The organism is Acinetobacter sp. YH01011 (assembly GCF_013420785.1).
Taxonomy (GTDB): domain Bacteria; phylum Pseudomonadota; class Gammaproteobacteria; order Pseudomonadales; family Moraxellaceae; genus Acinetobacter; species Acinetobacter towneri.
Map to the genome: position 1 here is coordinate 57,672 of NZ_VOYG01000002.1, position 115,343 is coordinate 173,014.

General features: G+C 43.0%; 93 protein-coding genes, 6 tRNA genes, 6 pseudogenes, 1 riboswitch and 1 other annotated feature (2 of these 107 cut by a window edge). Of the genes and pseudogenes, 38 read left to right on the forward strand and 67 right to left on the reverse strand.

Features of this window, described 5'->3' with window-relative positions:
- From FTT78_RS01645 to FTT78_RS01700, 12 genes are all read right to left on the reverse strand, one after another.
- Window positions 1–802, reverse strand: the 5' portion of a protein-coding gene (locus FTT78_RS01645) for a YgcG family protein (RefSeq protein WP_180043446.1). 305 nt of this gene lie to the left of the window's left edge; 802 of the gene's 1,107 nt are visible here — the first part of the coding sequence; the start codon lies at window positions 800–802; its stop codon lies beyond the left edge, outside the window.
- Window positions 803–821: 19 nt separating this feature from the next.
- Window positions 822–1,412, reverse strand: coding sequence for a LemA family protein (locus FTT78_RS01650; protein WP_096901276.1), 591 nt, complete (start codon window positions 1,410–1,412; stop codon window positions 822–824).
- Between the two features lie 291 nt (window positions 1,413–1,703).
- A complete protein-coding gene (locus tag FTT78_RS01655) occupies window positions 1,704–3,125 on the reverse strand; it encodes an FAD-dependent oxidoreductase (protein WP_180043448.1) in 1,422 nt (473 codons plus the stop codon).
- 91 nt (window positions 3,126–3,216) lie between these two features.
- The gene (gene gltB / locus FTT78_RS01660) at window positions 3,217–7,692 is read right to left on the reverse strand and encodes a glutamate synthase large subunit (RefSeq protein ID WP_180043450.1); all 4,476 of its coding nucleotides are present in this window, start codon (window positions 7,690–7,692) and stop codon (window positions 3,217–3,219) included.
- A 591-nt stretch (window positions 7,693–8,283) separates the two neighbouring features.
- Window positions 8,284–9,129 carry a hypothetical protein gene (locus tag FTT78_RS01665; protein WP_180043452.1) on the reverse strand — a complete coding sequence of 282 codons (846 nt, stop codon included), beginning with the start codon at window positions 9,127–9,129 and terminating at the stop codon, window positions 8,284–8,286.
- A gap of 10 nt (window positions 9,130–9,139) precedes the next feature.
- Window positions 9,140–10,219: a 3-dehydroquinate synthase gene (gene aroB / locus FTT78_RS01670; protein ID WP_180043454.1), complete on the reverse strand. Its 1,080-nt coding sequence runs from the start codon at window positions 10,217–10,219 to the stop codon at window positions 9,140–9,142.
- Between the two features lie 18 nt (window positions 10,220–10,237).
- On the reverse strand, window positions 10,238–10,780 hold the full coding sequence (aroK, locus tag FTT78_RS13420) for a shikimate kinase AroK (RefSeq protein WP_004974468.1): 543 nt from the start codon (window positions 10,778–10,780) through the stop codon (window positions 10,238–10,240).
- A gap of 37 nt (window positions 10,781–10,817) precedes the next feature.
- Window positions 10,818–12,953 (reverse strand): type IV pilus secretin PilQ, encoded by a 2,136-nt coding sequence (locus FTT78_RS01680; RefSeq protein WP_167538857.1) that lies wholly within the window; start codon window positions 12,951–12,953, stop codon window positions 10,818–10,820.
- A gap of 60 nt (window positions 12,954–13,013) precedes the next feature.
- On the reverse strand, window positions 13,014–13,538 hold the full coding sequence (locus FTT78_RS01685) for a pilus assembly protein PilP (RefSeq protein WP_179997195.1): 525 nt from the start codon (window positions 13,536–13,538) through the stop codon (window positions 13,014–13,016).
- The gene (locus FTT78_RS01690; RefSeq protein WP_004974463.1) at window positions 13,538–14,245 is read right to left on the reverse strand and encodes a type 4a pilus biogenesis protein PilO; all 708 of its coding nucleotides are present in this window, start codon (window positions 14,243–14,245) and stop codon (window positions 13,538–13,540) included. The genes FTT78_RS01685 and FTT78_RS01690 overlap by 1 nt, the downstream gene beginning before the upstream one ends.
- Window positions 14,242–14,877: a PilN domain-containing protein gene (locus tag FTT78_RS01695; protein WP_179995887.1), complete on the reverse strand. Its 636-nt coding sequence runs from the start codon at window positions 14,875–14,877 to the stop codon at window positions 14,242–14,244. Before FTT78_RS01695 ends, FTT78_RS01690 begins: the two co-directional genes overlap by 4 nt.
- Window positions 14,877–15,935 (reverse strand): pilus assembly protein PilM, encoded by a 1,059-nt coding sequence (locus FTT78_RS01700; RefSeq protein ID WP_004974460.1) that lies wholly within the window; start codon window positions 15,933–15,935, stop codon window positions 14,877–14,879. The genes FTT78_RS01695 and FTT78_RS01700 overlap by 1 nt, the downstream gene beginning before the upstream one ends.
- A 169-nt stretch (window positions 15,936–16,104) precedes the next feature.
- Here FTT78_RS01700 and ponA point away from each other — a divergent pair, with 169 nt between their 5' ends.
- Window positions 16,105–18,657 carry a penicillin-binding protein PBP1a gene (gene ponA / locus FTT78_RS01705; protein ID WP_180043456.1) on the forward strand — a complete coding sequence of 851 codons (2,553 nt, stop codon included), beginning with the start codon at window positions 16,105–16,107 and terminating at the stop codon, window positions 18,655–18,657.
- Window positions 18,658–18,727: 70 nt separating this feature from the next.
- Here ponA and FTT78_RS01710 read toward each other — a convergent pair whose 3' ends face one another.
- The 8 genes from FTT78_RS01710 to FTT78_RS01745 all read right to left on the reverse strand — a co-directional run bounded on the left by FTT78_RS01710 (window position 18,728) and on the right by FTT78_RS01745 (window position 27,944).
- Window positions 18,728–19,531, reverse strand: coding sequence for a putative RNA methyltransferase (locus FTT78_RS01710; protein WP_180043458.1), 804 nt, complete (start codon window positions 19,529–19,531; stop codon window positions 18,728–18,730).
- A 71-nt stretch (window positions 19,532–19,602) separates the two neighbouring features.
- Window positions 19,603–20,721 (reverse strand): phospho-N-acetylmuramoyl-pentapeptide-transferase, encoded by a 1,119-nt coding sequence (mraY, locus tag FTT78_RS01715; RefSeq protein WP_019836136.1) that lies wholly within the window; start codon window positions 20,719–20,721, stop codon window positions 19,603–19,605.
- Window positions 20,722–22,131: a UDP-N-acetylmuramoyl-tripeptide--D-alanyl-D-alanine ligase gene (murF, locus tag FTT78_RS01720; RefSeq protein WP_180043460.1), complete on the reverse strand. Its 1,410-nt coding sequence runs from the start codon at window positions 22,129–22,131 to the stop codon at window positions 20,722–20,724.
- A gap of 9 nt (window positions 22,132–22,140) precedes the next feature.
- Entirely contained in the window at window positions 22,141–23,634 is a 1,494-nt protein-coding gene (locus tag FTT78_RS01725) for a UDP-N-acetylmuramoyl-L-alanyl-D-glutamate--2,6-diaminopimelate ligase (protein WP_180043462.1), read from the reverse strand.
- A gap of 10 nt (window positions 23,635–23,644) precedes the next feature.
- Window positions 23,645–25,468, reverse strand: coding sequence for a penicillin-binding protein PBP3 (ftsI, locus tag FTT78_RS01730; RefSeq protein WP_131260649.1), 1,824 nt, complete (start codon window positions 25,466–25,468; stop codon window positions 23,645–23,647).
- 12 nt (window positions 25,469–25,480) lie between these two features.
- Window positions 25,481–25,810 carry a cell division protein FtsL gene (gene ftsL / locus FTT78_RS01735; protein ID WP_136144459.1) on the reverse strand — a complete coding sequence of 110 codons (330 nt, stop codon included), beginning with the start codon at window positions 25,808–25,810 and terminating at the stop codon, window positions 25,481–25,483.
- 11 nt (window positions 25,811–25,821) lie between these two features.
- The gene (gene rsmH, locus FTT78_RS01740; protein WP_004974437.1) at window positions 25,822–26,733 is read right to left on the reverse strand and encodes a 16S rRNA (cytosine(1402)-N(4))-methyltransferase RsmH; all 912 of its coding nucleotides are present in this window, start codon (window positions 26,731–26,733) and stop codon (window positions 25,822–25,824) included.
- Window positions 26,734–26,930: 197 nt separating this feature from the next.
- A complete protein-coding gene (locus FTT78_RS01745) occupies window positions 26,931–27,944 on the reverse strand; it encodes a sulfate ABC transporter substrate-binding protein (RefSeq protein WP_096901291.1) in 1,014 nt (337 codons plus the stop codon).
- 504 nt (window positions 27,945–28,448) lie between these two features.
- Here FTT78_RS01745 and FTT78_RS01750 point away from each other — a divergent pair.
- The 5 genes from FTT78_RS01750 to FTT78_RS01770 all read left to right on the forward strand — a co-directional run bounded on the left by FTT78_RS01750 (window position 28,449) and on the right by FTT78_RS01770 (window position 31,127).
- Window positions 28,449–28,736, forward strand: coding sequence for a hypothetical protein (locus FTT78_RS01750; RefSeq protein ID WP_178867217.1), 288 nt, complete (start codon window positions 28,449–28,451; stop codon window positions 28,734–28,736).
- 141 nt (window positions 28,737–28,877) lie between these two features.
- Complete coding sequence (gene gltX, locus FTT78_RS01755; protein ID WP_180043464.1) at window positions 28,878–30,386, forward strand: glutamate--tRNA ligase; 1,509 nt, start codon at window positions 28,878–28,880, stop codon at window positions 30,384–30,386.
- A gap of 57 nt (window positions 30,387–30,443) precedes the next feature.
- Window positions 30,444–30,519 (forward strand) — tRNA-Ala (locus FTT78_RS01760).
- A 36-nt stretch (window positions 30,520–30,555) separates the two neighbouring features.
- Window positions 30,556–30,631, forward strand: a tRNA-Glu gene (locus FTT78_RS01765).
- A 154-nt stretch (window positions 30,632–30,785) separates the two neighbouring features.
- A complete protein-coding gene (locus FTT78_RS01770) occupies window positions 30,786–31,127 on the forward strand; it encodes a hypothetical protein (RefSeq protein WP_180043467.1) in 342 nt (113 codons plus the stop codon).
- A 128-nt stretch (window positions 31,128–31,255) separates the two neighbouring features.
- On the opposite strand, the gene ettA is transcribed toward FTT78_RS01770, so the two are convergent.
- On the reverse strand, window positions 31,256–32,917 hold the full coding sequence (ettA, locus tag FTT78_RS01775) for an energy-dependent translational throttle protein EttA (RefSeq protein ID WP_004974427.1): 1,662 nt from the start codon (window positions 32,915–32,917) through the stop codon (window positions 31,256–31,258).
- A gap of 281 nt (window positions 32,918–33,198) precedes the next feature.
- Between ettA and FTT78_RS01780 the strand changes: the two genes are divergently transcribed.
- The 4 genes from FTT78_RS01780 (at window position 33,199) to FTT78_RS01795 (ending at window position 36,579) form a co-directional block, all read left to right on the forward strand.
- Window positions 33,199–34,476, forward strand: a complete 1,278-nt coding sequence (locus tag FTT78_RS01780) for an O-acetylhomoserine aminocarboxypropyltransferase/cysteine synthase family protein (protein ID WP_004974425.1) — start codon at window positions 33,199–33,201, stop codon at window positions 34,474–34,476.
- 307 nt (window positions 34,477–34,783) lie between these two features.
- Entirely contained in the window at window positions 34,784–35,671 is an 888-nt protein-coding gene (locus FTT78_RS01785) for an SDR family NAD(P)-dependent oxidoreductase (protein WP_004974423.1), read from the forward strand.
- 199 nt (window positions 35,672–35,870) lie between these two features.
- The gene (locus tag FTT78_RS01790; protein ID WP_154320242.1) at window positions 35,871–36,161 is read left to right on the forward strand and encodes a hypothetical protein; all 291 of its coding nucleotides are present in this window, start codon (window positions 35,871–35,873) and stop codon (window positions 36,159–36,161) included.
- Between the two features lie 106 nt (window positions 36,162–36,267).
- Window positions 36,268–36,579: a hypothetical protein gene (locus FTT78_RS01795; protein WP_019838218.1), complete on the forward strand. Its 312-nt coding sequence runs from the start codon at window positions 36,268–36,270 to the stop codon at window positions 36,577–36,579.
- 88 nt (window positions 36,580–36,667) lie between these two features.
- Here FTT78_RS01795 and FTT78_RS01800 read toward each other — a convergent pair whose 3' ends face one another.
- Window positions 36,668–39,019: a Tex family protein gene (locus FTT78_RS01800; protein WP_096901295.1), complete on the reverse strand. Its 2,352-nt coding sequence runs from the start codon at window positions 39,017–39,019 to the stop codon at window positions 36,668–36,670.
- Window positions 39,020–39,366: 347 nt separating this feature from the next.
- Between FTT78_RS01800 and ompR the strand changes: the two genes are divergently transcribed.
- The 3 genes from ompR (at window position 39,367) to FTT78_RS01815 (ending at window position 43,591) form a co-directional block, all read left to right on the forward strand.
- Window positions 39,367–40,131, forward strand: a complete 765-nt coding sequence (ompR, locus tag FTT78_RS01805) for a two-component system response regulator OmpR (protein ID WP_004974415.1) — start codon at window positions 39,367–39,369, stop codon at window positions 40,129–40,131.
- Window positions 40,132–40,299: 168 nt separating this feature from the next.
- Entirely contained in the window at window positions 40,300–41,760 is a 1,461-nt protein-coding gene (locus FTT78_RS01810; RefSeq protein WP_180043469.1) for an ATP-binding protein, read from the forward strand.
- A gap of 307 nt (window positions 41,761–42,067) precedes the next feature.
- Window positions 42,068–43,591 (forward strand): acetyl-CoA hydrolase/transferase family protein, encoded by a 1,524-nt coding sequence (locus FTT78_RS01815; RefSeq protein ID WP_180043470.1) that lies wholly within the window; start codon window positions 42,068–42,070, stop codon window positions 43,589–43,591.
- 105 nt (window positions 43,592–43,696) lie between these two features.
- Here FTT78_RS01815 and FTT78_RS01820 read toward each other — a convergent pair whose 3' ends face one another.
- From FTT78_RS01820 to FTT78_RS01840, 5 genes are all read right to left on the reverse strand, one after another.
- Window positions 43,697–44,092 (reverse strand): hypothetical protein, encoded by a 396-nt coding sequence (locus tag FTT78_RS01820; RefSeq protein WP_004974410.1) that lies wholly within the window; start codon window positions 44,090–44,092, stop codon window positions 43,697–43,699.
- A gap of 98 nt (window positions 44,093–44,190) precedes the next feature.
- Window positions 44,191–44,925, reverse strand: coding sequence for a class I SAM-dependent methyltransferase (locus FTT78_RS01825; RefSeq protein ID WP_131260652.1), 735 nt, complete (start codon window positions 44,923–44,925; stop codon window positions 44,191–44,193).
- Between the two features lie 166 nt (window positions 44,926–45,091).
- A tRNA-Phe gene (locus tag FTT78_RS01830) sits at window positions 45,092–45,167 on the reverse strand.
- Between the two features lie 134 nt (window positions 45,168–45,301).
- Window positions 45,302–45,377 (reverse strand) — tRNA-Phe (locus tag FTT78_RS01835).
- 525 nt (window positions 45,378–45,902) lie between these two features.
- Window positions 45,903–46,280, reverse strand: a complete 378-nt coding sequence (locus FTT78_RS01840; RefSeq protein ID WP_096902643.1) for a GNAT family N-acetyltransferase — start codon at window positions 46,278–46,280, stop codon at window positions 45,903–45,905.
- A gap of 96 nt (window positions 46,281–46,376) precedes the next feature.
- Between FTT78_RS01840 and hisB the strand changes: the two genes are divergently transcribed.
- From hisB to FTT78_RS01870, 6 genes are all read left to right on the forward strand, one after another.
- Window positions 46,377–46,970 carry an imidazoleglycerol-phosphate dehydratase HisB gene (gene hisB, locus FTT78_RS01845; protein ID WP_096902642.1) on the forward strand — a complete coding sequence of 198 codons (594 nt, stop codon included), beginning with the start codon at window positions 46,377–46,379 and terminating at the stop codon, window positions 46,968–46,970.
- Complete coding sequence (gene hisH, locus FTT78_RS01850) at window positions 46,970–47,587, forward strand: imidazole glycerol phosphate synthase subunit HisH (protein ID WP_004974401.1); 618 nt, start codon at window positions 46,970–46,972, stop codon at window positions 47,585–47,587. The genes hisB and hisH overlap by 1 nt, the downstream gene beginning before the upstream one ends.
- A 248-nt stretch (window positions 47,588–47,835) precedes the next feature.
- Window positions 47,836–48,306 carry a DUF805 domain-containing protein gene (locus FTT78_RS01855; RefSeq protein WP_004974398.1) on the forward strand — a complete coding sequence of 157 codons (471 nt, stop codon included), beginning with the start codon at window positions 47,836–47,838 and terminating at the stop codon, window positions 48,304–48,306.
- 169 nt (window positions 48,307–48,475) lie between these two features.
- The gene (locus FTT78_RS01860) at window positions 48,476–49,153 is read left to right on the forward strand and encodes a hypothetical protein (protein WP_004974396.1); all 678 of its coding nucleotides are present in this window, start codon (window positions 48,476–48,478) and stop codon (window positions 49,151–49,153) included.
- Window positions 49,154–49,220: 67 nt separating this feature from the next.
- Entirely contained in the window at window positions 49,221–49,952 is a 732-nt protein-coding gene (hisA, locus tag FTT78_RS01865; RefSeq protein ID WP_004974395.1) for a 1-(5-phosphoribosyl)-5-[(5-phosphoribosylamino)methylideneamino]imidazole-4-carboxamide isomerase, read from the forward strand.
- A 112-nt stretch (window positions 49,953–50,064) separates the two neighbouring features.
- On the forward strand, window positions 50,065–50,955 hold the full coding sequence (locus FTT78_RS01870) for a DMT family transporter (protein WP_228293085.1): 891 nt from the start codon (window positions 50,065–50,067) through the stop codon (window positions 50,953–50,955).
- Between the two features lie 55 nt (window positions 50,956–51,010).
- On the opposite strand, the gene FTT78_RS01875 is transcribed toward FTT78_RS01870, so the two are convergent.
- The 3 genes from FTT78_RS01875 to FTT78_RS01885 are packed head-to-tail and all read right to left on the reverse strand — an operon-like array spanning window position 51,011 to window position 53,048.
- The gene (locus FTT78_RS01875) at window positions 51,011–51,415 is read right to left on the reverse strand and encodes a hypothetical protein (RefSeq protein ID WP_004974391.1); all 405 of its coding nucleotides are present in this window, start codon (window positions 51,413–51,415) and stop codon (window positions 51,011–51,013) included.
- A 40-nt stretch (window positions 51,416–51,455) separates the two neighbouring features.
- Window positions 51,456–52,085 carry a DUF1294 domain-containing protein gene (locus FTT78_RS01880; RefSeq protein WP_096902640.1) on the reverse strand — a complete coding sequence of 210 codons (630 nt, stop codon included), beginning with the start codon at window positions 52,083–52,085 and terminating at the stop codon, window positions 51,456–51,458.
- A 12-nt stretch (window positions 52,086–52,097) separates the two neighbouring features.
- Complete coding sequence (locus FTT78_RS01885; RefSeq protein ID WP_180043473.1) at window positions 52,098–53,048, reverse strand: homoserine kinase; 951 nt, start codon at window positions 53,046–53,048, stop codon at window positions 52,098–52,100.
- Between the two features lie 113 nt (window positions 53,049–53,161).
- Here FTT78_RS01885 and hisF point away from each other — a divergent pair, with 113 nt between their 5' ends.
- Complete coding sequence (gene hisF / locus FTT78_RS01890; RefSeq protein WP_004974384.1) at window positions 53,162–53,920, forward strand: imidazole glycerol phosphate synthase subunit HisF; 759 nt, start codon at window positions 53,162–53,164, stop codon at window positions 53,918–53,920.
- Window positions 53,921–54,265: 345 nt separating this feature from the next.
- Here hisF and FTT78_RS01895 read toward each other — a convergent pair.
- From FTT78_RS01895 to FTT78_RS01910, 4 genes and pseudogenes are all read right to left on the reverse strand, one after another.
- Window positions 54,266–54,616, reverse strand: a pseudogene (locus FTT78_RS01895) (transposase); the annotation flags it as partial.
- A gap of 411 nt (window positions 54,617–55,027) precedes the next feature.
- Window positions 55,028–56,731: a carboxypeptidase regulatory-like domain-containing protein gene (locus tag FTT78_RS01900; RefSeq protein WP_131260656.1), complete on the reverse strand. Its 1,704-nt coding sequence runs from the start codon at window positions 56,729–56,731 to the stop codon at window positions 55,028–55,030.
- A 234-nt stretch (window positions 56,732–56,965) separates the two neighbouring features.
- A pseudogene (locus tag FTT78_RS01905) lies at window positions 56,966–57,194 on the reverse strand (IS5/IS1182 family transposase); the annotation flags it as partial.
- A 1-nt stretch (window position 57,195) separates the two neighbouring features.
- Window positions 57,196–57,545: pseudogene (locus FTT78_RS01910) on the reverse strand (transposase); the annotation flags it as partial.
- 54 nt (window positions 57,546–57,599) lie between these two features.
- Between FTT78_RS01910 and aqpZ the strand changes: the two are divergent.
- A complete protein-coding gene (gene aqpZ / locus FTT78_RS01915) occupies window positions 57,600–58,208 on the forward strand; it encodes an aquaporin Z (protein WP_373686452.1) in 609 nt (202 codons plus the stop codon).
- 152 nt (window positions 58,209–58,360) lie between these two features.
- Here aqpZ and FTT78_RS01920 read toward each other — a convergent pair whose 3' ends face one another.
- Window positions 58,361–58,606, reverse strand: a complete 246-nt coding sequence (locus FTT78_RS01920; protein WP_180043475.1) for a hypothetical protein — start codon at window positions 58,604–58,606, stop codon at window positions 58,361–58,363.
- A gap of 49 nt (window positions 58,607–58,655) precedes the next feature.
- Window positions 58,656–59,732: a DNA/RNA non-specific endonuclease gene (locus FTT78_RS01925; RefSeq protein ID WP_004974371.1), complete on the reverse strand. Its 1,077-nt coding sequence runs from the start codon at window positions 59,730–59,732 to the stop codon at window positions 58,656–58,658.
- 344 nt (window positions 59,733–60,076) lie between these two features.
- Between FTT78_RS01925 and FTT78_RS01930 the strand changes: the two genes are divergently transcribed.
- Window positions 60,077–60,682, forward strand: a complete 606-nt coding sequence (locus FTT78_RS01930) for a hypothetical protein (RefSeq protein WP_004974369.1) — start codon at window positions 60,077–60,079, stop codon at window positions 60,680–60,682.
- Between the two features lie 84 nt (window positions 60,683–60,766).
- Here the strand turns inward: FTT78_RS01930 and FTT78_RS01935 are convergent, their stop codons facing one another.
- Window positions 60,767–62,647, reverse strand: a complete 1,881-nt coding sequence (locus FTT78_RS01935) for a potassium transporter Kup (RefSeq protein WP_004974367.1) — start codon at window positions 62,645–62,647, stop codon at window positions 60,767–60,769.
- A gap of 119 nt (window positions 62,648–62,766) precedes the next feature.
- Between FTT78_RS01935 and FTT78_RS01940 the strand changes: the two genes are divergently transcribed.
- Window positions 62,767–62,857: transfer RNA gene (locus FTT78_RS01940), tRNA-Ser, on the forward strand.
- A gap of 859 nt (window positions 62,858–63,716) precedes the next feature.
- Here FTT78_RS01940 and FTT78_RS01945 read toward each other — a convergent pair.
- Window positions 63,717–64,367 carry a response regulator transcription factor gene (locus tag FTT78_RS01945; protein WP_004974358.1) on the reverse strand — a complete coding sequence of 217 codons (651 nt, stop codon included), beginning with the start codon at window positions 64,365–64,367 and terminating at the stop codon, window positions 63,717–63,719.
- A 243-nt stretch (window positions 64,368–64,610) separates the two neighbouring features.
- Between FTT78_RS01945 and FTT78_RS01950 the strand changes: the two are divergent.
- From FTT78_RS01950 to FTT78_RS02000, 11 genes and pseudogenes are all read left to right on the forward strand, one after another.
- Window positions 64,611–64,780 (forward strand): annotated as a pseudogene (locus FTT78_RS01950) (secretion protein HlyD); the annotation flags it as partial.
- Between the two features lie 346 nt (window positions 64,781–65,126).
- Window positions 65,127–66,248, forward strand: coding sequence for a bifunctional 3,4-dihydroxy-2-butanone-4-phosphate synthase/GTP cyclohydrolase II (ribBA, locus tag FTT78_RS01955; protein WP_180043477.1), 1,122 nt, complete (start codon window positions 65,127–65,129; stop codon window positions 66,246–66,248).
- Window positions 66,249–66,259: 11 nt separating this feature from the next.
- Window positions 66,260–66,730: a 6,7-dimethyl-8-ribityllumazine synthase gene (gene ribE / locus FTT78_RS01960; protein WP_004974350.1), complete on the forward strand. Its 471-nt coding sequence runs from the start codon at window positions 66,260–66,262 to the stop codon at window positions 66,728–66,730.
- Window positions 66,731–66,734: 4 nt separating this feature from the next.
- Entirely contained in the window at window positions 66,735–67,184 is a 450-nt protein-coding gene (gene nusB, locus FTT78_RS01965) for a transcription antitermination factor NusB (RefSeq protein WP_004974349.1), read from the forward strand.
- Window positions 67,185–67,209: 25 nt separating this feature from the next.
- A complete protein-coding gene (gene thiL / locus FTT78_RS01970; RefSeq protein ID WP_004974348.1) occupies window positions 67,210–68,139 on the forward strand; it encodes a thiamine-phosphate kinase in 930 nt (309 codons plus the stop codon).
- Window positions 68,105–68,626 carry a phosphatidylglycerophosphatase A gene (locus FTT78_RS01975; protein WP_131260658.1) on the forward strand — a complete coding sequence of 174 codons (522 nt, stop codon included), beginning with the start codon at window positions 68,105–68,107 and terminating at the stop codon, window positions 68,624–68,626. The genes thiL and FTT78_RS01975 overlap by 35 nt, the downstream gene beginning before the upstream one ends.
- Window positions 68,627–68,644: 18 nt before the next feature.
- Window positions 68,645–70,009, forward strand: coding sequence for a bifunctional UDP-N-acetylglucosamine diphosphorylase/glucosamine-1-phosphate N-acetyltransferase GlmU (gene glmU / locus FTT78_RS01980; RefSeq protein WP_096902632.1), 1,365 nt, complete (start codon window positions 68,645–68,647; stop codon window positions 70,007–70,009).
- 12 nt (window positions 70,010–70,021) lie between these two features.
- Window positions 70,022–71,863: a glutamine--fructose-6-phosphate transaminase (isomerizing) gene (glmS, locus tag FTT78_RS01985; protein ID WP_179989014.1), complete on the forward strand. Its 1,842-nt coding sequence runs from the start codon at window positions 70,022–70,024 to the stop codon at window positions 71,861–71,863.
- 311 nt (window positions 71,864–72,174) lie between these two features.
- Window positions 72,175–72,250: transfer RNA gene (locus tag FTT78_RS01990), tRNA-Gly, on the forward strand.
- A 286-nt stretch (window positions 72,251–72,536) separates the two neighbouring features.
- The gene (locus FTT78_RS01995) at window positions 72,537–72,839 is read left to right on the forward strand and encodes a helix-turn-helix transcriptional regulator (protein WP_070153706.1); all 303 of its coding nucleotides are present in this window, start codon (window positions 72,537–72,539) and stop codon (window positions 72,837–72,839) included.
- A gap of 4 nt (window positions 72,840–72,843) precedes the next feature.
- Complete coding sequence (locus FTT78_RS02000; protein WP_180043479.1) at window positions 72,844–74,103, forward strand: type II toxin-antitoxin system HipA family toxin; 1,260 nt, start codon at window positions 72,844–72,846, stop codon at window positions 74,101–74,103.
- 65 nt (window positions 74,104–74,168) lie between these two features.
- Here the strand turns inward: FTT78_RS02000 and FTT78_RS02005 are convergent, their stop codons facing one another.
- The 7 genes and pseudogenes from FTT78_RS02005 to acs form a co-directional block, all read right to left on the reverse strand.
- The gene (locus FTT78_RS02005; protein ID WP_180043481.1) at window positions 74,169–74,726 is read right to left on the reverse strand and encodes a hypothetical protein; all 558 of its coding nucleotides are present in this window, start codon (window positions 74,724–74,726) and stop codon (window positions 74,169–74,171) included.
- A gap of 130 nt (window positions 74,727–74,856) precedes the next feature.
- Window positions 74,857–76,090, reverse strand: a pseudogene (locus FTT78_RS02010) (IS3 family transposase).
- Window positions 75,699–75,815 (reverse strand) — a sequence feature (AL1L pseudoknot). Its footprint overlaps the pseudogene before it by 117 nt.
- Window positions 76,091–76,166: 76 nt before the next feature.
- Window positions 76,167–77,363, reverse strand: coding sequence for a Wadjet anti-phage system protein JetD domain-containing protein (locus FTT78_RS02015; protein ID WP_004974289.1), 1,197 nt, complete (start codon window positions 77,361–77,363; stop codon window positions 76,167–76,169).
- Window positions 77,356–80,733: an ATP-binding protein gene (locus FTT78_RS02020; RefSeq protein WP_180043483.1), complete on the reverse strand. Its 3,378-nt coding sequence runs from the start codon at window positions 80,731–80,733 to the stop codon at window positions 77,356–77,358. Before FTT78_RS02020 ends, FTT78_RS02015 begins: the two co-directional genes overlap by 8 nt.
- Window positions 80,721–81,553 (reverse strand): annotated as a pseudogene (locus tag FTT78_RS02025) (DUF4194 domain-containing protein). Before FTT78_RS02025 ends, FTT78_RS02020 begins: the two are co-directional and overlap by 13 nt.
- A 10-nt stretch (window positions 81,554–81,563) precedes the next feature.
- Entirely contained in the window at window positions 81,564–83,024 is a 1,461-nt protein-coding gene (locus tag FTT78_RS02030; RefSeq protein WP_180043485.1) for a DUF3375 domain-containing protein, read from the reverse strand.
- A 193-nt stretch (window positions 83,025–83,217) separates the two neighbouring features.
- Window positions 83,218–85,161, reverse strand: a complete 1,944-nt coding sequence (gene acs / locus FTT78_RS02035; RefSeq protein ID WP_131261198.1) for an acetate--CoA ligase — start codon at window positions 85,159–85,161, stop codon at window positions 83,218–83,220.
- Between the two features lie 468 nt (window positions 85,162–85,629).
- Between acs and FTT78_RS02040 the strand changes: the two genes are divergently transcribed.
- Window positions 85,630–86,616, forward strand: coding sequence for a mechanosensitive ion channel family protein (locus tag FTT78_RS02040; RefSeq protein ID WP_131261199.1), 987 nt, complete (start codon window positions 85,630–85,632; stop codon window positions 86,614–86,616).
- Here the strand turns inward: FTT78_RS02040 and FTT78_RS02045 are convergent.
- The 5 genes from FTT78_RS02045 to prfB all read right to left on the reverse strand — a co-directional run bounded on the left by FTT78_RS02045 (window position 86,590) and on the right by prfB (window position 91,324).
- Window positions 86,590–87,303 (reverse strand): 16S rRNA (uracil(1498)-N(3))-methyltransferase, encoded by a 714-nt coding sequence (locus tag FTT78_RS02045; RefSeq protein ID WP_180043487.1) that lies wholly within the window; start codon window positions 87,301–87,303, stop codon window positions 86,590–86,592. The two genes, FTT78_RS02040 and FTT78_RS02045, sit on opposite strands and share 27 nt — an antisense overlap.
- A 2-nt stretch (window positions 87,304–87,305) precedes the next feature.
- On the reverse strand, window positions 87,306–88,586 hold the full coding sequence (locus FTT78_RS02050; RefSeq protein WP_179990252.1) for a 3-deoxy-D-manno-octulosonic acid transferase: 1,281 nt from the start codon (window positions 88,584–88,586) through the stop codon (window positions 87,306–87,308).
- 84 nt (window positions 88,587–88,670) lie between these two features.
- The gene (locus FTT78_RS02055; RefSeq protein WP_096901672.1) at window positions 88,671–89,750 is read right to left on the reverse strand and encodes an alkene reductase; all 1,080 of its coding nucleotides are present in this window, start codon (window positions 89,748–89,750) and stop codon (window positions 88,671–88,673) included.
- A 20-nt stretch (window positions 89,751–89,770) separates the two neighbouring features.
- Window positions 89,771–90,070, reverse strand: a complete 300-nt coding sequence (locus FTT78_RS02060) for a helix-turn-helix transcriptional regulator (RefSeq protein ID WP_178867820.1) — start codon at window positions 90,068–90,070, stop codon at window positions 89,771–89,773.
- 158 nt (window positions 90,071–90,228) lie between these two features.
- Window positions 90,229–91,324 (reverse strand): peptide chain release factor 2 gene (prfB, locus tag FTT78_RS02065; RefSeq protein ID WP_096901669.1). Its coding sequence is split into 2 segments (ribosomal slippage): window positions 90,229–91,251 and window positions 91,253–91,324, totalling 1,095 coding nucleotides; the frame shifts between segments, so codons are not numbered across the junction.
- Window positions 91,325–91,896: 572 nt separating this feature from the next.
- On the opposite strand from prfB, the gene FTT78_RS02070 reads away from it, so the two are divergent.
- Together FTT78_RS02070 and FTT78_RS02075 are read left to right on the forward strand one after the other, a co-directional pair.
- On the forward strand, window positions 91,897–92,673 hold the full coding sequence (locus FTT78_RS02070; RefSeq protein WP_004974263.1) for a putative porin: 777 nt from the start codon (window positions 91,897–91,899) through the stop codon (window positions 92,671–92,673).
- A 174-nt stretch (window positions 92,674–92,847) separates the two neighbouring features.
- Window positions 92,848–93,597 carry a putative porin gene (locus FTT78_RS02075; protein WP_004974262.1) on the forward strand — a complete coding sequence of 250 codons (750 nt, stop codon included), beginning with the start codon at window positions 92,848–92,850 and terminating at the stop codon, window positions 93,595–93,597.
- A 58-nt stretch (window positions 93,598–93,655) separates the two neighbouring features.
- Here the strand turns inward: FTT78_RS02075 and recJ are convergent, their stop codons facing one another.
- The 10 genes from recJ to FTT78_RS02125 form a co-directional block, all read right to left on the reverse strand.
- Window positions 93,656–95,359 (reverse strand): single-stranded-DNA-specific exonuclease RecJ, encoded by a 1,704-nt coding sequence (recJ, locus tag FTT78_RS02080; protein ID WP_180043489.1) that lies wholly within the window; start codon window positions 95,357–95,359, stop codon window positions 93,656–93,658.
- Window positions 95,360–95,372: 13 nt separating this feature from the next.
- Window positions 95,373–96,029 (reverse strand): pyridoxamine 5'-phosphate oxidase, encoded by a 657-nt coding sequence (pdxH, locus tag FTT78_RS02085; RefSeq protein WP_096901662.1) that lies wholly within the window; start codon window positions 96,027–96,029, stop codon window positions 95,373–95,375.
- Between the two features lie 12 nt (window positions 96,030–96,041).
- Window positions 96,042–97,373 (reverse strand): phosphoglucosamine mutase, encoded by a 1,332-nt coding sequence (glmM, locus tag FTT78_RS02090; protein WP_179995426.1) that lies wholly within the window; start codon window positions 97,371–97,373, stop codon window positions 96,042–96,044.
- A gap of 142 nt (window positions 97,374–97,515) precedes the next feature.
- The gene (guaB, locus tag FTT78_RS02095) at window positions 97,516–98,982 is read right to left on the reverse strand and encodes an IMP dehydrogenase (RefSeq protein ID WP_168417708.1); all 1,467 of its coding nucleotides are present in this window, start codon (window positions 98,980–98,982) and stop codon (window positions 97,516–97,518) included.
- A gap of 328 nt (window positions 98,983–99,310) precedes the next feature.
- Window positions 99,311–99,676, reverse strand: a complete 366-nt coding sequence (locus FTT78_RS02100; protein ID WP_004974255.1) for a YkgJ family cysteine cluster protein — start codon at window positions 99,674–99,676, stop codon at window positions 99,311–99,313.
- Between the two features lie 106 nt (window positions 99,677–99,782).
- On the reverse strand, window positions 99,783–100,580 hold the full coding sequence (locus FTT78_RS02105) for an MBL fold metallo-hydrolase (protein WP_180043491.1): 798 nt from the start codon (window positions 100,578–100,580) through the stop codon (window positions 99,783–99,785).
- Window positions 100,581–100,765: 185 nt separating this feature from the next.
- Complete coding sequence (locus FTT78_RS02110; protein ID WP_004974251.1) at window positions 100,766–101,341, reverse strand: TMEM165/GDT1 family protein; 576 nt, start codon at window positions 101,339–101,341, stop codon at window positions 100,766–100,768.
- 72 nt (window positions 101,342–101,413) lie between these two features.
- A riboswitch (yybP-ykoY riboswitch) is annotated at window positions 101,414–101,573 on the reverse strand.
- 98 nt (window positions 101,574–101,671) lie between these two features.
- Window positions 101,672–103,654 (reverse strand): 2-oxo acid dehydrogenase subunit E2, encoded by a 1,983-nt coding sequence (locus tag FTT78_RS02115; RefSeq protein WP_180043492.1) that lies wholly within the window; start codon window positions 103,652–103,654, stop codon window positions 101,672–101,674.
- A 2-nt stretch (window positions 103,655–103,656) separates the two neighbouring features.
- Window positions 103,657–106,359, reverse strand: a complete 2,703-nt coding sequence (gene aceE, locus FTT78_RS02120) for a pyruvate dehydrogenase (acetyl-transferring), homodimeric type (protein WP_004974248.1) — start codon at window positions 106,357–106,359, stop codon at window positions 103,657–103,659.
- Between the two features lie 364 nt (window positions 106,360–106,723).
- A complete protein-coding gene (locus tag FTT78_RS02125; RefSeq protein ID WP_004974246.1) occupies window positions 106,724–107,407 on the reverse strand; it encodes a M23 family metallopeptidase in 684 nt (227 codons plus the stop codon).
- Window positions 107,408–107,513: 106 nt separating this feature from the next.
- On the opposite strand from FTT78_RS02125, the gene FTT78_RS02130 reads away from it, so the two are divergent.
- Window positions 107,514–107,954 carry a DciA family protein gene (locus FTT78_RS02130; protein WP_004974242.1) on the forward strand — a complete coding sequence of 147 codons (441 nt, stop codon included), beginning with the start codon at window positions 107,514–107,516 and terminating at the stop codon, window positions 107,952–107,954.
- Between the two features lie 97 nt (window positions 107,955–108,051).
- Here FTT78_RS02130 and lpxC read toward each other — a convergent pair whose 3' ends face one another.
- From lpxC to murG, 7 genes are all read right to left on the reverse strand, one after another.
- Window positions 108,052–108,954 (reverse strand): UDP-3-O-acyl-N-acetylglucosamine deacetylase, encoded by a 903-nt coding sequence (gene lpxC, locus FTT78_RS02135; RefSeq protein ID WP_004974240.1) that lies wholly within the window; start codon window positions 108,952–108,954, stop codon window positions 108,052–108,054.
- A gap of 123 nt (window positions 108,955–109,077) precedes the next feature.
- Window positions 109,078–110,259, reverse strand: a complete 1,182-nt coding sequence (gene ftsZ / locus FTT78_RS02140) for a cell division protein FtsZ (RefSeq protein WP_004974238.1) — start codon at window positions 110,257–110,259, stop codon at window positions 109,078–109,080.
- 159 nt (window positions 110,260–110,418) lie between these two features.
- Window positions 110,419–111,681 (reverse strand): cell division protein FtsA, encoded by a 1,263-nt coding sequence (ftsA, locus tag FTT78_RS02145; RefSeq protein ID WP_004974236.1) that lies wholly within the window; start codon window positions 111,679–111,681, stop codon window positions 110,419–110,421.
- 67 nt (window positions 111,682–111,748) lie between these two features.
- On the reverse strand, window positions 111,749–112,603 hold the full coding sequence (locus FTT78_RS02150) for a cell division protein FtsQ/DivIB (RefSeq protein ID WP_180043494.1): 855 nt from the start codon (window positions 112,601–112,603) through the stop codon (window positions 111,749–111,751).
- A 2-nt stretch (window positions 112,604–112,605) separates the two neighbouring features.
- Window positions 112,606–113,535 (reverse strand): D-alanine--D-alanine ligase, encoded by a 930-nt coding sequence (locus FTT78_RS02155; RefSeq protein ID WP_180008533.1) that lies wholly within the window; start codon window positions 113,533–113,535, stop codon window positions 112,606–112,608.
- Window positions 113,536–113,591: 56 nt separating this feature from the next.
- On the reverse strand, window positions 113,592–115,040 hold the full coding sequence (gene murC / locus FTT78_RS02160; protein ID WP_180043496.1) for a UDP-N-acetylmuramate--L-alanine ligase: 1,449 nt from the start codon (window positions 115,038–115,040) through the stop codon (window positions 113,592–113,594).
- A gap of 3 nt (window positions 115,041–115,043) precedes the next feature.
- A protein-coding gene (murG, locus tag FTT78_RS02165) for an undecaprenyldiphospho-muramoylpentapeptide beta-N-acetylglucosaminyltransferase (protein WP_004974229.1) crosses the window boundary here: on the reverse strand, window positions 115,044–115,343 show its final stretch. 804 nt of this gene lie beyond the right edge of the window; only the last 300 of its 1,104 coding nucleotides appear in the window; its start codon lies off the right edge, out of view — the gene reads right to left on this strand; its stop codon occupies window positions 115,044–115,046.

The window sequence follows — 115,343 nt, forward strand, 5'->3', positions numbered from 1 at the left end:
AGGCACTACTCAAAGTTTTTTCACGTGCGTGTTGTTCTTGTAAGGCTTGTTCCTGACGTTGTTTCAACTCTTGTGCAGCCTGTGCGGCAACTTCAGGGTCTAGGTTTAAAATCCGTTCAATTTCTGCTAAGCCTGCATCTATGCCTTGTGAATATTGCGCTTGTTTAAAATAGTGGGTAATGCGTTGGTTAATAATCCGACTGACCACAATATCGGGCAACACGCCTTCTAGACCATAACCCGTTAAAATCTGAATACGGCGGTCATTCACTGCTATTGCCATTAGCAAACCATTGTCTTGCTTGGCAGAACCAAGTTGCCATTGTTCTGCGACCCGCATAGCAAAATCAAAAATATCTTCCTGCCCTGTGGTCGGTACAATCACCACCCCAATTTGTGCTTTGGCTTGTTGATGTAAATTTAAAATCCGCTGGCTGATTTGCTGTTTTTCTGCAGCAGTGAGCAAATTGGCTTGATCGACCACGGGCTGATTCAATGTCGGCAAAGCACGGATAGATTCACCCTCTGCCATATCATTGGCAATTTGCGGTTGCTGAACGGGTGTTTCTACAGGTGCTTGCTGAGTGCTCGATGTAGACTGGCGTGAGTTTGCAAGATCTGGGATGGGGTTTGCATTTTGAGGATGCTGTTGCTGCACAATTTTACCCAGCACCACAGCTTCGGCGGTTTCATCGGTTGCTGTAGCAACTTCACTATATGCCAAGCAGCTGAAACACATAACTGCCATGAGCAGCAGCATCTGCACTAGATTTATGCGGGTCTTGCTGTGCGATTGCAGCATCCAGACATCCTCCTAGGCGTTATTCAAACGAAACTTTCGGTGCTGTTTGTGCGCTTTGCTCGGCACTGAAGTTTGGTTTGGTGTCCATACCAATCACTTTGGCGGTCATTACTTGCGGGAACTGGCGTGCATAGCTGTTAAAGTCTTGCACTGTGCTGATGTAACGGTTACGCGCCACGGCAATACGGTTTTCTGTGCCTTCTAGTTGTACTTGTAACTCACGGAATTGCTCATTGGCTTTTAAGTCTGGATAGTTTTCAGACACGGCAATTAAACGCGACAAGGCACTGGTCATTTGCGCCTGTGCTTCCTGATATTTCTGGAATAACGCAGGGTCTTCTAATACCGATTTATCCACTTTTAAGCCTGCGACATTGGCACGTGCCTGAGTGACTTCAGTCAAGACTTGTTCTTCATGTTTGGCATAGCCTTTAACCACATTCACCAAGTTTGGCACTAAATCGGCACGGCGTTGATATTGGTTTTGGACTTCTGACCAAGATGCTGTTACGGCTTCATCTTTCACTTGTAAGGTGTTATAGCCACAGCCGCTTAATGTCAAAGTACTGGTTAAAGCCACCGCAAGCATGGTTTTTTTTGTGAAATTCATACATTAACCTCTAAATTTTCTTTGTATTTGTTTGAAATGATTTCATTCTAACGTGAAATTCTGACCTGTTTGTGTATTTTGTTTAATCGAGCGAATCACCAAACTGTTTACATCCAACAATAACCTTGTACAGCAGATTGAATTGATATTGAAGTTTCAGTTCTTAAACCTTATATGAATCTGGGATGACAATATATTCCACAAGAAGATGAGCTGGATAAAATATCCAATAAAAAAGGACTGAATTCCTTAAAACTCAGCCCTTTCAAGATCTAAGCAAAACAAACTCGTTTAGACCTCTAAATAATCTAAAATACCTTCTGCCGCCTGACGACCTTCCCAAATTGCAGTCACGACCAAATCAGAACCACGCACCATATCGCCCCCTGCAAAAATTTTCGGGTTAGACGTTTGGAACTTAAATGTTTGCTGTTCTGCTGCCACTACACGACCTGAACCGTCTACCCCAACATTGGCAGAGGCAAACCAATCTGCAGGGCTGGCACGGAAACCAAAAGCAAGCAATACCGCATCGGCAGCTAAAACTTCTTCGGAACCCGGTACAGGCTCTGGGCTGCGACGACCACGACTGTCAGGCTCACCCAATTGCGTGGTGACCACTTTTACACCTGTGACTTTACCATTTTCACCCACAATTTCAATGGGTTGGCGGTTAAATAAGAAGTTCACCCCTTCTTCACGGGCGTTGGTCACTTCACGACGTGAACCTGGCATATTGGCTTCATCACGGCGATAAGCACAGGTCACTTCCTGCGCACCTTGACGAATTGATGTACGGTTACAGTCCATGGCAGTATCCCCACCACCCAGTACAATCACTTTTTTGCCTTCAACATTGATGTATTCTGCAAGGTCTTTTTCCCAGCCTTGGCAACGGTTGACATTGGCAATCAAGAAATCCAGCGCATCATAAACACCATCTAAATCTTCACCAGCAAATCCACCTTTCATATAGGTATAAGTGCCCATGCCCATGAATACAGCATCGTAATCTGCAAGCAATTGTTCAATCGTGATATCTGTACCAATTTCGGTATTTAAACGGAATTCAACCCCCATACCAGAAAAAATTTCTCGGCGGCGTTTCATTACGTCTTTTTCCATTTTAAATTCTGGAATACCAAAGGTGAGCAAGCCACCAATTTCAGGGCGTTTGTCAAAGACGATAGGCTTCACCCCGTTACGCACCAAAATATCGGCACAGCCTAAACCTGCAGGGCCTGCGCCAATAATCGCAACTTTTTTATCTGTCCATTTCACATGCGACATGTCTGGACGCCAACCCAAAGCAAAAGCTGTATCGTTAATGTACTTTTCGGCATTACCAATGGTCACTGCACCAAAACCATCATTTAAGGTACATGCGCCTTCACACAAACGATCTTGTGGACAAACCCGTCCACAAACTTCAGGCAAAGTATTGGTTTGATGACACAGTTCTGCTGCCTGAAAAATACGACCTTCCGAAATTAGTTTAAGCCAGTTTGGAATGTAGTTATGCACGGGGCATTTCCATTCACAGTACGGGTTACCACAGCCCAAACAACGATGGGTCTGATTGGCCGCCACTTCTGCAGTAAACGGTTTATAAATTTCCACAAACTCATTTTTGCGGACATCGAGATCTTTTTTCTCTGGATCTTGGCGTGCTACATCCAGAAATTGAAAGTCATTATGTAGGCGTTCTGCCATGTCTTTCTCCGTAGGTGGATGTGGATAACGCGACATTTACACTGGGTATAAGTCTAAAGTTATCCACATCTGCCGAATGCTGAGTCGTGGATTATTGTGGATCTGCTTGGGTTGTTTTCAACAAAGTCTGCAAGTTGGCAGCTTTTGGTTTTACCAACCAGAATTTACGGCTATAGAAATCAAACTCATGACGGATCTTATACGCCCACGCACTGCCTGTTTCGGCAATATGTTCATCTAAAATACGTCCTAAGAATGCTTTATGTTCTTCCATCGCTTCAGTCGAAATACGATTCAGCTCAATCAGTTCGTGGTTGTAACGGTCTACAAAGTCATTATCCAAATCCAGTACATAGGCAAACCCACCTGTCATGCCCGCACCAAAGTTGTGTCCCACTTTGCCCAATACCGTGACAATTCCGCCAGTCATATATTCACAGCAGTGGTCGCCTGCCCCTTCAATTACCGCAAACGCGCCCGAGTTACGCACCGCAAAACGCTCGCCCGCAGTGCCCGCAGCAAATAATTTACCACCAGTTGCACCATAGAGGCAGGTATTACCAATAATGGCTGTGTTTTGAGTTTGGAATGGCGAACCTTTTGGTGGGAAGATGGAAATACGTCCACCCGCCATGCCTTTACCCACATAGTCATTGGCATCTCCTTCAAGTTTGATATGCAAACCACCTGCATTCCAAACACCTAAAGACTGCCCTGCAGTACCTGTAAGATTCACTTTGACAGGATGATGTTCCATGCTCAAGTTACCATACCGACGCGCAATTTCACCTGAAATACGCGCACCAATTGAACGGTCACAGTTGCTCACATTAAAGTAATATTCGCCCCCTGTACCTGCTTCAATTGCAGGCAACATCTCTGCAATCATTTTTTCAGCCAAGATGCCTTTGTCAAATGGCTCATTGCCTTCAACTTGACAGTATTGCGCTTTGCCTTCTGCCGCAGGGTGGGATTCCAACAAGGCGCTTAAATCCAAGTGCGCATGTTTTTCGGTTTCACCCGGTAAAATTTCTAGCAAGTCGGTACGACCAATCAAGTCTTTCAAGCTCGCAACACCCAGTGCAGCTAACCATTCACGGGTTTCTTCCGCAATGAAAGTGAAGAAGTTGATCAGCATTTGTGGTTCACCAATATAGTGTTCCTCACGCAAATGATCTTGTTGAGTCGCTACTCCAGTTGCACAGTTATTTAAGTGGCAAATACGTAAGTATTTACAACCTAAGGCAATCATTGGGGTTGAACCAAAGCCGAAGCTTTCCGCACCTAAAATTGCCGCTTTCACTACATCTAAACCAGTTTTTAAGCCACCATCGGTTTGCACACGAACTTTGCCACGCAAGTCATTCACACGCAGTGCCTGATGCGCCTCGCTTAAACCCAACTCCCACGGCGAACCTGCATGGTGAATAGATGATAGTGGCGATGCTGCTGTACCCCCATCATAGCCCGAGATGGTAATGAAGTCGGCATAGGCTTTGGCTACACCTGCTGCAATGGTACCCACACCCGGTTCAGATACCAACTTGACCGATACCATAGCTTGCGGATTGACTTGTTTTAAATCAAAAATCAATTGTGACAAGTCTTCAATCGAATAAATATCGTGATGTGGTGGTGGTGAAATCAAAGTTACACCTGGCACAGAATAACGTAACCGTGCAATCAACCCATTCACTTTACCGCCTGGTAACTGACCACCCTCGCCTGGTTTTGCACCCTGTGCTACTTTAATCTGTAACACTTCTGCAGATGTTAAGTAAGCAGGAGTTACCCCAAAACGCCCTGAAGCAATCTGTTTAATTTTCGAGTTACGAATAGTGCCGTAACGCGCAGGGTCTTCACCACCCTCACCTGAGTTTGAACGTCCACCAATGGTGTTCATGGCTATCGCAATGGCTTCATGTGCTTCGGGCGACAAAGCCCCCAAAGACATCCCCGCAGAGTCAAAACGCGGCAAAATTTGCTCAACCGACTCCACTTGATCTAAGGCAATGGAATTGTCTGTTTTTAACTTGAATAGATCACGAATGGTTGCGATTGGGCGATTATTCACGATTTCTGCATATTCTTTAAAATCTGCATAATTGCCTGAACGCACCGCTTTATGTAAGGCATTGATCACATCTGGGTTAAAGGCATGGTATTCCTTGCCAAATACAAATTTCAGCAAACCGCCCTGATCAATTGGTTTACGTGATTTCCATGCAGTGTCTGCCAGTTTTTTCTGATCATTTTCAAGGTCGGAAAAGGTAGCCCCCTGAATACGGCTTGGCACACCAATAAAGCAAGTATTCACCACTTCAGCAGACAAACCCACCGCTTCAAACAACTGACCACCACGGTAAGACGCTACAGTTGAAATACCCATTTTAGACAGAACTTTGAGCAAGCCTTTTTCAATGCCTTTGCGGAAATTGCTTTGCGCATAGACTGGATCGCCCAATAACTCGCCTTTGGCAATCAAGTCATTGATCACATCATAAGCCAAATAAGGATACACCGCAGTTGCACCAAAACCGAGCAATACTGCAAATTGGTGCGGATCGCGGGCAAAACCTGTTTCCACAATAATGTTGGCATCGGTACGTAAACCGACTTGAATTAAGTGGTGATGCACCGCACCAGTCGCCATGACCGCATTCGCAGGCAAGTAACCTTCACGGATTTTTTTATCGGTGAGTACCAATAAAGTTTTACCCTCACGCACCGCTTGTGCAGCAGTTTCGCAAATCCGTTGAATTGCAGCTTGCAAACCTTCGCTTTCGGCATAGTTCAGGTCGATGTCGGCAATTTCATAGCCTTTACGGCCCAAAGTGCGAATTTGGTGCATTTTGGAGTTGGTCAACACAGGGCTTGAGATAATCAAGCGGTCTGCATGTTCTGGACCTTGCTCAAATACGTTTTGTTCACGCCCTAAACAGGTTTCCAAAGACATCACGATCGATTCACGCAATGGGTCAATCGGTGGATTGGTCACCTGCGCAAACTGCTGACGGAAATAATCCGACACATGGCGTACCTGACACGACAATACTGCCATTGGCGTATCATCACCCATGGAACCCACGGCTTCTTGACCGCTTTCTGCGATTGGACGCAATAATTGATCACGCTCTTCAAAGGTCACCATAAACATTTTTTGTGCAGCTTTTAAGGCATCACCTTTTAAACCCTGATCACACAAATATTCTTCAAGCTCTGGGCTACCTTGTAAACGGATTGAATTTTCACGTAACCATTCACGGTAAGGACGCATTCTTTTCAGATGGTTATTCACATCCTGCGTATCGAGCACTTTGCCAGTAAAGGTATCGACTACCAAAATTTGACCTGGGCCAACACGTCCTTTAGAGATCACATCTTCAGGCTCATAACCCCACACCCCAATTTCAGAGGCCAAGGTGATGTAGCCATTTTTAGTGATCACCCAACGTGCAGGACGTAAGCCATTACGGTCCAGCATACAGATTGCATGACGGCCATCCTGAATGACTAAACCTGCAGGGCCATCCCACGCTTCCATGTGTTTAGAGTTAAATTCATAGAAAGCACGTAAATCGGCATCAATGGTTTCGACGTTCTGCCATGCAGGCGGAACTAACATGCGCAAGGCGCGGAATAAATCCATTCCGCCACCCACCAGAATTTCCAGCATGTTGTCCAAGCTAGATGAGTCTGAACCTGTACGGTTTACAATTGGCGTAAGCTCAGTCAAACCCGGTAATAATGGATTTTCAAATTTAGGGGTACGTGCCATTGCCCAGTTACGGTTGGCGGTAATGGTGTTGATTTCACCATTGTGTGCCAAGTAACGGAAAGGCTGCGCCAACGGCCAACGTGGCAAAGTGTTGGTCGAGAAGCGCTGGTGGAACACCACAATATGTGATTCCAAACGTTCATCGGCAAGGTCGGTATAAAAGTCTGCAATCGCTGCAGGCATCATCAAACCTTTATAGCTGATCACGGTTGAGCATAGCGTGGTCACATAAAAATATGGATCGGCAGTCAATTGCTGCTCGGCACGGCGACGCGCCAAGAATAATTTGCGGTTAAATTCAACCTCAGTCACACCCAATGGGCAATTGACAATAATTTGCTCAAACGCAGGCAAAGACTGCATGGCGATTTCGCCCAATGCCTCATTATTGGTTGGCACCACACGCCAAGCCAATACTTTACAGCCTTCTGCTTCAATTTCTTTGGTCAGGATATTTTTAGCATGTGTCGCTAAGGCAGGGTCGAGGTTCAGAAAGACCGTACCCACTGCAAAAATTTCGCTCAGGGTAATGTCACTTAAGCGTTTTGCTTCTTCGCGGAAAAATTGCTTTGGCATCGCCAACAGCAAACCACATCCATCGCCCGTTTTACCGTCTGCGGCAATACCACCACGGTGGGTCATGCAACTTAAACTATGAATGGCAGTCTTGACGAGATCATGGCTTGCATCACCCTGCATATGGGCAATTAAACCGAAACCACAGTTATCTTTAAACTCATCTGGTTGGTATAAACCTTGAGTGGGAGCTACAGTATTAGGCGATGGCATGTGCATAGCGTACCCTTCTTTTACTTGCCCAATTGGGCCAATTAAACAATCTGTTTTTGCGATTTAACTCAATTTACAACTCTAAACATCAACCTTGGGTAAATGAAATGTCACACATTTATTTCAATCAATACCGATTAAAAAGCCTGAGTGACCGATTCATCATTTACGCAACTTTTACACTTTAATGTAGCAGGCAAATTTGACAGTTTCGCACAATCATTGAATTTTTTGCGCCAAAATAGGGACAACAACTCAATTCACGCACCAATAAAAGCAAAAACAATGCCAACTTTATTTTTTTATTCAACCATAACCAAATTTCAGCATTCACCGCATAAATGTAAAATAAAATCACATTTTTAAGTCAAATTCGCACTGTTTTTGTGCACTTCATTATTTTTATACACCATGCTGCGCCATTTTAGAACGCATTTATGTATGAGAAGAATAGTATTTTTAGATCAAATTGGTGCAACTGAGCCAGAATAGCTCAATGCGAATCATAGACAAAAAGAATAGAACAAATAAAGGCAAGCGATGGTTTGAATGACTAAAATGAAGCTAAAAGAATATTGGAAATGTTTATGATTAGTTAAAAGGATCGCGCACTTCAGGTTCAGGTGCATCTGGCTGAACAGGTGCAGTACCACTTTGTGATTTTTGTACATCCACGACATTACCCTCCTGATCACGGCGGGTAATCGTAGTACTGGTGGTACTATTTTGTGGGGCAACAGCCTGCGTAGTCGGTGCAGTCGTTGTGGTTGCAGGTGGACGCGCTAAAACACTTTCATCTATTTTAGGCACAGCTGCAGGACGTAAATTTACCGCATATAACTTGGTGCTCAGCCCCATTTCATCCGCCCCTAAATCATTGACATAAGGACGATAGTCAGCAAATTGCACCACAACAGGCTGAATCGTTTCAGGAAATTTAAATGGCAATGCGGTCAAGGTTTGTGCGGCTTCGCGTTTATTGCCAAAACTGCCATATAACATCACATATTGTTCAGCCTGCCCCTCACCGCTTAAACGAATATAAAACAGCTTGCTCCGATCTGTTTGCTTTTTAATAAAACTTTTAATGATGTTTTCATCATTGACCCGAAACAGTTCAATCGTGCTGTTATTTTTTTGTTCCTGAATAAATTTAGTACCGCGATATTCAGCCTCATGCAAACCAGAAGCTGTTAAACGCGTGGTGAGTTCCAAAGGGCGGACTTCTTCTTGCAAACCACCCAAATAGGTGGTTGCAGCAACCTTTTCGGGTTGAATTTGTAATTCAATTTCAGACTCTGGTTGTTTTTCAATTTCAACCAGTTCTTCACGGTCAGTCATCGCCCAAAAAATCAGTGCCGCCAATAAACACAGCACCGCGCCCAGCAACCAAATTGACTGTTGAATTTTTTGCCAGTGTGTACGCAGTGCTGTCATATGCTGCCTTTTATGCTTGATTGGCTAAAATCGCCTGTTTCATCAATTCTAAGTCAAACTCTTTGGTGATGATGGCTTGACCCAATTGCTTCATGAGCACCAAACGTAATTGACCATTCAGCACTTTTTTATCGTGTGCCATATAAGCCAAAAACTGGTCCAGCGGAATCTGTGGACATACTATCGGTAAATTGGCTCTAGCAATGATATTTTTTGTACGCAGCACATCTTCTGCAGAAATCCAGCCCATTCGCTGTGATAAATCGGCTGCCATCACCATCCCTGTAGCCACTGCTTCGCCATGCAACCATTCACCATAACCCAAATAAGATTCAATTGCGTGCCCAAAGGTGTGCCCAAGATTCAATAAAGCGCGTTCACCTTGCTCTTTTTCATCATTGGCAACAATACGTGCTTTATGTGCACATGAACGATATACCGCTTCTGCCAGTACAGCAGGATCACGCGCGACTAATGCTTCCATGTGCGTTTCAAGCCATTCTAGAAACTCGACATCACCCAAAAGCGCATATTTAATGACTTCGGCTAAGCCTGCAGACAACTCGCGCTCAGGTAAAGTATTCAGTTGCGACATATCGGCCAGCACCACTTGGGGTTGCTGAAACGCGCCAATCATGTTTTTACCCAATGGATGATTAATCCCTGTTTTGCCACCGACACTTGAATCGACCTGCGACAATAAAGTGGTCGGTACTTGAATGAAGTACACTCCACGCTGAAAACTTGCCGAAGCAAAACCTGCCATATCGCCAATCACGCCACCGCCCAAAGCCAGCACCGTACAATCACGGTTAAAACCAGCTTCCAGCAAGGCATCAAAAATAAGAGTGAGATGCTGAATATCTTTGTATTTTTCTCCATCAGGCAAAATACAGGTTGCCACTTTCTTACCAAGTGCTTCAACAGCCGTCACATAGTGACTTAAATACAAAGGTGCAACCGTGGTATTAGTCACTATCATGACTTGCTGACCTTTAATATAAAGTGCAAGTAATTCTTGGGGCTGAAGATCACTGCCAATAAAAATAGGGTAACGGCGATCGCCGAGTTCAACGTGTAAAGTCTGCATGAAAAAGTCGCTTTCTACCTAAGATATTTGCTCTGAAACAATCGTATTTAAGATTTTTTGCGCCAAATCTCGCGCAGCACCCTGATTGGTTTCAATAATATAATGCGCCACCTCACGATACAACGGATCACGCACTGCAAGCAAATCACGTAATCTTTGTTCGGGGTTTTCGACTTGAAGTAAAGGACGGTTTTTATCGCGATAAGTTCGCTGAAGTTGAATTTCGACAGGGGTATATAGATAAACAACAATACCACGTTGTTTTAAGAAGTCTCGATTCGGGGCTTGAGTCACCGCACCGCCACCTGTAGCAAGTACAAGTTTATGCCGTGTGGTTAACTCATCAATAACCGCTGTTTCACGACTACGAAACCCTTGTTCGCCTTCTTTTTCAAAGATCCAAGGGATCGTAGCGCCAGTTTTGCGTTCAATTTCATGATCACTATCTAGAAATTCACGCCCTAACAATTCCGCCAAATGGCGTCCTACAGTGGTCTTGCCTGCCCCCATCGGCCCTACCAAATAGATATTTGGTAGGGTGTCAAACTCTTTGCTTAGCAAGGAGTCACCTATAAATTTTGTTTAAATTGAAAATATATTAATGATTTCTTGAAACACTGTCATTAACAATTCGTGGTGTAACAAAAATCAGCAACTCACGTTTGTTGTCCGACTTGATATCTTTACGGAATAAACGTCCGATATAAGGAATATCGCCCAAGAATGGAACTTTGGTTTGTGAGTTAGCCGTTTGTTGCTCAAAAATACCACCCAAGACCACAGTTTCACCATTATCCACCAAAACGTTGGTATTCACGGCGTTCTTATTAATGGTGAGCTGACCTGTAGGCGTAGGTGCACCTGGTGAGTCACTGGTGATATTTAATTGCATTTGGACTTTACCGTCAGGCGTGATACTTGGGGTCACATCCAAACTTAAAGTCGCATCAATGAATTCTGTAGTAGATACGGCATTGACACCACCACCTTCAGAAGATTGATACGGAATTTGCGTACCCGATGCCACTTTGGCATTTTGCTTATCTGCAGTCAGGACTTTTGGTGTCGAAATCACTTCACCGTAACCATCTGCTTGTAATGCAGACAACTCCAAATCGAGCATAAAGTCAGACAAGCTGATTAAACCAAATGCAATACGGCTAGCACCAGGACTGGTCACACCCAAATCGACATTCAGGTTTTGTGGCCGTTCAATTTCGTACTTCCAACCACCTAAATCATCATTTTTTTCTGGTTCACGTAAGTTCCACAAAGTCGTATCGCTACCACCCACCAACAAGTGGTTATTGTTGGTAATCCCTTGTGACAAGATGCCCCACTTCACCCCCATTTCCTTGGTGAAATCTGTGGTTGCACGAACAATACGTGCTTCAATCATCACCTGCTTCACAGATACATCTAGCAAATCAATCATTTGACGAATCTGATCAATTTTTGCCGATGTATCGTTGATGATTAAGGTATTGGTACGTGGATCTACCGACACTGTACCGCGTGGACTCAACAAGCTACCAACGCTATCGCCTAATGGATCAGTACCTGTATTGGTATTTGAACCACCACGTGATGCATTCTTGCCTTGCGTAATTAGTTTTTCAATATCTGCCGCTTTGGCATAGTTCAATTGAATATATTCAGTTTGTAGTGGCGCCAGTTTCACACTTTGCGCAATCGCTTTGGCTTCTTCTTCTTCGGCTTTAATCAATTCAGAAACAGGTGCAATCCAAATCACGTTGCCATTACGACGCTTATCTAAGTTTTTGGTTTTCAGGATAATATCTAAAGCCTGATCCCAAGGTACATCTTTTAAACGTAAGGTAATGTTGCCTTGCACAGTGTCTGCTGCCACCATGTTAATGCCTGTGAAATCAGCCAATAACTGCAATACACGACGCACTTCGATGTCTTGGAAATCCAGTGAAATCTTTTTGCCTGTATAGCTTTGCGCTGCACGCGGTTTAAACGGGTTTTTATCGACAGGGCGTTTTAAGCTGATGGTTAGCTTGTCTTCTGCCTGATATGCCATATATTCATAGCTGCCCGCAGCCTGAATGGTAATCACGCCATTGCTGCCATCATTGTGTGCATCAATGGTCGACACAGGTGTTGCAAAATCATTTACATTTAAACGGCGTGCCAAATGTGTTGGTACTTTATTGCCTAAAGTACGCACCACAATTTTGCTGCCTTGCTGCTGCACATCTACAGGCGTATTGCTACCGAGTAGATCAATCACCACCTGACCTTCGCCTTCACCGCCACGCTGGAAACCAATATTGGATACACCTTGCGCACTACGTTGGGCAGTCACGGCAGCCACAGGGGTTGCCGTTGTTGAGTTGATTTTTAAAATAAAGGTGTTGCCTTCAACACGCGTGGTAAATGCGCCCGCATCGGCCAAGTTCACAGTTAAACGTGAACGCTGTGCATCTGAGCTTACCTCTACAGAGCTGGCTTCTTTGGTCGCGACTGCAACGCTGTTTTGCTTCAGCGTTTGTTGCGCTTTATCAAAATCTAAAATCAAGCGGGAAGGTTGTTCCAGCTGATATGCTGCAGGTTGAGGTGGCAAACCATTAAACATGACACGAATTTCGGTGCCCTGTCCCGGAATTTGCATGGGTACGATGTTGGTAATGCTGACTTGGGCATTGGCAACTTGCATCACTGCCATTGCGACTGCGCCCATTGAAAACTGACGGAACAAATTGTTCATTGTATTACCATCCCCAAAAATAAAATCTTTCACACTGTTATTCATTTTTATTCCTTTAATTTATGGCGCAGGCCCAATTAAAACTAAACTTCTTGGACGTTCTACATAACCTTCACGACCATCTGGAATAATTTCGATTAAATCAATTTGTGTAGGTGTAATATTCACCACACGACCATGATTTACCCCCATATAGCTACCACGCTGGATACGCTCAATTTCACCATCAGGTGTTTGAATCAATGCCAAAATTTGACCATTTTGACGCATACTGCCTTTCATAGTCAGTGACTCAAGTGCGTAATTTTCCAGTGGTTGTAACTGGCGAGCAAGGTTCGGATAAACGCGCTTCCCTGCCATAATTTTAAGCTCTGCCGCCAATGAACTTGGCATAAATGGGCTTTTGAGCTGGTGTGCTGCATAGTTAAAGGTTGGTGCAGGCTCAAACACAGGTGCAGGTTCAATGGGTAGTGGTGGCTGATTACGAATTTCAGCCATTTGTGCATTGACTGCATCAATCCGTGAATCACATCCCACCATCAACAAAGTTGCCATCAGAGCCAACGAAAGCTTTTCAATTTTCATTATTTCGCTCCTCCAGCATTACCCGCGGTTTGTGCATCTGCACTGCCGACATAACGATAAGTTTTTGCTTGTGCTTTATAGGTCACTTGCGGAATATCGGTTTTCTTGTCTTTATTTTCAGTCGCCACAATTTCAAAGTCGTGCATGGTCACAATACGTGGCAATGCTGCTGTACCGCTTACGAATGAACCAAAGGCATGATAATCGCCTGTCGCTTCAATTGAAATTGGCTGTTCAATAAAGAACTCTTGTTTAATTTCGTTCTCTAAACGAATGTTTTTAAACTTCAAACCTGAATTCACGCCTGTGACGTTAATATCTTCAACTAAACCTGGAATTTCAGTTTCTTTTGGCAATTGTTCAAGTTGTTGGTTAAAGTTCGCTTCCATTTCTTGTAATTGCGCTTGGTATTGCTGCAAATTACGCAATTTAGAATCTTTTTCACGGAACTCATTTAACAAGTTTTGTTCTTGTGTATGTGCTGCTGCAATGGCATCTAACTTTGGCTTGATTACGACAAAGTAACCTAAAGCTAGAATCAGGAAAATAATAAAAATCCAGCAGGTAATTTTGACCGAAAGTGGCCAAGCACCATAATTGTTAGGATCTAGGGTATTGAACTGTTGAAAAAACTTTTCAACTGTCATTTTCTTTTTCGGAGCAACAGCAGCATCCTGATTTACTTCATCAAATTCATCGAGACTCATTGTGCTGCCCCCGCTGCTGATGTTGAATTAGATTCTGTTGGTGTTACTGGAATTGCAATTTCTTCTAAATCTGAAGTTACTACAAAAGTACCGTAACTTTCCTCTACACGAGGAACCACAGAGCTTGGTGCTTTATCTTTATTTTCTTCTTTAGCTAAGAATGAATTCATAAATGCATTGCGATACCACGGCGATGCTTCCAAATTACGCAAGAATTCAGCCACCGTATTTGGACTTTCAGCCTTGCCCTCAAAAGTGAATTTATTGCCTGTACGGCTCACTTTGGTTAAGTACATATTGCTTGGTGTCACACGCACCAATTCATCCACCAAACGCACGGCAATTGGACGCTGACTTTGTAGACCCTGAATAAGCTTCATGCGCTCAACAATGGCATTACGCTGTTCTTGCAAGCCTTCTAAAGATTTTAATTGTACATCTAGGTTTTGGTTGGTACTGATCACCAATTGATTGGCTTGTTCTTGATCTTGTAACTTCGCGTTGTAGAAGAACCACGCCAAAGCCACCAATAACATCCCAACAGCAGCCGCTGCAATACAAAATACAATAAATTCTTTTTTACGTTTTTCTCTTAGCTCATCGCGCCAAGGGAGTAAGTTAATCTTTGCCATTAATCAAAACTCCTCATTGCTAAACCACATGCCACCATCAATGACGGTGCATCACTTTCAATTCTTTTAATGTCGATTTGTGGAGAGAAGCCCATTTGCAAGAATGGATTGGCAATGGTCACACGGTAGCCCAGTTTTTGCTGCAACAATTTCGCAAGACCTGGAATATTGGCATTCCCCCCTGCCAATAAAATGTGATCAATTTCGTTAAATTGTGAAGATGAGAAAAAGAACTGCAATGAACGTGCAGCTTGTTGCACCACCGCTTCTAAGAACGGTTCGAGCACTTCTACATCGTAGTCATCTGGCAAAGTACGGCTTTTTTTCGCACGCCCTGCTTCTTCATACGACAAACCATAACGGTTTTGAATTTCTTGTGTCAGCTGCTTACCGCCAAAGGTTTGCTCGCGGGTATAAATAATTTTGTTATTTTGCAGTACCGACAAGGTGGTCATGGTGTGACCAATGTCTAGAATACCAATTGTGTTCACACCCATTGGCAGGGTATCGGAGAACACTTTAAAGGCATTTTCGATGGCAAAACTTTCGACATCGGCAATTTTGGCTGTCAAGCCGCCCAACTCCAATGCTTCTACTCGTGCTTCTACGTTTTCTAAACGTGTTGCAACCAGTAACACATTGACTCGGTTTGGATTGGCTAAACGGTCTGGTTGGACTTCAAAGTCTAGGCTGACTTCATCTAATGGGAATGGAATATATTGCTCGGCGTCCATACGAATTTGAACTTCACGCTCATCGCTAGTCATATCTGCATCCATTTCAATGATTTTGGTAATCACCATTGAGGTTGGAATTGCTAATGCTGCAGATGTAGATTGCGTGTTTGCTAAGTTCAATGCACGTTCAAGCGCATCCCCGACTGCTTCTGGATTGAGAATGTTTTTTTCAACCACACTGCCTTCTGGAAGTGGGACCAGCGCATAGCTCTCGACCCAGTATCTACCATTCTTAACAGAGAGTTCTAATAACTTAACAGAAGTAGAACTAATATCTACACCTATTAACCCCTTACTTGGCTTACGATATAACCTACGCACAATAGTACCATTCCTATTATTTTTTTATCCCCAAAAAAATTTAACCTACTAATCCACGCTGGTCTATAATTTTTTACGGATACAATAATTCATCTAACAATCCGTAAATCTACTCGCTATACTGACCAGCAATTAGTTTGCTATTAGCGCTTATTAAAACGCACTTGTTATGAAAAAGCTATCTTGTTCGGGTCGTGTTCATCCATTTTTTTTGATCATAATTATAATTTTGGTCGCAATACCGATGGGTTTCTATGGCATGTATCTCTATATTGCCCCATCTTTGCCAGAAATGACCACCTTAAAAAAAGCGCCATTATTAAAACCATTGCAGGTTTATAGTGCCGATAATGAGCTAATTGCCGAGTATGGCGGCAAGCTTTCTGTGCCTGTCGATTATGAACATATTCCTGAAAAATTCATTTTTGCGTTCTTAGCAGCCGAAGATTCTGCTTTTTTTGAACACAGTGGGATTAGCTTCAAAGGCTTGGGGCGCGCGGTGAGCGAGGCGGTAACAGGCTCCAATGTGCAAACTGGCGGCTCGACCATTACTATGCAAGTGGCAAAAAACTATTATCTCAGCCCTGATCGCACTTTAAAGCGTAAACTCACCGAAATCTTTTTAGCGCGTAAAATTGAACAAAACCTGAGCAAAGAAGAAATTTTGACCTTATACGTCAATAAAATCTTTTTGGGTAAAAATGCCTATGGCATCGCGGCAGCTGCCAAAATTTATTACAACAAAAGCCTAGAAGAACTGTCGATTGCACAAATGGCGATGATTGCAGGCCTACCTAAAGCACCTTCGCGCTACAATCCCGTGGTAAATCCTGAGCGTGCTTTGGAGCGTCGCAACTGGATTTTGGGACGTATGCTGCAACTGGGCTATATCAACCAAAATGAATACCAAAAAGCCATTGCTGAACCGATTAATTTAGATATGCCAGACCGCAGCATCAGCAATAAACATCCGTATATTGGTGAAATGGTGCGTGCTGAACTGGTCAGTAAATTTGGTGAACAAGCGGTTGATTCGGGCTATAAAGTTTACACCACGGTAGACAGCAAACGTCAAATGTACGCAGAACAGGCGGTACAAGAAGGCTTAGAAGCCTATGACCGTCGCCACGGCTGGCGTGGTGCAGAGGCACACGACAAACCGCTGAATGAGTTTCGTGCTTATGCCAACACCTACCCTGCGCAAGTCAGCAAAGTGCTGAATAATTCTTTTGAAGCGTTAATGCAAGATGGTACAACAGTTACTGTACCATGGTCAGGTATGTCTTGGGCGCGCCCCTATCGCAATGCCAACAGTGTAGGCAATGCGCCAAGTCGTGCGGCACAGATTGTAAAAGTCAAAGATATTGTCCGTTTACGTCCAAATGAAAATAAAACCGCTTGGTCATTGGTACAAGTCCCAAAAGTACAAGGTCAATTGGTCGCAATTAACCCGAATAATGGCGCCATTGAAGCGTTGGTTGGTGGCTATAACTTCTATCAATCTAAGTTCAACCGTACTTTACAAGGTTGGCGTCAACCGGGTTCTACCATTAAACCTTTTGTGTATGCACTGGCTTTAGAGCGTGGTATGACGCCACACACCATGGTCAATGACAGTCCAATCACCATTGGCAAATGGACGCCACGTAACTCCGATGGTCGTCATTTAGGTATGATTCCATTGCGTCGTGCGCTGTATTTATCTCGTAACACGGTTTCGGTGCGTTTATTGCAAAATGTGGGAATTGAGCGTACCCGCCAACTGTTCATGGATTTTGGATTACAGGAAGATCAGATTCCACGTAACTACACTATTGCATTGGGTACGCCACAAGTTCTTCCTATTCAAATGGCCACGGGCTATGCCACTTTTGCCAATGGGGGTTACCGTATCCAACCGCACTTCATTAACCGTATTGAAGATGCTTATGGCAAAGTGATTTATCAAGCTAATCCTGAATATGCGTGTATTGCTTGTATTAATGCCAAAGAACAAACGCTTGAAAGTGCCGAAGCCACTACACCAGATGATGAAGTGATTGAAGTCACCAATAAAAAACTGGCACAAGCTGAACAATATCCGAACTTATTGGCAGAGCGTAGTCAGTACAAACAGGCACAGCGTATTTTAAAATCTAGCTCGGCGTATGATATGTCCAATATTTTACGTGACGTAATTCAACACGGTACTGGACGTGCTGCACTTAGAATTGGTCGTGGTGATATTGGTGGCAAAACGGGAACCACCAACGATGCCAAAGACGCTTGGTTCGCAGGTTTCAACGGCAAACTGGTGACTGTGGCTTGGGTGGGCTTTGACCAACCTACCACTTTAGGACGTCGTGAATATGGGGGTGTCGCAGCGCTACCAATTTGGACAAACTTTATGGGCAATGCACTGAAAGGCACACCTGAAGCATGGGTGAGTTTAGACAGCAAAGCCAAAGCGCCACAACGTGAACTCAATCAAATGAATGCAGAACAGCAACAGGATTATCGTGCTTCACCGCCATTGGCACGTCCACTGTATCGACCTACACCTGTTGCGCCAGCACGTGCGCCTGAGCGAGATTTTGACGATTTACCAGGCGAGGAAGTGTTAATTCCTGAAAACGCTGCACCGCCTGCCATGCAAGCGCCAAACAACAGCCCTGCCAAACCTAATGCGGCCCCCAAACCTGCTCCCGATGCATTAGAAAACTTAATTGACGAAGTCTTATAACTACACAGACAAGCAGTCAGAAAAAGCCCTCTTACGCAAAGATGAGGGCTTTTTTATGGGCTATTTAAACTTACTTTTTCTGAAACAGATAAATTTGATGCTGTGCTGTCACGTCAAACTGGGTTTGCTGTTCCAAAGCCTGGCGACGCTCTGCTTTGGCTTTGTAAGCATAAGGTGTCATAGCAATTAAATGATTTAAATCGTTTTGATTGAGCTGTAACGGCGTTTCCACCACGCTAGCATCGACTAAATCAAAGTCATCTTGCAATTGAGCGATAAATTTTTCAGGTTCATGCGGCTTCACTTCTTCAAACAAAGCTTGACGCATCGCCAATAAATGCTCAGACGCAGGCGTTACTACCAACAAATAGCCTTGTGGTTTTAAAACCCGCAAAATTTCCTGTTGTGGAATTGGGCTAAACAAGCTGGTACATAAATCAATACAATGTTCTAAAACAGGCAAAGTTGCCCCTGTCCCCACCACCCAAGTCACTGCGGGATTCAGTTTCGCCGCCACTTGTACGGCATTCTTGGCAATATCCACCCCGACACACTGCAACACTTCGCCTTGCATGGCTGCGGTGTAATAGCCTTCACCACAGCCAATATCCAACAAATTTTCGATGCGTAAGGTGCGAATTTTTTGCACCACTACCTGTTGCAAGGGCGCATAATGCCCTGCACTTAAAAATGCGCGACGTGCCTGCACCGAAGCAGGTGTATCCCCCGGATTTTTACTGTGCTTATGCTGCACCACATGCAAATTGACGTAGCCTTGTTTCGCAACATCATAGCTGTGATTGCTGGCACAACGCCACGTTCGATCATGCAGTTGCAATACCTGACGACACACAGGACACATCAGCAAATTCATCATTTTCTCCAGAGTGAACCACATAAAAAAGTCGGCGAGTGCCGACTTTTAAAATTTTCGGTTGGATAGGCTTAACGTAATTTTAAAGTCATTAAACCTAAAACCACCAGCATAATTGTGATAATCCAGAAACGAATCACCACTTGAGTTTCACGCCAGCCTTTCTTTTCATAGTGGTGATGCAACGGCGCCATTAAGAATACCCGTTTATTGCGCATACGTAGTGAGCCAATTTGCAGGAATACCGAAATCGCTTCAACCACAAACACTCCGCCCATAATCGCAAACACGATTTCCTGACGTACCATCACGGCAATCGTACCCAGCATTGCCCCCAAAGACAGTGCACCGACATCGCCCATAAAGACTTGTGCAGGATGCGCGTTATACCACAGGAAGGCTAAGCCTGCTCCAATCATCGCGGCACAGATTACCACCAACTCAGACGCATATTTCACATAAGGGATATGCAAATAATCAGCAAAACGAACATCCCCCGCCAAGTAGGCAAAGACGCCCAAACCTGCCGCAACCAACACGATTGGCATAATTGCCAAACCATCTAAACCATCAGTCAGGTTCACCGCATTTGAGGCACCGTTAATTACCAAATAGGTAAAGATAATGAAGCCAATACCGAGTGGAATCAAAGACAAAGGAATGCTGAAATCTTTAAAGAATGGAATCAACACATCCAACATATCTGCAGTTTGTGCAGGATTTGGCTGTTGGGTTGCAATCACATACAACGCAATACCTGCACCCAATGATGCCACCGAAGTCCAAAAGAACTTTTTACGCGCAGGCAAACCCGCATTGTCTTTGTAGCGAATTTTAATCCAGTCATCTGCCCAGCCTACAGCGCCAAAAATGACCATGACCGCCAGTACAATCCAGACATAAGGGTTAGATAAATCTGCCCATAATAGGGTCGAAATACCAATGGAAAGCAGGATTAATACCCCGCCCATGGTTGGCGTACCCATTTTTTTTGCATGCCCTTCAGGTGCATAAGAGCTGACTGCTTGACCGTATTTTAATGCTTGCAGTTTACGAATCATCACAGGGCCAAGCACCAAGCCAATGCCAAGCGCAGTCAATACACTCAGTAATGAACGTAATGTTAAATAACGAACCACCTGAAACGAGCTGTTATAGCCCGCCAGCTGTTCAAATAACCATAACAGCATTTAAATTTTCTCCATCAATGCAGCCATCAACGTTTCCATATGGGTATAACGAGAACCTTTAAATAGGAAACTCATGGACTGAGGTTGATGTGTTTTTACCAGATCAATTAAAAACGGCAAGGCTTGTTCTTGAGTGACAAAAGCCTGTAATTTTTTTCCATATTGGGTACTGCGCGCACCTTCTTGGGTCGCAGGTGCAAATTCACCGACTGCCACCACAAAGTTGATGCCACGAATAGACACCAAGTCACGCCCCAACATATAGTGCTGTTGTGCTGCACTATTGCCCAACTCGCCAATATCACCAATGACCATAACCCGCACGCCTGTTTGCTGTGCAAGGACTTCGCCTGCAGCACGCATAGAGGTTGGATTGGCATTATAGGTGTCATCAATAAATAAATGCGTGCCTTGCTGAATAAAGTTCAAACGACCTTTTGCCCCTTGTGCCTGCTCCAAGCCTGCGACAATATCATCTAAACTTACACCAATTGCCAGTGCAAAAGCGGCAGCAGCCATAGCATTTTGTACATTGTGTTCACCTGCAAATGGCAAATGAATCTGACGCACACCATGCGTGGTATTTAAACAAAAACTTGCCGATTGTGGCTGCAACTGAATGTCTGTCGCAAACACATCACCGCCTTCACCAAAACTTAGACGCTGTTCTGACTGAACCGCTTGCTGAATCTGTTCGGCAAAATCATCGGCAGCAGGGACAATCGCTGTACCTTGCGAGGCAATATGTGCATAAATTTCAGACTTGGCCCGACAAATACCATCACGCCCACCAAACTCACCCAAATGCGCAGTACCAATATTGATAATGCCTGCCACCTGCGGCTGCACCAAGTTTGAGGTGTAATCGATTTCACCTTGATGACTGGCGCCCAATTCCATCACTGCATATTGATGGCTAGCATTCAACTCCAATAACATCATCGGCACACCCAAGTCATTATTCAGGTTGCCACGGGTAATTAAAGTCGATGCCAAACGTGACAAAATACTACCGAGCATTTCTTTAGTGGTGGTTTTACCGCTACTGCCTGTTAACGCAATCACTTTTAATTGAGGATGTTGCTGACGACGAAATGCGCCCAAGTGTCCTAAAGCTAAACGGGTATCAGGCACGACCAATTGGCAAATATCTGCGTCTACAGGCTGGCTGACAATTGCCATAGAACAGCCCTGAGTCGCTACTTGTGCCACAAAATCATGCGCATCAAAACGCTCACCTTTTAAAGCCAAAAAGGCATCGCCTGCTTCGGCATGACGTGAATCGGTTAAAATACGTTTAATCTCGCCTTGCGGTGCTTGCCCATTGAACCAATAACCCTGTGTTGCCTGTTTGAGTTGTTCGGCAGTCCAAGGTTCTAAAATTGCGGTACTGGTGGTGGAAGTGTGCATACAAATTCCTTATTGGGCAGGATAAGCAGAAGGTGAACAATGCTGTGCATCTATCGCAGATTGCACTTCAACCACATCGTCAAACCAGTGTCTTACCCCATCTATTTCTTGATAGTTTTCATGACCTTTGCCTGCAATCAAGACAATATCGCCTGACTGTGCATGTTTGACTGCATATTTAATCGCTTCACGACGATCATGAATTTCATGGCTCTGTGCCACCGACAAATCGACACCTGTCTGCATATCGGCAAAAATTTGCAAAGGATCTTCTGTACGCGGGTTATCAGAAGTCAAAAGCACAACATTGGCATAGTCCAATGCCGCTTGGGTCATCAGTGGGCGTTTACCACGATCCCGATCTCCACCGCAGCCAAACACCGCCCAAAGCTGTGCGCTAACATGGCGTTTTAAGGTTTGCAACACTTGAATTAGGGCATCTGGCGTGTGTGCATAATCCACCACAAATAAACGCTCTGCATCACGCAACACTTGCATACGCCCCGGTGCGCCTTTAAGTTGTGCAGTCGTGTGTATTAAATCCTGTAATGCAAAACCTGCTTGCTCTGCTGCGATTAAACTCGCGACCAAGTTTTCAACATTAAAATGTCCGAGCAACGGACTTTGCACCACATATTCTGCCGTAGCAGTTTGTAGATGGAAACGTACACCATTCAGACTGTATTCAATCTGCTGTACTTGATAGTCTGCCGCTTGCTGCATGGAATAAGTCAAAATTTTCGGTTGCGCAGGGTTCTGTTGCGCCGCTTGCAACATGATCCCAGCATATTCATCATCTAAATTGACAATTGCAACTTTTAAACTGGCAAACTGAAACAGCATGGCTTTGGCTGCAGCATACGCCTCTAAAGTACCGTGATAATCCAAATGATCACGGCTCAGGTTGCTATATACCGCAATTTCAATATCGCAGCCATTTAAGCGCCCTTGCTCCAAACCATGTGAACTGGCTTCAATTGCGGCAAATTTTGCCCCCTGTTGTGCATAGCTGTATAAAGCATTTTGCAGTTGCAAGGCATCTAAAGTGGTATGTGTTGAAGCTTCCAAATTAGGCAAAATTCCGTTGCCTGTGGTGCCCATTACCGCACAGCGTTGGGCTTGTAACATTAACAACTCAGCAATTAAGCGGGAAATCGTGGTTTTACCATTGGTGCCCGTGACTGCAAGCATACGCGCTAAAGGTACAGGCTGTCGTGCTTGTAAATATTGTTTTTGCCACTGTCCCATGCGCTGACGCACATCTGGCACCACCAAATTATTGGCAACTGCCAGTTCAGTTTCCGAAATCACCGCCAAAGCACCTTGATCTAAAGCTGCTTGTGCAAATTGTGCGGTTTTTTCAGGCTGCGACAAACTGGTCAGGGCAATAAAAATTTGCCCTGCTGTCACATGGCGGCTGTCGAGTTGAAAGCCCTGAAAGTCTTGTATCATCCAATCTGCAACGCGGGAACTGCGATAAATATTTTGAAAGCTGATAGACATGCGTCACCTGTTATTGGATGTTGGGAGTTTCTAAAGGTTTATCTAAAGGTACGTTCATTAAACGTAAAGATTCTTGCATCACACGAGCAAATACAGGCGCTGCCACCAAACCACCATAATACTGTCCTGTTGGATTTTCCACCACGACAACCATGGCTAAACGCGGATCACTGACTGGCGCAACCCCAGCAAACAAGGCACGATATTCAGTCTGTGAATAGCCTTTGCGGTCTGCACGAAGTTTATGCGCTGTTCCCGTTTTACCTGCAACCCGATAGCCTGGAATATTGGCTTGACGTGCCGTACCACCGGGTAACGTTACGGCTTCCATCATCAGTAGAACTTGATCGGCAATTTTAGCATCAACAATTTGTTCGCCTTTAGGCTGTTCTTCTAATTTGTATAAACTCAGCGGCATTTTTACGCCTTTATTGGCAAGCATGGCATAGGCATCTGCCAATTGCAGCACAGTGGCGTTCAAACCATAACCATAAGACATGGTCGCCACTTCCGACACATTCCACTTGCTTGGCGGCAAAATTAAACCTGCACTTTCACCCGGAAATTTCACTGCAGAACGCGCACCAAACCCTAAACGCTTATAAAAAGTCGGTAAGGTTGCATACGGTAAAGATAAAGCAATTTTCGCCACACCCACGTTTGACGATTTTTGGATAATTCCCGCCAAAGTCAGTGAGCCATAATTGTGGGTATCACGAATGGTGTGATTACCCACCCGCATTGAACCACCACTTAAATTGACCACGGTATTCGGTGAATATTTGCCACTTTCCAGTGCCATTGCCACCGTCATAGGCTTCATGGTCGAACCCGGTTCAAAAGAATCCACCGCACCACGGTTACGCATGGCATCTTTATTGGACAAACTTTTTTTGTCATTCGGGTTATACGACGGCCAACTGGTCATCGCCAAAATTTCACCCGTTTTCACATCTACCGCAATTGCTGTGGCTGAACGGGCATTATTTGCCACCCCTGCTGCAGTCAATTCACGATACATAATGTATTGCAAACGTGAATCGATACTCAGGGTAATATTTTCGCCCGGTTCAACCTCTCTCACCACTTCTGGGTCTTTGACACGGTTACCCTTTTTATCGCGCACGATTTGCTGTTCGCCATCCACGCCTGCCAAGCGGGTATTTAGCTGCATTTCCAAGCCTTCAATGCCTGTGCCTTCACTATTGGTCAAACCAATAATTTGTGCATTCGGCTGTGGCTGCGGGTAATAACGCTTATAGTTTTTCTCGGTATATACCCCTTGGAAATTACGTTTTAGAATCAGCTCTGCCTGTTGCGGCGGCACTTCTTTTTGTAAAACCAAATAACGTGAACGCGGACGCTCGTTCATTTTATTTTTCAGTTCTTGGCGATCCATCCCAACTGCATCGGCAAGTTCATCTAAATTCAAGTTTTTATCTGGCAATTGACGCTGCAATTTACGACTGGTCGGATTTTTTTCCAACTCGGCTGTAATTTCTTCAAACAGTTTTTTATTGTCAAAATAATCACGTGGATCAATCACCACTTTCATTACAGGGGTACTAATTGCCAAAGGCACACCGTGGCGATCATAAATCACCCCGCGCATAGCTTTGAGCTTTTCTGTTCTTAAAATATTGGCATTGGCTTTGTTTTGTAAAAAGTCATGGTTCACAATTTGCACATAAAAAGCACGTCCCACCAGTGCCACGAACACCAGCAGTACCACAGCCCACATTAAGTAAAAACGCCACATTTCTACATGAATGGCATTTTTTCCAGTTACCGATTGCTGTTTCTTTCGGGTTTGCTTTTTACGCGTATCGACCATGTGCAACTCGCCTTATTGTTGTTCTGAGGTTGTAGGCAAAGAAATCACCACAGTTTGCGGTGCGGGCGGTGAATACATACGCAGTTGCGTCACCGCACGGGTGCCAATTTGTGCAGTTGCACCAAAGGTCTGCTGTTCAATTAACAAACGTCCCCATTCGGCATTTAAGTCATCTCGCTCGCGCATATAAGAACTCAGCTCACGATAATCATGGCGATATTCAAACACTTGAAACACCACCATAATCGCGCTGATAAACACCAGCGCCAATAAAATAAAATAGGCGACCATTTTTTTCAGTCGCACTTGAGATTGATTTTTTTTAACGGTTTCAGTTTTCATTATTGGCCTTTTCAAGCTAATCTTTCTGCAACACGTAGCCATGCGCTGCGTGAGCGTGGATTGGCTTTGACTTCTTCATCACTGGCACGCACACGTGAGATTTTTTTCAATCGACGTGTATCTTGTTGCTGTTGTGGCAAGCCCCAACCTGAATCTTCAGGCAGGCTCGATTCTTTTTGAATAAACTGTTTAATTAAACGATCTTCCAAAGAGTGGAAGCTAATTACAGCCAAACGACCTTCGGGTTTTAATACCTCAACCGCCTGCGGTAAGAAGTTTTCAATATCTTCTAATTCTTTATTAATCGCAATACGAATTGCCTGAAAAGTACGCGTTGCAGCGTGTTTGTTTTTTTCCCACTTCGGATGGGCAACTTTTACAATTTCAGCCAATTGTGCGGTGGTTTCAATATAACCCGCCTGTTTAATGGCTTTGGCAATACGGCGGCTATAACGTTCTTCACCATATTGAAAAATCACATTGGCTAAGGCTTCTTCTTCAATATCCACCAGCCATTCTGCTGCAGTCGGGCCTTGTGAATTGTCCATACGCATATCAAGCGGGCCGTCTTTCATAAAGCTAAAACCGCGTTCTGCCTGATCTAGCTGTGGTGACGACACGCCTAAATCGGCCATCACACCATCGACCTGAGTGACGCCCAAATCATTCAACGCTTGCTGCATATCAGCAAAACTGGCATGAATAATTTGAAAGCGCGAATCTTGCTGCGCCAATTCTGCTGCCACGGCCAAAGCTTGTGGATCTTTATCAAAGGCATAAACTCGCGCCTGCGCATCCAATTTGGATAACAACAAACGCGTGTGTCCACCTCGTCCAAAGGTGGCATCGACATAAATTCCTGTATTGCGATCTGCCAACACGGCATCAACAGTTTCATGAAGTAATACAGAAATATGCGACATAAGGTTCAATCAATACAGCTAAAATGTAACTGCACATTATTACCTTGTTTTGGCAAAGCTCCAAACGTCTTTTTGTAGATAAATATTACTTTCCATAGGGAAAACCGTTTTTGACTTTTTTAAAGCACAAAAAAATCTCCGTAGAGATTTTTTTGTGTGCCAATCCAATAAAAGATTAGCCGAAAATGGATATCTGTTTAACGCTTAGTATTATAAATTTGGTCGAAAATCGCACCATTCACAAAATGTGTTTTTTGTGCATTTTCCCAGCCACCGAACACTTCATCAATCGTGAAGGTTTTTAATTTCGGGAATTGTGCTGCATATTTTGCAAGGACTTTTTCATTACGTGGACGGTAGAAATGCTTAGCCGCCATTTCCTGACCTAAAGGTGAATATAAATAGTTGATATAGCCTGTCGCTAACCATTTATTGCCATTTTTTTCTACTGTGCGGTCTACGATTGCCACCGAAGGTTCAGTCAAAATAGAAATAGATGGATAAACAATATCAAACTTGTCTTTGCCTAAGGTTTTTAAAGTTACAAGGGCTTCATTTTCCCAAGTCAACAACACATCACCAATGCCACGTTCAGCAAATGTAGTCATCGACGCACGTGCTGCCGAATCCATCACTTTTACATTGTGGTACATCTTGCCCACAAATTCTTGCGCTTTGGCCTTAGAGCCGCCCGGCTGCTTTTCTGCATAACCCCAAGCCGATAAATACACCCAACGTGGCAAACCACCTGTTTTCGGGTTAGGGGTAATAATTTGTACGCCTGGTTTGGTTAAGTCATTCCAGTCTTTAATGTTTTTCGGATTGCCTTTACGCACCATAAAGACGATGGTCGAGGTATAAGGCGCAGAGTTATGAGGAAATTCTTTTTGCCAACCTGCTTGGATTTGACCTGACTTTACAATTTCTTCAATGTCATTCGCCAATGCCAAAGTGACGACATCGCCCTTTAAACCATCGACCACAGAACGCGCTTGCTTGCCTGAACCACCATGTGATTGTTTAAAGTTGACGTCTAAACCTGTACGTTTTTTCCAGTACTGACCAAACGACTTGTTAAATTCATCATAAAATTCGCGGGTCGCATCATACGATACATTTAAAAACTGACGATCTGCAGCCTGAGCAGTCGTTGCAGCAAAACCTGTTGCCAATAGCGCAGCAGCCAATAAAGCTTTCAATTGAGTTTTCATTACAGCACACATCACCTTTAATCTGTCGCTCAATATATGCAATGCTCAGGCGCTGCGCAATTTGTAAAAAACATGCAAAAAATGATTAAATTCAAATAATTTAGCTTTAATTAATTGTTTTTAATCAATTTAATTCAAGATGCGGCGTTTATTCCAAATTTATACCTTTTTATGGATTAGATATATAAAAAGTGAATAAAACTTTGATCCGTTTTTAGACTCAACGGTAAAATAAGCGACATCACAGCAATCAAACCCGCTTCAAAACTATTTTATTGTGACTTTTGTAACAATCTTCACGATATCTCCACAGTTGTTTGTTACAACATGTTCTAAATCAAAGATCATCTGAAAAATCGGTATATAGTGAGTAAATGATGATAAAGATCTTATTAAGAGTGTGACGCAAATCTACTTTTGTTATGATTTTTGTGATTAAATATTAAAGTGATTAAAACAATTTATAAATTGTGAGTTCATTCATAAAGGAAAGGGGGAATCAAGATGAAATCTAAACTCATATGCGCAGCATTACTCACTTTAAGCACAGTCAGTCACAGTGCTGTGATCAAGTCTACTGAAAGTAAAACCCATTTAACTGCGGAAAAGGGGTCTTTAATTGAAAAAGCCCTTACCCAACAAAAACAGGCAGACAAGCAAAAGTTTGAATCAAATAATGATTTAAAAGTGCTGACTTCAATTAATCTTGCCCCAACTCAAAATTTCTTTGCCTTGCAAAATCAGCGTTTTAGCCGTTTCGTACAAGCCTTATTCCCGCAAGGTAACTCATAAGTCTGCATCAAACTCACTGCCTTTAATCCCCTTTTCAAATGCAGTTGAAACGCCCAAGTACAGAATGTTGAATTTAACATTAAGTACTTGGGCTTTTTCGTTATAATGGTTGCAATTTACATTTTGAATTAATTTTTGCTTATGACTGTTCGTACTCGTATCGCGCCTTCTCCTACTGGTTTCCCGCACGTGGGAACAGCGTATATCGCCTTGTTTAACTTATGTTTTGCCAAACAACACGGTGGTGAATTTATTCTTCGTATTGAAGATACTGACCAACTGCGCTCAACCCCTGAATCTGAAAAAATGATTTTGGATTCATTGCGTTGGTTAGGCTTAAATTGGGCAGAAGGTCCAGATATCGGCGGCCCACATGCACCGTATCGCCAATCTGAACGTATGGATATTTATAAGCAATACGCCTTGCAATTGGTTGAACAAGGGCATGCTTTCTATTGCTTCGCTACTAGCGAAGAACTAGATCAAATGCGTGCAGAACAACAAGCACGTGGTGAAAGCCCGCGCTACGATGGTCGTGGTTTAAACTTGTCTGCAGATGAAGTGCAGCGTCGTTTAGCGGCAGGCGAAGCGCATGTTATTCGTATGAAAGTGCCAACCGAAGGCGTATGTAAATTTAATGACATGCTGCGCGGTGAAGTGGAAATTCCATGGGCGCAAGTCGATATGCAAATTTTGCTGAAAACAGATGGCTTGCCAACTTACCATTTGGCCAACGTGGTCGATGACCATTTGATGCAAATCACTCACGTGATTCGTGGTGAAGAATGGATTCCATCGGCACCGAAACACCAATTGCTTTATCAATATTTTGGTTGGGATATGCCTGTGTTATGCCACATGCCATTGTTGCGTAACCCAGACAAATCAAAATTATCTAAACGTAAAAACCCAACTTCAATCAACTACTACAAAGACATTGGCGTATTACCTGAAGCTTTGCTGAACTATTTAGGTCGCATGGGTTGGTCAATGCCAGATGAAAGTGAAAAATTCACCTTAGCCGAAATGATTGAACACTTTGATATTCAACGTGTTTCACTAGGCGGCCCTATCTTTGATGTGGAAAAACTCAATTGGCTGAATGGTCAATGGATTAAAGCGCTTTCACCTGCTGAGCTGCTAGATACCTTATTGGCTTGGAAAGCAGATCGTGCCAAATTGGAAGAGATTGCTGCCGCGATTCAACCGCGTATTCATTTACTCTCAGAAGCGGTCAATTGGTCTGCACATTACTTCAACCATTTCCCAAGCTTGAGCAAGGAACAGTTTGAAAGTAAAAAACTGTCTGAAGAACAAGTGCGTCAAAGCCTACAATTTGCAATTTGGCGTTTAGAAAGTCTATTTACTTGGAACCACGACACGGTGAGCCAAACCCTAATGGATTTAGCCAACCAAATGGAAATCAAATTGCGTGATTTCATGCCTGCGTTCTTTATTGCAATTGCAGGTTCAACCGCATCTACACCTGTGATGCAAACCATGGTCACCATTGGTCCTGACCTGACCTTTGCGCGTTTGCGTCATGCCTTAGAAGTGGTTGGCGGACCAAGCAAAAAAGAAGTTAAAGTCTGGGAAAAACTGAATGAAAGCATCAAATTGCCGAAAAATGATGCAATTGATCCAGCTTAATTCATTTTTTTGTTGACGTGTGCGCGCAATAGCCCTAATATTGCGCTCACACAGACTGGGGTCATAGCTCAGTTGGTAGAGCGCTACAATGGCATTGTAGAGGTCAGCGGTTCGATCCCGCTTGACTCCACCAAGTTTAAATAAGGCTTTACCTGTGTTGCCTCATCAAGTCCCTATCGTCTAGAGGCCTAGGACATCGCCCTTTCACGGCGGTAACCGGGGTTCGAATCCCCGTAGGGACGCCATATTCAAGATGAATATAAATTCACTTATCTTCATCTTATAATAAAGCTCAAGCAATGACTTGGGCTTTTTTATTGCCCTGTTTTCTGACAGACTGTTTTTGATTTGCCGTACATTTGGTTAGAATAACGATCAGATTAGAATTTTGGAGTTGTAATGCAATACCGATGCCCTAAATGTCAAAGCCCAAAAATCATGCCTGTTGCACAGGCAGGTCAAGCAACGCCACGTCCTGTTGTGCCTAAAAGCTTGGTGATGCTTATTCCAGCGGTATTTGTCTTATTACTTCTTGTCTTGATCAGTATCGCCATGTGGATTTTTGGTGATGGTGCAGGCACAACCTTACAAAGCATTACTGTGGCGGTATTTGTGCTGTGTGTAATTGCAGGTTTCTTGTTTTATCGTGATTTGCCTGATTTCAAAATTTCTATGCAAGCCTTTATGCAGTCACAAAAAAAATGGAAGTGCCGTGAATGTGCACATGAGTGGGAAGTTTAAACCTCACTGGTCTACATCTAGATTAAGAAAAATGTTGCTAGGTTGATCACAAGACCACATCATCGAGCAAATATAAAAAAACCAGCCTTCTCGGCTGGTTTTTTTAATGAGAACTCAAGTTTTTAGACTTAAGCGCCAATTTTACGGTATTTGCTACGTTTGGTTGCCAGATCATCACCATATTTCTTGCGGCGATATTCTTCAAACTCAGTATAGTTACCTGTAAAGAATTCTGGTTGCTCATCTTCGAATGACAAGATGTGCGTTGCAATACGGTCTAGGAACCAACGGTCGTGCGATACCACCATCACTGTACCTGGGAAGACTAAAATTGCATCTTCCAGTGCACGTAAAGTTTCAATATCCAAGTCGTTTGATGGCTCATCCAGCAAGATCACGTTTGCGCCCTGCTGTAGAATTTTTGCCAGTTGTAAACGGTTACGCTCACCACCCGACAATTCACCAACGCGTTTTTGCTGATCCTGACCTTTAAAGTTAAAGCGACCAATATAAGCACGCGATGCAATTTCATAATCGCCCACTTTCAAAATGTCTAAACCGCCAGAAACTTCTTCCCAAACAGTTTTGTCATCATCTAGAGTGTCACGAATCTGACCGACATAAGCCACTTTTACCGAGTCACCTAAAGTCACGCTGCCCGTATCAGGTTGCTGCTCGCCAGTCATCATACGGAATAAAGTCGTTTTACCCGCACCGTTTGGACCGACAATCCCCACAATCGCTGCAGGCGGCACAGTAAAGGAAAGGTTTTCGTAAAGTAAGCGATCACCAAATGACTTGCTGATGTTTTCCACTTCCACCACTTTGTTCCCTAAACGTGGGCCAGGTGGAATATAAATTTCAGAAGTTTCGTTACGCTGTTGGAATTCACGCGAGTTAAGCTCTTCAAAACGCTCCATACGCGCTTTGTTTTTCTTTTGCTGGCCTTTCGCATTGGAACGTACCCATTCCAATTCTTTTTTCAAGGCTTTAGCAAAAGATTCTTCTTGCTTCTGTTCTTGCTCTAAACGGTTATTTTTCTGCTCTAACCATGAAGAGTAGTTACCTTGATATGGAATACCATGTCCACGGTCAAGTTCTAAAATCCATTCTGCAACGTTATCCAAGAAGTAACGGTCGTGGGTAATTGCCACAATCGTACCTGGGAAGTCTTTTAAGAAACGCTCTAACCAAGATACAGATTCTGCATCCAAGTGGTTCGTCGGCTCGTCTAGAAGCAGCATGTCTGGTTTAGACAATAACAAACGGCATAAAGCCACACGACGACGCTCACCACCCGATAATTTGTTAACATCAGCATCCCAAGCTGGCAAATTTAATGCTGCCGCTGCTTGTTCAAGCTGATTGTTCAGGTTGTGTGCATCCCAAGTTTGGATAATCGCTTCTAACTTCTCTTGCTCTTTTGCAAGTTTGTCGAAATCTGCATCTGGATCTGCATATTCTGCAAAAACTTGGTCTAAACGCTCTAAAGCATCTAAAGCTTCACGCACACCATCTTCCACGTTGCCGCGTACATCTTTGCTCGGGTCTAGTGGTGGTTCTTGCTCAAGATAACCAATTTTGATGCCTGGCTGTGCACGAGCTTCACCAGAGAAATCTTTATCTACGCCCGCCATAATACGGAGCAAAGTCGATTTACCTGCACCGTTTAAACCAAGCACACCAATTTTCGCACCTGGGAAAAATGATAAGGAGATGTCTTTCAAGATTTCGCGCTTAGGCGGAACCATTTTCGACACTCGGTTCATCGTATAAATATATTGGGCCACGTAGGACTCCTCAATAGAAAACCAAATCTGGGGCTCAGATGAGCAGCCCCTGCTCTAATGAGCGAAAAAATAATCGGGTATTATACCTGAATACGGAGAAAAAATAAGACACCACAAACATCTTGCATGCTTTGTTACAACTCTAGCGATCAGCGGATAAGCACAGGACTTTTTGCCTGCTATATCAAATTTACAGCTAAATATTGCAGCATTTTTACACTTTCTTTCATATTTAAAAGTGCTAGACTCAAACCAATTTAACTCACGAAGATGAAGTAAACATGACCTATAAAGACGAAACTTTGGCCATTCATGCAGGCTATAGCCCAGAACCAACCACCAAAGCCGTGGCTGTGCCTATTTACCAAACCACTTCTTATGCCTTTGATAATACGCAACATGGTGCCGATTTATTTGATTTAAAAGTACAAGGCAATATTTACACCCGTATTATGAACCCAACCACTGCAGTATTGGAGCAACGTGTTGCAGCACTTGAAGGCGGGATTGGCGCATTGGCTTTAGCATCGGGTATGGCTGCAATTACCTACGCAATTCAGACCATTACCGAAGCAGGCGATAACATTGCTTCAGTATCAACTTTATACGGCGGTACTTACAACTTATTTGCCCACACCTTGCCTAAACAAGGCATTGAAGTACGTTTCTTCGATTATCAACAGCCTGAAAGCTTACGCGACCTGATTGATGACAAAACCAAACTGGTCTTTGTAGAATCCATTGGTAACCCATTGGGCAATATTATTGACCTTGAAGCGATTGCGAAAATTGCGCACGAATACGGCATTCCAGTGGTGGTGGATAACACTGTAGCCACGCCTGTCTTGCAAAAATCATTTGATTTTGGCGCAGACATCATCATTCACTCACTGACCAAATATATTGGTGGTCACGGTACGTCTATTGGCGGCATTATTGTCGATAGCGGTAAATTCCCTTGGGGCAAATATCCTGAGCGTTTTAAAGCCTTAAATACACCTGACCCAAGTTACCATGGTGTGAACTATGTAGAAGCCTTAGGCGCTGCAGCATTTATTGCACGTGCACGTGTAGTACCACTACGCAATACAGGTGCAGCGATTAGCCCGCATAACGTATTCCTAATTTTACAAGGTTTAGAAACCTTAAGCCTGCGTATGGAACGCCATACTGAAAACGCGCAAAAAGTAGCGGAATATTTACAGGCACATCCAAAAGTGAAATGGGTCAATTACGCAGGTTTGAAAGATCACCCGCAACATGCGTTGGCACAAAAATATGTGAAAGGCAAACCTTCTGCAATTCTGTCTTTTGGTGTGCAAGATGGCCGTGAAGGCGGAACCCGCTTTATTGATGCACTGCAATTATTCACACGCTTGGTCAATATTGGCGATGCCAAGAGTCTGGCTTGCCACCCTGCAACCACCACTCACCGTCAGTTGAGTGCAGATGAACTCAAAGCGGCTGGTGTGAGTGAAGATATGGTGCGTTTATCCATCGGGATTGAACATGCCGATGACTTAATTGCCGATTTAGAGCAAGCTTTAGCAGCCGTATAAAAACTCATCAGTTCAAACTTTGTACTGGCATCCTGCTGATTAATTTCAACAGGATGCTTTTTTATTTTAATTTTTCTTTGTATGTCTTTGCATTAGCTTTATTTCATGGTAAAAATAAAGATATACAGCTCACAAAAATAGAGCAATTACTCTAAATTCATTTTTAAATTCAACCACTTATTCCATAGCTTTTTTTGTGCAATCGGCTATCATAAAGCCAAGTAAAACAGTTCAAATTCAGTCTGAAATTTGAATCGTCAATCTCAATAAAAATGACAACTCAGGAATCTAAATCAGGAATATTAGCGTGAAGCCAAAATTAGAGAAACTTTTTCAACAGCGTGTAAATGGTAAAGTTGCCCTTATTACAGGTGCATCGAGTGGTATTGGTTTAACCGTGGCACATAAGCTAGCCGATGCAGGTGCGCATGTGCTTTTGGTGGCACGTACTCAGGAAACGCTCGAACAAGTCAAAGCTGAAATTGAAGCACGTGGTGGCAAGGCTTCAGTTTTCCCTTGTGATCTAAACGATATGGACTCTATTGATGCTGTATCGCAACAAATTCTTGCCTCTGTCGATCATATTGATATTTTAATTAACAACGCAGGCCGCTCAATCCGTCGTGCAGTACATGAGTCGGTTGATCGTTTCCACGACTTTGAACGTACCATGCAGCTCAACTATTTTGGTGCTGTGCGTTTGGTACTCAATATTTTGCCGCAGATGATGCACCGTAAAGATGGTCACATCATCAACATCAGCTCGATTGGTGTATTAGCCAACGCAACGCGTTTCTCGGCTTATGTGGCATCTAAAGCCGCATTGGATGCGTTTAGTCGCTGTCTATCTGCAGAAGCGCATACACACAAAATTGCGATTACTTCGGTGTATATGCCATTGGTTCGTACCCCAATGATCGCACCAACCAAAATTTATAAGTACGTGCCCACCCTTTCACCTGAGCAAGCGGCAGATTTAATTGCTTATGCGATTGTGAAACGTCCGAAGAAAATTGCGACACATTTGGGTCGTTTGGCTTCAATCACTTATGCGATTGCACCAGACATTAACAACAAACTCATGTCGATTGGTTATAACTTATTCCCAAGCTCTACCGCTTCTGTGGGCGAGCAGCAAAAACTGAACTGGGTACAAAAAGCGTATGCGCGCTTGTTCCCAGGTGAACACTGGTAATTTATACACAATTCAAGTTTTGCTTTAGGCGACCTACGGGTCGCCTATTTGTTTTTACAGCTTAGGTTGAACAGCGCACAACAATACAACATCACTTCAACAATTTTTAAATTGTGCAGCCGCAACTTTTCATGTGATTTTAATATTGGTTTAAAAAATAGCATTCAAAATGACATTACAATAATGAAAGGTACAACACATGAAAACTCTGTATCTGTTTAAGCTATTTTGTTTTTCTGCTGCGGCTTTGAGCGCCTACCACTTATATGCTGAGCTGATGCACAATCCTATAAATATTTTCCAAGTGATTACTTTGGCAGGTTTAATTGTGGTGCTATCGGAGCTCGGCTATCGCAGTCGACTTACAACTTCTGTTCCTGCAAGCTCTGCAACACAAGCAGATGCTCCAACAGACTATGCTTATCTGTGTTCTAAATTGGCAGCAAGCAGTATTGCTACCTGTTTTATTGTGCAAAGCTGGATGGCTTAAAACATTCCTCCAACAATCTAAACCACCACGTGTAATCCGACAAAACATTCAATTGATGGATTGTTTTATGCTATAACACAGCTGTTTTAAGTCGTTTGAATGAATTATGCGAGCCCTAGCCCTCATTTTACAATATGGCTGTTTTGCCTTTGCCTTGTTTCTGAGTTATCAGGTTGCAACGGCGCTTTATCAGCAAGAATATGAACTTTTAGAGGTTGTTGCCGATGTCGGCACGATTTTAATTTGTATTGATTTGGGCGTATTTTTATTTAGCAGCAAAGCCTCACAAGGTTTAAATCTTCAGGAATATGCTCGCCAACTTGAAGCACCACCGTCAAAACTAGTCGCAGTGACTCGTAAACTTGGACATTTGGGAATTATGCTGATTTTGGTGAGTTGGATTGTACCGTTGATTTAAAATCCATCAAAAAATCTGTATATAAAAATGTTCCTGCAAAACAAAAAGCTCCCGAATTTCGGGAGCTTTTTGTTAGAGCAATTCAAAATTACTTCGAACCTTTAATCCCTGCTTGTAACAACAATGCACCTAAACCACCAATTTTATTTTCTTGTGGTTTAGCGGCTTGTGGTTTTTTCGCTTGTGGACGCTCAGTCTGAGGACGTGACTGCTGTGGACGTTTCGCTTGTGGCTTACGCTCTGTACGCTGTTCTTGATCACGACGTGGTGCACGCGCTGCTTTTGCAGGTGCAGCCGAACCTTCAGGACGCATCGATAAATTCACACGGTTACGCTCTACATCAACCTGCAACACACGCACTTGAACAATTTGACCTGGTTTCACCACTTTATGCGGATCAGCCACAAATTCATTGGCCAACTCAGAAATATGCACCAAACCATCCTGATGTACGCCCACATCCACGAAAGCACCAAAGTTGGTCACGTTGGTTACAACACCTTCAAGCTGCATGCCTTCAGTCAACTGCGCCACTTCAGTAATATCTTCACGGAATTTAGCCGTACGGAATTCAGGACGTGGGTCACGACCTGGTTTTTCCAATTCAGACAAAACATCCTGAATAGTTGGTAAGCCGACTTGCTCATCCACAAATTCTTCAGCATTCACCGAACGGATAATTTCAGTATTACCAATAATATCTTTAACCGTGGTCGCTTTGGCAGCCACAATTTTTTCTACTAAACCATAAGATTCAGGGTGCACTGCAGAAGCATCCAAAGGCTCAGAACCTGCCTGAATACGTAAGAAACCTGCTGCTTGTTCAAAAGTACGTTCGCCTAAACGCGGTACGTTTTTCAAAGCTTGGCGATTGTCAAAACGGCCATGTTCTTTACGGTATTCAACAATTTGCTGTGCAATGGCTTTATTCAAACCTGCGATATAACCCAAAATTGCTGAAGATGCCGTGTTGACATCGACACCGACCGAGTTCACACAGTCTTCTACCACAGCTTCTAAGGTTTTTGCTAAACCTGCCTGATTCACGTCATGTTGATACTGACCCACACCGATTGATTTTGGATCAATTTTTACCAACTCTGCCAATGGGTCTTGCAAACGACGTGCAATCGACACTGCACCACGAATCGACACATCTAGTTCTGGCAACTCTTGCGATGCCAATTCAGAAGCTGAATACACAGATGCACCCGCTTCAGATACAGACACACGTGTTAATTTCAAGTCACTGTGCGCCGCCATCATTTCTGCCACAACCGCTTCAGTTTCACGGCTTGCAGTCCCGTTACCAATCGCGATTAAATCAACATTGTGCTCACGGCATAAACGTGCAAGTTCTTCAATCGCGCCTGCTTTGTCTTCTTTAGGTGCAAATGGATAAACCGTGCTATGTGCAACCACATCGCCAGATTGGTTCACCACAGCCAGTTTGACACCTGTACGGATGCCAGGGTCTACGCCCAGCGTACAACGCGCACCTGCAGGTGCAGAGAGCAATAAATGACGCAAGTTTTCTGCAAAGACATCCATCGCTTCAGCTTCGGCAGCCAAACGCTTTTCAGTCAATAATGAATGTTCGATTTGTGGACGCACTTTGCCCAACCAAAACAATTTTGCCGTTTGCTTTAAAAAGTCCTGACGTGCTTGCGGCTGAATTTGATCTAAATTGTATTCAGTTTCAATACGTGCCAAAGGTGCACTGTCTTCACCATCAACTTTTAAACCCAAGACGTTTTCTTGGCGACCACGCAACATCGCCAATAGGCGATGTGAAGGCACTTTGTTGAGGTTTTCTGAAAAATCGAAGTAATCACGGAATTTTTTGCCCACTTCTTTTTTCTCTTCAGAAGCAACCAAGCTTTTTAATACCGCTGTTTTGGCAAAAATTTCTTTTAATTCTGTGGTTAAGGCAATATTTTGTGCCCATTCATCAATCAGAATGTGTTGTACCGCATCTAGCTGACTGTCTGCATCAGGATAGTCTGCATGACTAAAGCCTGCTAAAGCTTCGCTTGGCTCAACCTGTTCTGCAAAAATTTGCGCTGCAATTGGGCCTAAACCTGCTTCTTTAGCTTTAAACGATTTACTAGTGCGTTTTGGACGGTAAGGCGCGTAAATTTCTTCTAAAGCATTTTTGGTTTCAGCAGCGTTAACCCGTGCCAATAAATCATCAGATAATTTATCTTGTTCTTTGAGTGATTCTATTACTTTTTCGCGACGCTCATATAAATCACGTAAATACGATAAACGTGTATCGAGCTGACGTAGCTGCGTGTCATCTAAACCTTGCGTCACTTCTTTACGGTAACGTGCAATAAATGGAACGCTAGCACCTTCATCAATAAGTTTGATGGCAGCTTCTACTTGATTTGGTCGTACGGCAAGTTCTTTTGCTAACTGCTGAACTAAGTCAGTCATCGTGTGTGATCCTACAAGGATAAGTACTAAAAGCCATGATTATAAAGACCAAGACTATAAAATCCACAATTGTTTTATGAATTTTATAAATGGTGGTTTTTTGGCGATTTTTGCCAATTCGGCTAAATTTTATAAATCTAAATAAAATTCAGGCTTATGTTAGACTCAAACGGACAAATATGTCAGTTTTTCGCATGGGAATGCTGTATATATTTGGTATCTATGTCTTGATTTTATCTGCAATATTTGTTGCTTTAGAGCATAGGCAATAGATACCAATGAATCGTATACTCAAAGCCAACTCAACTTTTTGTTTACGATGACAATAAAGAATAAAGGAGCACATCATGAGTTTAGTTGTACCTGCTGAAAAAACAGATACCGTACACAGCGAAACTGACCGCGTTGAACGCATTCTCGTTGTCGATGATGATGTGCGTTTACGTACCCTGTTACAGCGTTTCTTGGAAGATAAGGGCTTTGTGGTCAAAACTGCCCACGACGCGACACAAATGGATCGTTTGTTACAGCGTGAACTGTTCTCTTTAATCGTGCTTGATTTTATGCTGCCTGTTGAAGATGGTTTAAGTATTTGCCGTCGTTTACGTCAATCTAACATCGACACGCCAATTATTATGCTGACGGCTCGCGGCAGTGACTCTGACCGTATTGCAGGACTTGAAGCAGGTGCAGATGATTATTTACCAAAACCGTTTAATCCAAATGAGCTGTTAGCGCGTATTCGTGCTGTATTGCGTCGTCAAGTGCGCGAGGTACCAGGTGCACCAAGTCAGCAAATGGAAGTGGTTGGTTTTGGCCCATGGTCACTAGATTTATCGACCCGTACTTTGACACGTGAAGGTCAGGTCGTGACCCTAACTACAGGTGAATTTGCAGTACTCAAAGCGTTGGTACAACATCCTCGTGAGCCTTTAACCCGTGACAAGTTAATGAATTTGGCGCGTGGTCGTGAATGGGGTGCGATGGAGCGTTCGATTGATGTTCAGGTTTCACGTTTACGTCGTTTAATTGAAGAAAACCCTGCCCGTGCACGTTATATTCAAACGGTTTGGGGTGTCGGTTATGTATTTGTTCCAGATGGTGCGGAATAAGTTGAAAATGATGTGAGGCTTCAGCCTCACATCTTCATGCAATGATCAACATTTATGCACACCGATCATTGTGCTAGATTTAAAGAACAGACATTCCAATAACAAGTATATTCATCATAAAATTTCACTCACTAAATTCGCTTTACAACCTCTGCCACAGGACAAGATGTGAAACTCGAACCCATCGACCCACAAGAATTTACCGACTATGTGGCGTATTCTGAAAAGAAACGTACCCGCTGGGAGCGTTTTCTGGACAAAATCAAACCACGCTCTGCAGCCATGCGCACCACGGTACTGGTGGTTTTTGTGGTGTTGTTTAGCCTGTTTATGTCGTTGTGGTTCTTTTGGCGCACCTTGTATTTACCTGAAATTCAACAACACGCCCGCTATTTAGCGGTTGAACTGGAAATTTTAAACAATCCAGATTTGCGCATTTTTCACAATGAAGCCGAAGTCGATGTCGATGCGTGGCTTAAAAATCGGGTCGGCATTGAATATGTAACCGATCCACGTGAGTTTCCTAATGTACGGGAAAAAGTCATTGCAGAGTTTTTTACCCAACAAATAGAAAAGAAACTGGCAACTGAATTAAAAATGCAGGATGTCACGGTCTATTTCCAGTTCAAACCAAGCCCGCGTATTTGGATTCAAACCCCAGAAATGAATGGCAACTGGGTACGTGAACCCCTTAAAACCTATGCCAACTACAGCCCTGAATTGGTCTTTGGCTGGCTTTTGGGTATTCCACTGTTAGCTGCAGCAATTATTTTAACTCTAGTACGTCAGCTGAATCGTCCTTTGCGTCGTCTGCAAAATGCCGCCAATAGCTACAGTAAAACAGGCAAAGCACCTTATTTAGAAACCAATCACGGTCCGCAGGAAATTCGTGAGGTCAACCAAGCCTTTAATCACATGATTTATACCTTGGAACAGACTGAACGTGACCGTCGTATCATGTTGGCGGGTATTTCACATGACCTGCGCACGCCACTGACACGGATTCGTTTAAGTGCTGAAATGATGCCTGATGATGATTTTTTAAAAGAAGGCTTAATTTACGATGTAGAAGATATGGATGCGATTTTGAATCAATTCATTTCTTATATGCGTGATGGTTCTGATGAAGAATTACAAGAAACCGATCTAAATGTTTTGCTGCAGGAATTGATTATTCAATTTAAACCGTTGGATATTCGCTTTAACGCACAAGAATTACCTCTAATTCAGGCGCGTAGTTTGTCACTGAAACGTCTGATTGGTAACTTGATTAACAACTCCAAACGCTATGGGGCAGAACCAATTGAACTTTCAGCAGAAGTGCTAGAGGATCAGATTCGGATTAGTGTTGCCGACAACGGCACAGGAATTCCTGAAGACCAGATTGCAGATTTAATGCAGCCGTTTGTACGTGGCAATGAAGCGCGCACCGTACAAGGCAGTGGTTTAGGCTTGGCAATTGTAAAACGTATTGTCGATATTCATCAGGGCGAGCTCACCATTCAAAACCGCGAACAAGGCGGATTAGAAGCCATTATTACCCTACCACTACAACACGAGCAGGTTGAGGAAAAAAATAGCCTTGGCACACTGGAAAAAATAAAGCAAAGCCTGAGCGAGCACTTTTAATTGCCCTCAGCTTTGTATGCTGTTGAAATGGCTATATACCAAATTCAGACCAACAGCAAATCTAAAGTGCAATCAAAGCAAAAACTTCTCACAGCGCATATCAAAATTGTATAAAAATATATCAAATAAATTTTTACATTTATCAAGTGATATATAAATAAACTATTAAATTCAACTATTTATATATTATTTAATATTTTTATACCACCATTTAGGCAAAAAATTAGACCTTAGCCTAACACCTATGCAAAATACCTTTTTTGATCGGTACAATCGGTATCAGTTTAGTATTTTACGAGAGTTCACCATGTCTTTAGATCGCATTCGTTTAGCCTCCCTCCACGACAAAGTAATCAGCGCAGAACAAGCTGCTGAATTCGTTCAAGATGGTATGACCGTAGGTATGAGTGGCTTTACTCGTGCGGGTGAAGCAAAAGCAGTTCCACTTGCATTGGTTGCACGTGCAAAAACCAATCCTTTAAAAATTGATTTAATTACAGGTGCAAGTCTAGGTAACGATTTAGACAAGCAATTGACTGAAGCGGGTGTGTTGGCACGTCGTATGCCGTTCCAAGTAGACAACACTTTGCGTAAAGCAATTAACCAAGGTCAAGTTATGTTTATTGACCAGCACTTGTCTGAAACTGTTGAGCAAATGCGTAACAATACGCTTAAACGCCCAGACATCGCTATTGTTGAAGCCGTAGCAATTACTGAAGACAGCTTAATCATTCCAACAACTTCTGTAGGTAACTCTGCAAGCTTTGTTGAATTTGCAGATAAAGTCATTATTGAAATCAACACTACGGTAAGCACAGAATTTGAAGGTCTACACGACATTTACATTCCTGAAGCACGCCCAACACGTGGTCCAGTACCGTTAACTCACGTTGACCAACGTATCGGTACCAAAGGTATTCAGTTAGACCCAGCGAAAGTTGTAGGTATTGTATTTAACGATACTTTGCTTGACTCTCCATCTAACGTGACTGATCCAGATGACGAAACTCAAGCTATTGCAGATCACTTGATCGCATTCTTTGAAAATGAAGTTGCACAAGGTCGTTTACCGAAAAACCTAGCGCCATTACAAGCAGGTATCGGTTCAATTGCAAACGCAGTATTAACAGGCTTCAAACACTCTAACTTTGAAGACTTGGTCATGTACTCAGAAGTACTTCAAGACTGTACCTTTGAATTAATTGATGCAGGCAAAATGAAGTTCGCTTCTGGCTGTTCAATGACTTTGTCTGAAAAATGTGGTGATCGCGTATTTGGCAATCTTGCACACTACAAAGACAAATTCATTTTACGCCCACAAGAAATTTCTAACTTCCCAGAGTTAGTTCGTCGTTTAGGCATCATTGGTATTAACACTGCACTTGAGTTTGATATTTACGGTAACGTGAACTCAACACACGTATGCGGTACCAAAATGATGAACGGTATTGGTGGTTCAGGTGACTTCGCGCGTAACGCACACTTGGCGATTTTCGTGACTAAATCGATTGCGAAAGGCGGTGACATTTCATCTATCGTTCCAATGGCTGCGCATGTAGACCACAACGAACACGACGTTGACATCTTAGTCACTGAGCAAGGTTTAGCAGATTTACGCGGTCTTGCACCACGTGAACGCGCTCGTGCGATTATCGACAACTGTGTACACCCAATGTACCGCAATGCATTGAATGATTACTTTGAGCGTGCATGTGCAAAAGGTGGTCACACTCCTCACCTACTTCGTGAAGCATTATCTTGGCATGCAAACTTCGAAGAACACGGTCACATGTTGACTCCTGCACAACAAGAATCTGCGCAACCAGCATAATTCGCGTGCAATAAAAAACGCCCTGATTTTTCAGGGCGTTTTTTTATGTCTTAAGTTTTTATGTCTTAGATTGTCACAAGGTCATTTGCGACAACGCACTCCATTTTACTCAAATGCCAAAGCTTTAAATTCATCTATAAAATGCTGCCCTAACTGGCGTAAACCATCCACACTGAGTGTGGTTTCAATCACACCCAAAGACACCACATCACGTTGAATTTGCAGCACAGTTTGACCTTGCGGGTTGATATAAAAACGAGAACCCAAAGTTGCAAATTTGCTTGCTAAGTCTAGGTTTTGTTCAGCTCGAACTTGATTCACCACATCTTGCGCGGTAAAACGGTATTGATCATGCAGCAAATTTAAGCTGTTGGATTGCCCATATTCTGCACTTAATGCACAATCATCCAAGACCTGTAAAGGCTGATCAAGATTGGCAAAAGCAGTCGCAGGGAGACTCAGCGCAAGACTGAATAAAATAGGGAGAGAAAATTTTAACATTGGACACCTCGCACATAGGTAAATTACACCTGTGGAGAAACATCCTTTTTTCACCAACTTATATTTTAAGTTCAAAAATCACTCAATACATTGACTTTTTATACCAAGCGACCTAAACGCAGCAAAACTGGAAACTGAATTTCCAAGCCCTGAGCAGGTTGCTGCTGCAACAATTGCTGTAATTCAAGCAAGGGCGTATCAGTATGTTGCTTTAAATAATGCTGCAGTCCCGACCAAGTGTTTAAATAATTCAGCAATTGTGCTGCCGACCAACGATATTTCAGGCAAAGTTCGGGTGTCACGATTTCTTGAAATGGGAAAGGAATCGTGCGATATAAGTCATCAATATAACGACGTTCAGCATCCCAACAACCTTTTAAGGTCTGAAAATACAAGCGTTGAATTGCGGTATTCACCTCAGGATCTACAGCTTGAATCAGACCGTAGCCCACCGCAGCAAATATTCCACTCGGTTTTAGCACCCGATGCACTTCGGCATAAAAGGCATCAAACTTGAACCAGTGAATCGCTTGTGCAACGGTAATTAAATCCACACTCGCATCTGCCAATCCGCTGTCTTGCGCCAAACAAGCGCGATAACGCACATTTTCCCACTGTGGTGCTTGATCCAGCTGTGCCTGACTTAAATCCGTGGCTAAAATCTGCTGAAAATGTGGCGTTAATAACTGGGTAAACTGCCCTGAACCTGCACCGCAGTCCCATGTCAAACCGCGCTCTGGCACATGTTGTAAAATCGTATCGACAATCGCGGTTGAATACTGCGGACGTGCCTGACGATATAAATCGCTGCCCTGCGAAAACAAATCTTTCATGCTGCATTCCCTGACCATGATCGCTTGATTTTAATTCAGCTTGTTTAATACGTATTGTGGACTTTAGATGAAGATGCAAAGCGGGTTTGAATACAAGATTTTATTTTAGACATAAAAAATTTTGCGCATAAAAAAGCCCCAAACATTGTTTGAGGCTTTTTGAATATGGTGGCGAGACCCAGGATCGAACTGGGGACACACGGATTTTCAATCCGTTGCTCTACCGACTGAGCTATCACGCCAATGCCGTGTATTAAGCCGTATCTCGGCTGAATAGTCAATAAAAATCATCACTTTTTTATTTGATCGCATAAATTTTATGCAAAAAAAATCCCTGATGGGATCAGGGATTGAAAACGTTTAACCGTTTTGAATATGGTGGCGAGACCCAGGATCGAACTGGGGACACACGGATTTTCAATCCGTTGCTCTACCGACTGAGCTATCACGCCAATGACGCGTATTAAACAGTTTCAGCTGTAAATCGTCAATAGTCTTTTTCGCTTTTCAGTGCAAATGTTTACTTTTACAGCAACCTCATTCTATTTCTGCTGAAATATCACCCAAAAATTTAAAAATGAGTTCTTTTCCAATTAAATTTTGACAAACTTCCGATACGCGAATGTGGGGCACGGATGCCCCACGTTACCCATCACGACAAGGATGTCGTGTATGGGTAACAAAAGACTTTTGCCTACTTTGGGTCTTGCCAAAGTAGGAAGATGCCTACGCAAAGCTATTTAAACCTTAGCTAAAAATTGTGGCTGTGCAAGCACAAAAAACAATATAGGATTTAGATAAACTTCTTTCACAAATCCGATTAAAACCATACTTCAATCCCCCATCATCCTCTTACGGAAGATATTCCTCATCCCTGAGCCATATATGGCGCAAGAGAAGGGATTTTCGATACTAATTTAATTTTGACCTATACGGATAAACTGAAAAGACAGACACAACGTCAGCTTTTTAAAAACTCACAACTTACCCAAATGCGCCAAACAACGATGAATCGCACCACAACCCGGCTGAAAGTGCTGCACACCTTTGGCTTCTTCCATACGGCACACCTCACTCACCAAACGATCTGCCACACCTCGACCACGGTTTGCAGGATGCACCACAATATATTCAAGCGTACGATGATCATCTTGCCCTGTGCACCAAATCGCACCAATCACTTTAGTATTAAATTCTGCCGTGTAAAGTAGGGTATACTGAGCCAAGTTCTGCTCAAGTTGGCTTACCGCATCTTGCCCATCGCCAAATTCAGGGCTGGTATCATACAGTCGCTCAAGCTGGCTGCGCACTTCGGTATTTTCCAGTGAAGTATAGGCATGTACGGTAATAGGCATTGATTAACCCTCCTGAGCAATCTAATATGCTGAGACTTCGTCACAGCGAAAACATTTTACATCAATCATTTTTGACGTTTTTTGAGGAACGTGTCTATGACCCAACGTATCAGTGAAGTGGTGAGAAATACCAACGAAACTAAAATTCGAGTTCGTGTGAATCTGGACGGTACGGGTCAAGGCACACTCAACACTGGAGTTCCATTTTTAGACCATATGATTGATCAAATCAAGCGACACGGTTTGTTTGATATTGATATTCATTGTGATGGCGACTTGGAAATTGATGATCACCACACTGTAGAAGACTGTGGTATCACGCTTGGACAAGCTTTTGCTCAAGCTTTGGGCGATAAAAAAGGTTTACGACGCTACGGTCACTTTTACGCACCACTTGATGAATCTTTAAGCCGTGTGATTGTCGATTTATCGGGTCGTCCGGGTTTATTTATGGATATTCCATTTACCCGCGCACGTATTGGTACTTTTGATGTGGATTTATTCTCAGAATTCTTCCAAGGCTTTGTCAACCATGCATTAATGACACTGCACATCGACAACCTCAAAGGTAAAAACAGCCACCACCAAATTGAAAGCGTATTTAAAGCATTTGCACGTGCTTTACGCATGGCATGTGAAGTCGATCCGCGTGCTGAAAATACAGTGGCATCAACCAAAGGAACACTCTAATGACCCGAATTGCCCTTCTTGACTATGGCATGGGAAATTTACACTCTGCAGCGAAAGCTTTAGAGCATGTGGGTGCAACGGTAGATGTGACCAATGACCCAAAACTGATTGCACAAGCCGATAAAATTGTGTTTCCAGGTGTGGGTGCTATGCGTGATTGTATGCAAGGCATGCATGAAGCTGGCATTGATGACGTGGTACGCAACGCGGTCTTTAATAAACCTGTACTTGCAATTTGTGTAGGCATGCAGGCGCTGATGCAACATTCCGAAGAAAATGGCGGAGCAGATGCACTGGGCATTTTTGCAGGTACAGTCAAACGCTTTCCTGAAGTAGCAGGTTTAAAAGTGCCACACATGGGTTGGAATCAGGTACATCAACGTGACCCGAGCCACCCTATGTGGAACAACATTGAACAAGATGCGCGTTTTTACTTCGTGCATAGTTTTTATGTTGAACCGCAAGATGAAAAAATCGTGGCCGCGACCTGTGATTATGGTTTAACTTTCTGTACAGCCCTGCATCAAGACAACTTGTTTGCAACGCAGTTCCACCCAGAAAAAAGTCACACTGTTGGTTTGCAGTTACTAAAAAACTTTGTGGAATGGAATATCTAATATTCAGGATGCTTCAATCAATAAAGCCGAGTTAATCTCGGCTTTATTTTTGCGTGAATGTTTTTCACTTTTATTGCACATTGATTTGTGTTTAAAATTAAAGCGTTTTTTATACCTTTTATTCAAAATAAACTGAGGGTCTGTCGATAATTGGTCTATGTTTGCGATGTGAGAGAGATATCTCACAAGATTTTTGAGCAAATATACGGTATGCGACAGAAAATTCAAAAAATCTAGGAATTACAACAATGAGTCAATATGTAGAAGATTCTGCACTCAGTGCAGCGGGGCGTTTTGGTCGATTATCATTTTTAGCGTGGAACTGTTTGCTCAGCTTGGGGCTTGCAGTACTGATTGCAATTATTGCCGTTGTTGCACCCAATTTATTGCTAGAGCTCGGCTCTGGCTCTATGGGCATCGGCATGATCTTGCTCGTGATCATTTATATCGTTGCGTTCTATTTTAGCTTTATTTTCACCATCCGCCGCTTGCATGACCGCAATCATACTGGCTGGTTATCTTTGCTGATTTTGGTGCCTTTGGTGAATATTATTATGGGTTTATATTTGGTATTTGCACCTGGCGATGATCGTCAAAATAGCTATGGTGCGGTACGTGAAACTGCAGGTTGGGAAAAAGTACTGGCTTGGATTTTTATTGTGCTGATGATTTTGGCGATTATTGGCAGCTTCTTGTCAGGTATATTCAGCAACGTCTAAGCAAAAATATTCCACTTGGTTGATATTTCGAAATAGCCCATCTATTGGGCTATTTTTTCAGGATATTCGCTGCAATCTTTGTCCTGCACAGCATTTTCAATCTTTTAAACTTTGCCAAATTCCGCAAAACGCTTTAGGCTAAAACCGCTTCTTTACCGCTTTGAATGTTATGGATCTCACTCGTCTGCGTACCCTGCCTAGCCCTGATGAAATTCGGCAATTGCCACTGTTTGAAAATATTGCGCGTCAAAATATTGTACTGATTCAAAATCTAGAGCAATGTCTAGCAATTGAAGCTGAACTGAAAACCGCAGCTGTCTTGGGTTTCGATTCTGAATCTAAACCCACGTTTAATGTAGGCGAAGTTTCTACAGGTCCGCATTTAATTCAGCTCGCAACCTTAGAAAAAGCCTATCTATTTCAGCTCAATGATGACATTTGGCAATTTTTGCAGCCAGTTTTTGCCAATCGCGATCAAATTAAAGTAGGTTTTGGGCTGAAAAATGATGCCCATTTATTTCGTAAAAAAGGTATACAACTGAATAGCGTGATTGAACTATCCAAATGTTTTGGCAGTTTTGGTTTTAAAAGTCCGCTTGGGCTTAAAAATGCCATGGCATTATTATTTCACGTTCATTTCCCTAAAAGCCGAAGTATCAGCACCTCAAACTGGGCATGCAAACAGCTCAGTGAAGCACAAATTGCCTATGCTGCCGCCGATGCCTACGCACCTGTGTTGATATTTGAAGAATTGGGGCGTTTGGGTCTATTGCCCGAGCATATCCCAAACAGTTCACTCAAATTGCGGATTCGTCCCTCTAAAACAAAACCTACAACAGATGCTTAGATATTTAACAATACTTTGTTAAGATGCACAGATTGAATTCAATAAGTTTTTGGCAAGGAGCGAAAGCATGCTGATCATCCCTGCAATTGACCTGAAAGATGGCAAGTGTGTTCGTTTAAAACAAGGTCGTATGGAAGATGATACTGTATTTTCTGACGATCCAGTGGCAACAGCACAACACTGGGTAAATGAAGGCGCGCGTCGCTTGCATTTAGTCGATTTAAACGGCGCTTTCGCAGGTACGCCAATTCATAAACCTGTGGTTGAAGCGATTGCAAAATCACAACCGGATCTTCCAATTCAAATTGGTGGCGGTATTCGTTCACTCGAAACCATCGAACACTATTTGGATGCAGGCGTATCGTTCGTGATTATTGGTACCAAAGCCGTACAAGAGCCTACTTTTGTAGAAGAAGCCTGCAAGAAATTTGCAGGACACATCATTGTCGGCATTGACGCCATGAATGGCATGGTGGCTACTGATGGTTGGGCCAACGTCACAGACGTGAAGGCAACAGATTTAGCTAAGCGTTTTGCCGATGCAGGTGTATCTAGCATTGTTTATACCGATATTGCCCGTGATGGCATGATGCAAGGTGTGAACGTAGAACAAACCGTAAACTTGGCGCAATATTCAGGCTTACCCGTGATTGCTTCTGGCGGTGTGACCAATTTAGATGACGTACGCAACCTAAAAGGTCAGCCTGGCATTTTAGGTGCGATTACAGGTCGTGCAATTTACGAAGGCACGTTAAGCCTGCGTGAGGCACAGTTGCTTTTAGATGAGCAATCTTTGTAATTCTGCCGCGTATTTTTAAAGAGGTCTGCGGACCTCTTTTTTATTTTGATTTTATTTTACTCATTTTGAGTTTTCTTCATCTCCCACTGGTTCTATGTCTCAGCTTTCACCAATGCTTCGCAGCAAAGCGCCGCAACTGGCGCTCATTTTGATTACCTTAATTTGGGGTGCAACCTTCATTACCGTGCAATACGGTTTGAACTTCAGCAGTCCAGTACTGTTTGTAGGCTTACGTTTTGCCGCAGCCACGTTGGCCGTGGGGCTGATTTCATGGCGAAGCTTACGTGGTTTTAGCCTCGATGAACTCTATGCAGGCTTTGCCATAGGCGCAGTCATTGCGCTAGGTTATGTCACTCAAACCATTGGCTTACAAAGTATCAGCAGTAGCGAATCGGCCTTTTTAACGGCGCTGTATGTCCCGCTTGTACCGCTATTGCTGTGGTTATGCTTTGATCAACGTCCGCATGTCATGACTTGGTTGGGTGCTATTTTGGCATTTGTAGGCTTGGTCTTTTTAACAGGCAATGGCTTAGGCGCAATTCAGTTAAGTTTTGGACAAGCCATTACTTTAATCGGTTCAATTGCGATTGCCTTTGAAATTATTTTAATTAGCTATTTTGCCAATCGGGTCAATTTAAAGCGCGTTACCCTCATCCAACTGGGTTGTGCATCGTTATTGTGTTTTGCGATTGCACCATGGGTTGGAGAAACTCAATTGCCCGAATTTCAGTGGTCACTCCTTGCTGTTTTGCTCGGCTTAGGCATTGCCAGTGCCGTGATTCAATTGGTGATGAACTGGGCGCAACGACAAGTAGACCCTGCGCAAGCTGCTATTATTTATGCAGGTGAGCCTGTTTGGGCCGCATTGATTGGACGTTTGGCAGGCGAGCGCTTGGCAGTTCTGGCGTTGTTCGGTGGACTACTGGTGGTTTTAGGCGTGCTGGTCAGCGAATGGCGACCAAAATTTTTAAAACGAAACACATCATCCCAAAAAGTTGAATAAACAGCATCTAGGCAAGATCGCTCAAAACATCTTAAAAAGACGAACGAACGTGAATTTAATGATACATCGGTAAATTATCATTCACGCGAATTAAACCGCGTATAGCACGGTAAACAATCCATAACCACGAAATAGCAACCACTGCGATACAGAAAAGTGTCGCAGCCAAAGTCATACTGGCAAAGCTTTGCGCATCTGGACTAAAGAACACCAAAAAGAACGGCACAAAGGCCACAATATTCCAAAACAGATACCACCAGAAGCTGCGAATTTGCCAAGTAAAATGACTGGCAAAAATTGAACCTTGTACATCACTACGTTTTAAATAGTTGATGATTAAGGCAATCACGGCCAATATCCCCGCAGAAAAAATCGCCACGATATACAGCACATATAAAATCATGGTCAATGAACGATGTGGGTCTTGATCTACTGAATATGAATGCTCTGCGTCTGACATAATGCACCTGACAAGCCTGTTACTGGAACAATATTCCCAATTAGATGTTAAGCTGATTCAACGGAGAAATCATCCATAAAATCAGAAAGATATTTAAGCCTATCGTACAAAAATAAATCTTACCAAAGGGTTGTTTTTGTGTTTTATGGCGTAATTTTTGTTGTGCTAACCATGCTGCAGGCCAACCCCCTAAAAAAGCCACAATATGCAAGTTATTTTCAGGAATACGACGTCCACCCTGCTGTGCAGCTTCTTTATCTTGTGCATACAGCCAATAACTCAGCGCATTCATCAAACTGATGAATAATAACAACATGCCGCTGAGCAATCCCAACAGCGTCAGCAAAGCCAAAGCAACAATATAAGCCACACATAATATTTGCATCGGCTGCATTTTTTGCGTGATGTTGGATGTTTTCGCACTCACAGCAGATGCCTTTGCTGCTTTGGTCTGCGAAGCTTTTAAATACACCGCTTGCTGTGCTCGGTAACGTCCGCGCTCATCCACAGTTACGGTATATTCCAAGGCACAGCCCACAATTGGACGTGGCCCTTGTCGGGCGAAGTCCTTAATGTGTAAAAACACGCGATCTTTTTGGTGGTCATTCGGCTGAATAAACCCATAACCCTGCTCATCAAACCATTCGACTAAACGCCCTTGATCACGCATGTTCTATATCCCTCAAGCTGTCACAAACTTTAAGCGTTCAATCAGCATATTCCGCATTTCATCTGGATTTTTCTGCAAAATATCTGCGCCTGTCCGCCCTTCTGACGCATTTTTAGCAGCCACCTGCAAACGCATTAACCAAAAACGTCCTGCCGCCATTGCCAAATACAGTTCCAAACAGGCTTTTTCGTCTTGGGTTAAAGGACGCACCGTTTCGTAGGCATTTAAAAATGCAATCGCCTTGCTTTCATTTAAGCTCAGCTCAGGAAAATCGGTACAAAAATCATTCAGCGTAATCGCAATATCAAACAGCAATTCATCTTGATTTAATTCATAAAAATCTAAAATGCCTTGCAACTGATCATCTGCAAACAAGGTATTGTCACGGAATAAATCCGAGTGAATAAAACCTTTAGGACGCTGCGGATAGACTGCGGTTAAGGCTTCATACAAGCCCAAAAGTTTGGACAGTAAGGCTTGATCGGCCACATGCATTCTTGGTTTTAATTGGCGTGCGACCCCTGCCCAATAAGCGTGATCACGTACATGATCGCGCTGCAAAGGAAAATTTTGTAAGGCCACATGCATTTTGGCTTGTGCAATCGCAATCGCTTCCACTTGCGCCACTGTTGCCAGTGTCGGATGCTGCCCAATTAAACGCGGTGCAATTTGTGCAGGTTTTTCTTTTAATTGGTGAATGGCTTGTCCCGAATAGGATAAAGGCACTGCCACAGGCAAACCCGCTTGCCCCAAATGCTGTAATACAGGAATTAATTCGCCTGCCGCTTGCTGATCTAATTCTTCAAAAATGGTCAGCACGTACTCGTTTTGATTGTCGCAACGCAAAAAATAATTGGTATTTTGAATCCCCCCTTGAATGGGAATCAGCTCGACCACCTCCAATCCATAAGGCGCTGCAAAGACCTGAACTTCCTTTAAAGTCAAAGGAGTATAAACCGACATAGAAAACCTGCGAAAAACCTGAGCTAAGTTTGATAGAATACCCGCTCCATCTGCCAAGGTGTAGCGCTTGTGTGGGTGAGTTTCATAATCGGCTGTAATAATTGGAAAAATTTATGCTAGCGAAACGTATTATTCCTTGCCTAGACGTAGATAATGGTCGCGTGGTTAAGGGCGTGCAATTCCTTGATATTCGTGATGCGGGCGACCCTGTCGAAGTGGCGCGTCGTTATAATGAACAAGGTGCCGATGAAATCACCTTTTTAGACATTACCGCTACCCATCATGGTCGTGATACGACTTATCGTACCGTAGAACGTATGGCAGAAACCGTGTTCGTGCCCCTCACCGTTGGTGGTGGCGTGCGCAAGGTTGAAGACATTCGCCTATTATTGAACGCAGGTGCAGATAAAGTCAGCATTAACTCTGCAGCCGTGTTTAACCCTGAATTTGTGCAAGAAGCCTCACAGCGTTTTGGCGCGCAATGTATTGTGGTTGCCATTGATGCGAAAAAAACGGGTGATAACAAATGGGAAATTTTCACCCACGGTGGTCGTAAACCAACAGGTATTGATGCCATTGAATGGGCAGTGAAAATGGCAGACTACGGCGCAGGTGAGCTATTGGTCACTTCAATGGATGCCGATGGTACCAAGGCAGGCTATGACTTGGCGCTCATGCGTGCCATCAATGACCGTGTAACTGTACCCACCATTGCGTCTGGCGGTGTAGGTAATTTACAGCACTTGGCAGATGGTATTTTAAAAGGCGGTGCAGATGCGGTACTAGCTGCCTCAATTTTCCACTTTGGTCAGCACACTATTCCAGAAGCCAAACAATATTTGGCAGCGCAAGGCATTGAAATGCGTTTGTAATTTCTAAAACAAAACTGTTTTGGACTTTAGTTTTTGAGCTTTAAAAGTGTAATCTTCGGGTTACACTTTTTTATTTAGCCCAAAATACAGGCAGAAAAAAAGGAGTCCGAATGCCACTACTGTCCCATATTTCGCTTTAAGAACCCCTTGTGTTCCATAGATACCCGTCAATATTGAGCTGACGTTTTCCTTATCTGGATGAGTCAAAGTTCAGGACTCAAAAAGCCAGCATGAAATTCAGTAAAGGATTGAATCACAGTCATCATACTCATAAGCTTATTGCAGTTGAAAATGGTGAAGAAAATGACAGGGTACAAGGCTGTAAATTCCAGTTTCCCTCTGGGAGCCTTTGATATAAAGGGATAGAATCTGGCTATCCATTCGCGTGATAGCCTTGCGAAGTCGTGCTTCTCTTTCTTTTTAAACAGCTGTGACTGAAGTGTGTCATCACGATCTCCTGGTGTCTTGATCTGAATCTCACCATCATCCGTAAGGTCTTACTTGAATGACCATTGCGAGCATTAGAACCGCGCTTACGAGCTTTCTTTCATGTCCGAGGTGTAGGGTAAGTCCGGCATTGAGAGCCGCTAAAATAGTCAGTTTAGTCAACAATCGGCTGAATGGATTTAGATCATCTTCTGTTTTTATGGATTTAGCAAATTCTGCTATAAGGTCATTTAATTTTTGTTCTTCCAACATGATGCCTGACTTCGTTGTGACTATGAACATATAAAATTCAATCAATTACGCAATTTTATTTACAATCTCGTCTTCGACAAACTCACTATGATTCACTGTATGTTCTTAGTTTCTTGGCAAGAAATGCGATCAATGTCTGGTTATTTGTAGTCATAAAATTGAGTCGCCTGTTTTTTAAAGGGGATTGAATTAAGGCTTATAGGATGAATTCGTAAGATTGTGTTCAGCGAACGCTTACGCTTTAGTTACCGCTATGCTGAAGTGGCTGAATAAATTGCCCCTTTAAATATAAACAGCCCTCAATAGAGAGCTGTTTTTAGTATTCACCACGCTTGATGGTTGATTGATCGCGAATGCAATGTGTCTAAACCTATTCTATTCATTCATACTGCACCGCCATGTAAATCTTTATTTACGCTGTGGCTCGTCAGCCCACCGTGCATAACTCTTCGTGCTTTTCAACAAAACGCCCGCTTGTTTTGCAGCGACGCCACTATAGTCCTGAGAGAAACTATCTGAATTTTCATCAAAACTCACACCATCAAATAATGGGAAAGTTCCGGCTTTTTTCTGAATCACCACATCATCAATCATCCAGCCGCGGAAACCATTATAAAGTCCATCGACCGTTCTAAATTGGAATTTCAGCTGAACATTGGCCTTGCCTGCATATTCATCTAATGAAATTGCTTCTTGCTGAACAGCAGCCGGTGCGAGGTTAAAGCCTAAATTACTGTATGGAATCGGCGCGCGATCATATGCAGAAGATGGATCTGCCAGCGGGTTTAATCGAGCCAAAGTCTTAAAACTGTTACCGCCGTCGGTAGAAACTAAAATATTCATCAAATCAAACCCCTGATTATTTGGATTGACTGACTCAATTTCCCACCATGTTTTAAAGCTTAAACTCAAAGGCGCCTGATACTGGCTTAGATTAATCACAGGTGAAATCAATTCTCCCCTATTGTCATGCTGCGAGGTGCCGCCATCAAACTCTGGAGCCGTAGATGAATCACTTAAAGCACCAATAAAGTTGCCATTTACTTTGTCACCATACCAATATGCCGTATTACCTTGCAGTGGCTCAGGTACCTTGCCTTGACTTTGGTCATTTGGCGCTAAGCGCACACGCTGATTCACTTGATTATTACGAATATTGTGACCTTTGTTTAGCAGCTGCCAATCGACATTCGCCACACTTGGCTGTGAGCTTGTCCATGCATTGCGAGTAGTAGAGTCCGCTTCAAAAGTTTCACGCCATACCGCATCTGCAGATGTCGTTTCAGGCAGCACTTCAAATTGATAGCCCGATGCAGAAGAAGCAATGACCGTAACTTTTTTTGTCATGGTATTAGTTCCTGCACTGCTAATAGTGAGCGTGGCATTTTTCAATGCTTCAAGCAGAGTATTGGAGACGTTAAATGAAAGCGTGAAATAACCATTAGCATCGGTAATTGCACTAACAAATGCACCATTGGTCGCAGCACCGCCAGATAATGCGACTTGCGCATTCGCTAAAGGCTTTCCTTTATAAATGACCTGACCAGACAACGTACCGACTACTGCATCATTGACAGGTGCATCACTTAAGGTCTGACAGTCTTGGTCTAAGCAGTTGAGGACAACATTCAACACAATGCTCTTATTGGTATTTTTAGGATGGATCAAGAATGCCGAAACTGCAGACTGTCCATTTTTAGTGACCAAAACATAATATGTGCCTGCAGCCAATTTAGGCAGTTTAACGATGCCTTGAGCATTAGCAAGGTAACTTTGACCTTTAAAATGAGTCGCTGTCGGTAAACTATTGATCGGTGGAAATAGCTGTTCAGAATCATCTGCTGTACTTGCATTTGTTGCTGTTTTCAAACTACTTGCTTGTAATTTCTTCCACTCTTCGTCACTTAAAATCTGAATCGACGCAGCATTTAAGGTAAGGTTATTCACATCCAACAGCGTCAGCTCTTCTACACTTTTTTGAACCATAGCCTCGGCAACTGGCTCTGATGGTACTGGTACGTTTCCTGTTTCATCACTGTCACTACCGCCACATGCTGTTAAACCTAAGACACCCGTGACCATCATTATTTTTACAAATGCTCTATTTTTCATCTATTCTGCCCTCTGGATTTTGTATTTTAAAATTTTATCTCTACTTAGAACTTTGCCAGCCCAAACATACTGGTCAATATTCCAGCAAAATAATACCCAATTTCCACCAAATGCGCAAATTTCACATTTTATATTTTTTATAGTTTTTTTCTCTATTTTTTTAGTTAATGTATAGCCAAATGGGCTTTGTTCCACAAAGATTTGAAAGACAAAGTACCCCGAAATGAACCAAATTTAAGGCGTAACTTGGGTAAGTGCTCTACCTAATTGCTTACATCTGTTGAGGACTGCTACAAGTGCATGCATCTTAGTTTCAACCCAACTGCGCCGATGATAGCCTGATCATTTTTCCATAGTGTCCTACCTGAGATTAACTGTTCGAAGTCATTTATCTCGCTCTAGCGAGCTGCTCTTTGTATCTTTGTATGCTTTCTCATTTTCTAGGTGGAATCACCGCATGCGCTTAACGCCTTATTGTTATGGATAAAATCCACCATTATTTGTGTGGGCGGTCGAGCTCCGCCTGGGCGAAAAAAGCAGCTGCTTTACGTAGAATTTCATTCGCACGTTGCAGTTCTTTATTTTCGCGTTCCAGTTGTTTGATACGTTCTTGGTCTGAAAGCTGCTGTACTTTAACTGGATTTTGTTTATCTAAATATTTTTGATACCAAACACGTAGTGTTTCAGGAGTACAGCCAATCTTAGGAGCGATTGCTGTGATTGCAGCCCAATACGATGGATAATCTTTTTCGGATTCAATCAATAATTGAACCGCTCTTTCTCTGATTTCAGGGGTATATTTTAATTTTGTCATCGGGACACTACGCTTCGCTACGTCTTGCGAAGCAATGCTTCTCATCTCAGAATATTGACTCTCCGACAAATCCGGTACGGTACAGTATCCCTCGCGTTCGGTCTGACCGTATTAACCGCGGCCTATGCACTTGGGCACATTTCAGGTGGTCAATTTAACCCTGCAGTCAGTATTGGTTTGTGGGCAGGTGGACGTTTTGAAGCCAAAGAACTCGCACCGTATATTATTTCACAAATTATTGGTGCGACTCTGGCCGCACTGGTGTTGTATCTGATTGTACAGGGTCAGGCAGGTTTTGCAGGCACAGGCGGTTTCGCGACCAACGGTTATGGTGATTTATCTCCAGGAAAATATGCCCTCAGTTCAGTATTATTGATTGAAGTGGTACTCACTGCTGGCTTTTTGATGGTGATTATGGGTGCAACCGCCAAACGTGCACCTGCAGGTTTTGCTCCAATTGCAATTGGTTTGGCACTGACCTTAATCCATCTGATCAGTATTCCTGTAACCAATACTTCCGTGAACCCTGCACGTAGTACAGGTGTGGCGTTCTTTGCTGAAACTGCAGCACTCAGCCAGCTTTGGGCTTTCTGGGTTGCACCGATTGTAGGTGCGGTGATTGGTGCGGTGCTGTATCGCGCTATGGCAAAAGCTGAAGACTGATCTTCAAAACTTTAAATCCACAGCTTTTCAAGATGTCTGGGATTTATCTAAAAACACACAAAACAACAAAGCCCGTTCAAGCGTTTGAGCGGGCTTTTTAATGGCTTAGATGAGCAGATTAAAGTAGATTTAATATCTTGAGATGGCATCCATTATAAAAATGGATTTTCAATTTCACCCGCTTCGGGACAATCTAACTTTTCAGGCAGATTCGGAGTCTGCTCCAAAGTTGCAACAACTTCATTCAAAAAAGCCTGTAGTGCTTTGGCTGCCTGTAAACCCGCCTGATCTTTGCTGATTTGCAAATTGCCATACACATTGATGCAATCTAAATCATTTTCTAAGGTTAAGTCATGAATCGCATGTGATTCAGTCCCATTTTGAAACGGTTTAAACATTGAATTCACCTTAGCATGAAGGATGCAATATCCATCATCTTAACCCAGTTTAAGATTTCAACAACTGTAAAATATATTGCAATAAAGCTTCAATCAATTGCTTCACAATTGCATCTTGGGTATCTGCATCAATGCTAGCACCCGATGCAGGACTACTGCCTGAGCGTTTAAATTCGGTTTGCAAGGCTTGTAATTGCTCAGCAGATACATCTTCTGCGCACTGGCTTTCTGCATCCCAATGTGAGTAGGCAATCGGTGTATTGGCTTTTACAGCATTTGCAGTCAAAGGCAATTTATAGGTATTGCGCTTTTGTTCTTCACTTAATTGTGGGAATAAATTAATGCCCAACTGTTCTTCTAAATAGCAGACACTCACCACTTGCACCTGTAACGAGTCGTTATTGGGCGCGTAATAAGCCCCTATCGCGCCTGTTTTGGGCATATACACAGCTTTATACACCGCAGTCGGCACAATAACGCCCTGCCCAATGGTTTTTAGACGCTTGGCATTAAAACTTGGCCCCGTAATCACATACACATCTTGCTTTTGCTTAGTCACCACCGCTCGGGTGGCTTCTTCAAGTTCACGCCAGACCTGCTGATTATTTTTAGGGGCTTGCGGCACCATATTTGCCAAAGAAAAACTGTCAAACTGGGCTGCCAAGTTGGTCATGTCGGCATTCGGTGCCATGTGTCCACGGTCATAACCCGAACCACGATAATCCAGCAAAGTCGCACGATGCTCGGCTTTGACGCGCGGTTCTTCGTGAAAGTTATCTTCACGTGGAATCCGCTGACTCAAACGCGCTGGTGTTAAGGCTTCTGCCACCCATAACGGGGTTTTGGATACCCCTGAATACATCACATTAAAGTCATTAAAACACAGCGGATAGCTGTCTTTTTGCAGGCTATTTTTCAGTAAATAGGGCGGCGTTTCTCGATAGAACTGGGTTAGGCAAGCACTATTTCCTGAACTCGGCACCAGTGAAGTCCACTGGCTAATTTTTTCTTGACCAAAAGCAATCACAAAACTCCCTGTTGCCACTACACCGAGTAGCACTTTCAAGCTGTTTTGATTAAAAATTTGAGTCCAAATGTTGTTGGAATTGCGCCGTTTTCTTGCCATAACCGTTACTGTGACTTCGCTCTAAATCCGCAGAGTTTGCCCGAGCTTAACAATCCACTCACAGCTTGTATATGAAGCACCTCTTGTTCGTCTAACAATTAAACAAAACCCGCGCCATAACACCACAAAAGCCATACACAGCCTGAGTTTTAAGCACTTTTGACATCAGTCTAGATCAAGTTTGGTAGATTTGATTGCATCCGTTTTAGCGAATCTGCCAAGCTAAATACACCTTAAAAACATCGCTCAGCGACACCCAAGCGCATTGCGCTGCTCTAGCTGGATGTCATTGACGATTTAAATTGGTTTTAACTTTATTTTTGCGATTTTTGATGGAGAAATACATGCGTTTTCATCTTTTTGCTTGTGCTTTGGTTGGTAGCAGTATCAGCATTTCTGCCTTTGCCGAACCACCCATTCAAGCAGGTGATACTTTAGAAAGTTTATCTAAAGTCAAAATAAGCACCACGATTAATGGGCAAGCAGGCTCACTACAAGAATTAATCGCCAATGGTCAGATACGCATTGTACCGAGTACAGATACAAACTTAACAAGTCCAGCAGAAAATATAGCGCAACAGCCTGCAAACCAAATTTCAGCCGAACAAGCCAATCTGGCTCAAGACAATGTACCGATGACGATGCCTGTCGGGACTGAATCCGAACTGCAACACGCAGCGCAGGCAGAGCAAGTGAGCGAACAACACATACAAGCCACCTCTGCGCCATTATTGTCATCTTCAGCCGATTTACCTGTAAATGCTGGCGATGATGTGGATGTCACCGCAGAAGCGCTAAATGCTGCACCACAAAACCCTGCTGCATCTGAACAAGCAGCAGTCAATCTGCCCACGACTGAACGGCTTGAAACCACAGCACCTGCGGCACAGGGCGCAGATGTAAACGATATAGATTTAAGCCATCTACAACCAAGTGATACGGAACAATAAGATCTGTTTAAGACCAATCTTGAGCTAAAAATAAAAAACCAGCACTTTATAATGCTGGTTTTTTTAAAATCTATTGAGCAGTTTTTAAATTTCGATTTGACTACCCAATTCCACCACACGGTTGGTTGGAATTTGATAGAAATCACTCACAGGACTGGTATTGCGCTGCATTGAAATAAACAGTTTTTCACGCCACGGTGACATGCCATCGCCCACCGTATGCACAATTCGATCACGCGAAATAAAGAAGCTCATTTGCATCATATCGAATTCAAACTCAAGCTGTTCATAGGCTTGTTTCAAGGCATTTGGAATATTTGGCTGATCTTTAAAACCGTAATACATGGCAATCCGATAAAAACGATCATCCAGTTTTTCGACTTGAATCCGATCTTGCTGCGCAACAAATGGAATATCACGCGTGATGACCGTTACCATGATATTGCGTTCATGTAACACCTTGTTGTGCTTAATATTATGCAACATGGCATGTGGCACAATGTTAGGCGTACCTGTCAAGAAAATCGCATCGCCAGGGACAAATTTGGTTTCATTGCCCATACTAATACTGTGAATGAATAGGTCTATCGGCAAGGCATCTTTTTCCAAACGATTGAAAACCAATGCACGACCATCTTTCCACGTCATTAAAATGGTATACATGATGGCGCCAATTAAAATTGGCACCCATCCCCCTGACACAATTTTGAGCGAGGTCGAAGCCACAAAAATTAAATCTAGGGTTAAAAATGGCACTGCAAAAAGGGCAACTTTCCACATCGGCCAACGCCAAAAACCATAGGCCAGCACTGAAATTAAAATCGTGCCACACAGCATGGTCATGGTCACTGCCACGCCATAAGCACTGGCAAGTCTGGCACTATTTTCAAATAATAAAATTAAGATAAGCACCGAAATAAATAAGGCCCAGTTAATGAATGGCAAATAGATTTGACCACGTTCAACATCGGACGTGTGACGTACAGTCAGGCGTGGTAAATAACGCAATTGAATGGCCTGATTGACCATTGAAAATACCCCTGTGATCACCGCTTGAGAAGCGATCACCGCTGCAGCTGTGGCTAAACCAATCATCGGGTATAAGCCCCATTCAGGCACCAACATATAGAACGGATTTTCAATCGCTGCAGGGTTACGTAGCAATAATGCCCCTTGTCCTGCGTAATTCAATAACAAGCAAGGTAAGACAATCAAAAACCACGCGAGGCGAATAGGCATCCGCCCAAAATGCCCCATATCGGCATAGAGTGCTTCGCCACCCGTCATGGTTAAAATCACCGCACCCATGGTGAGAAATGCAACAAAGGGTTGCTCTACTACAAAGTTAAACGCCCAGTGTGGACTGACCATGGCCAATACAAATGGGGTTTGGATGATACTGAGCAGCCCTGCACCGCCAATGGCTAAAAACCACAGCAAAGTCAGTGGGCCAAAAAATTTGCCCATCGTACCTGTACCATGACGCTGCACAATGAACAGTCCTGCCAAAATACCAATGGAGAGCGGTACGAGCCATTGATTAAAGATAGGCGTGGCAATACTTAGTCCTTCAATGGCAGACAATACTGAAATGGCGGGGGTGATAATGCCATCGCCAAAGAACAGGGATGCACCAATAAAGCCAAGTGCGATCAGGAAGATTTTTTTGTCTTCGGCAATACGGGTGGTGCGCAGGTTCAATGCCAATAATGACATGATCCCGCCTTCGCCATTGTTATCGGCACGCATAATAATGGTGACGTATTTGAAGCTGATGGTGAGCATCATGCACCAGAAAATTAGGGATAAAATTCCCAATACACTGGCTTGGGTAATTGCAAGATGCGCCGTTAAAAAAGTTTGTCTGAAGGCATACAGAGGACTGGTTCCGATATCCCCAAATACAACTCCGAGTGCAGCCAAGGTAATGACGGGTAAGGCTGCTTTTTTTGCAGTACTTTGCATAGGTGTCTTCGATTTAGACGGTATTTTTGAGAATCATAGCACTACGCTGAAAGTTTTTCTCTAAATCAAATGTTTCAACTTGGCTTTGTACTATTTTTTGGTTATTATCCACCGCCTATGGTGAAGTGTCCGAGTGGCTGAAGGAGCACGCCTGGAAAGTGTGTATACGTTAATAGCGTATCGAGGGTTCGAATCCCTCTTTCACCGCCAAGATTCATTCCTACGATGTCCTATGGAATACCAAAAGGCTTAAATCTAAAGGGTTTAAGCTTTTTTTATGTCTAATGCAATCTACTTTATCTATTGCAAGCTTGATCTTGTTGGGGGTATAACTAGGGGTATAATAAATTACCCCCAAAATTATACCCCCAATTCTGTGGAATCATTGCAATGCTTACAGATGCTCAAGTCAGAAAAATAAAACCATCGGAAAAGAAAGCCAAATAATTACCTATGATCGAAATCTAGCACATATCACGGCTGGCGGGCTTGGTTATCGTGAATTCTAAAAGTTGAACCCATATAGGGGAAAGCCCCCTACTCACTTAGGTATGATTTATTCAAATCACCATTCATCTATTACTATTAAAATATATTCGTCCTTCTATGTATTTCTTATTAGTGGCGGGTTTTCCCGCTGCGGACAACTTCACACTATTGGATTTATGGGTACAGATACAATCAAAGCCTAAGAATCTGAAAGAAGCATATCGCCTGCATTAGACTGATAGCTATTCAGCTCATGTTGATTTTTACCCATTTTATCGACATGACAACCTGAATATGTTTATGTCATCGACATGACAACTCTCTCATGTCGATTTTTTGTCAGTTTTATCGACATGAAAGCCTGAATATGTTTATGCCATACAGCTAAAGGAATAAGACAATATTCCTTTTAGGTTTTAAGCACATCAACAACCTGAACGCTAAATGTCACATCCTAAAGCGAATTAGCTTTTTAAAAAGGTCATAATCAGCCAACCACCCACCCAATAAAAAAACCGCTGCTCAATCTTCCAGATCAACACAGCGGTTTTAAACTCATCTTTTACAGATCAGTCACATCTTACATTTTCTTTTCTTCAATATTTAACGCATTGATTGCCAATACCGCCTGAGTACGATTTTGCACACCCAATTTACGGAAAATTGCGGTCACATGCGCTTTAATCGTCGCTTCAGAAACATCTAATTCATAGGCAATTTGCTTATTCAACAAACCTTCTGCCACCATCATCAATACACGGAATTGCTGTGGTGTTAAAGACTGAATACGTTCAGCCAAAGCTGTTTCATCTGCAGCGCGAGGGTCAAAGTTAACATTCGCAGCCAAGTTTGGCGGCAACCAAATCTCACCTTCTAAAACTTGACGAATTGCTTCACCAATATGGCTCGGATGTGCCGATTTTGGGATATAACCCATCGCCCCATGCGCAATTGAACGTTGAATAATCGATGCTTCTTCGTGAGCGGACACCACAATAATTGGGATAGATGGATATTGCGCACGCACATGCACCAATGCAGAAAAGCCCGATGCCCCTGGTAAATTCAAGTCCAATAAAACAAGATCAGGCTCAGGTCCATTTTCCAAACGTTCGTACAATTCATTAACTGCAGCAGTTTCATGAATTTGAGCTTGCGGTAAGCTATAACGAACCGCCTGAATTAAGGCATGGCGAAACAGCGGATGATCATCAACGATTAATATATTCATAACAGACGTGAGAGATCTTGGGCACAGTTGTTATATTCTAACCACACAAAGACAATTAAGGATATGCAAGACATGACTTTTTTGCATTTATTGTGCAATTAATCACAGAAAAGCGTTTATTTTTTATGTTTTCAGCGCTCAGTCAAAAAGGTTGATCATTTTGTGGATTTTTTAATCAGTTTTATTTTACAACCAAAACGCTCAAAACAAGATGTAATATGAAATAGAAAATATCCCAAGATAAGGGTTTATATTCGTACCGATTCAAACAAACTCAGCAACAAAGCAGGACAAGCGTTTGATATACCCCGGGCATGGTCGCAACAGTCGATATTAAAACGGGTGAAAAAACGGTGTTGGATTATCTGATCAAACCATTCAACAAAGCCAAAGAAGCCTTACGTGAGCGCTAAACAGAAATTCTCTTATACCTGAATTTAATGAATTATCTCATCTCTGATTCTTGCCTTCTCCCAAAACCCAACTGGGCTCAAGTGAAGGCGAGAATGAGGGCGATAATATCCTATGCCCTCTACAGTTTTATTTTTCACAGATTTTGCATTTCATCTTAATTGCCTAAACAATCTACAGCAACGCAGCAAATCCTCCTTTTCACCTCTTTCCAAGCCTGATGACACTGTGTATAACCATAAGTCACGCAATGAAAATGATAAGCATAGGCAAAACAGGTAAAAAACCGTTAGACTATGCATCTCTCTCATTCAATGTCGTTTCAGACAAATAAGAAGGTGAAGGTTGATGCCGCTCAATACTGTCGAAGAGCTTGTAGCAGATATCCGTGCAGGAAAAATGGTCATCCTCATGGATGATGAAGATCGTGAAAATGAAGGTGATTTAGTCATTGCCGCAACCCACGTTCGCCCTGAAGATATCAACTTCATGATCACACACGCGCGTGGTCTTGTTTGCTTAACCTTAAGTCGTGACCGTTGCCAGCAATTAAACCTACCGTTAATGGTTGATGCCAATGGTGCACAACACGGTACGAACTTTACTTTGTCGATTGAAGCTGCTGAAGGCATTACCACGGGTATTTCTGCCGCAGAACGTGCGCATACCATTCAAACCGCTGTCGCTGCACATGCCAAGCCTGCCGATATTGTTCAGCCTGGGCATATTTTCCCACTCATGGCACAGCCAGGTGGTGTATTGCACCGTGCAGGACATACCGAAGCAGGTTGTGATCTTGCCCGTTTGGCAGGTTTAGAGCCTGCATCGGTAATTTGTGAAATTATCAATGAAGACGGCACCATGGCGCGTCGTCCAGATTTAGAAGTTTTTGCTGAAAAGCATGGCCTCAAAATTGGTACCATTGCAGATTTAATCCACTACCGTATGACCAATGAGCAAACTGTAGAGCGTCTAGATCAGCAAAGCATTGACACCGAATATGGCACATTTGACTTGTATCGCTACCGTGAATTGGGTAACCCAGATATTCACTTGGCATTGGTCAAAGGTGAGCCTAAAGAAGGTGTGACCACAGTCCGTGTGCATGGTTTTAATCCAACACGTGACTTGCTTAAACTAAACAAAGCAGACGGTTCCGCTACTTGGAATTTAGACCGTGCGCTTAAAGAAATTGCAGACAGTGAACGTGGTGTTTTGGTGTGGATTGGTCAGGGACAGTTACAAGACTTAGGCCCTGCGCTAGATAGCCTAAAAACCCCGAAACAGGGCAAAGCTAATGCTGCATTGTCTCAGCAATATCAAACCATTGGCGTGGGTGCACAAATTTTACGTGATTTAGGCGTTGAAAAAATGAAGCTACTCAGCTCACCATTACGTTTCAATGCTTTATCAGGCTTTAACTTAGAAGTGGTGGAATATATCACCGCAGATCCAACATCAGAGAAATAATCGAGGTTGCTATGGCAATTCGCCGTATTGAAGGTTTATTACATCTCGCTAGCGAAGGCCGTTATGCGATTTTAGTCGGTCGTTTTAATAGTTTTGTGGTTGAGCATTTGCTTGATGGCGCAATTGACACATTGAAACGTCATGGCGTATCAGAGGATAATATCACCGTTGTTCATGCACCAGGCGCTTGGGAACTTCCTGTTGTGGCTAAAAAATTAGCTGCATCGAATGGTTATGATGCCATTATTGCACTCGGCGCAGTGATTCGCGGTAGCACTCCACACTTTGACTTTGTTGCAGGCGAATGTGCCAAAGGCTTAGGTGTGGTTGGTTTAGATACTGGCTTACCTGTGATTAACGGTGTATTGACTACGGATAGTATTGAACAAGCAATTGAACGCTCTGGAACAAAAGCAGGTAATAAAGGAAGTGAAGCTGCCTTAACTGCAATTGAAATGGTTAACTTGTTAAAGGCTATTTAACGCTATGTCGCAAACACTTCAAGCAACTTATGCAGCAAAACGTAAAGCACGTCGTTTTGCTGTGCAAGGTATTTATGAATGGCAGATGAGCCACAATCCAGTACATGAAATTGAAGCACGTACCCGTGTGGAAAATGCCATGCACAAAGTGGATCTCGGCTATTATCATGAATTGTTGACTCAAGTGGTTGCCAATCATGAAGCATTGGATGCATTACTGGTGCCTGTTCTTGATCGTGACATTCAAGCCCTCGATGGTGTTGAACTCGCCACCTTACGTTTAGGTGCTTATGAGTTAGAACAACATCTGGAAATTCCATACCGTGTGGTATTGGATGAAGCGATTGAATTGGCAAAACACTTTGGTGGTGCAGACAGCCACAAATACATCAATGGTGTATTAGACCGTCTTGCCAACAGCTTACGTGCAGCAGAAAAGCAACAAAGCAACTAATTCAAAGTATTGAGTCGATTGTTGTATGGCTGAGTTTTCCATTATTGAGACCTATTTCAACAGACCGCGTCCCGATGCAGTCGATTTAGGTGTCGGTGATGACTCAGCTCTGCTCACCCCTCCGCCGCAACAACAATTGGTCATTTGTGCCGACACTTTAGTCGCTGGACGACATTTCCCCCTCGATACCAACCCACATGCGATTGGTTGGAAATCGGTTGCGGTCAATTTATCTGACATTGCCGCCATGGGTGCCACCCCACACAGTATATTATTGGCATTGAGCCTACCCCAAATTGATCACGACTGGCTCAAAGGGTTTAGTCAGGGTTTACATGATTGTTGCGATCAATTTGGGGTAAGTTTAATTGGTGGAGATACCACACAAAGCCCGCATCTCACCATTTCCGTTACCGCCTTAGGCTGGATTGAACAAGGACATGCCATTCCACGTTCAGGCGCGCAAGTCGGTGATTATATTTGCGTCAGCGGACAAGTCGGTGATGCCGCTTTTGGTTTAGATCATCTCGATCATCCTTTAAAACAACGTCTCGACTACCCAACACCACGTTGTCAACTTGGACAACAACTCAAAGGTCTGGCTTCAAGCATGATTGATGTTTCAGATGGCTTGGCACAAGATTTAGGGCATATTCTCAAAGCCTCTCAGGTCGGTGCTTGTATTGAACTCAGCCAACTGCCTATAGATGCTGCATTAACCGAATTACCACAACAAAAGCAGTGGCAATATGCCTTGGCAGGTGGCGATGACTATGAGTTATGCTTTACAATAAGCCCACAAAATTATCAGCAGCTTTTGCAAAAACCGCTGAATACCCCTATTCATATTATTGGCAAAATTAACAATCAAAACCGCTTAAGCTTTGAACAGAATGGCGTAGATCGTTCACTTCATTTTCATGGATACCAACACTTTGCAAAAACCCGCGATTAATTTCAAAGCCATGTCTTGGACTGACCGACTGATTGTATGCTGTGGTGTTGGCTTCGGTTCAGGTCTACTACCCAAAGCTCCCGGTACCTTTGGTTCGGCCTTTGCCCTACTGTTCATTCCCATTTGGTTCGCGCTTGGTTTCATTCCAAGCCTTTTTGCCATTGCCATCATGTCCCTCGTTGGCATATATATCTGTGGACGTACTGCACAGGTTATGGGCGTACATGATGATGGTCGTATTGTTTGGGATGAATTTGCAGGACAATCGATTACCTTTTTACCCCTGATTTTTATCAATCAAATCAGCTGGGTCTGGGTAATTGTGGGTTTTGCCCTATTCCGACTATTTGATGTGTGGAAACCTTGGCCAATACGTGTCATTGATCGTCAGGTCGAAGGTGGTTTTGGCATCATGCTGGACGATATTATTGCGGGTCTTTGGGCCGCATTATGTATTTATATTTATTTATCTTTTACTTTGGTTTAGCCATCACTAGGATTCAACATGTCTACCACCGTGATTATTCTTGCAGCAGGTAAAGGCACGCGCATGCGTTCAAATTTACCAAAAGTATTACAACCTCTTGCAGGACGCCCACTCTTGGGTCACGTGATTAATACCGCAAAAAAATTACAAGCAGATCATATAATTACCATTTACGGTCATGGCGGTGCTTTGGTGCAAAATGCGTTTGCGCATGAACAGGTACAGTGGGTCGAACAAGCTGAACAGTTGGGCACAGGTCACGCAGTCAAAGTGACTTTGCCTGTTTTACCACGTGAAGGTGTATCACTGATTTTATCGGGAGATGTACCTTGTATTACAGAGCAAACTTTACAAAAGCTACTCGATGTTTCACGTGAAACCCAAATTGGCTTGGTGACACTTACCCTTGCTGATGCCACGGGTTATGGTCGTATTGTACGTGAAAACGGTAAAATTCAAGCGATTGTTGAACATAAAGATGCGTCTGAAGCCCAGCGTCAAATTCAGGAAATTAACACGGGTATTTACTGCGTCAGCAATGCCAAATTACATGAATGGCTGCCAAAACTGAGCAATAACAATGCGCAGGGTGAATATTACCTGACCGATATTGTGGCGATGGCAATTGCCGATGGCTTAGAAGTTGCATCGGTAGAACCTCAACTGGCTTTTGAAGTAGAAGGCGTGAATGACCGTGTGCAATTGGCTGCATTAGAACGCGAGTTCCAGAACTTCCAAGCCAAGCAACTCATGCAACAAGGTGTGCATTTAATTGACCCAACCCGTTTTGATTTACGTGGTAATCTCACTGCAGGTAAAGACGTTCGCATTGATATTAACGTAATTATTGAAGGCGATTGCGAACTGGGTGATGGCGTAGAAATTGGTGCAGGTTGTATCCTCAAAAACACCAAAATTGCTGCGGGCACTAAAGTTCAGCCGTATAGCGTATTTGACCAAGCGGTTGTAGGTGAAGCTGCGCAAATTGGTCCATTCTCACGTTTACGTCCGGGCGCGGTATTGGCCAATGAAGTGCATATTGGCAACTTTGTTGAAGTGAAAAACAGTCAAATTGGTTTAGGCTCCAAAGCCAACCACTTTACCTACTTAGGTGATGCCGAAGTGGGTGCAGGCAGCAATATTGGTGCAGGTACGATTACTTGCAATTATGATGGTGCCAATAAATTTAAAACCATTATTGGTGACCAAGTCTTTATTGGTTCAAATAGTTCATTGGTTGCACCTGTCACCATTGCCAATGGTGCAACGGTAGGCGCAGGCTCGACCATTACCCGTGATGTTGCAGAACAGTGTTTAGCTGTGGAACGTTCTAAACAGTTCACTAAAGAAAATTATCAACGTCCACAGAAATTGAAAAAATAAGAGGAAGTTCCTATGTGCGGTATTGTCGGTGGCGTTGCAGAACGTAGTATTACCAATATCCTCATTGAAGGTTTAAAGCGTTTAGAATATCGCGGTTATGATTCCGCAGGTTTGGCATTGATTAGTCAAGGTCAGGTCTTGCGTGAGCGTCGTGTCGGTAAAGTAGCAAATCTTGAGCAAGCAGTACTAGATTCTCAAGTCACAGGTTCACTCGGTATTGCCCATACACGTTGGGCAACACATGGCAAACCGACAGAAAACAATGCACATCCGCATATTTCTGGCAATGTTGCTGTCGTACACAACGGTATTATCGAAAATTATCAAGAACTGAAAGATGAGCTAGAAGCTTTAGGCTATATGTTCAGCTCTCAAACGGATACTGAAGTGGTTGCGCACTTGGTCAACCATGCTCTTAAAACTGCACCGAATTTATTGGTTGCGGTACAGCAAGTCGTGCCTCAACTGAAAGGTGCTTATGCTCTGGGAATTATCCATACCGATTATCCAGATGAATTGATCACGGTACGTGAAGGTTCTCCTTTGGTGATTGGTGTCGGTATTGGCGAAAACTTTATCAGTTCAGACCAATTGGCGTTATTGCCGATCACCAACCGTTTTATGTATTTGGAAGAAGGTGATATCGCCCGCTTAACCCGCGACAGCATTGAAGTTTTTGTAAACGGTCAAACGGTTGAACGCCCTGTAAAAGAGTTGGATGCAACTGTAAGCAATGCATCGAAAGGTGAATATAAACACTACATGCTCAAAGAAATTTATGAGCAGCCTGAAGCAATTCAACAAACCATTTCACAAGCATTAAATGGCAACGCTTTACGTGAAGATTTCCTGAAAGATGCTGAACTTGATTTTGCCAAGATTCAACAGGTACAGATTATTGCCTGCGGTACCAGCTACCATGCAGGGATGATTGCAAAATACTGGTTTGAACAGCTAATTAACTTGCCATGTCATGTGGAAATTGCCAGCGAATACCGTTATCGCACCCCAGTCATTGTGAATAACACATTGTATGTGTGCATTTCACAATCTGGTGAAACTGCAGATACTTTAGCTGCTTTACGTGATACGCAAAAACGTGCTGCTGCAAAAGGCTTAAATATTAGCACCATGACCATTTGTAACGTGGCAACTTCATCTATGGTGCGTGAAACCAATCATAGTTTGTTGACACTCGCAGGCCCTGAAATTGGTGTGGCATCGACCAAAGCCTTTACGACACAATTGGCAGCATTAATGCTATTGGTGCTCAAAATTGGTCAGGTGAAAAATGCAATTGCAGCGACAGAAACAGCTGAAATTATTGCAGGCTTATGGCACACACCAAAAGTGATTTTAGATACTTTGCAAAATGATACGGCAATTTTACGTTTGTCTGAATTGTTTGTAGAGAAAAATCACTGCTTGTTCTTGGGTCGTGGCACACAATTCCCAATTGCCTTGGAAGGTGCTTTGAAACTGAAAGAAATTTCATATATTCACGCAGAAGGTTATGCTGCGGGTGAATTAAAGCACGGCCCATTGGCATTGGTCGATAATGACATGCCTGTGGTGATTTTAGCACCGCAAGATGACATGCTGGATAAACTGAAATCCAATATGGAAGAAGTACAGGCACGTGGTGGTGAGCTGTTTGTATTTGCAGATGAACACAGCGGCATTCCTGCAGATAAAGAACGCCAGCATGTGGTTTATGTACCACAGGTCAGCGCGTTGCTTGCGCCAATTGTGTATAGTATTCCTGTGCAGTTGTTGTCTTACCATGTGGCGGTTTTACGTGGTACAGATGTCGACCAGCCTAGAAACTTGGCAAAAAGCGTAACAGTGGAATAATATTGATTAAATTCAATGATTTAAATTTAATAAAATTATTTTGAATCACCTAAAAAATCCGCAGTCGGCTTCATTTTTAGAAATTTAGTACTGCGGATTTTTTATGTCTGATACTTTTATTTTTCGCATAACTACAGTGCATAGCAAGCGATATTGAAACTTTTGCAGACAATGAAAACTTTTATAAAAACAAATAACCTAAGTCATTTAACCACACTATTTTCTAAAAATGTTGTTTATTTATTCAGTCAGTACAATGACATGCAAAAAATGATTGACCCTATTTTTGCATCATGTATTATACACCGCATGCGGGAATAGCTCAGTTGGTAGAGCACAACCTTGCCAAGGTTGGGGTCGCGAGTTCGAGTCTCGTTTCCCGCTCCAGATTCAAAAAGCCCCCATCGAAAGATAGGGGCTTTTTTATTGATTTTATATTATGTTATCCCCAATCATACTTTCTTTATTATCTTTTATTTCACAGTTTCGGGCCCCAAATACGACATATTCGTAGGTAGTTGCAAAAAATAAATGCATTAAAATCATTAGATTTCTTTAATCCAATAGAATCTCATCAGCCAATCAAGCATCTCATTATCGACCAACTGGCATAATTTCATAAATCCATTTTTTTGTGTTTTAATGGTGATATCACAATGTAAAACACAATATTATGGATTTAATATTCAAAAAACCTGAAGAAGTTGTTGCTTTATTATGTGAGAGGCTTCGTAAAGAACGTCTTTATCTGGAAATGACTCAGGCAGATGTTGCTGCGCGTGCGGGTATTGGTGTGAATACTGTATCTAATCTAGAAGCTGGTCGAAATGTTTCATTTGAAAATTTAGTACGTGTTGCCATGGTGCTCGGCCGATTAAAAGAATTAGAGGAACTTTTCAAACCACATTTAAATAGTGTAGATGACATGCTCCGCTATGAGAGTAATACGGCTCGCCAACGTATCAAAAGGAAATGAATCCATGCTCAAAAAACTTGATGTTTACTACAATGGATGGGGCGAATATTGGCTTTGGGGCACACTAGTTTCCTCAACTGCAATCACAGGTCGACCATTGATTGCTTTTGAATACAGCGCAGAAGCAATTAGTAAAGGTTTAGAGCTTTCATCTTACCTACTTCCGCTAAAAGGTGACCCATTAAGAAAGAACTTTCCTGCACATCAAATGGGATTACCAGGCCCTATATACGATGCCTTACCCGATGGCTGGGGCATGCTCCTGATGGATCGCTTATTTAAAAAAAATGGACTTAATCCAGCACGAGTTGGGCCTTTAGAACGCCTCACGTATATTAGTACACATGCAATGGGGGCATTATCCTTTGAACCTTCAGCATCCGAGTTAACATTAGCTGAAAATATTCCATTGCTAAGACTCGCTCAAGAAGTCCAGGAAGTTCTCAAAGGAGAAGGTGCTGAATTTTTACAGCATTTATTAGTTATGGGTGGATCACCACAAGGTGCAAGGCCAAAAGCACTCGTCTATCGTGATCCTGTCACTAATGAATTCTCAACAGTTCACTCACATCAACATGAAGCTTGGCTGATCAAATTTCCCGCTCAGCAAGAGCATCCTGAAGTTTGTGCAATTGAAACTGTTTATGCAGAATGTTTGCGTCATTGTCATATTGACACCCCAGACACCCAATACTTCACTCTTCCGAATGGCCTAACTGCATTTGCCTCAAAAAGATTTGACCGCTGCGATGGCATGCGCATCCCTATGCAAAGTTTAGCTGCCTTTACAGGGGCTGATTTTAAATCACCTGGGAGTTTAGACTACAGCAACTTTCTTCGTGCTACACACTTTTGCACCAATGATATTCGCGAAAAAGCGATTGCATTCAAGCGCGCTGTTTTCAATGTGGTGTTCAATAATCGAGATGATCATTGCAAAAACTTTTCGTTTTTAATGTCTCAAAATGGACAATGGAAACTCGCCCCAGCCTACGACGTTACTTTCTGTGAAGGCCCAGGTGGATATCATCAAATGGATATTATGGGTGAAGCACTGGATATTACTCGGTCTGCCATTGTCAAACTGGGCATTCAGGAAGCAGAGCTTTCTATTCAAGAGGTTGATGAAATGATTAACTCAATTTGCGAAGTTGCCAGCCGATTTACGAAGATTGCTCATGATCTATTACCTGAACAAATTAGATCTGAAACTCTCCAAATGATCCAAAATAGGATTGAGCATAATATTCATTTATTGAATTGAATATAAACCATCCGATTTAATCAAAAGCAATCTGGAAATACATATAAAATTTAATCAATAACAGATCAGTGATAAACCCCGAACCCAAGATGGTATATCCACTGCGGGCTTTGGTCATTATAAACAGACAAAGACAACTTACATCCCTCTTGCACTGCAAGCCCATACTCTAATGTTAGCTCCTTGAGTTGCGCAGGTGATAAACTCAACCAAGCATTATCAGGAACTGGTTCAATATTAAAAGTGACACTTTTAACAGCTTGCTCATATTTTCCAGTCTGAATATTCAGTTCTACGGAATCTGGAAAATGCTGATAAATAGATAATTCATCATCCTCAACATCAAAGCTATATACTTCCTGATTTTGCATATCTCTTAGACATGTATCTTTATATAACTGTTCCGTTAGCAAAGCTGCATTCACCTGAATATTAGAAAAGAGTTGTTCACCTTCTGAAGCAAAAAAGTCCTGATTAAACTTTTGAATTTGTTCATCATCATATTTTGTAAAGTCGCAGGTATTGGCATTGAATCTAAGTCTGGCATCAACCACCAGTTCATTATTAGACCAAGGCAAAAGTTGCGATAAATCTTGCGATTTATATTGTTTTTTGGTGTCCACATAACCTTCATAACCAGGCCGATTAAATACCGCCTGCTTTTTTGGCTGAGTTCTATCTTTATTTGCACAGTATTTATAGTTAAATTGTGGATGAACCGTACCGGGTTTGTCGGAGACTTTTTTATTTAAGTTAGGCCACCTGACCTAACGGGTTAATCTTATCATAGTACATTGCTTCAAACTCAAAAGGTGATACATAACCCAGTGCACTGTGTACACGCTTTTTATTGAACCAATCTACCCAGTTTAGTGTCGCAAGTTGTACATCCGCTAAACCTTGCCAATCCGCTTTTAAATATTCAATCACCTCTGTTTTGTATAAGCCATTCACCGTTTCAGCCAAAGCATTATCGTATGAATCACCAGTCGTACCGACTGATGCTCGTAAATTTGCTGCTTCTAAACGATTGGTATAACGAATGGAAAGATATTGCACGCCTCTGTCACTATGATGAATCACGTTCTTTGGCATGCCTCGATCATGCAATGCTTGCTCCAGTGCATCGAGCACCATATCTGTATTCATACGTGTTGATACTTTCCATCCAACAATTGCTCGCGAGAACACATCAATAATAAAGGCGGTATAGACCCAGCCTGAATGAGTTTGAATATACGTGAAGTCAGCGACCTGAGAAGCACTGCTTCGCAAGGGTCAGGATGATCTGCATTAAAATTGCGTTTTACTAAGTCATCTGCTCGTTTTTGATCATCTCGGCTACGGGTGGTTTGTTTATTCTTACCACGCCAAACACCTTGTATACCTAGCTTCTGCATCAATCGAGCAACTGTACAACGTGCGATAACATAACCTTCACGTTTCAATTGTTGCCAGACCTTACGCACACCATATCGACCTAAACTTTCTTTCCAAATACGTTTGATTTGCTCTGCATGATGTAAATCATGCAGAGCACGTTTCGCTCGATGTTCTGGGTTATCAACGAGATCTAAAGCCCGATAATAGGTCGAAGCTGCAATCGGTAAAATTCTACAAATCGCTTCAACACCATATCGATCTTTATTGTTCTGGATAAAATCCACCATTATTTGTGTGGGCGGTCGAGCTCCGCCTGAGCGAAAAAAGCGGCTGCTTTACGTAGAATTTCATTGGCACGTTTTAATTCTTTAATTTCACGTTCCATTTGCTTCATTTTTTCTTGGTCAGATATCTGTTGTACTTTGGCAGGATTTAGTTGATCCATATGCTTTAAATACCAAACACGCAATGTTTCAGGAGTACAACCAATCTTAGGTGCAATAGCTGTGATTGCAGCCCAAGTAGAAGGATAATCTTTTTCAGATTCAATCAATAATTGAACCGCTCTTTCTCTGATTTCAGGGGTATATTTTAATTTTGTCATTGGAACATTCTCTCAAGAAAGTTGGTCTCCGACAAACCCGGTACGGTTCACCCCTTATTATCAATCAAATTAATTTTCAAAGTAACTCTAAATAACGATGCACCCAATCAACCGAAATGCGCTCTTGCTCTAAACGCCTATTTTTAAATGTCTGTGCACGCAAATCATGAAATAATTTTAACTCGTCAGCAGTGAGATATTGTGGCTCACTAAAAATAGAGTCTGGTTCATCCACCATATGATTTTGGAACTGTAAAACTGTGGCTTCATCCATCATTAAAGCAATCACGTGTGGAATTTTTTGCCGAACCATACTTAAAATATTTAAACCTTCAGAGTCGATATCTCCCCAATAAAAAACCTGTTTATACTGTAACCACTTGGCCTTCATCCATGTAATATTTTTACCCCCACCACAAACCACAATACTATTTTCCAAGTAAGGGCACGCTAAACCTGACTGAATATTTTCAACTACAATTATTCGTTCCGCAGGTAACTCAAATTGATCTAGCACCTCTGTGGACAATTGAAAAACGGGGAGTCCTCCCAATTTTTCCTGCACATTTGGGCAGACGGGTTTGATCGTCAACCAACCTTTGGGGCTATCTAAGCAATCTAGCCATGCCAACAACCCTCCAGCCAGTACGATCTCATCATCATAAAGTACATTGCAAATTGCCTCCGTCAGCAATAAGTTCTGCTCAAGAAACTTCGTGTTTACAGCGCTTAATGGCAAGGCCCTTAAATAAAGCCCTGCCCCCATATTCGGTTTCAGCTGTTCAATCAGCTGAATCAACCATTGCCATTCTTGTTGGCTATAGCGTTCTATCTGCTCTAAATGATGAATTAAAGTTTGAAATAAACGGTGCTGATGACGATCATGCACAAAAGACTGCTTCAAAAAGCTGGATATTTTATCCAACCAGTTTTCAAGTTGTTGCTCTGTTCCTAAAAGCTCAGTAAGCTGCTGTAAAGAAAAAATTCGTAACTTTACTGGAACACGTTGTTCTGAAAGTTGTCGATACTGCCGTTCTTGCCATTCAACCAGTTCAGGATAAGCAAAATCTGTCCACGCCTTAAAAAAAGCATGAAAATGACCCAAATTATCTCTAGCTTGTTGGTCTGTGGGCACTTTCAGTGAAATTTCGATTGGAAAAGGACGTTGATTTAACAACCGCTGCTTTAAATTTCGACGATTTTCCCATTCTTTTTTATGCAAAATACCCAAAACGGTATTTGGAAGTAATCCCCACTTCTCAATTTTAGGCATCTAACTGCACCCCAAACTGTTGTGCCTCTCTATGCAGTTGCTGTTGTTTTTGCGCCATTTTTTCATCAATTTCCTGCCAAGTAATTTCACATAAATGACTTTCATGTTTCTCAATATCACGCTCGGCAATTAATAAAGAACGTGCTGACTCACGCGCTAAATTCAAGTTTTTATAAGGTGTGATTAAATTGACATGAATTTTCAACGCCTTAAATACTTTGAGTACTCGACGACTAACCGCTTCAGCTGTGTTTGAAAAAGCTTCATCTAAAAACACTGTACTGTAGATTGGATAATCATAGCCGTCTGGTGTTAATACATAAGCCAAACTCGCTGCCACAATGGTTCCAGCAAATGATTCTTTTTCTCCGCCAGATTTACCACTCGATGACTCCAAAACATCTCGTATTTCTTCTGTAGCCAAATCGACTTCTTCTGCATAGAAAGACATTTGATGACGAGGATCAAGTAAACGCTGGCTTTCAAAAGTATGCGCTGTAACCGAGTTACTCGCTTTTTCTAAAATAGAAATTAATTCAGCTAACTTTTTAAAACGTTGTTCATATTCAATACTATTAATACTAGATACGACCCATTTTAGTTTTTGCTCAAAATCTATGACGTGTGGATACTTTTCCTTTTTGTATCCTAGTCTTAGATAGCTGCCAGACTTAAATTCTGTACGCCGTAAAACCTGATTAATTATGGCAATACGGTCAGTAATTTCTTCTCTATCTGCCTCAAGGCGATTCTGAATCACACTTAAAGACTGCATGGTATGTTTTTGCAGACGCTGTTCAAACTGTTCAACTAAGGCAGGCAAACCTTCCTTTTCTAGTTCATGAAAATAGGCAACGCAATCATCCAATGCGGCCAAACCAACTGCCCATTCACGTTGTAATGCAATATGTGACCATTTATCCTTGCCACGAAACTGACCAATAATGTACGTTGCGCTATTTTTTGCTGAGGTATTTTGGTTGCTGGTATGTTCAATTAAACGCTCTAGCTCTTTTTCCACAGCAGTAAGATAAGCATCCTCCAACCGAGGTGTTTCTCCTATACGCTGTAGCAACAGTTCTCTGGCTTGTTCTGGGACACCTTGGTTTGCTGCCTTTTGCGCTTGTTGTTGTTGTTTTTCTGCATCACTGAGTTTCTGTTTGAGTTGCCCCCAAGTGTGTTGTAACTGCCCTTTCTGTTCCTGTAGTTGTTTTAATTCCTCTTTTGCAAGCTCCCAACGTTGTCGAGCTTGTTCAATATTGGTATCTGCCTGTTGTAAATGCTGCAAGTCATTGCTGGTCTGTTGCTGGCGCTCTGTCCAATAAGGAATATTTATCATATCCCATTGGTAACGTAACATTCGCTCCCACAAACTCTTATGCTGTGTTACCTGATCTAACACCTTACGCGATTGTGCAACACTCAAGGCATACTGTTCCAACTGTACCTCAAGTTGTTTCGCTTCATGCTTTAATAAATTTAAACGTGAAGTATTGGAAAATCCCAAACACCAAATTTTTCGATCATCAATCCGCTGTTGATCTTTTTTCTCAAAACGACCTTGCTCACGATGAATTAAGCCCTGTTGTGTCATAGAAAAAGGCGTTGTATTCATGATTGTTGTATCTGCCACACATTGCAGATCAAAGCGAAGCAGATGTTGTTTTAACCAATCACGATATGGATGCTCTCGCCAAACCAATTTCCGCAGAAAACCATTTTCTTTAAAATACACACTTTCTGTAGCATCAAGATGGATCACCTGTAAACGCACATGGGTTTTATTATGACGCGCATTCACCCATTGAGTGACCATCGAATAACGATCTTTCGGCACCAATAACGTTGTTTTTAAACCACCTAATGCTCGTTCAATTGCGCCTTGCCAGATTTTTTCAGCCTCTTTTACATCAATGAGCTCACCAATAAACATTAATTCATGTTCATCAAAATCTAAGTGCTGTCTAAGCTCATCTCTTAAACGCAATAAATGTACATCATGAATATTACTATTAGGTCTGGTTTCTATTTCCTGAATATCGCTTTGAGTTTCTTTCAGTTGCTGTTGCGTTTGTGCGTATTTGCTACTGACTTGAGCAAACTCATCTTGTCGTTGGGTTTTCTCTTGCCCAATATTTAGAAGCTGCTCATGGGCTATTTTTTGGTTATCAATTAAATTTTGCTCGGTTAAATCATCTTGCAATTGTAATTGCTGAGCATCTTCCTGATAGCGCGATGCCTCTATGGTTAATTGCTTTAACTGACGCTGTATCAGTTCTAGCTCTTTTTGTAAGTTTTCAATCCGATTACCGCCTACTTGTAAATAGTCTTCATGGCAGCGCTCTTGTCGTTTTTCCGCATCATGTTCTTGTTGTTCTAATTGCTTAAACTGCGTATGTAATCGCTGTATCTCTTGCTCCAGCTGATGTATTTTTTCAGTCCAAAACTGAACATACAATTCACCTAAATATGCAGGAAAAGCTTGTTTTTCGAGCTGTAGATTATTCAGTTGCAGAGTTAACGCTGTTATTTGAACAGCTAACTCAGGTAATTTCTGTAAATGTAGGACTTGTTCACGCGCATCTACCAAATGCTTATAGTTTGCCTCTAAGTCAGCAAACTCATTTACTGCAGTCTGTGCCAAAGCACGAACCTGGCTTGGTTCTAAAACCAACTCGCGAATTAATTTAGTCAAATCATCAATTTTCTTTAAGCCTAAAGCACGTGATAACAACGCAGGTGCATTTTTATTATCCATAAATAAATATTTACGATACATCTCCTGATAGTCTTCAAATTTGCTATCAAAATAATGCACGCGTGCATCTGTTTTAGGATTAAAATGTTGTTTTAGCTGGCGAGTATTACCGTCTGCAAATTTTTCTAACACTTCAGTCAGTTGCACATTACGACTTGCAATCATATATAAACGATTCACTTCACTCAGCGAATGTTGACCTTGTCCAACCCAAAACAATCCAATTAAAGTAATCATCGAACCGTCATCAGCGGTATATAGCGCTCTTAATGCTGTTGTCACTGCTTTTTCACGCTTATTTTTTACTCGCGTTCCAGCCCCATCATGTTCTGAACCAAAACTACCACGCATATAAGAGAGTAATGTACGGTCTGAGCGATCGCCCTGCGCAGCTGCTACGTTAAAACTAGCTTTACTTGCAGGTTGTAACAATGCCATTAAACCATCAATAAAGGTAGATTTACCTGCACCATTATCTCCCGTAATAAGTGTCCCTTCAGGATCAATACGTGCGGTATGCAAGTTATGGAAGGAGCCCCAGTTAAATACTGAAATTTCTGACAAGCGAATTTGGCCTTGTGCAAATAAAGTTGAGAGGGTCATTTCTTGCATGATGATTCTCCATATTCTTGTTCGGATTGCTGCAACTTGGCCTTTGCTGCTAATTGTTGATATTCAGATAATAAACTTTGTAAAAACTCGGCATTCACGACATAGCGGATAATTGGCGTAATTTCATAACGCCCTTCTTCACCACGCAGTCCCGTTAATACTTTTTTCTCAATAAATTTTTCTAATGCTGCATTTAGCTTTTACGATCTTTGCTGTCATGATTCGTTAAAGGAATAAATGGAATTAAACTGCTCTGGATTCGCTCAACATCAATAATAATTTTTTGCTCACCCGCAGTTTCCCGCTCCTGATAATACTTCCGCAAAATAAGTAAAATTAAGGTGTCATATACAGTCAAAGTTCGTTTTCGTATCAGTACAGGAAAATCATCCAAAGGCTGGTTCTCATCTTCCTGTTCATCCTGAATACTTTTGAGATTGATGATATAAGCCACCCCTTGCTTGGCATCCAAAACCAACTGGATATAAACCTCTGCCAAATGTCTACGAATTTCCGCTTCATATCGGCACAATAAATCAAAAAGTTTTAAGTTTTCTGCTGCAAGAATAACCCCTTGACGCATGAGATAGACCAATACGCGTCGGGCTGCATGTGGCATAAGCGCATCTGTATCACGATCCTGAGCATGCTCCATCTCTGTTTGATTATCTGCATGTTGTTCCTCTGCCCCAGTTGTAGGAAACGAATCTTCTACAGGCTGATTAGCTTGGATTTCTATATTTTTCTCTGAATTTGAAGATGGTCTGCGTACCATTTCAAAGAAGTTGTCATGCTGTTGTATCTTATTTTCTGATTGCATCTCGATCTCCTTAAAGTGCCAGCTCATCTATATTTTTGGGAAATAAATCTGCACTCAAGTAATACACTGGAATACTGGCCTGCAAATGCACACCTGAACGATCCTTAAGTTCAACTTGCTCGGTATGCTGCATTTGTGATGCTTTAATGGCTTTTGCTATACGCAAATAAGCAACAAGTTCTTCAAGCCCCGCTTGTAAAGGATGTTCATGTGTTAAGTGGGCAATACTCATCACCCCTTTCTGTGCGAGCGTTTGATATACTTTTTCAGCAACAGCACGAACCCGTACATTGTCTAAGTACTTCAGCATCTGATCACTAGGTTCAGTCTTGTTTTGTTGTTCTTCGACCTCACGTGTATCCATATGTTCTGTGGGACTTTTTAAAGCAAGACTTTCAGGCGAATTCAGCTGGATGGAACCCACGGCTAAATCCACTTGTACTTCTGTTTTTAAATCACACTCCGATTCCAACAATGCCACTGCATTTTTTTCTAATTCCGACAACAACTGATCAATCAAACGGTTTTCCAATGCTGCACCACTTTCAATATAAGCTCTCAAACCTTCTTCTGTACGACGTCGGACTTGGAAAACTCGGCTACTTTCGCGTCCTAACTCACGCATTAACTGACCTAAATATTTACGTTGAGATTCGCTTAATTGTTGTGCAATAGGATGATTCAAAATACTGCGTAACTGCTCTCTAAACTCAGTAGAACGATCTTGATCCTGAAGTAATTGACAAAACCCATCAAAAGCACTGCCTGCATCACTTTGGGCAAGCAACTGCTCTTTTTCCATTAAGCTCAGCAATACTTCTCCACGTGAATAAGCACCACTAATCATATCTAGACGCAACTCTTTATCTCGTAGACGAATCTCATCTTCGACCCGTCTAAAATCGCCTGTAAGAATGGAAGCAAGTTGATAAATTTCTCGTATTCTTTCTTTTTGTTCTGATTCTTCTAATTGTGTAACAACACCCGCCAACAAAGCATCTATTTCATTTTGAATCACTAATTTTTTTTGTTCGAGCAACTCCACTCGTTCTTCAATATTTTCACTCAATGCGACCACAAAATCACGAACCGCATCCTGCACAATTCTTAAATGTGATGCTGTGGTATGGGTTGCTCGCTCATCCAAGCCCTGACAAAAACGTAATACGGTTTCGCTAATATCCGTTTTACTCAGCTTGCCATCTATTTCTCTGAGCCAGCCTGAATGAATCCAATGATTTAAATAATGCGCTGCATTATTTTCTGTCTGCCAAATACCCTGCTCACGACTAGATTTAATCAACTCATCCAAGACATTTCTTGCACGGCCATAAGGGACTTCATTTTGTTCTGCAAATAAGTCAACAATGAACGCTAAAATATGTGGTGCGTTATCTGCTCTTAATAATTTCCAAATTGAGTTTTCATGATATAAACGCCGATACTTGGCCTGTAACCCTAGAATATTCATGCCATTCCACATCATCTGTATGATGGTTATTTATTCTACAGTTATTTTTTAATCACCCAAGCAAATTACCAAGCAAGACGACACGAGTTGTCGCATAAAGTAAGATGATATAAACAATCACCTTACTTCATCGAAAAAAATAAAAAAACAAACCTTATCTAACTTCTTTGTGTACAGTGACAGTAACCTTAACCTACCTCTCCCCATACACCGTTGCAATCAAATGCTCCACCACTTGCGGCTCAGCCAAAGTCGAAGTATCTCCTAAACTATCCAATTCATTCGCTGCAATTTTCCGCAAAATACGGCGCATGATTTTACCTGAGCGGGTTTTAGGTAAAGCAGGTGCCCAATGCAGCGCATCAGGCGTTGCCACAGGCCCCAAAATTTTGCGAACCCAATTGACTAATTCTTCACGCAATTCCTCTGACTCGGGTGTACCAACTTGCAAAGTTACAAAGGTGCAAATCCCCTGTCCTTTAATCTCATGGGGCATACCCACCACTGCCGCTTCAGCCACAGCTTCATGCGCTACTAGGGCACTTTCAATTTCCGCAGTACCTAAACGGTGCCCCGAAATATTCAAGACATCATCCACACGCCCTGTAATCCAGTAATAGCCATCTTCATCACGGCGTGCACCATCTCCTGTAAAATACGCACCCGGATAGGTCGAAAAATACGCTTCAATAAAACGTGCAGGGTCGCCCCAAATACCGCGCATTTGCCCTGGCCATGAATCTTTCATAATTAAATTGCCTTCGGTCGCGCCTTCCAGTTCATTACCTTCGGCATCGACAATAGCAGGTTGCACGCCAAATAATGGGCGGGTTGCCGAACCGGGTTTCAGTGGCGTTGCACCCGGCAATGCTGAAATTAATATGCCCCCAGTTTCGGTTTGCCACCATGTATCTACAATTGGGCAACGTCCTTCACCTACTACGTTGTAATACCAGTTCCATGCTTCAGGATTAATTGGCTCACCGACTGAACCAAGTAAACGCAAGCTGCTGCGGTCACTTTCACGTACAAAACGATCTCCCTCTCGCATCATGGCGCGAATGGCAGTCGGCGCGGTATATAAAATGGTGATGTTGTGTTTATCAACAATATGCCCTGTGCGCGCCCAGCTTGGATAGTTCGGCACCCCTTCAAACATCACGGTAGATGTACCATTCGACAATGGCCCGTATAAGACATAAGAATGCCCTGTAATCCAGCCTACATCTGCGGTACACCAAAACACATCATCCTGTTTCAGGTCAAAGACTTCTCGGAACGTGCTATTCACATAGGTCAAATAACCCCCTGTGGTATGCAAAACACCTTTGGGTTTTCCAGTAGAACCTGAGGTATATAAAATAAATAGTGGATCTTCTGCATTCATTGGCTCGGGTGGGCAGATGTCATTGACCGACATAATTTCCATGTGATACCACACGTCGCGTTCAGGCAACATCTCAATAGGATTTCCTGTACGGTGCACCACAATCACATTTTGCACACAGTCGGTACCTGCTACTTTTAGAGCAGCATCAACATTGGCTTTTAAATAAATTGGCTTGCCACCACGCATGGCCGAGTCTGCAGTGACAATTAACTTGGCCTGACAGTCTTCAATTCGGCTAGCCAAAGCATCGGGAGAAAAACCACCAAAAACCACACAATGCACTGCACCAATCCGCGCGCAGGCTAGCATGGCAATCGCAGCTTCGGAAACCATTGGCATGTACAGCACCACCCGATCACCTTTTTGCACCCCGTTCTTTTTCAGCACGTTGGCAAAACGACAGGTTTCATCATGCAAAGAAGCAAAAGAAACCACTTTATGCCGAGAAGGATGATCTCCTTCCCAAATAATTGCAGGTTTATGCGGATGTTCTTTTAAATGACGGTCTAAACAATTGGCACTGACATTCAGTTGCCCATCGGCAAACCATTCAATTTTAAAATGCTCGGGGTCAAAGTTGGTATTTTTGACTTGGGTAAAAGGTTTAATCCAATCTAAGCGTTGGGCCTGCTCTGCCCAATAAGTATCAGGGTCATCTATAGATTGTTGATAGCGTTGAAAATATTCTGCCTCAGTGGTGCGGGCAGTCTTTTTAAATTCATCTGGAACAGGATATACGTCTTTCATCTGCTACTTCCTTGATGTTCTTGCATCTCATCACGAGATGTATGCCACGTTATTGATTATTATTTCTGCATATTCACAGTATGAACTTTCTTTTTTATGGCTCACCATTCGGCTTTAGTCGCATAAATTTTATACAAACAATAGCATGCCAAAGCGTTGATCGAATGCCATATTCTTGCATTCATACTTTCAGGTTTACATTCCACTGTACTGCGCATTGCATTATTTTTAAAGAAAATATCGTCTAATAACCGTGAGTATTAACATTTTTTTACGCAGCCAATCATTCATACCTGCGACCCTGTCTTACAGATAAAACCACATACAACTCGCAGTTTAAATGCTACAAAATAGTACGCTCATCACTTCTATCCAAGTTGTCTAAAATACTGGCAAGTAAGCATTGCTCATTAACCAAATTGAGTTTTTCAGGCAAAATAGTCGCTTCATTTTGAATTCGGAATTATCGTGGCAGAATCCAAACCCTCACTCAGTGAAGTTTCTGAAAACACCAGTCAGCTGTTGCAGGAAGCCACTGAAAAAACCACGCAAACCGTGATCAATCATACGGCCAAGTACAATGACGCCTACTCCACCATCGACAAAATTATGGAAGGATTTTGGGAACGTGTGCCGTATTTGATGATTGCAGCCGTGGTGCTGATTCTGTTTTGGCTGCTTGCCCGACTGTTTAAATGGTTTATTCGCAAGACCCTGAACAATCGTTCCTATACCCGACAAAATTTGGTTTTGGTGCTGAATCGGGTCGGTAGCTCTGCAATTATTTTCTTTGGTTTTCTAATTGCGATGGTGATTGCAATTCCAGGTTTTACCCCAAGCCAACTGATGAGTGCTTTAGGTCTAGGCTCCGTGGCAATTGGTTTTGCTTTTAAAGATATTTTCCAGAATTTATTATCGGGTGTGCTCATTTTGATTGGAGAACCATTTAAAATTGGTGATGACATCATCGTGAATAATATGGAAGGTACGGTAGAAGATATTCAGATTCGTGCCACCTTCCTGCGCTCTCCCGATGGGCGTCGAATCGTGATTCCAAATGCTACGGTGTATACCAGTGCCGTAACGGTCAATACGGCTTATACCCGTCGTCGTTGCGAGTTTGTGGTCGGTATTGGTTATGAAGATGACGTACAAAAAGCCAAAGATATTATTTTGGCCATTTTAGACCGTGACATAAAAATCTTGAGCCAACCTGCATTTAGCGTCAATGTCACTGCCTTGGCCGATTTTTCGATTAATTTAAATGTGCGTTGGTGGGTAAATACGACGGAAACCACCACTTCAGCATCCATCAGTGAAGTGCAGGAACGGGTGATTGCCGCGTTTGCCGAACATCACATTTCGATTCCTTATCCTGTGCAGGAAGTGAAAGTTTATCGTGGTGATGCAGCAGTCAATGAAGATGATTCAGCCCGCACTAAACAAACGCCCTAAAACATAAGCAATCACAGTTTCAGTACGAATAATACGGTTGCCCAAGTGCCGCGCTTGGCAGCCGTTTTTTTCGAGCAAATCAATTTCGTAGGGAATAAATCCACCTTCTGGGCCAATCACAATACTGCATGGATGTTGGATGGCATGTGGCATAGCTTGATCGGTATAAGGATGCGCCACATAAGCAGGACAATCGGCAGAAATCAAACTGGGTAAGACATCTTCCACAAAGGGTTTAAAGCGTTTATAAAGCTGAATCTCAGATGCAATGGTATCGCCTGCTTGTTCCAAACCCAAAGTTACATATTGATCGAGCTGCTGCAAAAATGGCGTTTGCCAATAGCTTTTATCAACCCGATAGCTGTGCAGTAAAATAATTTTTTCCACACCTAACGTCACGCTATCCATAATTAAACGACGCAATACTTTGGGGCGCGGCAAAGCCACAATCAGGGTCACAGGCAGTTTTTTTGGGACAGCTTCTTCATGCAGGGCTTTGACTTGAATTCGCTGCTCGCTGACTTCCACCACTTCGGTCAAATAACGCTTGCCACCACGAATCCCGACTTTCAAGGTGTCACCGACTTGCACACCAACATGCGTATGCAAATGCTGCACTTGCCGCTGGGTGCTAATAGACCACACTTCATTTGTGGTCTGTCGCGGGTCAAGCAAAACGATATTCATATTTAAAGATACTGATTAATCACGTGAATATGCTCAGTTAAAGAGCCACGATTTTTATACATAATCACTTGAGCATTTTGATTCAGCTGAGCACGCAACGCAGGTTCAAACAACAATTGCGTTAACGTATTTACAGCTTGTTCAGCATCTTCGACCACATACACGGCTTCTGCTGCAACAAACTCATCCACAATACTTTGAAAGTTAAAATAATTTTTGCCCAATACCGTGGCGACATTTAAGGCCAAAGGCTCTAAAATATTATGCCCACCGCCAGGTTCATTCAGCGAACCACCAACATAACAGGCCTGACTTAAGGCGTACCACAACCACATTTCACCCATGCTATCGGCTAAATACACTTGTGTTTCGGGTTGAATCGCTTCAGCCAAACTACGGCGCTGCATATTGAGTTGCAGTTTTTTCACCTGCACAGCCACTTCATCAAAACGCTCTGGATGGCGCGGCACAACAATACATAACAGTTCAGGATGCTGTGCGAAATAAGGTTTCAAAGCAGTCAATAATTGCTGTTCTTCAGGCGCATGGGTACTGGCAAGGGTGATAATTTTGCGATGTGCCAATTGCCATGTCTGTTGCAACTGCGCGGCTTGCTCTACAAAATCTTCTGGCGCAGTAATATCAAATTTAATATTACCCACCACGTTTGTACGCTCGGCAGGCATCCCCAATGCGATAAAACGCTGCTGTGTGGCAGAGTCTTGCGCCAAAAGTTGCTGCAAATTTTGCAACATGCCGCGAGTTAATCCTTTAACTTTGGCATAACCTTTGGCCGATTTTTCCGAAAGCCGCGCATTAATCAACAAACACGGGACTTGAAAATGCTGCGCCTGATCAATCAAATTAGGCCACAATTCTGTTTCGACCAGTGCCAATAATTTAGGCTGATATTTCTGATAAAACTCACGAATTAAATGCACCTGATCGGCAGGTAAATACACGGCTTGAAATAAATCTAAATACGGTGCTTTTAAAAATAATGATTTGGCGCGTGCCTGCCCCGTTTTGGTGGTATTGGTGACTAAAACGGGATGTCCCACTTTTAAATAATGTTCAATTAAAGGTTGTGCGGCATTAGTTTCCCCCACCGACACCACATGAAACCAAATGGCATGTAAATTTTTAGCAGGCTGAAATGGGCCAAAACGCTCAAGCAGTTCTTGTTGTAATTGCTCAGGATATTCGGCACGTTTACGAATACGTGACTGATAAATCGGTTTTAACAGCGCCAAGGCTGCGTTATACCAAAATGGAGTAGCCAAAAGATGCGCCCCAAAGAAAGATTATCGGCAAAATATAACAGAGCCACACGCGCATGTTAATTGCATGTGGCGCTATACTGGCTTTTATTCTACAGCGTGTTGTGTTTCCGCCAAAGTTGGATAATCGATATAGCCTTCTGCAACGGCTGTACCAATCATGTTTTCCAGCTTGAGTTCGTTTAAAGGTACATCTGCCAATAAACGCTCATACAAGTCTGGATTGGCAATATACGCCTTACCAAATGACACCGCATCGGCCTTGCCCGAAGCCAATAATTCCACGGCATCAGCACGACTTAAACGCATGTTCGCGATATATGGCACACCGCCTGAACGTACTTTCATTTCTTGGGAAATGCTGTCTTCGGCTAAATATTCGCGGGTAAAGAAAAAGGCGATTTTACGCTGCCCCAATTGCTGCATGACATAGCCAAAGGTTTCACGTGGATCATCATCTCCCATGTCGTGCTCATCGCCACGTGGTGCTAAATGCACACCGACTCGACCTGCGCCCCAGACTTCAATTAAGGCGTCCATCACTTCTAACAAGAAACGCGCACGATTTTCAACCGAACCACCGTATTCATCGTCACGTTGGTTGGTTTTGCTTTGCAGGAATTGATCAATCAAATAACCATTGGCTGCATGCAACTCTACCCCATCAAATCCTGCTTCTTTGGCACGGATGGCGGCTTGTTTATATTGCTCGGTAATGGTGTGGATTTCTGCAATTTCTAAGGCACGTGGCAACACATATTCACGTTTAGGACGCAACAAACTGACATAACCTGCTTGTTGTACCGCACTTGCCGATACTGGTGTTGCACCATTGAGTAAATCTGGATGTGAAACACGACCTACATGCCACAGTTGCGCCACAATCAAACCACCTTTGGCATGCACGGCATCGGTAACGAGTTTCCAACCCTGCACTTGAGCATCGGTAAACAATCCTGGGGTATTTAAATAACCATTGGCTTCTTCAGAAATTACCGTTGCTTCTGAAAGAATCAAACCTGCGCTAGCACGCTGTGCATAATATTCCGCCATCATTGGCGTTGGAACACGGTCATCACTGGCGCGGCTACGGGTTAAAGGTGCCATCACCACACGGTTTTTTAGATGCAGATCACCCAAAACCAAAGGAGAGTCTAATTCAGCCATTTTTGCCTCTAATCTCACAGTTAAAGTGAGTGTTTTAAATATTCGACATATTGCTGAATGAGTGCTTCATTACGAGAAAAATACGACCATTGTCCGTATTTTTCTGCACGAATAAGACCTGCCTGTTGCAGTACCGATAAATGATTTGACATGGTCGATTGCGACACTTTGCCCAAACGCTCAATGTGTCCTGCACATACGCCACGCTTAAAGTCGCCACACTCATCTACCGACAAAAATTGTTCTGGTGCTTTTAACCATTCTAAAATTTGCCGACGGGTAGGATTGGCTAAGGCTTTAAAGATTAAATCGACATCCATCATTCAGACACATATTCGTAAATATAAGCCCAATTCAGCAGCTGCCCTTAATATATCGTATTTTTTCGATATTAATATCGTTTTTTTACGATTTATATAAATTTTTTAAGCAACTCAACTGAATTAGGCAGGCTCATTAGGATCTTAAAGACCGTAACTTATAGACCCTGCTTTAAACTGGCTTCAATAAACTTATCTAAATCACCATCTAAAACTGCACCTGTATTTGAAGTTTCCACGCCTGTACGTAAGTCTTTAATACGTGAATCATCCAATACATAAGAGCGAATTTGGCTTCCCCAACCAATATCAGACTTCGAGTCTTCCAGTGCTTGAGCCGCCTCATTACGTTTACTCATTTCCAGTTCATACAACTTGGCACGTAACTGTTTCCACGCATGGTCACGGTTGGCGTGTTGCGAACGTTGGTTCTGACAAGCAACCACAATACCTGTAGGTGCGTGGGTTAAACGTACCGCAGAGTCGGTTTTATTAATGTGCTGACCACCCGCACCCGATGCACGATACGTATCGGTACGAACATCGGCAGGGTTAATATCAATTTCAATATTGTCATCCACTTCTGGTGAAACAAACACTGCAGAAAATGACGTATGACGACGGTTACCTGAGTCAAATGGCGATTTACGCACTAAACGATGCACACCCGATTCAGTGCGCAACCAACCATAGGCATATTCGCCTTCTACGCGAATGGTCGCAGATTTAATCCCTGCCACATCACCATCCGATTCTTCCATCAATTCTGCTTTAAAGCCGTGACGTTCAATCCAGCGCATATACATACGCAACAGCATCGATGCCCAGTCTTGCGCTTCTGTACCACCCGAACCTGCCTGAATTTCAACATAGCATGGGTTTGGATCCATTGGATTACTGAACATACGACGGAATTCTAATTTCGCCAGTTCTTCTTCTGCAGAAGTCAATTCAGACTGTACATCCACCAATAAATCTTCATCATCGGCTTCAACGGCTAAGTCTAGCATGGCTTGGGCATCTTCTAACTGGGTCGCCAAACCTTCTAGGACATGAATCACGTTTTCAAGCTCGCCCTTTTCTTTGGCCATAGCTTGCGCACGACTTTGATCATTCCAGATTGCAGGATCTTCTAACTCGCGGAGAACCTCTTCTAAACGCTCTTTTTTCAGATCGTAGTCAAAGATACCCCCGTAGTGTTTGACTACGTTCGTTCAAGTCTTTTAATTGGTTTAGATAAGGATTAATTTCCACGTAAATTCTCTCAATTAACAATGAAGCTTATTAACTGATAATTGTAGCACAGACATGTTCTGGCATTTCTATCCTGCTGTAAATTCCAGCATAACTTTTCAGCTTTTATAAGTTGAATGCTAAATGTGGTTAAAAATAAAGATCGCTTTAAACTTTTAAAGTGAAAGCCTGATGATATCCAACCTAAAATAGCATGCACGATTAACACGGATATTTATCTTAATGGCCGATCTATCGCCCTGATTTTTTGCCTGACACATTCAGCTGAAAACATGCTTAAAAAGTGGTGTATGGTAATTGCTTCAACCCGCCAAAATAAAACAAAGATGAAACAAGTTTGATGATTTAATGATCAACTTTAGTAAAATTCACAAAATACACATAGTTTTAATAAAACAAAACATTTAATTATTTCATTTTTATTTCAATCACTTAAACTCAAAATATTACACAAATTTACGCTTGTAACAAAGCGGCAACTTTCCTGTGATTGACGCTGATTTTTTTTCGCCTAGACTAAAAGTTGTAACAAAAAGTTTAACTGTTAACCAGATTTCAGAGGGGTACTTTCCATGAAAAAATTAGCAATCGCATCAGCCCTACTTTCAGCTTTGGCTATCACTGGTACTGCGAACGCATACCAAGCTGAAATTGGTGCATCAGCAGGACTGATTGATCCAGACAACGGCAGTTCAAGCGGTTCATTCGGTGTAGATGGTACTTATTACTTTAACCCTGTACAAACCCGTAATGCACCTTTGGCAGAAGCAGCGTTCCTTGATCGTGCTAGCAACGTAAATGCCAAATACCAATATGACGAAGTTGGCGACAATGAAGCGCATACTTACGGCGTAGGTGCAGAGTACTTTGTACCGAATTCAGACTTTTACTTAAGTGGTAATGTGAGCGGTCATGACTTGAAAGACAATGATGACCTAAACAATGATTTAACCACCTATGGTGCAGAAGTTGGTTATTTACCAGCACCAGGCTTGTTAATCGCAGCAGGTCTTAAAGGTTGGGATAATGACCGTGATGATGGTGTAGACCCGACTTTACGTGCTAAATACGTAACTACACTTTCGAATGGTAAAGACATCAACCTTGAAGCAGGTGCTGCTTTTGGTGATCTCGATGAATACAATCTTGCTGCGGATTACTTCATTGATAAAACGCTAAGTGTAGGTGTCGATTATTACAGCAACGATATCAACGATAATGATGAGTTTGGTGTGAGTGCACGTAAATTCTTTACACCACAAGTCAGTTTGGAAGGTCGTGTAGGCTTTGGTGAAGTTGGTAATGCTGACTACAACCGCTTTGGTGTCGCTGCGAAATATCGCTTCTAAGCTTAAGTCTAATTCCTTACTCAAATAGCACCCTTCTTCGGAAGGGTGCTTTTTTATGCCCTAAAATAAAGCAGTTAGGTAGAAATAGTGCATTGACGTGCTGAGTATTTTCCGTACAATCAGCAACAACTGTAACAAAACAGTCATATTTCTATAACAGAGGGAATCTCAATAATGTTTAAAAAACTTGCGCTTGCAACTGCTCTTCTAGCTGGTTTAAGTACTGCTCATGCGTATCAAGCTGAAATTGGTGGATCACTTTTCGTCATTGATCCTGATCACGCAGATACGTCTACAGGTTTTGCGCTTGATGGAACTTTTTACTTTAATCCAGTTCAAGTGAAGAACTCACCATTAAATGAAGCTGCGTTTTTAAATCGTGCGAGCAACGTTAGTGCCGCTATTAGTTATATGGATTTTGATGTAGCCGAAAGCACAACTTTTGGTATCGGTGTTGAATATTTTGTTCCAAATACAGACTTCTATGTAAGTGCTAGCATTGGTCAATCAACAATTGAAAAAGATGGTTCTGAGGATTTTGACACTACAAGTTATACAGCTGAGTTAGGTTACCTTCCAGTTTCAGGTTTACTCATTGCAGCGGGTATTGCTGGTTTTGATAACGATAATACTGATGATTCTGATGCAACATTACGCGCTAAATATGTTACTCAAGTCGGTGCATACGACATGAACTTTGAAGGTGGCGTTATTTTTGCTGATGATGAAATTTTCACCCTAGGTACTGATCTATATCTCGACAAAACATTTAGCATTGGCCTCGGTTATACCGATGACGGTGAAGATGATACCTTCCAAATTCGTGCTAAAAAATTCTTCAATCAACAAGTCAGCCTAGAAGGCTCTATTGACTTTGAAGAAAATGCAAATGTCTTCGGTCTTCGTGCTGCTTATCGCTTCTAATCCCTTACATTAAAAGCAAAAAAATCCGCTCAAATTTGAGCGGATTTTTTTATTTGGATTACTGCTCCAAATGCACAATCTGCAACTGCAAACTCACATTGCCATTAAACACATTGCGCTCTAACTCATAAACCAAACGCACATCATCCCGCATCGGGTTAAATTCAAATTTATCTTTAGCACCAAACGCAATCGCATCAACCACTTGCCCATTGTCCAATGCCAAACGCAATTTTAAATGACTGTCCTTCAACCATCTAAAATCAACCACTTTAAACCGTCCCTCAAACACAGGCTGCGGAAACTTTTGTCCCCACGGCGCCAAATGCTGTAATAAATCTACCGTGTGTAAATCAAAAGCTTCTTGCGGCAATTCACCATCTGTCCATAGCACAGCATGAAATAAATCCGCATCCATTTGCGCAATGATCTGTTCAAAGACCTGTTTAAATTCTGCAAAGTGCGCCTTTTTAATGGTCAAACCTGCCGCAGCCGCATGCCCACCAAAATGACTGACCAAATATGGATATTGCTCTGCGACCAATTCAATGGTGTCACGTATGTGAACCCCTTCAATTGAACGGGCAGAGCCTTTAATATGCTCACCATCTTCATCGGCAGCAAATACAATCGCAGGGCGATGAAACTGTTCCTTTAAGCGTCCTGCAACAATTCCAATTACACCTTGGTGCCAATGTTCTTCAAACATGATCAAGGCATGCGGTAAATCGCTTTGATCTAACTGCAGCTTTTCCAACTCTGCCAGCGCATCTTGTTTAATTTGCCCTTCAACCTGACGGCGTTCCTGATTCAAACTATTTAACTGACGCGCCAAAGCATAGGCACTTTGCATATCCGCCGACAGTAAACACTCGATTCCAATGTCCATGGTTTCCATGCGCCCTGCAGCATTAATGCGTGGCCCCAAGACAAAACCCAAATCCTGCGCTTTAAGCTGTGCGGGTTCACGTCCTGCCAAATCCAGCAATGCGCTAATCCCAGGACGACATAAATTCTGCTGTATCCGTTTTAAGCCTGCATCCACCAAAATACGGTTGTTATAATCCAGACTAGCGACATCGGCATAGGTGCCCAAGGCCACCAAATCTAAATATTGCGTTAAATTTGCAGCAGATTTGCCCTGTTTTTTACGCTGACTGGATAAGTTCGCCAACACATAAAATGCCACGCCCACACCTGCCAAAGCTTTACTTGGGAAATCACAACCCAATTGATTCGGATTCACCACAGCCTCTGCATTTGGAGTGGCTTTTGTAGTGAGGTGGTGATCGGTGATGATGACCTGCATCCCCAAAGCTTGCGCACGCTCCACACCTGCATGACTGGAAATTCCGTTATCTACCGTAATTAATAAATCAGGTGCATAACGCTCAAAAGCCAAATCGGCAATGGCGGGGGTTAAGCCATAACCATATTTAAAACGGTCAGGTACTAAATACTGCACGTGTGCGCCCATTTCGCGCAATGCCAAAATCATGAGTGTGGTACTGGTCGCGCCATCGGCATCGTAATCGCCCACAATTACAATTTTTTTCTGCTGATCAATCGCCTGATCCATCAGCTGAATTGCTTCTGGTAGACCTTTCATGCTTGGAGCAAGCAAGTGCTTCAGTTTAAGTTCCAGCTCCTGCTCAGACGCAACGCCACGGCGCGCTAAAATTTGGGCAACAAATGTAGAGACGCCCTGAAAGTTTTCAGGGCGTGTAAGTAAAGGTCTTTGCTTTATTAGAATTTTTGACATAATTTCCAGTGATTTAAGGCATCAAGCGTTGTAGTTTCCACTCACCTTCAATTTTTTCATAAGCTAAGCGGTCATGCAAACGGTTCGGACGGCCTTGCCAAAATTCGTAATAATCAGGCTGCAAGCGGTAACCGCCCCAAAATATAGGTTTTTGCAATTCAGATTGATCGCCCACTTGGGCATGCAAGTCTTGGAAACGCGCCTGTAGTTCTTCACGACTGGCAATCACACCACTTTGCGGAGTGCTAATATGCGCAGCGATCTGATTATCACGCGGGCGTTTGTGATAATACGCAGTCGATTCTTGCTCATCAATTTTTTCGACATAGCCACTGACACGAATCTGACGTTCCAGTTCAGGCCAGTAAAATAACAATTCAGCATAAGGATTGGCCGCTAAATCCAACCCTTTTTGACTGTCATAATTGGTATAAAAGTCATAGCCTGCTTCGGTGGCTCCACGCAGCAACACAGTACGCACATGCGGACGACCTTGCGCATTGGCAGTCGCCAATGACATCGCATACGGTTCATGCAGCTTGGCTTCTAAGGCATGGTTAAACCAATTCAAAAACTGAATATGCGGATTGGCACTGACCTGTGCTTCTAGCAATTCACCTTTTTGGTAACTTAAACGCAGCTCACTTAAATCTTTAATTAAATCACTCACGATTACCCCCCTTTAGACGGCATGACGACGTACAGCATCTGCTAAATCTTTCGCCAATGCCTCCACTTCAGCCAAATCATCACCTTCCACCATGACACGAATCACAGGTTCAGTGCCCGATTTACGAATCAATAAACGTCCACGACCTTTCAGCTGTTCCGTGGCACGGTCAAACTCTTCCACCAAGGCAGGAACAGTATATGGGTCAAACATATTTGCTAAACGCACATTTTCCAGCACATTTGGCAACAGTTTAAAATCTGCCACCAATTCATGCAGGGCTTTATTTTGTTCGACCATCACCGTTAACACTTGTAAGGCAGCAATAATTGCATCACCTGTGGTGCTCTTGTCCAAAGTCAAAATATGCCCCGATGGCTCACCACCAATAACCCAGCCATTTTTTTCCAGACCTTGTAGCACGTAACGGTCACCGACATTGGCACGCAATAATGGTACTTGGGCTTTTTCCAACGCCAATTCCAATGCCATATTGCTCATTAACGTCCCGACAATACCTGCAGGTTTTTTCGAGCCTTGTGTAGCAAGAATATATAAAATGTGGTCGCCATCAATTTGCTTGCCTTGACTGTCCACCAAAATCACACGGTCTGCATCACCATCAAATGCAACCCCCAAGTCCGCCTGATGCTCAAGCACTGCTTTTTGCAAACTTTCAGGATGGGTTGAGCCGCAATTTTCGTTGATGTTTAAACCATTTGGCTCATTGTGAATGGCAATCACTTTCGCGCCTAATTCACGAAATACCGCAGGGCCAACATTGTAGGCAGCACCATTGGCGCAATCGACCACAATAGTGAGGTCATTTAAATCTAAATGATATGGAAAGGTCGATTTACAAAACTCGATGTAACGCCCATTGGCATCTTTGACACGAACACTTTTACCCAAGTTGGCCGTATCTTCAATTTTTAATTCTTGCTGCAATTCTTGGTTAATTTCTTCTTGCAAGGCATCTGGCAGCTTTTTCCCTTCGCCCGAGAAGAATTTAATCCCGTTATCAAAATATGGATTATGCGATGCTGAAATCACAATACCTAAACTGGCATGCAAAGCACGGGTTAAGTGTGCAATGGCGGGCGTAGGCAAAGGACCGAGCAAATGCACATAGACACCTGCGGCATTTAAACCCGCCTGTAATGCTGCTTCTAAAATATAGCCTGAAAGACGTGTATCTTTACCCAATACCACAATAGGTTTATTTTTTTTGGTGTGTTTTTTTAAAACTTTACCTGCTGCAAAACCTAGTTTTAATGCAAAATCAGGTGTAATTGGTAACTCTCCAAACTTCCCTCGAATGCCGTCTGTACCAAAATAACTCATATTGTTCTCACTTCTTAGGGGTGATCTTTATCATCACTTTTTTACTGCGAGTTACTTTACACCAAAAATGAAAAAGCCGTCACATTGATGACGGCTTTTATTTGAAAATGCTACTAAATATCAACCAACGCGATAGTTCATATTAACCAACGCGATAGTTCGGCGCTTCTTTAGTAATCGTCACATCATGCACGTGAGATTCCTGCATACCTGCTGCAGTAATCTTCACGAATTTAGCATTTTGGCGTAGATCTTCAATGGTTGAAGAACCTGTATAACCCATAGATGAACGTAAACCACCCATCATCTGATGCACGATGTTGCCCATTGGGCCTTTGTACGGTACACGACCTTCAATACCTTCTGGTACAAGTTTTTCTGCACCTGCTTTCGAGTCTTGGAAATAACGGTCTGCAGAACCTGTTGCACCCGCCATTGCACCCAATGAACCCATACCACGGTATGCTTTGTAGTAACGACCTTGGAAGAATTCAACTTCGCCCGGTGCTTCTTCAGTACCAGCAAGCAATGAACCCACCATAATGGTACTTGCACCTGCACCAATCGCTTTGGCCATATCACCAGAGAAGCGAATACCACCATCGGCAATTAATGGAATCTGTTCTTTTAATGCATTGGCAACAGAATCAATTGCAGAAATTTGCGGCATACCAATACCCGCCACAATACGTGTGGTACAGATTGAACCAGGACCAATCCCGACTTTTACTGCGTCTGCACCTGCATCTAACAATGCCAAAGCAGCATCACCCGTTGCGATATTACCGCCAATGACTTGAACTTGTGGATAGTTAGCTTTTACCCAACGTACACGTTCAATTACACCTGCAGAGTGACCGTGAGCAGTATCCACCACAATTGCATCAACACCTGCTTCAACCAACGCTTCTACACGGCTTGGTGTTTCTGCACCTGTACCGACTGCAGCACCCACACGTAAACGACCTAAATCATCTTTACAGCTGTTTGGATACAATTCTGCTTTACGGAAATCGGTCACCGTAATTAAGCCCTTAAGCTCTTGATTTTCATTAACAACCAACACTTTTTCAATGCGGTGTTGTTGCAATAAAGCTTGAATATTTTCTTTAGATTCGTCTTCGCGTACAGTCACTAAACGATCTTGGCCAGTCATGATGTTGCTGACAGGTTGTTCAAGGTTTGTTTCAAAACGTGTGTCACGTCCTGTCACAATACCCACTACTTTGCCATCTTTCACCACAGGCACACCGCTGATGTTGTTGGCTTGAGTCAGCGCAATCAATTCACGTACTGTGGTTTCTGGGGTTACGGTAATTGGATCTTTCACCATACCCGCTTCGAATTTTTTCACACGGCGCACTTCGGCAGCTTGCGCTACGATGTCCATGTTTTTATGTAGAATACCAATACCACCGTTTTGCGCCATCGCAATTGCCATACGTGATTCAGTCACTGTATCCATTGCCGCTGAAACAAGCGGAATATTCAGGTCAATGCCGCGCGTAAAACGTGTCTTTAAGGAGACATCTTTTGGGAGAACAGTAGAATAGGCAGGGAGTAATAAGACATCATCGAAGGTTAACGCTTCTTGAACGATGGTCAGCATAACAGTCTCACTGGTAATTTCCGTGAGCCATTATAAACAAATCTGGGCACAAATTTCATTTGTTCTCTAAGAAATATTTTTTATTCTGCCCTTCTGGGGGATGCGACATGAAAAAATCGGTAATTTTCATCTAAAAATTGAAGTTTTCATCCTTAGTTTGCTTTTTAGCCGTGCAGGTTTAAAACTTGCGATGTTTCATTTTTCAGGCAGATAAAGCCGCTTCAATGTGAACCATGATTGGCTATTTATCCAAAATTAGCCGTAAAAAAAAGCAAAGCCGCAGCTTTGCTTTTTCAATCTGGATTGCGATCAACAACTTAAAGCACCATTAAACCACTTGATCGAAGTCATCATCATTCACAGAAATGGCTGGATCGACTTGCACAAATGGAATCATGTTATGCGCACGACGTGCTTTATTGCATTGATCATCGGCAATTTGCACTTCTTTACAAGAGCTGCTGCGTAATTCATAAATCCCGCAGCTCACTTGCTGTCCAACTTCACCTTCTAAAGCGACACAACGCGGCTGACTCTGATTGGTACCACACATGCATGAATAGACTGCTGTTACTGGTTCCGTGTAGTGCTCAGGCATATTCATGCCTTCAGCCCAATAAAATGAAACACGGAAATAAGCGCAACACGCGCCGCAGCTTAAGCAGGCATCTGCTGTAGGTACTTGAGACAACATTCGTTAAGTTCTCGTCATCAAAAAAATCGTTTTTGGGCGAAAATCTTAAAAAAAGTTGTTTTTGCACTCAAGTTTTTTTTACAGTTTTTTCAGCTTTTTTTGTCGCTTATTCAGGGCAGCTAAAAACGTGTTCGTCCATCAAATCGACGCCACATTCCAGTGTTTCAATCCAGTCTAAGAATTGTTTCACCTGTTCTTTGCCCACAAATGGCGTACCGTGTTGCGGCACAATCATTTCAACGTCCATGGTGCGTACCATATTCACCCAGAGGCGAATCACTTTATTGGAACACATATAGCGCTGATGGAAGCCTTTCATCGCAGGAATATGCGCAGCAAAATCAGTCAATGGAATTGAAGCATCTTCCACCATTGACGCACCCATATCACCAGAAAATAAAATTTTGGCGATAGGATCATAAAACTGGAAATTACCAACAGAGTGTAAGAAATGCGCAGGCACAGCAATAATTTTAGACTCGCCCAAAGGAATTGCCTGACCTTCATCTGGCAGTTCCACCAAACGATCTAACCAGTTGCCTTTCATACGGTCGCTCATAAAAGATGAGCTTAAGTGCGGCAAGAAACGCGCCCACAATTTTGATGCTACGATTTTTGCTTCGGTATAGACCAACCAACGTGGCATTGAAGTGATGATGTCTGGGTCTTGGTGCGATGCCATGACATAGTCAAGATTGGTCAAACGGGTATATTTGTTTAATTCCATGGTCAGTGGTACATAGGTCAGGTCGCCACCCGGGTCTAGCACTGCGGCACGGTTATTATCAATGATCAGAAATTGGTTGGCCTGAACACCTTCACCTTTGACCAAACTGGTAAAACTAATACATTTATGTGTCCCATTATCAAATAAGACCTGCGATGTTGTACGGTCAAATGCCATAACCAATCCCCAATTTTTTCATTTTAAAAATAGATTTTCTATCATTGAATAACATATAGCTATTTATGGAAAGTTACAATAAATAAAATGGCTCAGATTATCTGAAATATCAGTGAATTGCAGTACCATTCACATAAATAAATCCCGAGCAGTTTGCTCAGGATTTATGCATTTTAATGAATAATTTAGAATAAATAATGTTGCGCCAAAGTCGACACACCAATAATTAGGAAAATCAGTGCACCAATTTTATGAATTAAAGCAATTGGCAATCGGGTCGCTAATTTATTGCCAATAAATACCGCAGGTGCATTGGCCAGCATCATCCCCAAAGTGGTTCCAAGCATGACCCAAAACACGCTGTCATAACGTGCGGCTAAAGCCACTGTGGCAATTTGAGTTTTATCGCCAATTTCTGCCAAAAAGAACAATACAAAGGTCGCGCCAAATACACCGTATTTTTGCCACTTGTTGATGCTTTCAGTTTCATCATCTAGCTGGTCTGGAATAAGCATCCAAATCGCCATGCCAATAAAACCTAAAGACAAAATCCACAATAAAATTTCTGGGCTAAGTACCGTGGTAATCCACTGCCCTAAAACTGCAGAAAGTCCGTGGTTAATGAGTGTTGCCAGTAAAATAGCAACCAAGATTGGAGCAGGTTTACGAAAACGTGCCGCGAGTAATAAAGCCAATAGTTGGGTTTTATCACCCATTTCGGCTAAGGCGACAATGGCAGTCGAGATGAGGAATTCATACATGATGTTTTTCTCTGGCTAGCACACATACCAATGACCTATCCCTCCTGCTAGCCAAAATCTGCAGAGTGATAAATCAAAGGTCTTGCCAACAAAAGAAAGCTTGAAAAAGCAGACTTGGTTCTTTGCTATGATAACCATGTTCTGTGGAACAAATATGTTGACCATCACCTTTTTACTGCATTCAGTTGAAACAGAAATTAGTAAAAAGCGGCTACTCCCCAATGAAGTACAGCTATTCTAAACGGAATACTGCGGTTAAGCAAATTTAGCCGAATAACGGCAGTGACAAAAAACCCTGCCGCAGCAGGGTTTTATAAAGCTTTTCTGAGTTTAGAGCAGCAAGCTACGAATATCTGCCAACAACTGGGTCAGTTTATGGGTAAAACGTGCTGCATCTGCGCCATTAATTACCCGATGGTCATACGACAATGACAATGGCAACATCAAGCGCGGATCAAAGCCTTCACCATTCCAGACAGGCTGCATGGTCGCTGGTGAAATACCCAAAATCGCAACCTGCGGCCAGTTCACCAACGGCGTAAATGCCGTACCGCCAATCGAACCTAAACTGGTGATGGTAAAGTTTGCACCTTGTAAATCTTTAGGCGACAACTTTTTATCACGCGCTTTTTGACTCAACTCACCCAGTTCAATCGCAATTTGTTTAATCGATTTCTGATCTGGATTACGTAGTACAGGCACGGTTAAACCATCGGGGGTTGCCACCGCAATGCCCATGTGGATTTCTTTACGCAGCAGCACAGACTTTTGATCATCTGCCAAATGCGCAGCGAAATACGGTTCATCTTTCAGCAAATGCGCTACAGCTTTGGCAATGAACGCCAAAATGGTCAAGCTAACACCTTCTTTTTTGAAGTTAGCTTTCAATTCACTGCGCCACGCTTCTAGCTCAGTAATATCGGCCAAATCAAATTGCGTGACTTGTGGAATGTAATTGTTCAGGGACAATTGCGGAATTGACACTTGTTGTAAGCGCGTCAAACCTTTTTCTTCCACGCCACCAAATGCACTAAAATCAGGCAACTTTGGCAAACCTGTAACTTGCTGTGTTGTAGCAGCGACAGGAGCAGTCTGCGGCGCAGTAAGACGCGCTTTAACATAAGCCTTCAAGTCTTCTTTGAGTACACGCGCATGCGGGCCAGTGGCGTTTACATCGGCTAAAACAACACCTAACTCACGCGCCAGTTTACGCACAGCAGGGCCTGCATACACTTTTGCATTGGCTTCATTTTGCGCCTTGCTCAATTTGTCTACATTCGTATGTGCACTTGCTGCAACCGTTGTGGTTTGTGCTGTAGATGCAGCACTGACTGCTGGCGATGCACTTGGTGCAGAGGCAACTTGCGCTGCCGCAACTGCTGCTGGTGCAGCTGCGCCTGCAGTTACTATCGTCACTAAGGCATTGCCCTGCGCAACACTTTGTCCTAATTCCACGTGGATGGCTTGAATCACACCTGCGGTAGTACTTGGCACCTCAACCGTGGCTTTGTCTGATTCCACCACAATCAAACTTTGGTCAGCGGCGACTGTATCGCCTACTTGTACCAAAATTTCTGCCACTGTGGCTTTATCGACCCCTAAATCAGGCACTGCGACTTCAACCTGAGCTGATGCTGCAGTTTGTGGTGCAGATGCAGTTGCTGCGTTCACTGGTACAGCAGCCGCTTCTACTGGTGTCGCTTGAGGTGTTTCCACCTGTGCAACTGCGGCAGCAGCGGCAGTTTTCACTTTCAGAATCACCACACCTTCTTTTACCGTATCACCCGTAGTGATTTGGATCGCGGTAACTGTACCCGATACCGTACTCGGCACTTCTACCGTGGCTTTGTCCGACTCCACCACAATAATACTTTGATCAACATCAATCGCATCGCCCACTTGTACTAAAATTTCCCCAACAACGGCTTTTTCCACGCCAATGTCAGGTACTTGTACATCTACTTCTTGTGCTGTGGTTGATGTCGCCGAGCTTGGCGCTGCAGCGACCACTGGTTCAGCATCTTGCTTCGGTGCAGCGTCCACTTCGGCTTGCGGTGCAGCAACTTCTGTAGCAGCTGCGGTTTGAGCTTCAGTTTCTAGCTCAATTAGCACCGCACCTTCAGTCACTTCATCGCCTTGTTGTACCAAAATACTTTTCACCACCCCTGCAACGGTGCTGGGTACTTCAACAGAGGCTTTGTCTGATTCCAACAGAACAATGCTGTCATCAACTGCAATCGTGTCGCCAACTTTCACAAGAATATCTGCAACTGTGGCTTTATCGACACCAATATCAGGCGTTTGAATTTGCATGATCAGTGCTCCTCTTTGTAGTCAGCAACCGCTTGTACTTCAGGAACCGCTTGCGGTGCCCACGCGACAGGACGATCTGTATCTAACTCAAATGTCGAGATTGCATCTTTGACCAAACGCGCATCGACTTCGCCTTCATCAGCCAGTTTTTTCAAGGTGGCTACCACAATGTGTGCAGCATCGACCCCAAAGTAGCTACGCAAGTTACCACGGGTATCGGAACGACCATAACCATCGGTACCTAAGGCAACAAATGGACGGTTGTCTGGCAAGTAACCGCGAATTTGCTCGCTATAGGCGCGCATGTGATCGGTTGCAGACACGACAATGCCATCTTTGCCACGTAACTGTTGTGAAATCCACGGCTCTTTGCTTTCTTCAGCCAATGGGTGCAAACGGTTGTATTCTTCACACGCCATACCATCACGCGCCAATTCGTTAAAACTGGTCACACTGTAGACATTCGAATGAATTTGATACTCTTCACGCAAGATTTTTGCCGCTTTGATGACTTCACGCAGAATCACACCTGAACCCAACAATTGAACTGTGGCTTTTTCATCTTCCTGCAGTAAGTACATGCCGCGCTTAATGCCTTCTTCCACACCTTGTGGCATTTCAGGATGCTCGTAGTTTTCATTCATTACGGTGAGATAATAGAACACGCGCTCCTGATTGACATACATGCGCTGCAAACCATCATGCACAATCACGGCAAGCTCATAACCAAAACATGGGTCATAGGACACACAGTTTGGAATGGTATTGGCTAAAATGTGCGAGTGACCATCTTGGTGTTGCAAGCCTTCACCATTCAGTGTAGTACGTCCTGCAGTGGCACCCAACAAGAAACCTTGCGCCTGCGCATCACCTGCCGCCCATGCAATATCCCCAATCCGCTGGAAACCAAACATGGAGTAATACATGTACATTGGGATCATAGGCAAGTTATTGGTCGAATAACTGGTACCTAAAGCTGCCCAAGCACTCATTGCACCTGCTTCGTTAATGCCTTCTTGCAGCATGTGACCGTCTTTGGCTTCACGATAATGCATCAACTGTTCTTGGTCTTCAGGGGTATATTTTTGCCCATGTGCAGCATAAATACCCAATTGACGGAACATGCCTTCTAAACCGAAAGTACGTGCTTCATCAGGTACAATGGGTACCACACGGTCTTTAATGGCTTTTTCTTTGAGCAAGGCAGAAATCAAACGTACCATCACCATCGTGGTCGATTGTTCTTTGCCACCTGAGCCTGCCAAGACCGAATCGAAAACTGATAATTCAGGAATCTGTAAAGCTTCGCTGTCTTTACGACGCGCAGGCAAATAACCACCCAACGCTTCGCGACGCGCTTTCATATATTTCAATTCAGGCGAATTTTCACTTGGACGATAGAACGGCACTTCTTCAAGTTGCTCATCGCTAAATGGCAAGTTAAAGCGGTCACGCACATATTTTAAAGAGTCCAACTGCATTTTTTTGATTTGGTGGGTTTTGTTCACCGCTTCAATTTCATCAGACAAACCATAACCTTTGACGGTTTTGGCTAAAATGACCGTTGGCTGACCTTTAGCTTTGGTCGCTTCTGCATAAGCCGCAAATACTTTGTACGGGTCGTGACCACCACGGTTCAGATTATCAATATCTTCATCGCTTAAATCTTTGACTAATTCTTTGGCTTCAGGATATTTACCAAAGAATTTCTCACGGGCGTATGCACCGCCTTTCACTTGCAAGCGCTGATAATCGCCATCCACCGCTTCTTCCATGATGGCTCTTAATGCACCTGTGTCGTCTTTGTCCAATAAAGCATCCCAATGACGCCCCCAGACCACTTTAATCACGCGCCAACCTGCGCCACGGAATAACGACTCAAGTTCTTGAATGATTTTACCGTTACCGCGTACAGGGCCATCTAAACGCTGTAAGTTACAGTTCACCACCCAAATCAGGTTATCTAGCTTTTCACGACCTGCCAGTGAAATTGCGCCCAGACTTTCTGGCTCATCCATTTCACCATCGCCTAGATATGCCCAGACTTTACGGTCTTCTTCTTTAATTAAACCGCGGTTCATTAAATATTTTTGAATATGTGCCTGATAAATTGACATGATTGGACCCAGACCCATCGATACCGTTGGGAACTGCCAATAGTCAGGCATTAAATAAGGATGTGGATAGCTAGGTAAACCGTTACCGCCCACTTCACGGCGGAAATTATTCAATTGATCTTCGGTTAAACGCCCTTCTAAAAATGAACGAGCATAAATACCAGGTGCACAGTGACCTTGGTAGTAAATCATGTCACCGCCAAAATGATCACTATTGGCGCGGAAGAAATGGTTAAAACCAACATCATATAATGTGGCTGAAGATGCGAAACTTGCAAGGTGACCACCTAAATCATCACCTGTTTTATTGGCACGCAATACCATCGCCAACGCATTCCAGCGAATTAGGGCGCGAATACGACGCTCCATATCCTGATCGCCCGGCATGGCAGGTTGTTCTTCCACTGAAATGGTATTGAGGTAGGGAGTATTTAATCGCTGAATGGGTACATGCTTTGCAATTGCACGTTGGTACAGTTTTTCGAGTAAAAATGCTGCCCGTTCAGTACCCATATGTTGTAACACAGCATCAAAGGCGTCTTGCCATTCTTGGGTTTCTTGTGAGTCCGTATCACCGTAAAACGCCATAATTCACTATTCCTAAGCCTAATCGTATGCTTTATATGTATCATAATTTAGACTTTAGTAGATATGGCTAATCTTAAATGCGTATCCTGCATACTATTTAGAAAATAAATAATGATTGACACTTTCTTACAGCAAATAACAAAAAACCGCCAATTTAGGCGGTTTTTTATACAATAAAGCTGATACTGCGTGATATTATTTTTTTAAGTGATAAGTTGATGTCTGAAAAGTCTCACTAGATTTTGCTAAAAGCGAAAACGTGAGTATAAAGAAAAGCGACTTTTGCCGCTTTAACTTCATGTTTTAATTTGTAGTGCGTAGTTTACAGTGAATGTGGCTAGAGCGTGAATTTCCAGCCAAAACATTACGGCAACATTGCTAAATAGGTAGAAGGGTTCTTACGTTGACCATCTTTCACTACTTCATAATGTAAGTGAGGACCTGTACAACGACCTGTACAACCCACGTTGGCAATATGTTCGCCTGCATCTACACGGTCACCCACACGTGCAATTAAACGTGAAGCGTGTGCGTAGCGCGTGATATAACCATTACCGTGGTTAATTTCTACATATTGACCATAACCTGTGCCCCAGCCTGACTTGGTCACAATACCTGGGCCAGTCGCATAAATTGGAGTACCGCTTGGTGCAGCAAGGTCTAAGCCAGAATGGTTTTCAGCACGACCACTCATGACACGACCGCCATAGTTCGAGCTAATACGTGCATTTGGTAATGGATGTGACACTAACCAAGCATAAGGATTTGAAGAAGCAAAACGGGTGCTGGTATTGGTACCGTATTTTTTTGCTAAAGACGCATTGTTTAATTCTGTAGTCTTTTCACGAAGCTTAACGGTCATCTGCGTTTGTGCAGGAACATCAATGTCTTGTGTTTCTGTATAAGAACCTTGTGACAAGGTGCGGGTTAATTGCTCAATACGATCAGTCGATGAATTTTGAGAATCTAACTCAACTAAATCAGCAAATGCGACAGATGCTGCCGAAGCTGCCAGTGAAAACGCTAATAAAATACGGCGCGAATGCATAAAAAAACCTCTTAACTGTTCTTACTTGAAGTTCCTTGTGATCTCTTCCTTGATATCTACTGAAAGGAGCGCATAAGATTAGGGCATAAACATGAAGGAATGATGTATGTCCGAACCTGTGAATCTCTTTCAACAAACAAGAAAACACATAAAAACAGGAAACCTAACGTTTCTCTCAACCCAAGTTGCTGCATGGCAGAAACTTGGCAAACTTATTCAACCTTTACTGCCGCAACCAGAGCAATGGCAGGTGGTTTGTTATCAACAAGGTGTCTTAACCATTACTGGAACGAATCAAGCGATGGTCAGTCAACTTGCTTATTTGCAAAAGCAATACATTACTCAACTGTCACAACTGCATGAACTGAAAGACATACAAAAAATTCAAGTTCGTTTAAGAGTTGAATCTCAAACGCCCCCAAAAAGCGAAAAGCCTTTAAGAACACTTAGTCCAGAAACTCAAGATATGTTACGAGGTGCTGCTGACTTTGTGAGCGACCCTAAGCTTAGCCAAGCTTTGTTACGTTTGGCAAGCAATAAAAAATAATTGTTTGCAGAAAACACCAAAAACTCGTGCTCAAATTTGTGATGAAATTCACATATTATTGTTGTTACATTATAACGTAGTAAGAAAAGACAATGACTTATGTCACATGCACAAAAGTGATCGGGCAAGAATTTATGTCATCAAATGTTACAATTTCATAACTGCTTGGATCGCTCTGAACATTGCGTAATAACTGATTATTTAAGGCATGTCCTGATTTATAACCATCAAACTTGGCAATAATTTGATGTCCAAGCAAGTACAAATCCCCCACAGCATCTAAAATTTTATGCCGTACAAACTCGTCCGAGAAGCGCAAACCTTCTTCATTGACCACGCCTGTATCATCTACCCCAATGGCATTATCTAAACTCGCACCCAAAGCCAAATTATTGGCTTTTAAATAGTCCAAATCTTTCATAAAGCCAAAAGTACGTGCGCCACTGACTTCATAGACAAAGGTTTCTGTAGAAAAATCGATGGTGGCAGACTGATATTCTTTTTTAAAGGCAGGATGATCAAAGTCGATGGTGAAATTGAGCTGAAAACCTTCATGCGGACTGAACACCGCACGTTTATCGTCAATTAAAGCTTCTACAGGTTTTAAAATTTTGATGAACTTTTTCGCAGCATCCTGTTCTTTTAAACCACCCTGCATCAACAAATAAATAAAAGGCCCTGCACTGCCGTCCATAATGGGCACTTCAGAGGCAGACACTTCAATAATCAAGTTATCAATGCCCAACCCTGCAATTGCACTCATAACATGCTCAATAGTGCCAACTTTGGCATTATCCTGAACCAAATTCGAGCACATAAATGCTTCTTGAATCAGCATGGCATCGGCTGGAATATCGACAGGCGGATTTAAATCGATACGACGAAACACAATTCCCCCATCGGCATGATGCGGCACAAAGTTGATCAATACTTTTTGACCACTGTGCAGACCAATACCGCTCGCCTTGACGACACGTTGTAGGGTACGTTGTTTCAGCATGTTCTCAATTCATCTAAATTTTAAAACCGCTATACGTTAGCATATTTAGCCATTGATAAAAAACAAAAAAGGCAGTTTAAAACTGCCTTTTCCCGATCACACAATGAAATTGAGGATCTTGGCTTATTTACGCTGCTGATTTTTCAAATAGTCTTGAATACTCATTGGCGTTGGACGCGCAGAGCCTGATGTTGTTGTCGCACTAATTGCAGGCGCAGTTTCTGCCTGCTGACGCTGAATTGCAGGCACATCATCTTCTTCTACTGCCGCTGTTGGTGCTGCAGAAGTGGTTTGTGTCACGGTGCGTTTTGCAGGCTCTGGTGTATCGCCTGTGTTACGCGCTAAACCAGTAGCAATAACAGTCACGCTAATTTCGTCACGCGCTTCAGGATCAAATACCGTACCGTAGAATACTTGGGTTTGTTCGGTATCTGAAAGTTGATGAATCACGTCCATGATCTCTTCGATTTCACCGAAGGTCACATCATCACCACCCGTTACGTTAATCAACAAGCCTTTGGCATTGGCAATGGTTACGCTATCGAGCAATGGGCTACGAATCGCTTGTTCAGCCGCTTGACGCGCACGGTTTTCACCACGACCTGAACCAACACCCATCATCGCATAACCGCGCGTACTCATCGCAGTTTTCAAGTCAGCAAAGTCTAGGTTGATGTGGCCTGGACGTACCACCAAATCAAAAATACTGCGTACACCGTTCAACAAAACGTCATCGGCTTTTTTATACGCATCTTTCATTGAAATGTCGCGGTAAACTTTCATTAAACGCTGGTTTGGAATAATGATTAAAGAGTCTACATGCTGTTCTAATGCCGCAATCCCTTTTTCCGCAGAAAGTAAGCGACGCTTACCCTCAAAGTTAAATGGCGTAGTCACCACACCAACAGTCAAAATGCCCATTTCTTTGGCAATTTCAGCCACAACTGGCGCAGCACCTGTACCTGTACCACCGCCCATCCCTGCAGTCACAAACACCATGTCTGTGCCTTCAAGTTGCTGACAGATCAGCTCGCGGCTTTCTTCCGCTGCAGTTTGACCCACTTGAGGATCACCGCCCGCGCCTAAACCACGTGTGCTTTGCTCACCTAGCTGGATTTTGAATTGCGAATTCATGCGATCCAATGCTTGTTTGTCCGTATTGGCACAAACAAATTTTACACCCTGAATATCCGACTCAAGCATGTGCTGCACAGCGTTACCACCTGCACCACCCACACCAAACACAGTGAAACGGGCTTGACCGTTGCTATCGGTTTGATCATCTATAAATTCAAATGAGGCCATGACCTTTAGATTTCCTAATACGTTATTGGCAGTCACTTAAGCCCGTATACTGCCTTGATCTTCATAAAAATTATTTTTAAGAATGCTGTTCAACTTCTGGCTTGTCAAGTACCAGTGATGATCCGTACAACTTCCTAACAATATTCCCAAAAAACTCAACTAAAAAATAGATTTTAACTTTTCGTTCAAGCCAGACCATGCCCGTCCGACACGCCCCCAAACCGATAAGGTTTCAGGGTCTTCATGTTCTACAATCGTGTCTTGAGTATAGTTTTGACTATAAAGCAATAAGCCTGAAGCTGTTGCATATTGTGAACGGCGTAAGGCGGCCTGATGCGGTTCATCGGCATAAACTTGTGAAGGATGATTCCCCAAGTGTGCCGAAACACCCAACATACGACGTACCAAGCTGATCATGCCTTCAATTTGTGAGGCATCACCCGCCAAAACCACACCATGATATAAACCATGAATGGCACCGCTCTTTTCGAGTTCCTGACGAATTTGTGCAAAAATTTCTTCATAACGCGCAATAATAATTTCCGCCAGTTCAATACGGCTAATGGTTTGCGGCCCATCAATGCCCTGAATCTGAATCATGTGATCAGGTTTGACCACTTTCATATCTACACAGCCATACAATAGCTTAATCCGTTCAGCTTCTTCAGTTGTGGTTTGTAACACCGCTGCAATATCGCGGGTGACATGCTCACCACCACGCTGCAAAGTGTGTGCCAAGGCCAAACGTCCATCTAAATAAACTGCAATACTGGTCGTACCTGCGCCAATATCTACCAGACACACACCGTATTCTTTTTCATCTTTAAGCAGACTGGCTTCTGCAGTGGCTAAATTTGACACCACCATTTTTTCGACACCAATATTGGCACCTTTTAAAGCACGGTCTAAATTCTGCATGGTGCTAATAGGCAACATCATCAATTGATAATGCCCCGTCATGCTATGTGCTGACATACGAATTGGGTTTTGTACCCATTCACCCGAATCATCTAAATCGAAACCGAGTGGTACTGCACTCACCAAATAATGGTCTGAGGTGAGGTGACTGGCTTTGGCCAAGTCCAAGGCGCGTACCACTTCACTGGTGGTAATGGTGTGATCACTACTTTCAATAGGTGTGCGACCTGAAGCATAAAAGCTTTTTAGCTCTGCACTAGGAATAGAAATCCATGCCGAATGCACACGGCATTCCGCCATATCTTCCGCTTCTTGCACGGCATTTTTAATTGCAGTAATCACTTTATCGAGACTGACAATTTTTCCCTTACTCATGCCTCGATTACGTGCGGTGGCCATACCAATGACTTGGATATTGTCTGGCGCATGGACCTTAGCAATCAAAACTGAAACTTTGTGCGTCCCAATGTCAATCGCAACAACCGAGGGAACAGCTTCACTCATTTATTCACTACCATTACCAGTATGTTTAATTTATGGCTTAATGCCTCTATTTTTTTAAAGCCCAATATTATGGCTTTGCTCTTATTCCCTCTGCAATGCTTGTGTCATCAATCGTTACAACAAAGTGACCATTTGCAATTTTTGGCGGAATTGAGTTTTTCCATTGAATGGCTAAACCATTGCGATAACGCAAATCGATGGCGGATATTTTAGACCATACAGGTTTCAAATCACTTTGTGCAAGATGCCCCAAGCGCTGCAGCTTACTCATGGTTTGATCTTTATCTACAATAACACGTAGACCTGAATCAAACTGCATAAACCACGTCATACGTTCTGTTAAATATAGTTCTTTTAAACGATCGTTGACGGGTAAGAATAATTGGTTAATTTCATTATAACGACGCATCATCATTTTAGATTGATGCGTTGGCCCGTGTAATAACGGTAAATGTTGATTATTTTGTGGCGTGACCTCGGTAAAGACTTCACCGCTGTCACTGAGCAAACGACCTGTCCCCCAACGTGCAATTGGATGACGCGGCATAACCCGCACACGAATAGCATTCGGCCACGCACGTGAAACCACCACTCGATCTACCCAAGACAACTCCAAAGCGGTATCGCGGATTTGCTCTAGGTCAGAGGTGAAATAGTTCTTGGTCATTACAGGGTTCACATGCGTCATCACTTGGCGGTGTTCCGCATCTGAACGTGTACCCACTACATCTAGCTTGGCAATTTGTGCATCGGTCATGACTTTGTATAGCCCGTACGCACCCACTGCCAACACGAGCACCGCAACGCACAGCATTACCCAACCGCCAAAATGAATCAGCTTTTCTTTGACTGTTGGCGGTTTGTCATGAATCGAGGTAATCGCTGCCCGTTTACGGCGCAAGGATGCAGGAAGTTGAGCCATATTTAGTGTGCTTCACCTGTAAGGGTTTGTGCCAAAATTGCCACACACAGCTCATCAAAACTATAGCCGACTGCATTTGCCGCTTTCGGAACTAAAGAGTGGCTGGTCATTCCCGGCACGGTATTCACTTCCAATAGCCAGAAATTGCCGTTCTCATCTTGCATGGCATCAATACGACCCCAGCCACTTGCACCCACGGCTTGGAAGGCACGTAATGCCAAAGCTTGTAACTGTTGCTCTTCGGCAGTGCTTAAACCACACGGAATACCGTATTGCACATCATTACGTTGATATTTGGCTTCATAATCATAGAACGCCACATCTTTCGGTGGTTCTAAACGAATAATCGGTAAAGCCTGACCATTTAACAGCACGATGGTAAATTCACGTCCTGTAATCCATTTTTCAGCCATAACAATAGCGTCATGTGCAGTTGCTTTCACTACAGCATCGGCAAAGTCTTCTACTTTTTCGACTTTGCTCATGCCAATACTTGAACCTTCATGTACAGGCTTGATGATGAGTGGTAAACCCAATTCGGCAACCACGTCTTCAATATTGGAATCTTTGCTAACAATACGATATGGCGCAGTTGGCAAGTCAGAACCTTGCCAAATTTGCTTGGTCTTCACTTTGTCCATGCCAATGGCTGAACCTTGCACGCCCGTACCCGTGTATGGAATATTCAACCATTCCAAAACACCTTGAATTTGACCATCTTCACCACCGCGCCCGTGTAACACAATAAAGGCACGATCATAATTGACCAATTCGGTCACGCTACGTGTTTGTGGATCAAATGCTTCTGCATTGACCCCAGAACGTAGCAGTGCTTCGAGTACTGCTTGACCGCTGTCTAGAGAAACCTCACGCTCAGCAGATTTTCCACCCAATAACACGGCAACTTTGCCGAACTTTGAAGCATTTGACACGTTTATATCCTTAAACTTTAAACTGGTCGATCAAATTCAAACATCACAGGTTGTGATTATTTTAAATATAAATGGTTTTGTGCAAGCTCGATTGAAATCGCCCCCACATTACCTGCACCTTGGGTCAATAACAAGTCATTGGCCTGTAACACTTGTTTCACAATATTCGGTAGGTTGCCGTCATTTGGATCGACCAAAATTGGCTCAACCTGACCACGCAAACGAATACTGCGTGCCAAAGTACGGCTATCTGCGCCAACAATTGGTTTTTCACCCGCAGGATAAACATCGAGCAATAACAATTGATCGACTTGTGACAACACTTCCACAAAGTCATCAAAACAGTCACGGGTGCGACTAAAACGGTGTGGCTGGAACAACATCACCAAACGGCGATCAGGATGACTTTGACGCGCAGCTTTAATGGTGGCTTCCACTTCTTTCGGGTGATGTCCGTAGTCATCTACCAATTTCACATTGCCGTCTGCTACCGCAAACTCACCTTGTACTTGGAAACGACGACCGACACCGCTAAAGCCTTCTAAAGCACGGCAAATTGCACCATCAGAAACGCCTTCATCGGTGGCAATTCCAATTGCAGCCAAGGCATTCAATACGTTATGCAGCCCCGGTTGATTCACCGTCACGCGTAACGGTTCGCGGTCTTTACGCAGTACAGTAAAGTGTGTGCGCATACCGTCTTGATCAACATCAACGGCACGAATATCGTTTTCTTCATTAAAACCATAGGTCAATACAGGGCGCCCGATACGCGGCATGATTTCACGAATATTGGCATCATCACCACACACCACAGCCAAACCGTAGAATGGCAGTTTGTGCAAAAATTGAATAAAGGTATCTTTTAAGGTATCGAAACTACCACCATAGGTGTCCATGTGGTCGGCATCAATATTGGTCACCACAGCCGCCATTGGCTCTAGGAATAAGAACGATGCATCAGATTCATCGGCTTCTGCCACGATATAACGGCTAGCACCCAATGCTGCATTGACCCCAGTACGGTTTAGCAAACCACCAATCACGTAAGTTGGATCCATGTTTTCTTCGGCCAACATACAGGTGATTAAACTGGTAGTGGTGGTTTTACCATGTGTACCCGCGACTGCAATACCATGACGGTAACGCATCAACTCGCCCAGCATTTCAGCACGACGCACCACAGGAATACGGGTGTCAATTGCTGTTTTAATTTCTGGGTTTTCTGGGTCAATTGCAGTAGACACCACCAACACATTGGCGCCTTTAATATTCTCTGCCGCATGCCCAATATAAACCTTGATGCCGTTTTCTTCTAATTGCGCTGTGGTTTTTGAAGCTTTGATGTCTGAACCCGACACTTTATAGCCTTGGTTTTTCAAGACTTCGGCAATACCACACATCCCCGCGCCACCAATACCCACAAAATGAATGTGTTTGATACGGCGCATTTCAGGCACTTTGATTAATTTTTTCGCTTGATCAGCGGGTGTAGATGGAGACATATTTTACTCGAACAATGCTTGAATAAGACGAACCACGTGTTGAGTTGCATCAGGCTGCGCCTGCTGACGGGCTTTGACTGCCATTTCAGACAACAATTGACGATTCATTAACGGGGTTAATAATGTTGTTAAACTTTCAGGTGTCATGCTGGCTTGCGGACAGATTTTTGCTGCACCAAGATCGGCTAAAAACTTGGCATTGGCAGTTTGGTGATCATCCACCGCACTAGGCAATGGTACAAATACTGCTGCAACACCTGCAGTCGCGACCTCGGTTACCGTGAGTGCGCCCGCACGACAAAT

What these genes read in the sequence shown, in the direction of transcription:
- FTT78_RS02055 (WP_096901672.1), bottom strand. Translation starts at nt 89,750, where the DNA reads ATGGCTGAATTAGACTCTCCTTTGGTTTTGGGTGATCTGCATCTAAAA.
- hisF (WP_004974384.1), top strand. Translation starts at nt 53,162, where the DNA reads ATGCTAGCGAAACGTATTATTCCTTGCCTAGACGTAGATAATGGTCGC.
- FTT78_RS01815 (WP_180043470.1), top strand. Translation starts at nt 42,068, where the DNA reads ATGTCTTTAGATCGCATTCGTTTAGCCTCCCTCCACGACAAAGTAATC.
- FTT78_RS01900 (WP_131260656.1), bottom strand. Translation starts at nt 56,731, where the DNA reads ATGAAAAATAGAGCATTTGTAAAAATAATGATGGTCACGGGTGTCTTA.
- FTT78_RS01750 (WP_178867217.1), top strand. Translation starts at nt 28,449, where the DNA reads ATGAAATCTAAACTCATATGCGCAGCATTACTCACTTTAAGCACAGTC.
- FTT78_RS01690 (WP_004974463.1), bottom strand. Translation starts at nt 14,245, where the DNA reads ATGAGTCTCGATGAATTTGATGAAGTAAATCAGGATGCTGCTGTTGCT.
- mraY (WP_019836136.1), bottom strand. Translation starts at nt 20,721, where the DNA reads ATGCTGTTATGGTTATTTGAACAGCTGGCGGGCTATAACAGCTCGTTT.
- FTT78_RS01920 (WP_180043475.1), bottom strand. Translation starts at nt 58,606, where the DNA reads ATGTTTAAACCGTTTCAAAATGGGACTGAATCACATGCGATTCATGAC.
- ftsA (WP_004974236.1), bottom strand. Translation starts at nt 111,681, where the DNA reads ATGAGTGAAGCTGTTCCCTCGGTTGTTGCGATTGACATTGGGACGCAC.
- FTT78_RS01770 (WP_180043467.1), top strand. Translation starts at nt 30,786, where the DNA reads ATGCAATACCGATGCCCTAAATGTCAAAGCCCAAAAATCATGCCTGTT.
- FTT78_RS01795 (WP_019838218.1), top strand. Translation starts at nt 36,268, where the DNA reads ATGCGAGCCCTAGCCCTCATTTTACAATATGGCTGTTTTGCCTTTGCC.
- ftsL (WP_136144459.1), bottom strand. Translation starts at nt 25,810, where the DNA reads ATGAAAACTGAAACCGTTAAAAAAAATCAATCTCAAGTGCGACTGAAA.
- FTT78_RS01860 (WP_004974396.1), top strand. Translation starts at nt 48,476, where the DNA reads ATGGATCTCACTCGTCTGCGTACCCTGCCTAGCCCTGATGAAATTCGG.
- hisB (WP_096902642.1), top strand. Translation starts at nt 46,377, where the DNA reads ATGACCCAACGTATCAGTGAAGTGGTGAGAAATACCAACGAAACTAAA.
- FTT78_RS01875 (WP_004974391.1), bottom strand. Translation starts at nt 51,415, where the DNA reads ATGTCAGACGCAGAGCATTCATATTCAGTAGATCAAGACCCACATCGT.
- glmU (WP_096902632.1), top strand. Translation starts at nt 68,645, where the DNA reads ATGTCTACCACCGTGATTATTCTTGCAGCAGGTAAAGGCACGCGCATG.
- FTT78_RS01820 (WP_004974410.1), bottom strand. Translation starts at nt 44,092, where the DNA reads ATGTTAAAATTTTCTCTCCCTATTTTATTCAGTCTTGCGCTGAGTCTC.
- FTT78_RS01790 (WP_154320242.1), top strand. Translation starts at nt 35,871, where the DNA reads ATGAAAACTCTGTATCTGTTTAAGCTATTTTGTTTTTCTGCTGCGGCT.
- nusB (WP_004974349.1), top strand. Translation starts at nt 66,735, where the DNA reads ATGTCGCAAACACTTCAAGCAACTTATGCAGCAAAACGTAAAGCACGT.
- murC (WP_180043496.1), bottom strand. Translation starts at nt 115,040, where the DNA reads ATGTCTCCATCTACACCCGCTGATCAAGCGAAAAAATTAATCAAAGTG.
- FTT78_RS02130 (WP_004974242.1), top strand. Translation starts at nt 107,514, where the DNA reads ATGTCCGAACCTGTGAATCTCTTTCAACAAACAAGAAAACACATAAAA.
- rsmH (WP_004974437.1), bottom strand. Translation starts at nt 26,733, where the DNA reads ATGTCGCATATTTCTGTATTACTTCATGAAACTGTTGATGCCGTGTTG.
- gltX (WP_180043464.1), top strand. Translation starts at nt 28,878, where the DNA reads ATGACTGTTCGTACTCGTATCGCGCCTTCTCCTACTGGTTTCCCGCAC.
- ribE (WP_004974350.1), top strand. Translation starts at nt 66,260, where the DNA reads ATGGCAATTCGCCGTATTGAAGGTTTATTACATCTCGCTAGCGAAGGC.
- FTT78_RS02015 (WP_004974289.1), bottom strand. Translation starts at nt 77,363, where the DNA reads ATGCCTAAAATTGAGAAGTGGGGATTACTTCCAAATACCGTTTTGGGT.
- ponA (WP_180043456.1), top strand. Translation starts at nt 16,105, where the DNA reads ATGAAAAAGCTATCTTGTTCGGGTCGTGTTCATCCATTTTTTTTGATC.
- FTT78_RS01995 (WP_070153706.1), top strand. Translation starts at nt 72,537, where the DNA reads ATGGATTTAATATTCAAAAAACCTGAAGAAGTTGTTGCTTTATTATGT.
- murF (WP_180043460.1), bottom strand. Translation starts at nt 22,131, where the DNA reads ATGCACACTTCCACCACCAGTACCGCAATTTTAGAACCTTGGACTGCC.
- FTT78_RS01870 (WP_228293085.1), top strand. Translation starts at nt 50,065, where the DNA reads ATGCTTCGCAGCAAAGCGCCGCAACTGGCGCTCATTTTGATTACCTTA.
- FTT78_RS01680 (WP_167538857.1), bottom strand. Translation starts at nt 12,953, where the DNA reads ATGAACAATTTGTTCCGTCAGTTTTCAATGGGCGCAGTCGCAATGGCA.
- FTT78_RS02020 (WP_180043483.1), bottom strand. Translation starts at nt 80,733, where the DNA reads ATGCAAGAAATGACCCTCTCAACTTTATTTGCACAAGGCCAAATTCGC.
- glmM (WP_179995426.1), bottom strand. Translation starts at nt 97,373, where the DNA reads ATGAGTTATTTTGGTACAGACGGCATTCGAGGGAAGTTTGGAGAGTTA.
- FTT78_RS01800 (WP_096901295.1), bottom strand. Translation starts at nt 39,019, where the DNA reads ATGACTGACTTAGTTCAGCAGTTAGCAAAAGAACTTGCCGTACGACCA.
- FTT78_RS02075 (WP_004974262.1), top strand. Translation starts at nt 92,848, where the DNA reads ATGTTTAAAAAACTTGCGCTTGCAACTGCTCTTCTAGCTGGTTTAAGT.
- FTT78_RS01855 (WP_004974398.1), top strand. Translation starts at nt 47,836, where the DNA reads ATGAGTCAATATGTAGAAGATTCTGCACTCAGTGCAGCGGGGCGTTTT.
- FTT78_RS01975 (WP_131260658.1), top strand. Translation starts at nt 68,105, where the DNA reads ATGGATACCAACACTTTGCAAAAACCCGCGATTAATTTCAAAGCCATG.
- FTT78_RS02100 (WP_004974255.1), bottom strand. Translation starts at nt 99,676, where the DNA reads ATGTTGTCTCAAGTACCTACAGCAGATGCCTGCTTAAGCTGCGGCGCG.
- ftsI (WP_131260649.1), bottom strand. Translation starts at nt 25,468, where the DNA reads ATGGTCGATACGCGTAAAAAGCAAACCCGAAAGAAACAGCAATCGGTA.
- FTT78_RS01925 (WP_004974371.1), bottom strand. Translation starts at nt 59,732, where the DNA reads ATGGCAAGAAAACGGCGCAATTCCAACAACATTTGGACTCAAATTTTT.
- FTT78_RS01880 (WP_096902640.1), bottom strand. Translation starts at nt 52,085, where the DNA reads ATGCGTGATCAAGGGCGTTTAGTCGAATGGTTTGATGAGCAGGGTTAT.
- aceE (WP_004974248.1), bottom strand. Translation starts at nt 106,359, where the DNA reads ATGGCGTTTTACGGTGATACGGACTCACAAGAAACCCAAGAATGGCAA.
- FTT78_RS02000 (WP_180043479.1), top strand. Translation starts at nt 72,844, where the DNA reads ATGCTCAAAAAACTTGATGTTTACTACAATGGATGGGGCGAATATTGG.
- FTT78_RS01930 (WP_004974369.1), top strand. Translation starts at nt 60,077, where the DNA reads ATGCGTTTTCATCTTTTTGCTTGTGCTTTGGTTGGTAGCAGTATCAGC.
- hisH (WP_004974401.1), top strand. Translation starts at nt 46,970, where the DNA reads ATGACCCGAATTGCCCTTCTTGACTATGGCATGGGAAATTTACACTCT.
- FTT78_RS01885 (WP_180043473.1), bottom strand. Translation starts at nt 53,048, where the DNA reads ATGTCGGTTTATACTCCTTTGACTTTAAAGGAAGTTCAGGTCTTTGCA.
- FTT78_RS01665 (WP_180043452.1), bottom strand. Translation starts at nt 9,129, where the DNA reads ATGACAGCACTGCGTACACACTGGCAAAAAATTCAACAGTCAATTTGG.
- gltB (WP_180043450.1), bottom strand. Translation starts at nt 7,692, where the DNA reads ATGCCATCGCCTAATACTGTAGCTCCCACTCAAGGTTTATACCAACCA.
- FTT78_RS02070 (WP_004974263.1), top strand. Translation starts at nt 91,897, where the DNA reads ATGAAAAAATTAGCAATCGCATCAGCCCTACTTTCAGCTTTGGCTATC.
- FTT78_RS01725 (WP_180043462.1), bottom strand. Translation starts at nt 23,634, where the DNA reads ATGTCTATCAGCTTTCAAAATATTTATCGCAGTTCCCGCGTTGCAGAT.
- FTT78_RS02030 (WP_180043485.1), bottom strand. Translation starts at nt 83,024, where the DNA reads ATGAATATTCTAGGGTTACAGGCCAAGTATCGGCGTTTATATCATGAA.
- acs (WP_131261198.1), bottom strand. Translation starts at nt 85,161, where the DNA reads ATGAAAGACGTATATCCTGTTCCAGATGAATTTAAAAAGACTGCCCGC.
- FTT78_RS01710 (WP_180043458.1), bottom strand. Translation starts at nt 19,531, where the DNA reads ATGAATTTGCTGATGTGTCCTGTGTGTCGTCAGGTATTGCAACTGCAT.
- FTT78_RS02150 (WP_180043494.1), bottom strand. Translation starts at nt 112,603, where the DNA reads ATGGCTCAACTTCCTGCATCCTTGCGCCGTAAACGGGCAGCGATTACC.
- FTT78_RS01945 (WP_004974358.1), bottom strand. Translation starts at nt 64,367, where the DNA reads ATGAATATATTAATCGTTGATGATCATCCGCTGTTTCGCCATGCCTTA.
- FTT78_RS02125 (WP_004974246.1), bottom strand. Translation starts at nt 107,407, where the DNA reads ATGCATTCGCGCCGTATTTTATTAGCGTTTTCACTGGCAGCTTCGGCA.
- FTT78_RS01780 (WP_004974425.1), top strand. Translation starts at nt 33,199, where the DNA reads ATGACCTATAAAGACGAAACTTTGGCCATTCATGCAGGCTATAGCCCA.
- ompR (WP_004974415.1), top strand. Translation starts at nt 39,367, where the DNA reads ATGAGTTTAGTTGTACCTGCTGAAAAAACAGATACCGTACACAGCGAA.
- FTT78_RS01695 (WP_179995887.1), bottom strand. Translation starts at nt 14,877, where the DNA reads ATGGCAAAGATTAACTTACTCCCTTGGCGCGATGAGCTAAGAGAAAAA.
- FTT78_RS02110 (WP_004974251.1), bottom strand. Translation starts at nt 101,341, where the DNA reads ATGTATGAATTCCTCATCTCGACTGCCATTGTCGCCTTAGCCGAAATG.
- FTT78_RS01745 (WP_096901291.1), bottom strand. Translation starts at nt 27,944, where the DNA reads ATGAAAACTCAATTGAAAGCTTTATTGGCTGCTGCGCTATTGGCAACA.
- lpxC (WP_004974240.1), bottom strand. Translation starts at nt 108,954, where the DNA reads ATGCTGAAACAACGTACCCTACAACGTGTCGTCAAGGCGAGCGGTATT.
- FTT78_RS02105 (WP_180043491.1), bottom strand. Translation starts at nt 100,580, where the DNA reads ATGGCATTTGACCGTACAACATCGCAGGTCTTATTTGATAATGGGACA.
- ribBA (WP_180043477.1), top strand. Translation starts at nt 65,127, where the DNA reads ATGCCGCTCAATACTGTCGAAGAGCTTGTAGCAGATATCCGTGCAGGA.
- ftsZ (WP_004974238.1), bottom strand. Translation starts at nt 110,259, where the DNA reads ATGGCCTCATTTGAATTTATAGATGATCAAACCGATAGCAACGGTCAA.
- guaB (WP_168417708.1), bottom strand. Translation starts at nt 98,982, where the DNA reads ATGCTGACCATCGTTCAAGAAGCGTTAACCTTCGATGATGTCTTATTA.
- recJ (WP_180043489.1), bottom strand. Translation starts at nt 95,359, where the DNA reads ATGTCAAAAATTCTAATAAAGCAAAGACCTTTACTTACACGCCCTGAA.
- FTT78_RS01825 (WP_131260652.1), bottom strand. Translation starts at nt 44,925, where the DNA reads ATGAAAGATTTGTTTTCGCAGGGCAGCGATTTATATCGTCAGGCACGT.
- FTT78_RS01650 (WP_096901276.1), bottom strand. Translation starts at nt 1,412, where the DNA reads ATGAATTTCACAAAAAAAACCATGCTTGCGGTGGCTTTAACCAGTACT.
- hisA (WP_004974395.1), top strand. Translation starts at nt 49,221, where the DNA reads ATGCTGATCATCCCTGCAATTGACCTGAAAGATGGCAAGTGTGTTCGT.
- aroB (WP_180043454.1), bottom strand. Translation starts at nt 10,219, where the DNA reads ATGCAGACTTTACACGTTGAACTCGGCGATCGCCGTTACCCTATTTTT.
- FTT78_RS02060 (WP_178867820.1), bottom strand. Translation starts at nt 90,070, where the DNA reads ATGGATGTCGATTTAATCTTTAAAGCCTTAGCCAATCCTACCCGTCGG.
- FTT78_RS01685 (WP_179997195.1), bottom strand. Translation starts at nt 13,538, where the DNA reads ATGAAAATTGAAAAGCTTTCGTTGGCTCTGATGGCAACTTTGTTGATG.
- FTT78_RS01655 (WP_180043448.1), bottom strand. Translation starts at nt 3,125, where the DNA reads ATGGCAGAACGCCTACATAATGACTTTCAATTTCTGGATGTAGCACGC.
- FTT78_RS01840 (WP_096902643.1), bottom strand. Translation starts at nt 46,280, where the DNA reads ATGCCTATTACCGTACATGCCTATACTTCACTGGAAAATACCGAAGTG.
- FTT78_RS02045 (WP_180043487.1), bottom strand. Translation starts at nt 87,303, where the DNA reads ATGAATATCGTTTTGCTTGACCCGCGACAGACCACAAATGAAGTGTGG.
- thiL (WP_004974348.1), top strand. Translation starts at nt 67,210, where the DNA reads ATGGCTGAGTTTTCCATTATTGAGACCTATTTCAACAGACCGCGTCCC.
- glmS (WP_179989014.1), top strand. Translation starts at nt 70,022, where the DNA reads ATGTGCGGTATTGTCGGTGGCGTTGCAGAACGTAGTATTACCAATATC.
- FTT78_RS02115 (WP_180043492.1), bottom strand. Translation starts at nt 103,654, where the DNA reads ATGCAAATTCAAACGCCTGATATTGGTGTCGATAAAGCCACAGTTGCA.
- FTT78_RS01935 (WP_004974367.1), bottom strand. Translation starts at nt 62,647, where the DNA reads ATGCAAAGTACTGCAAAAAAAGCAGCCTTACCCGTCATTACCTTGGCT.